The organism is Alloacidobacterium dinghuense (assembly GCF_014274465.1).
In the GTDB taxonomy this organism is placed as follows: Bacteria; Acidobacteriota; Terriglobia; order Terriglobales; family Acidobacteriaceae; genus Alloacidobacterium; species Alloacidobacterium dinghuense.
The window spans coordinates 1,903,154-2,018,496 of the sequence record NZ_CP060394.1 but is presented as its reverse complement, the minus strand read 5'-3'; the positions used below and the strand labels follow the sequence as shown (position 1 = coordinate 2,018,496).

Annotated in this window: 88 protein-coding genes, 2 tRNA genes and 2 pseudogenes (2 of these 92 running past the window's edge); 40 read left to right on the top strand and 52 right to left on the bottom strand. The window is 55.4% G+C overall.

Annotation, left to right across the window (positions count from 1 at the left end; translation table 11 throughout):
* From H7849_RS08130 to H7849_RS08120, 3 genes are all read right to left on the bottom strand, one after another.
* Window positions 1-1,658 carry the 5' portion of a xanthine dehydrogenase family protein molybdopterin-binding subunit gene (locus H7849_RS08130; RefSeq protein WP_186745576.1) on the bottom strand. The gene continues 478 nt to the left of window position 1, outside the view, so the window shows 1,658 of its 2,136 coding nt (coding positions 1-1,658); it begins with the start codon at window positions 1,656-1,658; its stop codon lies off the left edge, out of view.
* Window positions 1,645-2,136 (bottom strand): (2Fe-2S)-binding protein, encoded by a 492-nt coding sequence (locus H7849_RS08125; protein ID WP_186745574.1) that lies wholly within the window; start codon window positions 2,134-2,136, stop codon window positions 1,645-1,647. The genes H7849_RS08130 and H7849_RS08125 overlap by 14 nt, the downstream gene beginning before the upstream one ends.
* Before the next feature lie 92 nt (window positions 2,137-2,228).
* On the bottom strand, window positions 2,229-2,705 hold the full coding sequence (locus H7849_RS08120) for a hypothetical protein (protein ID WP_186745572.1): 477 nt from the start codon (window positions 2,703-2,705) through the stop codon (window positions 2,229-2,231).
* Window positions 2,706-3,468: 763 nt separating this feature from the next.
* Between H7849_RS08120 and H7849_RS08115 the strand changes: the two genes are divergently transcribed.
* The 7 genes from H7849_RS08115 (at window position 3,469) to H7849_RS08085 (ending at window position 15,693) form a co-directional block, all read left to right on the top strand.
* Window positions 3,469-4,719 (top strand): efflux RND transporter periplasmic adaptor subunit, encoded by a 1,251-nt coding sequence (locus tag H7849_RS08115; RefSeq protein WP_186745570.1) that lies wholly within the window; start codon window positions 3,469-3,471, stop codon window positions 4,717-4,719.
* Window positions 4,719-7,910: an efflux RND transporter permease subunit gene (locus tag H7849_RS08110; protein WP_186745568.1), complete on the top strand. Its 3,192-nt coding sequence runs from the start codon at window positions 4,719-4,721 to the stop codon at window positions 7,908-7,910. The genes H7849_RS08115 and H7849_RS08110 overlap by 1 nt, the downstream gene beginning before the upstream one ends.
* Window positions 7,911-7,992: 82 nt before the next feature.
* Window positions 7,993-11,136, top strand: coding sequence for an efflux RND transporter permease subunit (locus tag H7849_RS08105; RefSeq protein WP_186745566.1), 3,144 nt, complete (start codon window positions 7,993-7,995; stop codon window positions 11,134-11,136).
* A gap of 253 nt (window positions 11,137-11,389) precedes the next feature.
* The gene (locus H7849_RS08100; protein WP_251106691.1) at window positions 11,390-12,583 is read left to right on the top strand and encodes a TolC family protein; all 1,194 of its coding nucleotides are present in this window, start codon (window positions 11,390-11,392) and stop codon (window positions 12,581-12,583) included.
* Window positions 12,584-12,661: 78 nt separating this feature from the next.
* The gene (locus tag H7849_RS08095) at window positions 12,662-14,056 is read left to right on the top strand and encodes a dihydrolipoyl dehydrogenase family protein (protein WP_251106690.1); all 1,395 of its coding nucleotides are present in this window, start codon (window positions 12,662-12,664) and stop codon (window positions 14,054-14,056) included.
* A gap of 19 nt (window positions 14,057-14,075) precedes the next feature.
* Window positions 14,076-14,687 (top strand): protoglobin domain-containing protein, encoded by a 612-nt coding sequence (locus H7849_RS08090; protein WP_186745561.1) that lies wholly within the window; start codon window positions 14,076-14,078, stop codon window positions 14,685-14,687.
* A gap of 22 nt (window positions 14,688-14,709) precedes the next feature.
* On the top strand, window positions 14,710-15,693 hold the full coding sequence (locus H7849_RS08085) for a zinc-dependent alcohol dehydrogenase family protein (RefSeq protein WP_186745559.1): 984 nt from the start codon (window positions 14,710-14,712) through the stop codon (window positions 15,691-15,693).
* Window positions 15,694-15,706: 13 nt separating this feature from the next.
* On the opposite strand, the gene H7849_RS08080 is transcribed toward H7849_RS08085, so the two are convergent.
* From H7849_RS08080 to H7849_RS27720, 4 genes and pseudogenes are all read right to left on the bottom strand, one after another.
* Entirely contained in the window at window positions 15,707-16,762 is a 1,056-nt protein-coding gene (locus H7849_RS08080) for an amidohydrolase family protein (RefSeq protein WP_186745557.1), read from the bottom strand.
* A 144-nt stretch (window positions 16,763-16,906) separates the two neighbouring features.
* Complete coding sequence (locus H7849_RS08075; protein WP_186745555.1) at window positions 16,907-18,406, bottom strand: sodium:solute symporter family protein; 1,500 nt, start codon at window positions 18,404-18,406, stop codon at window positions 16,907-16,909.
* A gap of 231 nt (window positions 18,407-18,637) precedes the next feature.
* The gene (locus H7849_RS08070; protein ID WP_186745553.1) at window positions 18,638-19,489 is read right to left on the bottom strand and encodes an ABC transporter permease; all 852 of its coding nucleotides are present in this window, start codon (window positions 19,487-19,489) and stop codon (window positions 18,638-18,640) included.
* A gap of 25 nt (window positions 19,490-19,514) precedes the next feature.
* Window positions 19,515-19,595 (bottom strand): annotated as a pseudogene (locus tag H7849_RS27720) (hypothetical protein); the annotation flags it as partial.
* A gap of 321 nt (window positions 19,596-19,916) precedes the next feature.
* On the opposite strand from H7849_RS27720, the gene H7849_RS08065 reads away from it, so the two are divergent.
* On the top strand, window positions 19,917-21,635 hold the full coding sequence (locus tag H7849_RS08065) for an alkaline phosphatase family protein (protein WP_186745551.1): 1,719 nt from the start codon (window positions 19,917-19,919) through the stop codon (window positions 21,633-21,635).
* A gap of 100 nt (window positions 21,636-21,735) precedes the next feature.
* Here H7849_RS08065 and H7849_RS08060 read toward each other — a convergent pair whose 3' ends face one another.
* The 4 genes from H7849_RS08060 to cutA form a co-directional block, all read right to left on the bottom strand.
* Entirely contained in the window at window positions 21,736-22,605 is an 870-nt protein-coding gene (locus H7849_RS08060) for a menaquinone biosynthesis family protein (RefSeq protein ID WP_186747315.1), read from the bottom strand.
* Between the two features lie 100 nt (window positions 22,606-22,705).
* Window positions 22,706-23,305 (bottom strand): biotin transporter BioY, encoded by a 600-nt coding sequence (locus tag H7849_RS08055; protein WP_186745549.1) that lies wholly within the window; start codon window positions 23,303-23,305, stop codon window positions 22,706-22,708.
* Between the two features lie 20 nt (window positions 23,306-23,325).
* Window positions 23,326-23,496, bottom strand: a complete 171-nt coding sequence (locus tag H7849_RS08050) for a hypothetical protein (RefSeq protein ID WP_186745547.1) — start codon at window positions 23,494-23,496, stop codon at window positions 23,326-23,328.
* A gap of 32 nt (window positions 23,497-23,528) precedes the next feature.
* Window positions 23,529-23,846, bottom strand: a complete 318-nt coding sequence (gene cutA, locus H7849_RS08045) for a divalent-cation tolerance protein CutA (protein WP_186745545.1) — start codon at window positions 23,844-23,846, stop codon at window positions 23,529-23,531.
* Between the two features lie 518 nt (window positions 23,847-24,364).
* Here cutA and H7849_RS08040 point away from each other — a divergent pair.
* Entirely contained in the window at window positions 24,365-24,733 is a 369-nt protein-coding gene (locus tag H7849_RS08040) for an FtsB family cell division protein (protein WP_251106688.1), read from the top strand.
* A gap of 61 nt (window positions 24,734-24,794) precedes the next feature.
* Window positions 24,795-25,568: a CAP domain-containing protein gene (locus tag H7849_RS08035; RefSeq protein WP_186745543.1), complete on the top strand. Its 774-nt coding sequence runs from the start codon at window positions 24,795-24,797 to the stop codon at window positions 25,566-25,568.
* Between the two features lie 197 nt (window positions 25,569-25,765).
* Here the strand turns inward: H7849_RS08035 and tsaA are convergent, their stop codons facing one another.
* Window positions 25,766-26,224 carry a tRNA (N6-threonylcarbamoyladenosine(37)-N6)-methyltransferase TrmO gene (gene tsaA / locus H7849_RS08030; RefSeq protein ID WP_186745541.1) on the bottom strand — a complete coding sequence of 153 codons (459 nt, stop codon included), beginning with the start codon at window positions 26,222-26,224 and terminating at the stop codon, window positions 25,766-25,768.
* A 121-nt stretch (window positions 26,225-26,345) separates the two neighbouring features.
* Between tsaA and H7849_RS08025 the strand changes: the two genes are divergently transcribed.
* Complete coding sequence (locus H7849_RS08025) at window positions 26,346-27,524, top strand: glycoside hydrolase family 27 protein (protein ID WP_186745540.1); 1,179 nt, start codon at window positions 26,346-26,348, stop codon at window positions 27,522-27,524.
* 3 nt (window positions 27,525-27,527) lie between these two features.
* Here H7849_RS08025 and H7849_RS08020 read toward each other — a convergent pair whose 3' ends face one another.
* On the bottom strand, window positions 27,528-28,244 hold the full coding sequence (locus H7849_RS08020; protein ID WP_186745538.1) for a hypothetical protein: 717 nt from the start codon (window positions 28,242-28,244) through the stop codon (window positions 27,528-27,530).
* A gap of 199 nt (window positions 28,245-28,443) precedes the next feature.
* Here H7849_RS08020 and H7849_RS08015 point away from each other — a divergent pair, with 199 nt between their 5' ends.
* Together H7849_RS08015 and H7849_RS08010 are read left to right on the top strand one after the other, a co-directional pair.
* Window positions 28,444-28,884: a hypothetical protein gene (locus H7849_RS08015; RefSeq protein ID WP_186745536.1), complete on the top strand. Its 441-nt coding sequence runs from the start codon at window positions 28,444-28,446 to the stop codon at window positions 28,882-28,884.
* Window positions 28,885-29,653: 769 nt separating this feature from the next.
* On the top strand, window positions 29,654-30,940 hold the full coding sequence (locus H7849_RS08010) for a formylglycine-generating enzyme family protein (RefSeq protein ID WP_251106687.1): 1,287 nt from the start codon (window positions 29,654-29,656) through the stop codon (window positions 30,938-30,940).
* A 1,448-nt stretch (window positions 30,941-32,388) separates the two neighbouring features.
* Here H7849_RS08010 and H7849_RS08005 read toward each other — a convergent pair.
* The 3 genes from H7849_RS08005 to H7849_RS07995 form a co-directional block, all read right to left on the bottom strand.
* Window positions 32,389-33,030 (bottom strand): response regulator, encoded by a 642-nt coding sequence (locus H7849_RS08005; protein ID WP_186745534.1) that lies wholly within the window; start codon window positions 33,028-33,030, stop codon window positions 32,389-32,391.
* Window positions 33,027-33,431 carry a DoxX family protein gene (locus H7849_RS08000; RefSeq protein WP_186745533.1) on the bottom strand — a complete coding sequence of 135 codons (405 nt, stop codon included), beginning with the start codon at window positions 33,429-33,431 and terminating at the stop codon, window positions 33,027-33,029. Before H7849_RS08000 ends, H7849_RS08005 begins: the two co-directional genes overlap by 4 nt.
* A 269-nt stretch (window positions 33,432-33,700) precedes the next feature.
* On the bottom strand, window positions 33,701-34,177 hold the full coding sequence (locus H7849_RS07995) for a PhoU domain-containing protein (protein WP_186745531.1): 477 nt from the start codon (window positions 34,175-34,177) through the stop codon (window positions 33,701-33,703).
* A gap of 409 nt (window positions 34,178-34,586) precedes the next feature.
* Between H7849_RS07995 and H7849_RS07990 the strand changes: the two genes are divergently transcribed.
* The 3 genes from H7849_RS07990 (at window position 34,587) to H7849_RS07980 (ending at window position 37,961) form a co-directional block, all read left to right on the top strand.
* Window positions 34,587-35,882 (top strand): NAD(P)-binding domain-containing protein, encoded by a 1,296-nt coding sequence (locus H7849_RS07990; RefSeq protein ID WP_186745530.1) that lies wholly within the window; start codon window positions 34,587-34,589, stop codon window positions 35,880-35,882.
* Between the two features lie 124 nt (window positions 35,883-36,006).
* A complete protein-coding gene (locus tag H7849_RS07985; RefSeq protein ID WP_186745528.1) occupies window positions 36,007-37,038 on the top strand; it encodes a YeiH family protein in 1,032 nt (343 codons plus the stop codon).
* Between the two features lie 98 nt (window positions 37,039-37,136).
* On the top strand, window positions 37,137-37,961 hold the full coding sequence (locus tag H7849_RS07980; RefSeq protein WP_186745526.1) for a glucose 1-dehydrogenase: 825 nt from the start codon (window positions 37,137-37,139) through the stop codon (window positions 37,959-37,961).
* A 1-nt stretch (window position 37,962) separates the two neighbouring features.
* Here the strand turns inward: H7849_RS07980 and H7849_RS07975 are convergent, their stop codons facing one another.
* A complete protein-coding gene (locus H7849_RS07975; protein ID WP_186745524.1) occupies window positions 37,963-38,568 on the bottom strand; it encodes a helix-turn-helix domain-containing protein in 606 nt (201 codons plus the stop codon).
* Between the two features lie 798 nt (window positions 38,569-39,366).
* On the opposite strand from H7849_RS07975, the gene H7849_RS07970 reads away from it, so the two are divergent.
* A complete protein-coding gene (locus tag H7849_RS07970; protein WP_186745522.1) occupies window positions 39,367-40,839 on the top strand; it encodes a TraB/TrbI/VirB10 family type IV secretion system protein in 1,473 nt (490 codons plus the stop codon).
* Between the two features lie 531 nt (window positions 40,840-41,370).
* Here the strand turns inward: H7849_RS07970 and H7849_RS07965 are convergent.
* The gene (locus H7849_RS07965) at window positions 41,371-43,995 is read right to left on the bottom strand and encodes a serine/threonine-protein kinase (protein ID WP_186745520.1); all 2,625 of its coding nucleotides are present in this window, start codon (window positions 43,993-43,995) and stop codon (window positions 41,371-41,373) included.
* A 247-nt stretch (window positions 43,996-44,242) separates the two neighbouring features.
* On the opposite strand from H7849_RS07965, the gene H7849_RS07960 reads away from it, so the two are divergent.
* Window positions 44,243-44,680, top strand: coding sequence for a hypothetical protein (locus tag H7849_RS07960; protein WP_186745518.1), 438 nt, complete (start codon window positions 44,243-44,245; stop codon window positions 44,678-44,680).
* 594 nt (window positions 44,681-45,274) lie between these two features.
* Here H7849_RS07960 and H7849_RS27365 read toward each other — a convergent pair.
* Window positions 45,275-45,930, bottom strand: a pseudogene (locus tag H7849_RS27365) (IS110 family RNA-guided transposase); the annotation flags it as partial.
* A gap of 81 nt (window positions 45,931-46,011) precedes the next feature.
* Here H7849_RS27365 and H7849_RS07950 point away from each other — a divergent pair.
* Window positions 46,012-46,599 carry a tyrosine-type recombinase/integrase gene (locus H7849_RS07950; protein WP_186745516.1) on the top strand — a complete coding sequence of 196 codons (588 nt, stop codon included), beginning with the start codon at window positions 46,012-46,014 and terminating at the stop codon, window positions 46,597-46,599.
* A 182-nt stretch (window positions 46,600-46,781) separates the two neighbouring features.
* Window positions 46,782-46,907: a hypothetical protein gene (locus H7849_RS27360; RefSeq protein WP_432756527.1), complete on the top strand. Its 126-nt coding sequence runs from the start codon at window positions 46,782-46,784 to the stop codon at window positions 46,905-46,907.
* Between the two features lie 55 nt (window positions 46,908-46,962).
* Here the strand turns inward: H7849_RS27360 and H7849_RS07940 are convergent.
* Window positions 46,963-47,037, bottom strand: a tRNA-Asn gene (locus H7849_RS07940).
* A 260-nt stretch (window positions 47,038-47,297) separates the two neighbouring features.
* On the opposite strand from H7849_RS07940, the gene H7849_RS07935 reads away from it, so the two are divergent.
* Complete coding sequence (locus H7849_RS07935) at window positions 47,298-48,467, top strand: cation:proton antiporter (RefSeq protein WP_251106686.1); 1,170 nt, start codon at window positions 47,298-47,300, stop codon at window positions 48,465-48,467.
* A 51-nt stretch (window positions 48,468-48,518) separates the two neighbouring features.
* Here H7849_RS07935 and H7849_RS07930 read toward each other — a convergent pair whose 3' ends face one another.
* Complete coding sequence (locus tag H7849_RS07930; RefSeq protein ID WP_186745514.1) at window positions 48,519-48,965, bottom strand: DoxX family protein; 447 nt, start codon at window positions 48,963-48,965, stop codon at window positions 48,519-48,521.
* A 140-nt stretch (window positions 48,966-49,105) separates the two neighbouring features.
* Here H7849_RS07930 and H7849_RS07925 point away from each other — a divergent pair, with 140 nt between their 5' ends.
* The 3 genes from H7849_RS07925 to H7849_RS07915 all read left to right on the top strand — a co-directional run bounded on the left by H7849_RS07925 (window position 49,106) and on the right by H7849_RS07915 (window position 52,713).
* A complete protein-coding gene (locus H7849_RS07925) occupies window positions 49,106-50,890 on the top strand; it encodes an AMP-dependent synthetase/ligase (protein ID WP_186745512.1) in 1,785 nt (594 codons plus the stop codon).
* A gap of 239 nt (window positions 50,891-51,129) precedes the next feature.
* Window positions 51,130-52,164, top strand: coding sequence for a 6-phosphofructokinase (locus tag H7849_RS07920; protein WP_186745510.1), 1,035 nt, complete (start codon window positions 51,130-51,132; stop codon window positions 52,162-52,164).
* Window positions 52,165-52,449: 285 nt separating this feature from the next.
* Complete coding sequence (locus tag H7849_RS07915) at window positions 52,450-52,713, top strand: helix-turn-helix domain-containing protein (RefSeq protein ID WP_186745508.1); 264 nt, start codon at window positions 52,450-52,452, stop codon at window positions 52,711-52,713.
* Between the two features lies 1 nt (window position 52,714).
* Here H7849_RS07915 and H7849_RS07910 read toward each other — a convergent pair whose 3' ends face one another.
* Window positions 52,715-53,305: a DUF6624 domain-containing protein gene (locus H7849_RS07910; protein WP_186745506.1), complete on the bottom strand. Its 591-nt coding sequence runs from the start codon at window positions 53,303-53,305 to the stop codon at window positions 52,715-52,717.
* A complete protein-coding gene (locus H7849_RS07905; protein ID WP_186745504.1) occupies window positions 53,302-54,318 on the bottom strand; it encodes an SCO family protein in 1,017 nt (338 codons plus the stop codon). The genes H7849_RS07910 and H7849_RS07905 overlap by 4 nt, the downstream gene beginning before the upstream one ends.
* Before the next feature lie 62 nt (window positions 54,319-54,380).
* Here H7849_RS07905 and H7849_RS07900 point away from each other — a divergent pair, with 62 nt between their 5' ends.
* Window positions 54,381-54,518, top strand: a complete 138-nt coding sequence (locus H7849_RS07900; protein WP_186745502.1) for a hypothetical protein — start codon at window positions 54,381-54,383, stop codon at window positions 54,516-54,518.
* A 32-nt stretch (window positions 54,519-54,550) separates the two neighbouring features.
* Here H7849_RS07900 and H7849_RS07895 read toward each other — a convergent pair whose 3' ends face one another.
* Window positions 54,551-56,224, bottom strand: a complete 1,674-nt coding sequence (locus H7849_RS07895; protein ID WP_186745500.1) for an NAD(P)/FAD-dependent oxidoreductase — start codon at window positions 56,222-56,224, stop codon at window positions 54,551-54,553.
* 244 nt (window positions 56,225-56,468) lie between these two features.
* Here H7849_RS07895 and H7849_RS07890 point away from each other — a divergent pair, with 244 nt between their 5' ends.
* Window positions 56,469-56,744 (top strand): YtxH domain-containing protein, encoded by a 276-nt coding sequence (locus H7849_RS07890; RefSeq protein ID WP_186745498.1) that lies wholly within the window; start codon window positions 56,469-56,471, stop codon window positions 56,742-56,744.
* Window positions 56,745-56,899: 155 nt separating this feature from the next.
* Here the strand turns inward: H7849_RS07890 and H7849_RS07885 are convergent, their stop codons facing one another.
* Window positions 56,900-58,006, bottom strand: a complete 1,107-nt coding sequence (locus H7849_RS07885; protein ID WP_186745496.1) for a Gfo/Idh/MocA family protein — start codon at window positions 58,004-58,006, stop codon at window positions 56,900-56,902.
* A gap of 269 nt (window positions 58,007-58,275) precedes the next feature.
* Between H7849_RS07885 and H7849_RS07880 the strand changes: the two genes are divergently transcribed.
* The 4 genes from H7849_RS07880 to H7849_RS07865 all read left to right on the top strand — a co-directional run bounded on the left by H7849_RS07880 (window position 58,276) and on the right by H7849_RS07865 (window position 62,948).
* A complete protein-coding gene (locus H7849_RS07880) occupies window positions 58,276-59,676 on the top strand; it encodes an NADP-dependent isocitrate dehydrogenase (RefSeq protein ID WP_186745495.1) in 1,401 nt (466 codons plus the stop codon).
* Between the two features lie 76 nt (window positions 59,677-59,752).
* Window positions 59,753-60,679 carry a malate dehydrogenase gene (gene mdh, locus H7849_RS07875; protein ID WP_186745493.1) on the top strand — a complete coding sequence of 309 codons (927 nt, stop codon included), beginning with the start codon at window positions 59,753-59,755 and terminating at the stop codon, window positions 60,677-60,679.
* Between the two features lie 360 nt (window positions 60,680-61,039).
* Window positions 61,040-61,309, top strand: coding sequence for a hypothetical protein (locus tag H7849_RS07870; protein ID WP_186745492.1), 270 nt, complete (start codon window positions 61,040-61,042; stop codon window positions 61,307-61,309).
* 49 nt (window positions 61,310-61,358) lie between these two features.
* A complete protein-coding gene (locus tag H7849_RS07865) occupies window positions 61,359-62,948 on the top strand; it encodes an asparagine synthase-related protein (RefSeq protein WP_186745490.1) in 1,590 nt (529 codons plus the stop codon).
* 36 nt (window positions 62,949-62,984) lie between these two features.
* Here the strand turns inward: H7849_RS07865 and H7849_RS07860 are convergent, their stop codons facing one another.
* The 12 genes from H7849_RS07860 to H7849_RS07805 form a co-directional block, all read right to left on the bottom strand.
* Complete coding sequence (locus tag H7849_RS07860; protein WP_186745488.1) at window positions 62,985-63,269, bottom strand: hypothetical protein; 285 nt, start codon at window positions 63,267-63,269, stop codon at window positions 62,985-62,987.
* Window positions 63,270-63,590: 321 nt separating this feature from the next.
* A tRNA-Ser gene (locus H7849_RS07855) sits at window positions 63,591-63,682 on the bottom strand.
* 83 nt (window positions 63,683-63,765) lie between these two features.
* Window positions 63,766-64,914 carry a glycosyltransferase family 4 protein gene (locus tag H7849_RS07850; RefSeq protein ID WP_186745486.1) on the bottom strand — a complete coding sequence of 383 codons (1,149 nt, stop codon included), beginning with the start codon at window positions 64,912-64,914 and terminating at the stop codon, window positions 63,766-63,768.
* A 120-nt stretch (window positions 64,915-65,034) separates the two neighbouring features.
* Window positions 65,035-66,024: an NAD-dependent epimerase/dehydratase family protein gene (locus tag H7849_RS07845; RefSeq protein ID WP_186745485.1), complete on the bottom strand. Its 990-nt coding sequence runs from the start codon at window positions 66,022-66,024 to the stop codon at window positions 65,035-65,037.
* Between the two features lie 308 nt (window positions 66,025-66,332).
* On the bottom strand, window positions 66,333-67,748 hold the full coding sequence (locus H7849_RS07840) for a UDP-glucose dehydrogenase family protein (RefSeq protein WP_186745483.1): 1,416 nt from the start codon (window positions 67,746-67,748) through the stop codon (window positions 66,333-66,335).
* Between the two features lie 53 nt (window positions 67,749-67,801).
* Window positions 67,802-69,079, bottom strand: a complete 1,278-nt coding sequence (locus H7849_RS07835) for a glycosyltransferase (protein ID WP_251106685.1) — start codon at window positions 69,077-69,079, stop codon at window positions 67,802-67,804.
* A 24-nt stretch (window positions 69,080-69,103) separates the two neighbouring features.
* Entirely contained in the window at window positions 69,104-71,704 is a 2,601-nt protein-coding gene (locus H7849_RS07830; protein ID WP_186745481.1) for a glycosyl hydrolase family 28-related protein, read from the bottom strand.
* 76 nt (window positions 71,705-71,780) lie between these two features.
* Window positions 71,781-72,950 carry a hypothetical protein gene (locus tag H7849_RS07825; RefSeq protein WP_186745479.1) on the bottom strand — a complete coding sequence of 390 codons (1,170 nt, stop codon included), beginning with the start codon at window positions 72,948-72,950 and terminating at the stop codon, window positions 71,781-71,783.
* Window positions 72,947-74,458, bottom strand: coding sequence for a hypothetical protein (locus H7849_RS07820; protein WP_186745477.1), 1,512 nt, complete (start codon window positions 74,456-74,458; stop codon window positions 72,947-72,949). The genes H7849_RS07825 and H7849_RS07820 overlap by 4 nt, the downstream gene beginning before the upstream one ends.
* Before the next feature lie 56 nt (window positions 74,459-74,514).
* Window positions 74,515-75,468, bottom strand: a complete 954-nt coding sequence (locus tag H7849_RS07815; RefSeq protein ID WP_186745476.1) for a polysaccharide biosynthesis/export family protein — start codon at window positions 75,466-75,468, stop codon at window positions 74,515-74,517.
* The gene (locus H7849_RS07810) at window positions 75,455-77,707 is read right to left on the bottom strand and encodes a GumC family protein (protein WP_186745475.1); all 2,253 of its coding nucleotides are present in this window, start codon (window positions 77,705-77,707) and stop codon (window positions 75,455-75,457) included. The genes H7849_RS07815 and H7849_RS07810 overlap by 14 nt, the downstream gene beginning before the upstream one ends.
* Before the next feature lie 507 nt (window positions 77,708-78,214).
* Entirely contained in the window at window positions 78,215-81,517 is a 3,303-nt protein-coding gene (locus H7849_RS07805; protein WP_251106684.1) for an alpha-mannosidase, read from the bottom strand.
* A gap of 208 nt (window positions 81,518-81,725) precedes the next feature.
* On the opposite strand from H7849_RS07805, the gene H7849_RS07800 reads away from it, so the two are divergent.
* The 6 genes from H7849_RS07800 (at window position 81,726) to H7849_RS07775 (ending at window position 90,584) form a co-directional block, all read left to right on the top strand.
* Complete coding sequence (locus H7849_RS07800) at window positions 81,726-83,933, top strand: hypothetical protein (protein WP_251106683.1); 2,208 nt, start codon at window positions 81,726-81,728, stop codon at window positions 83,931-83,933.
* Window positions 83,930-85,186 (top strand): ABC transporter permease, encoded by a 1,257-nt coding sequence (locus tag H7849_RS07795; RefSeq protein WP_186745474.1) that lies wholly within the window; start codon window positions 83,930-83,932, stop codon window positions 85,184-85,186. The genes H7849_RS07800 and H7849_RS07795 overlap by 4 nt, the downstream gene beginning before the upstream one ends.
* An 82-nt stretch (window positions 85,187-85,268) precedes the next feature.
* Window positions 85,269-86,552 (top strand): zinc dependent phospholipase C family protein, encoded by a 1,284-nt coding sequence (locus H7849_RS07790; protein WP_251106682.1) that lies wholly within the window; start codon window positions 85,269-85,271, stop codon window positions 86,550-86,552.
* A 212-nt stretch (window positions 86,553-86,764) separates the two neighbouring features.
* On the top strand, window positions 86,765-87,535 hold the full coding sequence (locus H7849_RS07785; RefSeq protein ID WP_186745472.1) for an ABC transporter ATP-binding protein: 771 nt from the start codon (window positions 86,765-86,767) through the stop codon (window positions 87,533-87,535).
* Between the two features lie 242 nt (window positions 87,536-87,777).
* Window positions 87,778-90,237 carry an ATP-dependent Clp protease ATP-binding subunit gene (locus H7849_RS07780; RefSeq protein WP_186747300.1) on the top strand — a complete coding sequence of 820 codons (2,460 nt, stop codon included), beginning with the start codon at window positions 87,778-87,780 and terminating at the stop codon, window positions 90,235-90,237.
* 200 nt (window positions 90,238-90,437) lie between these two features.
* A complete protein-coding gene (locus H7849_RS07775) occupies window positions 90,438-90,584 on the top strand; it encodes a hypothetical protein (RefSeq protein WP_186745471.1) in 147 nt (48 codons plus the stop codon).
* 380 nt (window positions 90,585-90,964) lie between these two features.
* Here the strand turns inward: H7849_RS07775 and H7849_RS07770 are convergent, their stop codons facing one another.
* The 14 genes from H7849_RS07770 to tssB all read right to left on the bottom strand — a co-directional run bounded on the left by H7849_RS07770 (window position 90,965) and on the right by tssB (window position 108,647).
* Window positions 90,965-92,614: a sensor histidine kinase gene (locus tag H7849_RS07770; protein ID WP_251106681.1), complete on the bottom strand. Its 1,650-nt coding sequence runs from the start codon at window positions 92,612-92,614 to the stop codon at window positions 90,965-90,967.
* A 46-nt stretch (window positions 92,615-92,660) separates the two neighbouring features.
* A complete protein-coding gene (locus H7849_RS07765; RefSeq protein ID WP_186745469.1) occupies window positions 92,661-93,131 on the bottom strand; it encodes a hypothetical protein in 471 nt (156 codons plus the stop codon).
* 170 nt (window positions 93,132-93,301) lie between these two features.
* Window positions 93,302-93,673 (bottom strand): hypothetical protein, encoded by a 372-nt coding sequence (locus tag H7849_RS07760; protein ID WP_186745468.1) that lies wholly within the window; start codon window positions 93,671-93,673, stop codon window positions 93,302-93,304.
* Between the two features lie 3 nt (window positions 93,674-93,676).
* On the bottom strand, window positions 93,677-94,852 hold the full coding sequence (locus H7849_RS26430) for a PAAR domain-containing protein (RefSeq protein WP_222439780.1): 1,176 nt from the start codon (window positions 94,850-94,852) through the stop codon (window positions 93,677-93,679).
* Window positions 94,853-94,858: 6 nt separating this feature from the next.
* The gene (locus H7849_RS07750) at window positions 94,859-97,819 is read right to left on the bottom strand and encodes a type VI secretion system Vgr family protein (RefSeq protein ID WP_186745466.1); all 2,961 of its coding nucleotides are present in this window, start codon (window positions 97,817-97,819) and stop codon (window positions 94,859-94,861) included.
* Window positions 97,820-97,887: 68 nt separating this feature from the next.
* The gene (tssH, locus tag H7849_RS07745) at window positions 97,888-100,548 is read right to left on the bottom strand and encodes a type VI secretion system ATPase TssH (protein WP_186745464.1); all 2,661 of its coding nucleotides are present in this window, start codon (window positions 100,546-100,548) and stop codon (window positions 97,888-97,890) included.
* A 32-nt stretch (window positions 100,549-100,580) separates the two neighbouring features.
* Window positions 100,581-101,660 carry a type VI secretion system baseplate subunit TssG gene (gene tssG / locus H7849_RS07740; protein ID WP_186745463.1) on the bottom strand — a complete coding sequence of 360 codons (1,080 nt, stop codon included), beginning with the start codon at window positions 101,658-101,660 and terminating at the stop codon, window positions 100,581-100,583.
* On the bottom strand, window positions 101,624-103,465 hold the full coding sequence (tssF, locus tag H7849_RS07735; RefSeq protein WP_186745461.1) for a type VI secretion system baseplate subunit TssF: 1,842 nt from the start codon (window positions 103,463-103,465) through the stop codon (window positions 101,624-101,626). Before tssF ends, tssG begins: the two co-directional genes overlap by 37 nt.
* A gap of 3 nt (window positions 103,466-103,468) precedes the next feature.
* Entirely contained in the window at window positions 103,469-103,933 is a 465-nt protein-coding gene (tssE, locus tag H7849_RS07730; protein WP_186745459.1) for a type VI secretion system baseplate subunit TssE, read from the bottom strand.
* 29 nt (window positions 103,934-103,962) lie between these two features.
* Window positions 103,963-105,366: a type VI secretion system protein TssA gene (gene tssA, locus H7849_RS07725; protein WP_186745458.1), complete on the bottom strand. Its 1,404-nt coding sequence runs from the start codon at window positions 105,364-105,366 to the stop codon at window positions 103,963-103,965.
* Window positions 105,353-106,081, bottom strand: coding sequence for a type VI secretion system accessory protein TagJ (locus tag H7849_RS07720; RefSeq protein ID WP_186745456.1), 729 nt, complete (start codon window positions 106,079-106,081; stop codon window positions 105,353-105,355). Before H7849_RS07720 ends, tssA begins: the two co-directional genes overlap by 14 nt.
* A gap of 10 nt (window positions 106,082-106,091) precedes the next feature.
* Complete coding sequence (locus H7849_RS07715) at window positions 106,092-106,568, bottom strand: Hcp family type VI secretion system effector (protein WP_186745454.1); 477 nt, start codon at window positions 106,566-106,568, stop codon at window positions 106,092-106,094.
* A gap of 70 nt (window positions 106,569-106,638) precedes the next feature.
* Complete coding sequence (tssC, locus tag H7849_RS07710; RefSeq protein WP_186745452.1) at window positions 106,639-108,132, bottom strand: type VI secretion system contractile sheath large subunit; 1,494 nt, start codon at window positions 108,130-108,132, stop codon at window positions 106,639-106,641.
* A complete protein-coding gene (gene tssB, locus H7849_RS07705) occupies window positions 108,129-108,647 on the bottom strand; it encodes a type VI secretion system contractile sheath small subunit (RefSeq protein ID WP_186745450.1) in 519 nt (172 codons plus the stop codon). The genes tssC and tssB overlap by 4 nt, the downstream gene beginning before the upstream one ends.
* Before the next feature lie 298 nt (window positions 108,648-108,945).
* On the opposite strand from tssB, the gene tssK (H7849_RS07700) reads away from it, so the two are divergent.
* Window positions 108,946-110,301: a type VI secretion system baseplate subunit TssK gene (gene tssK, locus H7849_RS07700; RefSeq protein ID WP_186745448.1), complete on the top strand. Its 1,356-nt coding sequence runs from the start codon at window positions 108,946-108,948 to the stop codon at window positions 110,299-110,301.
* On the opposite strand, the gene H7849_RS07695 is transcribed toward tssK (H7849_RS07700), so the two are convergent.
* Complete coding sequence (locus H7849_RS07695; protein ID WP_186745446.1) at window positions 110,298-112,061, bottom strand: hypothetical protein; 1,764 nt, start codon at window positions 112,059-112,061, stop codon at window positions 110,298-110,300. The genes tssK (H7849_RS07700) and H7849_RS07695 overlap by 4 nt on opposite strands.
* Window positions 112,062-112,306: 245 nt before the next feature.
* Here H7849_RS07695 and tssK (H7849_RS07690) point away from each other — a divergent pair, with 245 nt between their 5' ends.
* The 3 genes in view from tssK (H7849_RS07690) to H7849_RS07680 are tightly spaced (at most 9 nt apart) and all read left to right on the top strand, a layout consistent with a single transcriptional unit that may run on beyond the window.
* Window positions 112,307-113,659: a type VI secretion system baseplate subunit TssK gene (gene tssK / locus H7849_RS07690; protein WP_186745445.1), complete on the top strand. Its 1,353-nt coding sequence runs from the start codon at window positions 112,307-112,309 to the stop codon at window positions 113,657-113,659.
* A complete protein-coding gene (locus tag H7849_RS07685) occupies window positions 113,659-114,357 on the top strand; it encodes a DotU family type IV/VI secretion system protein (protein ID WP_186745443.1) in 699 nt (232 codons plus the stop codon). Before tssK (H7849_RS07690) ends, H7849_RS07685 begins: the two co-directional genes overlap by 1 nt.
* 9 nt (window positions 114,358-114,366) lie before the next feature.
* Window positions 114,367-115,343, top strand: partial view of an ImcF-related family protein gene (locus tag H7849_RS07680; RefSeq protein WP_186745441.1) — the beginning only. The gene runs 2,452 nt beyond the window's last position; the window shows 977 of its 3,429 coding nt (coding positions 1-977); its start codon is at window positions 114,367-114,369; its stop codon lies off the right edge, out of view.

The following is a 115,343-nucleotide window of genomic DNA, read 5'->3' as shown; positions in this document are numbered from 1 at the left end:
AAACGGTCCGCAGCCGCCTGAAAGACCGCGCATAACCTGGGATCCTTCAGGTTCTTCATGCGAAATTCTAGAGGATCCATATTGAGGGCGTGCGCCAACTCATCCATGTGAGATTCGCGCGCAAAATGATTCGCCGTAGCCGCCAATCCGCGATATGAACCCTGTCGCAAAGGCGATTTTGCAGCATGAAACTGGATGATCTGATTCTCAACAACGTATGGCGTGTTTATTCCGGATGGGCCAGAGTTGAAGTTATGGTGTTCCCACGCTACGAGCGTTCCATCGTGTCGAACGCCGCTGCGGATCTCGATCCATCCCGCAGGCCTGAAGTAAGCCCAGGTGAACTCCTCCTCGCGAGTCCACACGACTTTTACGGGTTTGCCTGCGGCTTTAGCGAGTCGCGCAGCCTCTATGGCGCACTCGCCCGTGTGCTTGCCCCCATATCCGCTTCCCATGTCAGGCATGATGACGCGCACCTTTGTTGAAGGAATCCGGAATGCCTCAGCCAATTCGTCGCGCACGCCAAACGGTCGCTGTGTGCCGGTCCAGACTGTGAGCTTGTCGCCATTCCATTCGGCGACCGCAGCGCGTGGTTCAAGCGGAGCATGAGCGATGTACTGAACGGTGTAGTGTTGCTCAAGCTTCACATCGGCGGTTGCCATCGCCTGAGCAACGGACCCATTGTTGTGCGCCGGTCCTGCGTCTTCAGTATCCGGATTGTTACGGATGTAGTTGAACAGCTCTTGATTTGAGATTTGTGAAGGAATGCTCCACTTAGCCTGCACCGCTGCGATTGCCTGATCCGCAGTCCAGGCATCCGGCGCGACTACTCCCACAAAATCGCCGTCACGGATGACTTTGACTTGCGGCATCTTCTCCGCTGCGCTTGTTTCAATCGAGGTGAGGGCAGCATTGAATCCGCTCGGGCGCAGCACCTTGCCGAACATCAGATCAGGCCGAACGATGTCCGATGGATACTGATGCTTTCCGGTGACAAAATCACGGCCATTTGCCTTAGGCAGAGGCTTTCCAGCAATCTTCCACTCGCTGGCTGGGATAAAAGGTGGATCGCCAGACACGGTTCGTTCCAATTTTTCGCCCAAGGTGATTTCACCGTAAGTGAGTGACTGGCTTGTCTTCGGATTGCAGACCTTACCGTCCGCGGCTGTCAGCGTTGCTGGATCGGCAGTCCATCGTTTCGCGGCCGCTTCGATCAGCATCTGCCTCGCAGTCGAAGCCATCGTGCGGAGCTGCGGTCCCATTGTCGGAGTCGAGCGGCTGCCGAATGTACCCATGTCCCAGGGTGTCAGGTCAGTGTCGCCCATCACCATGGTGATTGAGTGGAAAGGTACGTTGAGTTCTTCGGCCACCAGCTGTGCCAGCGAGGTACGAATGTTCTGTCCTATCTCAACCTTGCCCGTGAACACTGTAACCATGCTTTTCTTGTCGATGTGCAACCAAGCGCTGACTTCCTTTGGCAGTTCGTGCTCGCGAGAGCTTCGGCCTGCCTCTTGCGCTTCAACAGGAACGACCCCAAGACAAACCAGCAGTCCGCCGCCACAAAGCTTTAGAAAGTCACGGCGGTCAAGCTGGAACCAGTGCAAGCGCTCCCGAATTTCGTGCTGTGCGAGCTCGACGGCAAGTTCATCCGTGGGCATGATCTGCGCCTCCCTTCATCGACAGTTGTGAGGCACGCTTAATGGCAGCAACAATGCGTGGATAGACACCGCAACGGCATATATTCCCGTCCATAGATTCAACGATCTGCTCGTCGGTCGGGTGAGGATGTTCTTTCAACAGCGCTATTGCAGAAAGAATCATGCCCGATGTGCAGTACGCGCACTGGAACGCTCCTGCGTCCAGAAATGCCTGTTGCACTGGACTGAGTACGCCATTGCGTTCCATGCCTTCAATGGTGGTGATTCGAGTACCTTTCGTGGATGCAAGCGTAGCTTGACATGAACGCGTTGCCACGCCATCGATCAGCACCGTGCAAGCCCCGCACTGACCCTCTCCACAGCCATATTTTGTTCCTGTCAGTTGAAGCCGATTTCGCAGAACAGAAAGGAGAGATTCATCTCCCGAGGCCTTTAAATGATGCTCCGCGCCATTGATGTTCAGAAGGAAGTCGCCCATCTCGAAGCTCCTGATCGAGCGGAAGAAGGAAGTGCTACCCCATCCAGAATACGCCCTGCGCCTGAAGGTCTTCATGCGGTCGCGAGCACGATCTAAGGACTTACCGTTTTCCAGTACGCTTTGGCGTAACCCTGGGCATCAACCGCCGCAGAGTTGATCACAACAGGATTGCCACCGTGGCAGGCCCATGACACCGTTGTGTCGTGTCCGGTAACTACCATCGGTACGAAGGTCGAGTCAGGGTTTTGACGACAATAGTCCAGGATTGGGTCGGTTGGCTTCTGGCTTGTGTTTGCCTTTGAGTCGCAAGGTATGTTCGCGCCATATAGACAGGCAAGCACAGTGCCATCAGCACAGCGCCATTCCATCATCCTGCTCTGTGAAGTCTTCAAATTGAGCTTCTTCGCCATCCATGCGGGAAGCTTTGGGCCGGTATAGCGCGAGTCGGGTTTGTCGATCCTCCCAACCGCATGACAGTATGCAACGGGGTCGCTGTAGGTTTGGGCAAATGCAGAGCGGCCTGCCAGGAACGTGAATGCGGCTGCTAAAAACAACCATTTGATAGACATGATCGAGCCTACCCTCCATAGCCGGCTTCTAATTCAAGGAGCCTATCCTAGGACTCGATTGATTCTTCAGTCTTGATATCAATTCTCCCGAATGATAAAAGACTTTAGCTACCAATTTCCCGATTCTGCTATCAAAGCATATGATTGTAATTGCAGAACGAAATTAAAGTGCTGCTGGAATGTTGTCCCGTTTTGCCTTGTAAGGACTGAAAATTCTCTGTGATTTTTTCGCGGATCAAATTGGCTCTGTTCTCCCGGTTTACCCTCGCGTTTCTGGGACTGGCCTTCTGCGTGTTTACATGGGGTCTTCAGTACAAGCTGTCCCTTTACGCCCCTTCGCAAGCCGTCTCCCGCACGATTCCTCAGGCGAAACTCTTATCAAGAGATGAAGCGAATACCGAAAGCGAAAGCCCAATCATAGAAGGCACCAGCGTTGCCGATAAGTCCATGCGGCTTACGGTGTTTAGTGTTCTCTTGACGTTTTTGCTGGTATTGAAGCTCGGGGATAGCCTCGCGCTTCTTTGGGAAAAGCTGAATTCTGAACTTCCGTGGCGCCTCCGCAGTCAAGCGTCTTTTAGCGCCTTCTTTTTTCGCCCTCCGCCAATTCTCGCCTAATTAATTCCTTCTTTTTTTGCTGTACCTTACGCATTCGACGTCTCCTTCATTATCCGGATGCGGCGCGGCGCACGTTCTCTGCCGGGGAACGAGGCTCCGCTAGATCGATACTTCCGGCGATAAAAACTCAAGAAGGTGCATTCGAGATATGCGAAAGCGAAGCTCCTTGATCCTGGCCACAGGCCTTTCTCTGCCTGTCGCGTTCAGTTTGATTGCGTGCAGTTCCAAAGCCAAGAATTCCGAAGCGAATGCGGCAGAGATCCCAACTGCGACGGTAGCCGCCATCACTCGCGGAACGATTACTCACACATTGAATCTGGCAGGACAGTTTCAGCCTTATCAAGTGATTGACGTTCATGCGAAGGTTTCCGGCTATATCCGGCATATCTATGTGGACATCGGCGACAAGGTGCATCAAGGCCAAGTGCTTGCAGTACTCGAAGTCCCGGAGCTGGACGCGCAGCTAAAAGGCACCGTCGCAGAAGTAGCACATAGCAAGGATGAAATTACGCGCGCGCAGCACGAGGTGTCGCGTTCGCAGGCGGAACACACCGCGCTCCACGCGGATTACACGCGCCTGAAGCAGGCCGCGACGGCGCAGCCTGGCCTCATTGCGCAGCAGGAACTGGATGACGCGCAATCAAAAGATCTTGCCTCAGAGGCACAAGTAGACGCGGCGAAGGCTGCTTTGGCAGGGGCACAGCAGCAGGCTGCAGTCGCCGGAGCAAACAACGAGCGTGTCAGCGACCTGGCCGACTACACGAGGGTGATCGCTCCGCTCGATGGCGTCATCATCTGGAGATACGCAGATACGGGCGCTCTGATACAAGCCGGCACTTCTTCCGACGTGCAGACCTTGCCTGTCGTCAAGCTCTCGCAGAGTAACCTGCTGCGTCTTCGCCTTCCGGTTCCAGAGAGTGCCGTACAGTTCATCCACGAAGGCGCACTGGTGAATGTGCGCGTAGATGCAGTCAACCGCACTCTCGTTGGCAAAGTGGTTCGCTTCACCAGAGATGTGAGCCTTGCCACCAGAACAATGGAAACCGAAATCGATGTCGAGAACAAAGATTTATCATTGTCTCCCGGCATGTATGCCAATGCCACGCTCGAACTGGAGTACAAAGATAACGTTCTGACGATTCCGCTCCAGGCAGTTATCAAGAATGGCAATCAGACATCGGTGCTGGTTGTGAATAGCCAGAACCGAGTTGAATCCCGAAATGTCCAACTCGGCCTGCAGGGGTCAACGTTGACCGAAGTCACAAGTGGGTTAAAGGATGGTGACCGCGTCATTACTGGCGGCCAGTCGAAATACCAGTTGAACGAGACGGTAAAACCTCAGCTGGCCCAGCCGCCAACGAGCGATACCGAAGCCGAGCAAGGAGAGGGCGGGCAGTAATGCCTAAGTTCGCTCTCAAGTATCCATACTTCATCATCATGGTGTGCATGGTGATTGTGGTCGTCGGCATCACCAACATTGCCGGAATGCCTGTGGATCTCTTTCCTCAGATCGACATTCCTGTCGTAGTCGTGGCAACTTTCTACTCCGGCATGCCGCCACAGCAGATCGAGGCCGACATCACCGACACCTTCGAGCGCTTCTTTACACTCGGCAGCAATATCGATCACATCGAATCACGTTCGCTGACCGGCGTAAGCCTCATCAAGATCTACTTCAAGCCAGGTACGGACCGTAACGCTGCGTTGAGCAACATTGCAAATCTCGCCATGGCAGACTTGCGGCGGCTGCCCCCCGGCACCTTGCCTCCGGTTGTGTTGGGCATGGACGCTTCAAGCCAGCCAGTGTGCCTCGTCACTTTGAAAGGGAAGGGCCTGAACGAGACGGACTTGAAAGACCTCGCTCAATTCCAAGTTCGAAACCAGATTGCCAATGTACCCGGCGCATCGGTCCCGCAGCCATTCGGTGGACGCTACCGCCAGATCATGGTGTATGTCGACCCGGTAAAGCTGCAGGCCTACAACATGAGCCTCATGGACGTGGTTCATGCGGTGAATGAATCAAATCTGATTTTGCCCGCAGGCGATGTCCGCATCGGCGCGAAAGACTACAACATTTACGCCAACAGCCAGGTGCCGAATGTCAAAGCGCTGAATGATCTGCCACTGAAGTCGGTCGGCAATGCATCGGTTCTTGTCCGTGACATTGGCAAGGCTGAAGATTCGGGCACGATCCAAACGAACATCGTTCGCATCGACGGTCAAAAGTCGGTGTACATTCCCATCCTGAAACAGGGAGGCGACAGCAACACGATCACGATTGTGAACGGGATGCGCGCTGCCATTAAGAATTTGGTCGATATCCCAGCATCACTCAAGACTTCTGTCGTTTTCGATCAATCTCTGTTTGTGAAATCGGCTATAAGGAATCTGATGAGCGAGGGCGGCATTGGCCTCGTTTTGACTGCGCTGATGATCCTACTTTTCCTAGGCAGCATTCGCGCAACATTTGCCGTTCTGCTCTCGATTCCCCTATCCGCGTTAGCCGCCTTCATATGTATCAGGATAGGTGGCGGATCGATCAACACGATGGTGTTGGCTGGTCTGGCTCTGGCATTCTCTCGGTTGATCGATAACTCCGTTGTCGTCCTCGAAAACATTTTTCGTCATCTTGAGCTCGGTGAATCGCCTGAAGTAGCCGCGGAAATGGGTGGCAAGGAAGTGCAGCTCGCCGTCCTCGCCGCAACTTTCACGACTGCCATCGTATTTTTCCCGGTAGCACTCCTCTATGGAGTCAGCCGGTACTTGTTCACTGCCTTGGCTCTTACCGTCGTATTCGCCTTGTTTGCGTCCTATGTTGTCGCGATGACCGTCGTGCCGCTTTATTGTGCGCGCTTCATCAGTTCGTCAGAAGTAGACCATCAGCACACAGCAGATGGAAAGAGACGATCTATCTTTAAGCGAGTTGTTCACAGTTTTAACGCATGGTTTCAGAGAATGCTGAACCTCTACGTGATTACTGTGAACCGCTCGATTCTTCGCCCGCTCGCGACAACGCTGCTCATTCTCGGTGGAGTGCTTCTTACCTTTGCCCTATTTCCACTTCTTGGCAGAGCCTACTTCCCGAGAACTGACCCAGGTCAGTTTGTCATTAACATCAAGTGTCCGAGCGGAACGCGCGTCGAGATGAGCGACAAATACATTGCGCGCGTCGAGCAGGAGATTCGGCAGGTCGTTTCCCCCAAAGATCTCGACATGATCGTGTCGAATATTGGTATTACGCCTGATCTTTCTTCGATCTATACCAGCAACTCCGCTATGGACACCGCTTTTGTGCAGGTAAGCCTAAAGGAAGGACATCGAATCGGAAGTTATGCATACATGGAGCGGCTCCGTCACCAGCTATCTACAGACATGCCAGAGTTAACCACTTACTTTCAGACGGGCGGCCTGGTTGATTCTGTAATTAATCAGGGCCTTCCTGCACCAATCGATATTCAAATCAGCGGAAACGATATGGAGCAGTCCTTTGCCATTGCGCGGCAGATTGCTGGCCACGCAAGGGGTCTGAATGGCGTCAGCGATGTACTGATTCCTCAAGACCTCAGATACCCAGGTCTCGAATTGAGTATCGATCGTGAGCGCGCGAGCTTGATCGGTCTCTCACCAAAAGACGTTGTCGACAACGTGATCACAGCGCTCACCTCGAACGGCATGATCGCTCCCAGCTATTGGATTGATCCCAAAACCGGCAACAACTACATGCTCACGGTGCAGTACTTCGACGACAAGATCGCCAACATGAGCATGGATGACTTTAAGCAGATTCCGCTTCGTGCCAGCGATCAATCGAGCTACACACCGCTGCGGTCCGTTGCCCGCATCAAGGAAATTAACACGCCTACAGAAGTGGATCACTATCAGATTCGCCGCGTGATCGATGTCTACGTAATGCCTGCGAACGAGGCATTGCAAGGCGTTAGTGGCCAAGTCAACAAGCTGATCGCTGGAGTCAAGGTGCCGCAGAACGTCCGCATCGTCGTGCGCGGCACAGTAGTAAGTATGAGCGAGTCTTTCAAACGATTTGCAATTGGTCTGGTGCTATCGATCCTGCTCGTCTACCTGATTCTGATGGCGCAACTCACATCGTTTATCGATCCTTTCATCATTCTGATGGCAATCCCGCCGGGACTATCAGGTGTATTGCTCATTCTGCTCATTACGCACAGCACACTGAACATCATGTCCTTGATGGGTGTGATCATGATGACCGGCATTGTGGTTTCGAACAGCATCCTGATTGTGGAATTTGCCGGGCACTTGCATGAGGGAGGCCTGCCCCTTGCCAAAGCTGTGGTCGAGTCATGCAGGATCCGTCTTCGCCCGATTCTCATGACATCGCTGGCTACGCTGCTCGGCATGATTCCGATGGCAGTTGGTGCTGAAGCAGGCAGCGAACAATACGCGCCTCTCGCACGCGCGATCATCGGTGGCCTAGCGGTGTCCGTCATCGCTACCGTATTTCTCGTCCCGGCCGTTTATCTCATCATTCACAGTCGCAAAAAGAAGATGCCGCCACCTGCGGGGAAATCGATCGAGGCGTTTCTGTCAGCACATACGAAGGAGATCTAAGCAATGGCTTGTTTAGACCAGGTGAGAACCGACAAAGTGGACTTGAGACGAGTCATATCTCTCAGTTCGGAGAGTAGTTTCAATGCCTAAGTTCGCGCTGAGATATCCGTACTTCATCATCATGGTGTGCATGGTGATTGTAGTGGTGGGCATTACCAACATCTTTGGAATGCCGGTCGACCTGTTTCCAAAGATTGATATTCCAGTCGTCGTCGTGGCGACATTCTACTCCGGCATGCCACCGCAACAGATCGAAGCAGACATCACCGACACCTTCGAGCGCTTCTTCACGCTCGGCAGTAACATTGATCACATCGAGTCGCGTTCGCTCACCGGCGTAAGCCTTATCAAGATTTACTTTAAGCCCGGCACCGATCCAAACGCCGCGTTGAGTAACATTGCAAACCTTGCCATGGCCGACTTGCGGCGATTACCACCTGGCACTTTGCCCCCGGTCGTCCTGGGCATGGATGCATCAAGCCAGCCAGTATGTCTCGTAACTCTGAAGGGGAAAGGCCTGAACGAAACAAGCCTAAAGGATTTAGCTCAATTCCAGGTGCGCAATCAGATTGCGAACGTTCCTGGAGCCTCCGTGCCACAGCCTTTTGGCGGACGTTATCGCCAGATCATGGTGTATGTCGATCCGGTAAAGTTACAGGCTTACAACATGAGCCTGATGGACGTGGTTCATGCGGTAAACGAATCGAATCTGATTCTGCCCGCTGGGGACGTGCGCATTGGCACAAAGGACTACAACATCTATGCCAATAGCCAGGTTCCTACTCCCGATGAGATCAATGATTTACCGCTGAAGTCGCTAGGGAATGCTTCGGTGCTCGTCGCCAACGTCGGGAAAGCCGAAGATGCCGGAACTATCCAAACCAATATCGTGCGAATCGACGGTCAGAGGTCGGTGTACATCCCGATACTGAAACAGGGCGGCGGCAGCAACACTATCACAATTGTGGATGGAATGAAGCACGCGATCAGAGGTCTTGTTGATATTCCATCATCGCTGAGGACTGCCGTTGTTTTCGATCAGTCCATCTTCGTCAAAGGCGCCATCAGGAACCTTATTAAGGAAGCCAGCATCGGCCTCGTGCTCACTGGCGTGATGATCCTGGTCTTCCTGGGAAGTCCACGCGCGACCTTCGCTGTACTGCTCTCGATCCCACTCTCAGCACTCGTATGCCTGCTCATCATGAACGCAATGGGCGGATCGATCAACACGATGCTGCTGGGCGGCCTCGCTCTTGCATTCTCGCGTCTGATTGATGACTCCGTCGTGGTGCTTGAAAACATCTTCCGCTATATGGAGATGGGGGAAGCTCCGCCGCTGGCTGCGGAAAAGGGTGGCATGGAGGTGTCACTTGCAGTTCTGGCGGCTACATCGACCACATCCATCGTCTTTTTCCCGGTTACATTCTTCGCTGGCGTCAGCAAGTACATTTTCACCGATCTTGCTCTCGGAGTTGTGCTCTCTATCTTCGCCTCATACATATTTGCGATGACGGTAGTACCGCTCTATTGCTCAAAATTTATCCATCTTTCTCACGTTCATGAAGGAAACAGGCCGCCATCACTCTTCCGCCGGTCCGAAGCCAAATTCAACGAGTATTTTCATCGCATGCTGGACTACTACGAGGTTCAGGTTACCCGTGCGATGAAGCGGCCCGGTAGAACTGCGGCCATCATCCTTGGTGGAGTTGCAGCTGTGCTATTTGGGCTTTTTCCGATTCTCGGAAGAGCCTACTTTCCGCGCACAGATCCCGGGCAGTTCGTAATCAACATCAAATGTCCCAGCGGAACGCGCATTGAGTTAAGCAATCAATACATTGCCGAGGTCGAAAACGAAATCCGGCAAGTCATTCCCGGCCATGATCTCGGTATGATCGTGTCGAATATTGGCATCACGCCGGATCTATCTGCGATCTATACCAGCAATTCGGCGATGGATACCGCCTTTGTGCAGGTCAGTCTAAATGAGGATCACAAGACAGGCAGCTACGCCTATATGGGACGCGTGCGCCGCCGGCTTGCCGCTGACATACCGCAGTTGACAACCTATTTTCAGGCTGGAGGCTTGGTGGATTCAGTCATCAATCAAGGCTTGCCGGCGCCGATCGATATTCAGGTGAGCGGCAATGATCTCGATCAATCCTTCGGAATTGCTCTTGACATCGCAAAGAAGGTAAAAAACCTCAAAAATGTGAGCGATGTCTTGATACCGCAGGACCTGCGGTATCCCGGCCTAGAACTCAATATTGATCGGGAACGGGCGAATCTTATCAACATCAGTCCACAGGAAGTCGTTGACAACGTCATCACCGCCATGACCTCAAATGGCATGATCGCGCCAAGTTACTGGATCGATCCGAAAACCGGAAATAACTACATGCTTACGGTGCAGTACTTCGATCAGAAGATCGCTAACATGAGCCTCGATGACTTTAAGCAGATTCCGCTGCGCGCATCCGATGTGACGGCTTATACGCCGCTGCAATCGGTTGCGAACATCAAGGAGATCAATACGCCGACAGAAGTTGATCACTATCAGATCCGTCGTGTGATCGATGTTTACGTGATGCCCTCGACTGAAACTCTGGTGGGTGTCAGCCACGGCGTCAACAAGATCATCAACAGCGTGAACATTCCTAAGAACGTGCGTATCAAGGTCAGAGGCGCAGCAGTCAACATGAATGAATCCTTTACGCGGTTTGCCATTGGGCTTCTCTTGTCGATCGCGTTGGTCTATCTCATCCTCATGGCGCAGTTCACGTCGTTCATCGACCCATTCATCATTTTGATGGCGATCCCTCCGGGATTAGCAGGCGTTGTTCTCATTTTGTTGATGACGCACAGTACGTTGAACATCATGTCACTGATGGGCGTAATCATGATGACCGGCATCGTTGTCTCGAACAGCATTTTAATCGTCGAATTCGCAACCATCCTACATAAACAGGGCAAACCGCTTCTTGAGGCAGTGGTTCAGTCGTGCAAAATCCGCCTGCGACCGATTCTGATGACTTCGCTAGCCACCCTTTTAGGAATGATTCCGATGGCCCTTGGCTTTGAAGCGGGCAGTGAGCAATACGCACCACTTGCGCGTGCAATTATCGGTGGGCTGGGTGTCTCGGTTGTCGTCACCGTTTTTCTCGTCCCAGCCGTGTACTTGCTGATCCATGGACGACGTGAAGAGAAAGGCGCGCCTGCGGAGGCATAAAGAAATGAAAAAATTCATGAAAGAAAAATCGCCTAAGCCGCTCTGCGCTTTACTGGTATTGATTCCTTTCGTCACTCTAGCCGCACAAACACGGGTAATAGAGCCACCGCTGCCAGATGCGCCACAAGCCAAACTCATAGCGTTTCTCGGATCTGATTCAGGCGCACAATTTCCGCAAACCTCTCCATCGTCTTTTCAGGCAAATACGCAACCCGCCGCGAAGCCGAGTTTGACTAGCGCCCAGGCTGAGCAAATGGCAATCAAGAATAATCCGCGAGTCAGTGTCGCCCGCCTGCTGGCACTAGCGCAGCATCAAGTCGTGCGCGAGACGAGGGCTGCGGAATTGCCCTCGGCCAACGCCGCAATCACCGCCGTGGACGCGGAGGATGGAACCCGCATCTCTGCAGGTTCGCTTACCGCCTCCCGCCTCATCGAGCATGCGGGCGCAGGAGGTAGCTTCACGCAGTTGATTATGGATTTCGGAAGAACAAGAAATCTTGTCGCTTCTTCAAAACTCCAGGAAAAAGCCCAGAACGCCAATGCTCTGGCCACCACTGAAGACATCGTTCTGGCAACGGACCAGGCTTTTTACAATGCGCTTCAGGCTCAGGCCCTGCTGAAGGTTGCGCAGCAAAATGTGCATACGAGGCAAACAACGGAGACACAGGTAAGCCAGCTTACAAAGAACAATCTCAAGTCCACCCTTGATCTGAGCTTTGCCGATGTGAACCTTTCTCAAGGCAAGCTGTTGCTTCTAGATGCGCAAAGTAATGCCGATTCAACCATGGCAGCGCTTGATGCCGTGCTCGGTCTCGACCGACAAGTGACCTATGACTTAGTGGAGAGTAACACGCAGCTACAGTCACCACCACCCGACGCGGATCAACTTATACAAGTGGGGCTGCAACAGCGGCCAGATCTGCAGGCTTTGAACTACAGTGCACAATCGGCAGTCAAGCTTAGCCACGCGCAGCGCGACCAGATGTTCCCGACCATCAGCGCAGCGGGAACAGCAGGCAGCGTTCCCATTCGCACGTCGCAATACTACATCGCGAACTGGTGGGGCGGCATCGGGGTCAATATGAACATCCCGGTCTTCAATGGATTTCTCTATTCGGCGCAGGCAAAAGAGGCAACGATTCGCGCTCAGGCTGCTTCCGAACAGAGTCGCGATCTTCGCGATCAGATCGTGCGTGATATTCGAACATCCTGGCTAATGGCAAATACCGCGTTCCAGCGTGTTACAGTTTCCGCCGAATTGCTGAAGCAAGCCAATCTCGCGCTCACTCTGGCTCAGACGAGATATCAGATGGGTCTGAGCTCGATCGTGGAGTTGAGCCAGGCGCAATATCAGCAAACCGATGCTGCTATCAGTAACACGAATGCACAGTACCAGTACCGCCTCGCATTGGCCACGCTCAACTACCAGATCGGAACTACTCCATAGTCTGCCAAAGACTACTCGCAGAAATTAATTGCGACCATCTTTGGTCTTGCTAAATCTGCAATGCGGAGGACGTTCAGCGTGGGCGAGAGTGTAAAAGAGTACGATCTTATCATCCTGGGCAGCGGTGAGGGTGGCAAATACCTTGCTTGGACTCTGGCAAAGCAAGGTAAGCGTGTCTTGGTAGTCGAGCGCAAGTATGTTGGTGGCTCATGTCCTAACATTGCATGCCTGCCGAGCAAGAACATTATTCACAGCGCCAAGGTCGCCTCTTACTTTCAAAGAAGCGAAGAGTTCGGAATCACAAAAGACAATTTCACAATCAACATGTCGGTCGTTCGCGATCGCAAGCGGAAAATGGTCGATGGGTTGGTTGATATGCACCTTGACAAATACAAGGGGAGCGGCGCGGAGCTTCTAATGGGATCAGGGCGCTTCATCGGCCCTAGAACGCTAGAGGTTACGCTTCACGATGGAAGCACACGCGTCGTTCGCGGTACCGATGTCGTAATCGGCACTGGCACGCATGCCACGCTGCCTGCGATTCCCGGGCTTGCTGAATCGAAGCCACTGACACATATTGAAGCTCTCGAGTTGGATCAGATTCCGCAACATCTCCTCGTCTTGGGAGGTGGGTACGTCGGTCTGGAACTGGCGCAGGCCTTCCGACGCTTCGGCAGTCGAGTAACAATCGTTGAACGGAACAGCCGCCTGGCGCACAGGGAAGATGAGGACGTCTCCCAGGCTCTCCATGAACTTTGCCATGACGAAGGCATTGAGTTGGCTTTGAACACGGTTATCAGGGCTGCGGAAGGAGAATCCGGCAAGTCCACAAAGCTTCGCGTCGTTCAAAATGGATCCGAGAAGACTATCGAGGGTTCTCATCTCCTAGTCGCAACCGGTCGCACGCCGAACACCGCTGGCATTGGGTTAGAGGTTGCCCGAGTCGAACTAACCGATCGCGGTTACATTAAAGTGAATGAGCGTCTGCAGACGACTGCGCCCGGTGTTTGGGCTGTCGGAGATTGCGCAGGCAGTCCACATTTCACCCATATTTCGTTCGACGATTTTCGCGTCATCGTTGACAATCTCTCCGGTCATGACCGCGTTACTACCGGACGGCAGGTGCCTTTTTGCATGTTTACCGATCCAGAACTCGCCAGGGTCGGTCTCAATGAGAATGAGGCAAAAGCTCAGGGAATTGCCTACCGGTTGGCAAGAATTCCGATGGCCGTGGATTTGCGTACGCGTACCCTTTCTGAGACGCGAGGTTTCATGAAGGCGCTCGTCGACACAAAAAGCGATCGCATTCTCGGCTTCACCGTATTCGGCGTGGGTGGTGGAGAGATAATGGGTGCGGTACAAATTGCGATGATTGCGGGTTTACCCTATACAGCTTTGCGTGATGCCGTGCTGACACATCCCACGTTACTTGAAGGACTCATCGCGCTATTCTCGTCCGTCCCGCCAGTTTAACGATCAAAGGAACATCTCGATGAAGCGCGTTGCCGAATACATTCATGGCTACACCTATGGGTCTCCGGACGTCGCAAAGTCGCAAGTCTCGCAGCGCGAATTGGAAGACCTGAAAGTAAGCGTTGGGTTCACCGACGAAGACCAGCGTTATCTTCTTCTAGCTGGCGAGGTTCTCGCAGACCAGACTAGACGAATCGTCGAGCATTGGCGCAGTGGCATCATTGCCGGCATTCCAAACCTTGCAAGGCACTCGCGCTCGCCGGAAGGAGACGCGCTGCCCGACTATCTCGCGAAGAGCAATCTGCGTTTTGAACAGTGGATTCTGGATACGTGCCTGCGACCATACGATCAGGAATGGCTCAACTATCAACAGGAAATTGCATTGCGCCACACGAGTCAGAAGAAGAATAAGGTTGATGGCGTTCAATCAACTCCGTTCGTGCCGCTGCGCGACATCATCGCATTTGTCGCTGTCATAAACGAAACCATCAGACCGTATCTATCCGCTAAGGGACATTCTGCTGAGGACGTGGACAAGATGCATCGGGCATGGTGTAAATCTCTCCAACTTCAGTTGGCGCTTTGGGCCAGACCGTATGCGACCAGCGGCCAGACTCCCAATGAGTGGTGACTACGCTTGAAGAGAAGGTGAAATGAAGTTCAAGGCTTGGCGTGTTGAGAGTCCGGATGGAGAGTTTCGCGAAGTGGAATTTCTTCGTCCCGCCGTCGAAGGGAATCAGGTCCTGGTTAGAATCTCTGCCAGCGGAGTGAATCCGCTTGATACGAAAATTCGCGCGGGCAAAGCGGCGCATGCGCAGCAACCGCTCCCTGCAGTGCTTGGCCTCGATATGGCCGGAACGGTTGAAAAACTTGGGCAAGATGTCACGGCCTTCGCCGTTGGAGACGAAGTGTACGGCATGGTCGGAGGTGTTGGTGGCCAGCAGGGCACGCTGGCAGAGTGCATCGTTGTCGATGCGGACCTGCTGGCCCACAAGCCGAAGAGTCTTACCATGCGAGAGTGTGCGGCATTGCCTCTGAGCACAATTACCGCCTGGGAGGGTCTCGCCGATCGTGGCAAGGTGCATGCCGGACAAAAAGTGTTGATCCACGCCGGGGCCGGAGGAGTAGGCCATGTCGCGATTCAGATTGCGCTCGCATTCGGGGCAGAGGTCTTCGCGACCGTCTCGCCAGATAAGAAGAAGATCGTAGAAGATTTCGGCGCTACGCCGATCGACTATCGCGCTACTTCAGTCGAAGAGTATGTCGCTGCTTATACCGACGGAAAAGGCTTCGACATCATCTACGACACGGTTGGGGGTGGAACACTCGATGCCTCCTTTGCTGCGGTGAGGCGATACACGGGTCATGTTGTAAGCTGCCTTGGTTGGGGATCGCATACGCTTGCCACTCTCTCTTTCCGCGGTGGCACGTACTCGGGCGTCTTTACTCTGCTTCCGCTCCTCACGGGCGAAGGCCGAGCGCATCATGGCGAGATCCTTACCCAGGCGGCAGCGCTCGTTGAAGCAGGCAAGTTGAGGCCGCTTCTCAACGATCGACACCTTTCGACGGCGGAGATAGATACGGCGTACGCTCTGGTTGCAGCTGGCCCTTTAGGAAAAGTAGTGGTTGAACTTTAGTCTTGAGGCGCAGTCAGCGCCGCAACAAACGTTCAGCATTCTTGCGATAGACTTTCTCAAGAACGTCATCCGGAAGATCGACGCCGTAGATATTCCATCTGCCCTGGCGTGAGGCATGGCTTGGATATTCAAAGTATTCGTCTGCTGTTTCGAGAAAGCGGAAATAGAGACGATACATTGAGATTTCTGGCAGCAAGTCACTTCCAAACAAAATTCGATCACTAAAGCGCAGAAAAAACTTACGTGCGGTGTAGGGCTGACGCCCAAGTTCGGGCGTGCGCGCGCTGATATCAATCAACACATTCGGATAAGTCTTAAGCATTGTCGCAACACAACTCAGGTCCTCCCCGCTCTCAGCCACATGCGCCGCGACGAAGGTCGTCCTAGGATGGCGCTCAAAGACCCTATCACGCTGGTCGAGTAATTCCTGCTTTGAATACTGCGATCCATAGAAACCCCAATCGGGATGCGCAGCCAATTCTTCGTAGCGTTCATTCTTCGAGTCGATCGGTAGGAAAAATGCCGCCGGATCTGCCGTGTGAAACATGACCGGAATGCTCAGTTCCGCTGCCTTGTCGAAAATCGGAGCCAGCCGCTCATCGTCCACACGCAAGAGCGCACCAGAGCCGTCGCGCACACTCAAGCCAAGATCTTTCCAGAATTTCAGTCCGACGGCTCCGCGTTCCACCTGCCGCTCCAGCCGATCGATTGTGACCGCGGCAAAATCATCACGCTCGATTCCGGACCAATCCATCCACGCGATCGTAGAAAAGCGCAAAGGGTCAGCCTTGCGAAATTTATCGATCATTCGTAGCGCGGCTTCGCCGATCTGCATTGTGATGTTGACGATGTGTTCTATGCCGCATGCGTCCATCACCTTGAGCACATCGCGGGGATCGAGCGCATCGAGATGGTTGTGGTAATCGATAACAGGGAAGCGGCCGCGGTCGGGCAGATGCTCTTCCGTCACGAGCATCGAGCGAGGATGAAACTCACTTAGCGGCAAAGTGACCTCCGCAGTTGCCGTAACCATTGCGACGAATTTATCGGGAATGTCCCTCTCCGCCATGCTTGGTCCCTCCTCTCGCGGCGCCCAGATCGCGGAACATGGAACGCAAATCCGCAAGCCCCTTCCACGCAACGATAAGCGTGATACCCGCAAAGGTAGCGCCAGAAATGATCAGCCATCCCTCCCAGAATCGCGCCCAGCTATTCATAGCTTGACCTCCGCAATCGTGCGCTTCGAGCGAGACCCAATAAGCGATCCCACCAGCAGTCCAGCAGTAGCCAGTCCGAACGATGCAAAGCCTGAGAAGCTCTCGCTTCGATGCAGCACAAAGAAAGGCACGATGGCTCCGATAGCTCCCATGAGCATAGCCAGATAGCCGCCGGCAACATTCGCCCGTCGCCAATAAAGCCCGCCGACTACACAAACGAACGCACCGGCAAGGAAGATCGTTCCGGTGATATTCAGATACAGGTACACAGCACCCGGCGGCGTGTAATACAGTCCCCAGAAGATGAGAAACAGTCCGACACAAGCGTTGCACACGCGATTCACAAACAACTCGCCCTTGTCGCCAAGGGGTGCCTTACCAGAGACGCGACGCAGCGGAGCGATCACATCCTGCGAAATCACCGCACTCCATCCGAGCAGATAAGAGCTGTTCACCGACATCGTTGCTGCCAGCATACCCGCAACCACAATACCGCGAATGCCGGTTCCAAGAATTTGCGACAGCATCGCAGGCATAGCGTCGATTGGCGCCATTACTCTGCCTTGCACCACCGCCTGCGGTACGCCATTACTCATCGGACCATGACCGAAGAGCACCAGCGCCGCGATTCCCCAGAGCATCGGCAGCATGCCGCGTCCGAGAAAAATAAAGCCCGTCCAGGTCATCACGCGCTTTGAGACTTCCGGGCTGCGCGTCGCGAACATACGCATCGCCGTCGTTTGCCAGCAAGTGTGAATCGCAAACCAGAGCAGAATCTGCCAGACAAGAAAACTAAAACCAAACTTCGGCGCGACGATCGGATTGAAACCGCTCGGCCCCATGAGCTTCTCTACACGATCGACCATCGTGTGCCAGCCCGCAAAGTGGACCGCGTAGAGCGTGATGATGATCGTAGCAACCGAAAGCAGCACATACTGCAAGTAGTCTGTGATTACGACCGAAACCATTCCGCCGACCGTGGTGTAGATCAACTCGAGCAGCAGGATGGCGATCATCGTCGGGATCAGGTACCGGCTGTTCAATCCGCTTGTTACGGTCAGGAATTCGCCCTCAATCTTGAGAAACACGCCCATGTTGAGGATGCCGCCCAGTGCCACCAGCAGGCCGGTAAGGATGCGCAACCCCCGGCTGTACTTGACCTCAAAGTATTCCGGCACGGTCATTAATCGAAGTTCGCGCAGCCTGCGAATCACAAATCCTGTGCGGCCCACGAAGATCATCACAACGCCCGAGATCAAAGCAGCTGAGAGCGCGGCAAAACCATAACGGTAACCAAGCTCGCTGTTGTACATGAATGTGATCGTGCCGATTTCGGTAGCTGCCAAGGTTGCCACGCCGATCCACGTACCAAGTTCACGGCCAGCAACGAGAAAGTGCGCTGTGCTACCCACGTACTTTCTGCCTGCGAGCCCAATAGCCAGCGAAGCAGCGAGATAGGTGACGACGATGACCCAATCGACAGGAGCAAAGTTCATGCGAATCCCTGAGACGCGTGCTTCAAGGCAATACTCAGTGTGGCAATGAAACCGAGATAGGCGGACATGAGCTTGGTTCGCGACTTCGCCGAGCGGCATCCTCTCGAAATAGGAATAATGAGAGTGCTCCTTTGAGGACACATCCCCTGATTCGAAAGACAATGTTAACAAAAAGAAGTGAAACGCAACACATTATATGTTGTTATTCATTTCGTTTATGACACCCAATCGCTATAGCCCAACGCTCATTCGGGTCCGCGGATCCAGATAATCCCGCAGCGCATCCCCCAGGAAATTAAACGACAGCACGCAAAGCATCACCGCAATCGCCGGAAAGACCACCAGATGCGGCGCGTCAAACAGATGCGAGCGACCGTCATTCAGCATCGCTCCCCAGCTCGCGGCTGGTGGCGGCACACCTAGTCCAAGGAAACTCAGCGTGGCCTCAGCCAGTACAGCACCGGCCATGCCAATGGCCGATTGGACAATTACCGGCTGCAGAATATTCGGCAGAATATGCCTCGTGAAGATACGTAGATCGCTCGCACCCAGCGAGCGGGCTGCCTCTACAAATTCACGCTCGCGAACTGCCAACACCTGCGCGCGGACCAGCCGCGCATAGCCCACCCATCCACCAATGGAAAGCGCAAGGATCAGATTGATTAATCCCGGGCCCAGGAATGCGACAAATGCAATGGCCAACAGAATTCCAGGCAGGGCGAGAAATGCATTCATCACAAAAACATTCAGCGCGGTATCCAGTACGCCGCCGTAGTATCCCGCGAGGCCGCCAAGAATCAGCCCCAACAGCAGGGAACAGCCAACGACGGATGTCGCTACCAGCAGCGACAATCGTGCTCCGTACAGAGTGCGCGAAAAGATATCGCGCCCAAGCTCGTCGGTGCCAAACCAGTGCGCGTGTCCCGGAGCCATCAACCGGTGATTCAGATCAATTGCCGCAGGATTGTAAGGCGCGAGCAGCGGCGCAAGCAGCGCTATGCCCACAAACACAACGAGCAAGATTGCGCCGATCACAGCCAGAGGCTGCCGCCGAAGAGTTGTGGAGAAAAGGGACGTGGCCAAAGATGAGAGTAGCGCAAACCCATCTTCATTTCATCCAGGTAGTGCCGCATTTTCCACAGATGAAGCGAGTGTGCCAATTGCTCAATGGCGCCCGCGCTGCCATCGGGCAACGTGCGCATCATCAAATACCGAGACAGAAACTCTTTCAGGAAGGCGTCATCGACAGCTACTCTGCCGGACTGCAAATAGCAAGCAAATAGGTCTCGCGAAGGTGGGTCCTATTTGCCGATAGCTTCAAAAACTAAGCAAACTCGCGTAGCAAAGCAAACTTAAAAATACCTGAAGGCTAGGCAATAACTATGAAATATTAATACTTGAAACTAAGTTCTTAAAGATTCAACGAAAGCATCGCAAGATAGCCCGTCGATTCACTCCCTCTTAACACATCACTAACCCACGCCCTGCTATCAAGCTTGTGGAGGTTAGTATGAAATCGTATTTGCTGTTCGCAGCAAGTGCAGCGGCTCTTGCTGTACTTACCACCCCAGCGCGTTTAACAGCTCAGGACGCATCCACGAGCGAGCATCGCATTAAGCATGTATTGCTCATCAGCATCGACGGAATGCACGCCGTTGACTATCTCAACTGCACTCATGGAGTTGACGGTGTAAATGGCGGCGAGCCATATTGCCCGAACCTGGCGGTCCTTGGACGCAACGCAATCAACTATACCGCAGCGTCAACCTCGAAGCCCTCCGATTCCTTCCCCGGCTTGATGTCGATCGTCACCGGCGCAACTCCGAAGACGATGGGTATCTACTATGACGTGTCGTATGACCGTTCGCTGGATGCCCCGGCAAAGACGACTGGCAACGGTGTAGCCGCTGGCCCATGCACACCCTTTACGCTTCCCACTGGAACGACAACCGAATACGAAGAAGGCATTGACATCGACCAGACCAAGGTGAATGGTGGCGCTCCCGGCGCCAGCCTGACCGATGGTGGCATTGCATCTATTGATCCCAAGCGTCTGCCGCGTGATCCGGCCGCTGGATGCGCTCCCGTCTTTCCCTGGAACTTTGTGCGTGTGAACACGATCTTCGGCGTCATCCATGCTGCTGGTGGCTACGCCGCATGGTCTGACAAGCATCCGGCCTATTCCTCAGTAGCAGGCCCCGGTGGAGTCCTCGACGACTTCTATGCTCCTGAAATCAACTCCAATGTCATCGCTTTGCCCGGCGTAACAACGTCTGAGGGAGTATCCTGCAAAGCCATTCGCGATCCCAGTTCTGACCTAACCGCATGGACCAACAGTTTCCAGAACATCCAGTGCTATGACACGCTAAAGGTCAATGCAATCCTCAACCAAATCCATGGCAGGACACACAACGGACATGCCGCGAAAATGCCCACAATCTTTGGCATGAATTTCCAGGCGGTGAGCGTCGGTCAGAAACTGATTGAAAACGGTGTCAAAGGCGGCTATCAGAACGCAGCAGGTGCGCCGTCGGCCTCGCTCCTTTCAGAAATTGAATACGTCGACGCCTCCATCGGAGACATGGTCAGCACGCTGAAAGACACCGACAATTTCGAGGACACCCTCATCATCATCACGGCGAAGCACGGACAGTCGCCTATCGATCTCAACCTCTACCAGGCTCATCCCGGAAAAACCGGCAACGGCACGTCGCCTGCACACTTGCTTGCGAGCCTTCTGCCTGACTCCGAATCGCCCGCAAATCCAAACGGGATAGGGCCGACAGAGGATGACATCTCTCTGCTGTGGCTAAAACCGGGCAGCGATGTAGAAAGTGCAGTCCAAACCCTTGAGCAGAACCCAACAGCCATCGGCCTTGGCCAGATTTTCTATGGCCCGACCGTATCGCTTAACTACAACACCCCCGGCCTCGGGCCCGGCATGGATCCTCGCACGCCAGACATCATCGTCACGCCCAACGTCGGCGTCACTTATACCGGAAGTGCCGCCAAGCTTGAAGAGCACGGCGGCTTCTCGCATGACGACACCAACGTCATGCTGCTCGTTTCGAACCCGTCCATCAGACACAAGACGGTATCAACATCCACCACAACCTCACAGGTGGCCCCAACCATTCTCACCTCGCTGGGACTCAATCCCAACGCATTGCAGGCCGTGAAAATAGAGGGCACAACAGCACTTCCGGAAGTCACTGGGGCGCTGAAGTAGACAAAGTCTACCCAACACAAAATCGGCGGGATCTGTCTTAGCTCCCGCCGATTCTTTTTGATGACCCGCAAAAAAGGGTGCCGATCTGGACGACTATTCCTTAGCCAACGAAGTCCACGTTCACCGGATGCGGAATAATTCCTCGTTCATGTCCAAGCGTCAGCAGCTTGCGAATCGCTTCCCGCCCATCTTCGCCGTAGTTCAGCGTCCGCTCATTCACGTACATGCCCACAAACTTGTCAGCCAGACTTGTATCGAGATCGCGCGCAAACTGCATGGCATACGACAGGGCCTCTTCGCGATGATCAAGCCCGTGCTGAATGCTGTCGCGCAGGGCCTGCGTAACTTTCAGCATCACGTCATTGCCTAGAGACCGCCGAATAGCATTGCCGCCCAGAGGCAAAGGAAGCTTCGTCTCCTCGCGCCACCACTGTCCCAGGTCGATAACCTTGTGCAGGCCGCTCTGCCCGTAGGTAAGCTGGCCTTCGTGAATAATCAGACCTGCCTGGAAATTCCCCGCCAGTACTTCAGGAATGATCTTGTCGAAGGGAACAACAGCCGTCTCAATCTCCGGAGCAAACAGCTTGAGCGCCAGATACGCCGTGGTCAGCATCCCCGGCACGGCAATTTTCAGCTTCTTCACTGCACTCAGTGAAAACTTCTGGCTGGCAACAATCATCGGCCCATACCCTTCACCCACTGAGCCTCCGCAGGCCATCAGCGCGTAGTTGTCCTGAAGGTACGGGTACGCGTGAAACGAAATCGCTGTCACATCATAGAAAGCCTCATGCATCGCCTTCTGGTTCAGCGTTTCAATATCGCAAAGCGTATGGGTAAACTTGTAGCCGTTCACGCGAATCTTGTTCGTCGCCAGCCCATAGAACATAAATGCATCATCAGAGTCGGGACTGTGTGCAATCTTGATCTCGCGCGGTTGCGCGGAGTGCGCGTGCGGTTCGGCAGATTCAATCTTTGAAGAGGAAGCGGATGCGGTCACTGCAGGTTGGTTCCTTTCTACTTCTATAAGCACGCAAGCCGTACTTCATACGCTCGCACATTGGCTGGGGGAATCAGCGGCCAACCGTCTCTTCTATTCTACGCACACGCAGCCATCCTGCAGCGATTGCCGCAGCGGCACAAACTTTGAGCGCATCACCGGGAAGAAAGGGGACCACTGAAAGAGAAAGCAATGTTGAAAAATGCTGGTGCGTCACTACCGCCATCCACATGGCGCCCGACGCTAGAATGAGCACATCACCTGCCGTCGCGGCGATCAATCCGGATGCAAACCGCCGTCCGCTCAGCTTGCGATACAGGAAACTCACGACTGTCGCAACGAATGGATACGACATCAGATATCCGCCCGTCGGACCCATCAATTGCAGCATCCCGCCCGGCCCCTGCGGCGTAAACACGGGCAATCCTGAAGCGCCTTCCACCAGGTACAGCGCCAGCGCCGCAAAAGCCGCCATCGGATCCAGCAATAACCCCAGCAACAGTACCGCAAAGGGCTGCAGCGTCATCGGCACGGGGGTAAAGAACAGAGGCACCGACACATGGGCGCAAATCGCCACCAGCGCGCTACCCGCAACGATCGAGGCAATCCAGCGAACAGAGGAATACGTGCGTGAACTGCTGGCGACGGCAGAGGATGCTGAGGTCTGTGCCATAGAATCGGTCTTCTCCCTGACTATTCAGAATCGGATTTCGAAACGGGTTGCGGTTCTTCCACTATTTCTGGATGCTTCTCCCCGCCTGTCTTCAGTTCTGCCTCATGCCGGCGAATGTGGCGGGCAACAGCAATGGCCGTCGAGATGAGCGCAAGAATGCTCAGCACGAAAACAACATAAAGCAAACGCATGGGCAACTTGAGAATAACAAAAGTTGCAGATGCTATTCGAGAGATTCATCCATCCACTTCAGATAGGCCGGGCTGCCCCCATCCACCTTTAAGATCACAAATTCCGGCACATCGTAAGAGTGCAGCCTGCGCACGGCTTCCTCAAGTGCCTTGATCTTTTCCACACGGGTCTTGATCAGCAGCAGGATCTCCTCCGCATTTTCGACCTTGCCCTCCCACCGATATACGGATTCGGCGTCGCCGGTAATATTCACGCAAGCCGCCAGCCGTTCTTCGACCAGCGAGTGGGCGATCCGTTTCGCCTCCTCGGCCGAGGACACGGTAGTAAGAACAACTCGATAAGGCTCCATCAATCACCCCCGCAATTTACACTGCAATCGAACACCCACTGGCATGGTTCGACAGAATAAACGATCAAAATTGCAAATAGATTGACCTCAGGAAACCGGAAAAATGTTGTTTACGCCATCTTCAGAGATATGTTCTCCCACACTTGTACATTCTTACCCTTCTAGACGAACAATCTCCCACCGTTTCCTTGCGCTCGCAGATTAAAATTTGAATAGCCTGTTCCGGCGGCTGAAGAACTACACCAGGGCCAATTGCACCGCGCTCTGTGCTGATTTGTCTCGCCTCCATGAAATATGTGCTAAGAATGGTTCCTTTCGCGAATTCCGGTAGAACTCTGCTTGACGCCGCAAGTGAGGGAAAAATTAACTAAAAGAGAGGAAGAACAAGGATCAGCGCCAGCCGATAAGCTCAACATGGTTCGGGATTTTGGATCGGCACGAGCGACAGGCGGAATTGTGATCCGGGCATCAAAGGAACAGAAGGGAAGGGGCGTTTGTCCCGAGCGATACATAGAGCCGTGAAACAGGCAACACAAAATCCGAACCTCATCCGTGTTGCGGGATTTGCTTACCGCATGCGCCGCCGCATTGCCACGGCCGCCGCCGTTGTCCTTGCCGTATTTCTCGGTTACCACGTCATATTCGGCCGGAATGGCGTCACAGCATACCAAGAGAAGCGCCTCGAAGACAAAGATCTTCAAAAGCAGATCCAGCAACTGCAGGACGAGAACGGCCGCATGAAGGACCATGTCGATCACCTGCAGAACGATCCGGACGCTATCGAGCACGAAGCGCGCGCCCGTCTCCATTACACACGACCCGGCGAGGTCATCTACACCCTCAACGACAAGCCAGCCGATAAAACCTCGGTCCCGACAGCAAAATAGACGAAACCGGTTATTAGTCGTCTTCTCCCGTCAAACGATGGGAAAGCACGAACTGCAAACCATGCATCAAAGTCCAGTGATTATGCGCGTACGACACTTCATCCTCTTGGTTTTACTGGCCGTAATCACAACACAGGCCCAGCAACTCCCGAACGACCAGCAACAAAAGCTTCTTAACCTGACAAATCAGGCTCGAACCGACCAAGGTCTCCAGCCTCTGCACTGGGACCCGTCGCTCGCTGCCGCCGCTCAGGCCCATGCGCAAAAGATGTTCGACCAGCGCTCGCTCTCGCATCAGCTTCCCGGTGAACCAGACCTGCGGGCACGCGCTGCCCAGGCAGGAGCACATTTCCGTGAAGTTGCCGAGAACGTCGCCATGGGCAACGGTGCTGAAGGCGTGCAGAAAGAGTGGATGAACTCACCCCCGCACCGCGCCAACATTCTGGACCCCAAACTCACGGACATCGGCATCGGTGTCGTCGAGCACGCCGGATATTGGTACGCTGTCGTCGACTTCGACAGCGCTGTCCAGAACATGGACTCAAATCAGATTGAGCAGAAAGTCGCCGCCCTCGTGCGCGACCGCGGCGTCGATCCCTCCCGTCCGCCGGATGCCGCCCGCAAAGACTGTGCCGTAGAAGAAGGCGACGTAAGCGGCACGCACGCGCTCTTCGTCATGCGCTGGGAAAGCTCCAGCCTTGATCGGCTGCCCGCTCCACTCGAACAGCGCCTCGCCACGGGTCGCTACAAGATAGCATCCGTAGGAGCATGCGGCGGCCAGCAGGCGGCGAATCAGGGTTTCACCACTTATCGACTCGCGGTTTTGCTCTACTGAAAAAAAGACCGGCAGGTGATACTGCCGGTGGCGCAATGCAGTGACGGGAGGGCGACATAGCCGTCTCCGCGTCACCAAACCTGTGGAGATTCACTCCCCCTGAGGGCACGCTGTCTTCCCTCGGTTTTTTGGTTTCCGAGCGAGAGTGCAGGAGAAAGCATTCGTTTCAGATTTTCGGAATTAAATATTGCGCCGGGTCACAGGTTCATCCTGGCCTTGCGCTCCTCAGCCTCGGCCAGCCACCCGCGTCGCAGATTCTCCACAGGAACGCTCGACATGTAAGGCTTGATATCGAGAATCGGAGTGCCATCCAGCATATCGACGCCGCGAACATGCAACTCCTCATTGTTGCGGCCAAGCAACTCCACCACAGTAAGGCCGATAGGATTTGGCCGTCGCGGTGACCGCGTGGCAAACACCCCATGTGGCCGCTCATCAAAAGGAGGCGATCCCAGCAATTCAAAACTATCCGAGCGATCGAACTCCCAAAGCACATACAGGTGCGAAAACCCCTCAATGTCCGTGAGCCCGAGTTCAAACTCTCTCAGAACCTTAAGGACTCCCTCTGCATCGTGCTTGGTGTGCAGACCTTTCGGAATTTCAGACGAATTCTTATAGGGGCTGCTCACAAATCCGATTGGCTTCGGAACAAACATAGATCTACGCCTCCGTCTGTCATGGTAATTGCGCACGTCGGGTGCCTCCTGTGTCGATTTTTGCGATACGGGATTGATATGATGATTCGCGTTTTGTAATCGATTACTTTGGAGCCACGAAATGCGCACCATAGTCGCACTGACCTGTTCTATCCTCATCTCTGCCGCGCCCGCAGTTAGCCAGAAACTCGCCGCCAATCCTCCTATGGGCTGGAACAGTTGGAACCACTTCGCTGAACACGTCACCGACGAAGACGTTCGCTCCGCCGCCGACATGCTGGTCAGCACCGGCATGCGCGACGCCGGTTACATCTACGTCAACGTCGACGACACATGGCAAGGCCAGCGAGATGCCCAAGGTGTCCTGCATCCCAATGAGCGTTTCGCGGACATGAAAGCGCTCGGCGACTACATCCACTCCAAGGGCCTCAAGTTCGGAATCTACTCGTCCCCCGGTGCAAAGACATGCGGCGGATACGCGGGAAGTCTCGGCCACGAAGCCCAGGACGCGAAGATGTATGCCGAATGGGGTGTCGACTTCCTCAAATACGATCTCTGTTCGTTTCAAAGCAACATGAACAAAGAGAAAGCCGACCACCCCGACGATCCCAATGCTGCCAGGAACCTCATGATCGCCGCATATAAGAAAATGGGAGACGCGCTCAAAGCCACTGGCCGCCCCATCCTCTATAGCCTCTGTCAATATGGAGTCGACCAGCCCTGGAAGTGGGGTCCCAGTGTTGGTGCGCAAATGTGGCGGACCACCGACGATATCGACGACTCCTACGGGCGCATGGTCACCATCGGCTTCAGTCAGGCTGGCCTCTCCAAATACGCAGGCCCCGGCCACTGGAACGATCCCGATATGCTCGAAGTCGGCAACGGCAAGATGTCTGAAGACGAGTACAAAACCCACATGAGCTTATGGGTTTTGCTTGCCGCGCCTCTACTCGCGGGCAACGATCTCAGCAAAATGTCCGATATCGACAAGAGCATCCTGATGAGTAAGGAAGCGATCGCCATCGATCAGGACCCGCTAGGCAAACAAGGTGACCGTCTCTACCAAAGCGGAGATTTAGATGTGTGGACCAAACCACTCAGCAACGGGCGCGTAGCCGTCGGCCTCTTCAATCGCAGTTGGGACAACCGCGACGTTTCCGTCGACCTCGCCGACATTGGTTTCAAAAGCGGCGCCAACCTGCGTGACATCTGGAAACAGAAAGACCTCGGCCTGCACACGGGTGTCTTCACCGACACGTTACCCAAACACGGAGTAACCCTGCTTATCGTGAGCAAATAGGCCCTACTGCGAGATCAGCGTGTAATTGTCATTCGTGGTTGTCACCTGAATTTGCTTCGCCTGAGCATTCAAGACCGTCGTGTTCAGATAAGTTACGCCATTCGGCAAGCTTGCAAACTGGTTGGTCATCGTCACAATGTCGTTTTGCGGATCGTCCAGCCAGGTATTTACGTCATAGCTCACCAGCTTCTTGGCCGCCGGATTGAAGCCAAAGGTGACCTTGTCGCCGCTCTTGTAGAAATTCGTGAAGATCAAGGAGACCACGCCACCTTGAGGATTCACGCTTACGTTGCCGGCTCGCACGGCGTTCTGTATCATCTCCGGATTGGGCGGCGCGTAGTGGCTGATCAGACTCTTCAGGCGCGATGTATAGTCCTGCATTTCAGCCACTTTTTTCTGCGCGATCTTTCCCTTGATTCCCGACGTTGGTATCTGCTTTTGCTGAATAGGGCTCGGGCCGAGCAAGGTCTTCTGTACCTGGCCATCCGGGCCGTAGCGGCACGTATACGTATCGTCTTTCGTGGTTTGCCCTTTGAGGTTCACCTGCGTCGTCTGCGTCCACTCGTACTTCGTCAGTGCTTGCCGGTTCGCTGCCAGAGACTGCTTCAGTTGCGCCACCCGCTCCTTAGCCCCGCCTCCTCCGCCCTGATCCTGGCACCAAAGAACAGGTACAACCGTCATAACAAGAATCGGGATAATCGTTGCAATTCGAATCTTCATAGAACTCCTTCCGCCGAGACTTCGCTGACTCTGTTTACTGCGGGACGTGTTCAACAGTTTACTGCGGGACGTGTTCAACAGTTGGCTTCTGCATCCATCATGGTCGTCCTGCACAGCCATTGTGAGAACGGACCAAATTCTACTCCCACCGAATGAAAAATCAGCAGCGCTGCGAAGGAAAGGCGCGCGCCCAACCCTCTTGAATATCGAGGCATCCGAACCTTATATGATATGGGCTGTTATTGACTGCTCCCGTTGCGGAGAGTCCGTAGTCGGCTTTGTTCGTAAATCCCCCAAAACGCTCAGAGAATGCATGAGGATAAACCAATCTAAAGCCTTCAGAAAGTTACGAAATGAATCCGACAAGCAGGGAAGCCAGTTCATCATGACCGAACTGAAATTGGCCTTGCTATTTCTCGATATCGCGTCTCATTCCTTCAATTGGGATCGTCGCAAGCAGATGTGCAAAGATGCCAGAAGATCGTACGAGACCGTTCTGCAGGCCTTGCCGCATTTATCGCTTTCCGAGAAAGATGCAGTCGAAGTCAATGCAAAGCTGTGTTTGATTCGCACCGGATTGGAGCATTTTGGAATGCTCGATCCAATGCGGGAACGCGATGTCATGCCGAAAGCCGGATAGGAATCAAGCGAGATCCCGCAAGATCCCAGAGAATCATCGTCAAGCCCCAAGGCCGAAAGAAAGTTCCTAACCAACACATTCCAAAGCAAAAACTGTCCGACAAATTTGGCGTATTATTCGTGTCAAATTGCTAAACTAGAAGTAGAAGAGAAAAATAAGCCCGCTTAGATGGCGGGCGTTTCTTTTGGGCGCCTCAATAGCTTCATATATAGACAGCAGAGTTCGACCGTAACCAGCTGTAAAAAGAAGATTTTACAAAATCATATAGGAGAGGGTGACCTTGGGACTCTTAACCAATAGGGTGCCGGGTGCCCCATCCTGTCTTCGCGTGTCTCCGCGAAGATAGGGTGGGTCTAAAAAGACACGCACGAAGTGCGTCCCTCACAAACCACCACACCTCGTAACCGCCTGCAAAAAGAGGAATTTGCGAAAAAATAGGGGGCAGCTCAGTAGAGAGAATTGCACTTGGGCGCTCATCCGAGACAGCTTCAAGGGTTCAGCTTCAGCAATCCCCGACGCTTTGCCGAGTTTGCGAGCCGAGTCTTGCGATGAGCCTTCAGCAAGGAAACCATGCGTGTACCGTTCCATGAACCGCCCTCGCCCTTGGCAAGGAGAGAAGCGCCTAAATTATTTGTTTCCGAAGAAAGAGCGGGATCAGCCATCCGGCCTGGAAAATCATGCGCATCCAGCGCGTTATGACTGCGGAAGCGGATAATCCTTATTATCGCTGGATAGCGGGCGAGGGAAGATAGTGGCGTAGAGGTTGACGATGAAAAAGCCCACTGCATCGAAGAGCAGAAAAGAGACGCCGGCGACGCCTGACAGAAAGCGAGTCTGGATTGCAGGCGTTGTGATTGTTCTGGCGGTGGCCGCCTGTGTCGGTGTCTACATGCGCTCTTCACGAGTCGCAGCAAAGGCTCCCGAAGTTTCTGCGACGGATGCGAATGAGAATGCTGCATCTGGGATGAAGAGGGCTGATGCGGGCGCGAAGAGCTCATTGGTGGCGGTGAAAAGAGTTGTTTTTGAGCCTACAGCTCCGAACCCCACGCCAGCTCCGGCGAAGTCTCCGCAGGGAATGGCCTGGATTCCGGGTGGAGAGTTCTCGATGGGAGCGCAGGATCCGCCGGAGATGGACGATGTGGGCATGAAGGCTACGGTGGATTCGCGGCCAATCCACCGCGTGTATGTTGACGGCTTCTTCATGGATAAGACAGACGTCACGAATGCGGAGTTCGAAAAGTTTGTAAAGGCGACAGGATATGTAACTGTCGCTGAGCGTAAACCGCGCGCGGAGGATTATCCGGATGCGCCTCCGGAGAATTTGGTAGCGGGCTCAGTTGTCTTTGCGCCGCCCAATCATCCTGTTCCGCTTGACAACTATTTTCAGTGGTGGACGTATGTGCCGGGAGCGAACTGGCGTCATCCTCTAGGACCAAACAGCAGCATTGTGGGGAAAGACAACTATCCAGTGGTGCACGTGGCTTACGAAGATGTGCAGGCGTACGCGAAATGGGCAGGGAAGAGGCTTCCGACGGAGGCGGAGTGGGAGTTTGCAGCGCGCGGCGGGCTTGCGGGCAAACCTTACGTGTGGGGAGATGAGTTTCGTCCGCATGGAAAGTGGATGGCCAATACGCATCAGGGACATTTTCCGGATAAAGACGCGGGAGAGGATGGCTACACGGGAATTGCTCCAGTCGCGCAGTTTCCTGCGAATGGATATGGGCTATACGACATGGCGGGAAATGTGTGGCAGTGGACCAGCGACTGGTACCGTCCGGATTATTATCAGCAGCTAAAGTCGATGGGAGTAGCGCGGAATCCTCAGGGGCCGGATTCAGCGTATGATCCCGCAGAGCCGGGGCATGCCAAGAAGGTTCATCGTGGCGGCTCGTTTCTCTGCACGGACCAATACTGCTCGCGGTACATGGTGGGCACGCGCGGCAAAGGCGATGTTGATACCGGCACGAATCACCTGGGATTTCGCTGCGTGATGACGATTCAGCAGTGGGAGACGGCGCAGAAGGGCGCGGTGAGTCATAGCTCACCCGGCCAATGAAGCACAGAGCGTCGGCGATAGCCCGACTCTTTTAATCCTTTGTTGTTGACAACTCAGCTATCATTTTGAACATGGGACGCTGCGCATCGTGCGATGGTGAGTTGGCTCGCAGCAAAAGACAGGGCCTTTTCCAGAAACACGTACTTCCACTTTTCGGGATATATCCCTGGCGCTGCAAGGTTTGCAATCGATTGAATTTTCGTCGAAAGCGCAACCATCCCGGCAGAGCCAGTAATCAGGCACCTTCTACCTGAGTCTTGCGCCATCCAATTCGCAAGTGACCGGGCTGATTGAATAGCTGAGATGATGTGATCGTGCAGACTGGTTGGAAGTAGTGCGATTAGCGTCAGGGCGAGCCCGATGATCGTAGCAGAGGTTGAGGTCGTCTTTGACGCGGATCTCCGCGATCAACGCGCCGTGACACAACATAGGCCATCCGTGCCAGGATCGCGAGTCCCGAGAATATTCGAAACATCCCGAAAAACAGGGCGAAGAAGCTGGTGACAACGTCACGGTCTCGCGGGGAAGAACTTTTCAGGTACGACATCTGCCAAGATCACCACCAGAACGATGTATACCACCCCACATGCCGCGAAAGGCACTTTTGCGAACAATGGGCTGTTCGTGCATCGTATGGGCAACCGAAGTTGCGCAGTCGCAGCCGACAGCGATCACGGAACTTTGTTGACTAGGCCGCCCGTAACTCTCTGAAGATTAAGTTGTGGCTCTAAAACTGGGTGCTAGGATAGTTGCCCGACTGGGAGACCTATGTAAGTGGCAAGGGAAAACGAAAAAGGGCCGTCATTGTCTACCTACACGTGGTGCTTTCTGATTGTGATCCTAGGAGGTCTGTTTGTCCTCGGGGTTATGGTGCGAGTCGGCTGGAAGGTGAGATAGGAGGGCGAGAGCCTCGTGGCCATTGGATTGATCTTTTGCCATGGTTTGTGTGTTCCGACAGACTTCTGGATCAGCAGAACACGAGGAGACTGAAAAAATCTAAAAGTATTGAATTGATTACGTCCCCATCACCGTGAAGAATGCGATGATTGCAATAAAGTGTAGGCGGCAGCCAGCCAACGGAAAGTGTCGAAGATCGAAAGTTTTATCCTGTGGTGCAGAGATTGCGGGTGTCGCGATCATGGGGAACCGTTGTTTGCTCAATTCATGAGGTAGACGGCCTAATTATGAGCATGCGTGTTCTGCGCCAATTCGGAGCAGTGATGCCGTTAAAAAAACGTCACCTATTAGGATGCTGGTTGCCCTTCTGCGATTAAATCAACTCGGGGGACTCCATAGGTATGCACGTCAGCCCCACGGGGCAGATTCGTCTTAGCTGGCGCTGCACGCCAATGCTGTGGGAGAAGGATCTGTCGTGGTGTCATACGTCCATCGTTATATTGCAGCGCAGAAGACGCAGGAGATGGAAAGGGAAGCGATCATCGCCTGATTCAGCCTTCGATGAAGCCGCGTCTTACGGCGATTATCACCGCATGCGTGCGGTCATTTGCGTTCAGCTTGGAAAGGATGCTGCGCATGTGCCCTTTAACCGTGTCCTCAGAAATCACCAGACGGTCGGCGACTATTTTGTTGGAGCAACCTTCTCTGACCATGCGCAGCACCTCAATTTCGCGCGCCGACAGAGCGTCTGAAGTAAGGTGACTGGCCAGTTCCGTAGCGATCTCGGCTGGTATGCGGCTTTTGCCGGAGTGAACGGTGCGTATGGTATCAACCAGTTCTTTGCGCAGCATGCTCTTAAGCAGATACCCCTTGGCGCCGGCCTTCAATGCGCGCGTTGCCTGCACATCTCCGGCATAGGTGGTGAGCACTCTGCAGCATGCGGCCGGCCACTTTTCAAGAATCGCGCTAATGGTATCAATCCCATTCATACCTGGCATCTGCAGGTCGATCAAAGCCACATCGGGCCTGAGCTTCGCAAACGCCTCGATGGCCTCATATCCATTCGAAGCTTCGCCCACCAACTCCATATCGGGCTGCCGATGCAGCACGCTGGCAATCCCTTCGAGGATCAGGGGATGGTCGTCGACGGTAAGGATTCGAATTCGCTCGGCGCTCACCGGTGTTGTACTCATGGCGTCCCCCTCCGCTCCAACTCACTTCGCGGGCGTCCGACCACCAGCCTGCGCCTGCCATAAAGCCTTGCATCCACAGAATAGGCACCCGCCCCTAACAGCCCAATGGCGACCAGTATAGCGATCATAAGCGCATTGATCCGCAATGCATCTACCCCAGGTTCGCAGCAAACCCAGAAAGTGCACAAAGAAACCGGCACCGCCGATGTGGCTGCCAGGCGCGTGTACCAACCCACTATGATCAAGACTGCTGCCATCCGCGAGAGAGCCAAAACCACCTCTGTCTCCGGCCCGGGACAAAGCCGCGCGCTTAATATCAGGGCGGCGGCTACAGCCAGTCGAAGAATCAGCAGCGCCAGGCCCGCGCTTCGATTGGGAAACGTGCCCAGAAGCCGTTGCATACTCCACTCCAACGACAATGCTACGAAGATCGCGATCAAAGGGCGAACCGCTTTCGGACTCCTGCGCTACAGTCATTTCGTGTAGTATGCGCCCGAAACCCACTTTCCGCGGCGGATCGGTACGTTGTCGCCGCACTTGCTGAGTACATCGAATCCCATCGACCGGCCGCAGATTCAATAGACAGAAGCGCCGGTGCTCTATCACCAATTGTTCGCCTTTTATTCACCGTAGCGGCGGGTGAAAAAATTGAAATTGCTCCGAGACGCGTTCACAGACATTCACTTGTTTCACACAATCGCACCAGGCTGTTGACAACATCGCCCATTGTGGTGAGGTCTGTGCATCTGAGTCCGCCACTTTCCAGAAGACGCATGCTGTTTCGCGCAATTTCGACAGCTTGGCTATGCATTGCTTGCAATGCATTACAAATTCGTGCGGAGGCTAGAGTGAAGCGCAGGTCTGACTCGCGCGCAAGTTCCATCAGGAGCAATTCCTGTACGATCTCAGTGATCTCACGATGGAGTATGTTGATTTCATCGGTGTTGTCTCGAACGCTTGCACAAAACTCGGGACAGCCCAATCTATAGGCTTTGATGGAGTAGTCAACGCCTCGTTGGGACACTCTCGACATGTCCAGAAGATGTAAACGCAGGGTCTGTATGTATTGATAAATGTCTGTCTGTTCCATAAATCCTGTCGAGCTTCCGGAGGTGGCACGCAACGATGCGACGGCAACGTTTTTCATCGTGCCTTCCTTCGGTTTCATTATTGAATTGCGCACGTCGAACAACGATGCATTCAGAAAACTGCTTTGTCTCGTACGTTCGCACTTAGGAAAGCGATATTTTTGGGCCGAAACCATCCGCGCAGCGAAGAAATTCCGATGGGTGACACGGCCCCCCGCACAGATCCCATCGCTTAGCATTCAAGACAACCGGACTGAACGAAAATGGATGGCAATGGTCCTTCTCGATGAACGATGCTGAGTGTTCGCTCATTGACCACGAAGGGGTCAATGAGCGAGGGCCAAGGCGTTTCTCGTATTACGAGAATTTCTCGTCAAGAACCTACCAACGACATCAAAAACTGACACAAACGGCTTCTCCTTCACGCCTCTAATCGCCTGAAAGCAAATACGCGAGAGAGGTCGCAAAATGAAAAAGCTAAAGAGGTTCGAAACCATCATCATTGGAGGTGGACAGGCAGGTCTTTCTGTCAGCCACTATCTGCAACGGGAAGGCCGTGACCACATCATCCTTGAACGCGCTGCGGAAGCTGCGAATGCATGGAGGAATCATCGCTGGGACTCCTTCACCCTGAACACTCCTAACTGGCAATCGCGTCTTGCAGGCGCTCCTATACCCGGTAAAGATCCCGACGGGTTCCTCAGCCGCAACGAAATCGTCAAATATTTCGAGGAGTTTATTCAGAAGAACCGTCCGCCGATCTGGTACGGAACGCATGTTTTTGCTGTAGACGCAGTCAAGGACGGGTACATCGTCCGTACAACTGCGGGTATGCTCCACGCCAATAATGTTGTCGTTGCTACAGGCCTTCACCAGAAACCACGGATACCTCAATTCAAGGGTGCTCTGTCGCCAAAGATTCGGCAGCTACATTCTGACTCGTACCGGAACCCTGATTCTCTAGCTGCCGGCGCAGTGCTTGTGGTGGGCAGTGCACAATCAGGCGCACAAATTGCAGAAGAGCTGTATCAGAGCGGCAGAAAGGTTTATCTGAGTGTGAGCCGCTCAGGACGCGTGCCCCGTCGTTATCGCGGACGCGACATCAATTTGTGGAGCCACATACTCGGCCTCTACGAACGCAGTGTAGATGAGCTGAGCTCTCGACACGAAAAATTCGGCGGCAAGCCGCATATCAGCGGCACACAAGGTGGCCACACTCTTAACCTTCACCAGTTCGCTGCCGATGGAGTGAACCTGCTGGGTCGCGTTACCGAATTGGACGGCGAGAAGGTAAGACTCGCTCGCGATCTGCACTTGATGGTTGCTGCTGCCGATCGATATGAAGCAAATCTCGTGACCCGGATCGACAGCTACATCGAGAGGCGTAGCCTGGCTATGCCCCAGGAGACCCTTCCTCATCTGGCAGCTGGTTTTGAGCAGCCAGAGAGAGACGAACTCGATCTCACGCGAGCAAATGTCAACAGCGTGATCTGGGCAACCGGCTATTCGTTTGACTTCACCATGGTGCGCCTGCCTGTCTTCGATGCTGACGGATATCCCGTCCAGCAGCGAGGCGTAAGTGAATACGCTGGTCTCTATTTCGTGGGATTGCCCTGGCTGCACAACGCTAAGTCAGGCTTGCTCTTCGGAGTACCAGAGGATGCTGCCTACATAGCTTCCCACATCATCGAACGTGATCAATATAAGGTCCTGAACTCGACCACGTATGAAGAGGCGGTACTCCCTCATGAAAGCTGGACCTGATCGTGAAAAGACTTCGTCAATTTTGACGGCGGACTTGCGCTTACATGAAACAAAGCCAGTTCTGACGGACTCTCGATGATCGAGTTTCCAGCGCTTTTTCTTTCAACGATTAGAGGATTTAGAAATGACGACATTTACGGATACGGAGCGTTCAGTTAGATTCGAACGCCTCCAGCTCACATTCAACCAATTTCATCAACGCGCTTCAGGACGCGCAAAAACGATCTTCCTTGTCGCTGTCGTGCTGGCCAGCAGCGGGCTGATTTCCCCACCCTTGGCCCTCGTCGCGGGACTGATTTACGGATTAACTCTTGCACATCCGTATCAAGCAGAAAGTAAGCAATTAGCGAAGTTTCTGTTGCAGGCATCTGTTGTATTACTTGGTTTTGGCATGAACCTTGGCCAAGTGATGAGGGCTGGAGGGGCTGGCTTTCTGTACACCGCGACCGGGATTTCCTTGACCTTGGCTCTAGGGTGGATTAGTGGCCGATTGATAAAAGTCCCCCAGCGCCAATCTTTTCTGATATCAGCCGGAACTGCGATCTGCGGTGGCAGCGCGATAGCTGCCCTAGGGCCGGTGATGAGTGCGAGTGAAGAAGAGATGGCAGTTTCACTCGGCATAGTGTTCGTACTGAATTCGGTTGCACTAATTTTCTTCCCATTGATCGGAAACGCGCTGCACCTGACACAAACGCAATTCGGCTTGTGGGCTGCGCTCGCCATTCACGACACCAGTTCGGTAGTAGGAGCGTCGGCGAAATACGGAAATCTTGCGCTTGCAGTCGGCACCACGGTTAAGCTGGCCCGAGCGTTATGGATTGTTCCCTTATCGCTGGTAACTGCGGCAGTCAATCGCCGGCGGAATGCGAATACATCACAAAGCAAAGCTTCGATTCAGTGGCCGTGGTTCATCTTATTCTTTTCTGTTGCAGCGATTTTAAATACCTATGTGCCGGTCTTCAGTATCTTCTACCCGGCATTAAATAGGCTCGGTAAGGCCGGGCTGATCGTGACACTGTTTCTCATCGGTTCGGGGATCAACAAGCAAACTTTGGGACGGGTCGGAGCACGGCCACTCATTCAAGGTATCGCTCTTTGGGTGGTTGTAGCTTTGGCTTCCTTGGCCGCCATTACGGAAGGTTTGGTACATCTGTGAGCGAGACCTGTCAGGCCAAAGGCGGCATGCCGACCGCAACATCAAATGCGAACAGTATGAGGTCGCGAACTCGAACGCACACGCGGAACGTGCCGTCTATGAACTTTAAAGGCAGAGTTGTCCTTGTTACAGGCGGCACAGCAGGCATTGGCGAGGCGACCGTACGCCACATGGCAAGTCTCGGGGCAAGAACGGTGTTTGTTGGCAGGGATGAGAACGATGGCCGGCGCATTGAATCTGAGCTTCTCCGCGACGGGGCTGAGGCAGTCTTCTTCAAGGCCGACCTCAGCCACCCCGACGAGGTGAGGAGAATTGTTCCGGCAACCCTGAACCTCTACGGGCGTCTCGATTACGCACTTAACAATGCCGGAACATCCGGACAGAACGGCCTTATCACCGATCAAACCGAGACAAATTTCGATGACGTGTTTTCACTCAACGTAAAAGGTCTCTTCATCGCCCTACAGCAGGAAATTCTCCAGATGCTCAGGCAGGGATGGGGCGGCTCAATCGTGAACACGGCGTCTGTGAGCGGACTGTTGGCCACGCCCGGATCTTCTATCTATGCAGCCAGCAAGCATGCAATCATCGGGCTGACAAAATCGGCAGCCATCGAATATGGGCCTCGCGGCATCCGTGTGAACGCCATCAGTCCAGGGGCGATCCAAACCGAAATGCTGCGCCAGGTCTTCGGCAGTCAGGAGGTGCTCGATCAGATGGCGGGCATCCATCCGGTTCGCCGCATCGGCTTCCCTGAAGAGGTAGCCGATGCCGTGGCCTGGCTCCTCTCTGACAACTCTTCGTACTACACAGGTCAGTCTCTTGTTTTGGACGGAGGCCTCACAGCTCAGCGTCCATTCCTGCGACCTGCGGCAATGTCCGCAGCCTCTGCAACGGACAAGGAGATGAGGCAGTCTATGTGAATCATGTGTTGTTGCGAAATTCGCTCGGGGCAATACCCACAATGCGCCGGAAGACCTTGCTGAAGTGGCTTTGGTCCACAAAGCCCGTACGCGCGCTCGCTTCAATAACGGAAGATCTTGAATCACGAAGAAACTCCTTAGCGCGTTCGATGCGTCTTCTGAGCACATGCTGATGCGGGGTTTCACCAGTGCTTTGTTTAAACGCTCTGGCGAAGTGATACATGTTCACTCCCGCGACCTCGGCCAGGACATTTAACTCAAGGTTGTCGCTGAGGTGAGCGTTGATGTACTCAAGCACTCTATTTAGCCTGAAGCGCGAAAGGCCACCACGATATCGTTCAGGCTGTGTCGTAAGAGTGGAGTATTGCTGGGCGATGTGTGCGGAAAGAGCCATAGCAACGGACTCGGCAAAGAGCGAGCCGCTGGGAGATCCGGCAGCAATATCCGCACGCAACGACTCGATGAGCCGGGCAATCTGAGTATCATCCAAATGCGCATGCCGAATCAGTTCCACTTTCCTGCCTTTCGCAAGTTCTCCAATGCTGCGGTCAAAAAATCGTGGCTGAATTTGCAGCATGGAGGCCATGCCCGGCTGAGGTCGAAACACCCTTGCCGCCTGGCGTAAGCCGGCCGGGAACAAAGACACGCTTCCAGGCGGCAGTTCTGCGCAGTGATCGCGCCCGCTCCTGCGCCATTCAAATATAGATGGGGACCCGGTGCGCAGAATCAAAACGTGGAGAGGATTCTCTAACTCTGGGACTTCGACAATCCCTGAGGACACATAATTCTCAAATGTGAGGTGGTTGCTCAACCTTATTGTTGAAGAAACAGGCTTGAGGAGATTTCCGGTATCCTCGGTGGAAACGAGTCCAGTCATTGAGCCGGAGCCAGACACCCGCACCTCCGAACTTCGCTCGATGCAATTTTAGTATGCCTAGGATAAGTGGCGCTGGCTGATGGAAGAGAAGTCTGCTAGTGCGATTAGGACACGATGGTGCTATTCCCCTATAACCGGCTACCTTGATGTTACTTGTAATTAAACTTAAGGGTTGCCCACACTCTCGCAATGAATCCCATCGCGCAAGCCGACGCTGACCGACCGTACACTTACGCTGGAACTGAAGTTCGCTGGCTCGCAGAACCGGACATCCGGCGATTAGAAATGGCTTCAGACCTTCATGGACGTTACCTTTACGCGACCCGTATTAGAAATTTTGACGTCGGTGTGACGGCAGAATCGGCATCGGCATACAATAGCCACACTAACCTGCGCGCCTAGGGCCGATGCAACGAATTTCGCGGCGCCAGCGTCGCGCGGTCTTTGAAGGTCTTGTTCCGTAACAGGTTTGCCGTCAGCCCGAAGCGGGCGCGGCAACCGCTATTAGCCTTCGGAGAGAGAGCTGAAATGCCGATCAGACGGGCACTCTGGGCCATCCTGCTCGCCTTGGGATACTTGGGCGTAATGGAAGCGCAACAGGCGCCCATTCCCCAACTCACGCCCGGCTCCGCCCGCAGATCGGCGCCGGTGTCGAGCGTGCCAAGTGCGACCACGCCCCCGCAATCCGTTGCCCTCTCCGTTCCCAAGGGCACACCGTTGCAAGTGGCCTTGGACCAGGAACTCCGTGTCAAGAGGGTGGGGCAGCCGATTCACGCGCGCATTGTCGAGCCGGTCTATGCGTTTGACCGCATCGTCGTCCCCATGGGATCAGAGGTCACTGGCCGAGTTACGAAAATCGGCGAGATCTCTGGCGGGAAACGCACGATGGAGGCGCTGAATGCGGACTTTACTCCTGAACGGAAAGTAGAAGTGAATTTTGACGAGCTAGTGCTGGCAGACGGAAGGCACTTCCAGCTGCAGTCGAGTGTGACGCCGGGTTCGGGCCAGGTAATCCGCTTTGTTGCGGCCGCGGACGGCAAAGAAAAGAAAACGAGCGTCAAGGACGTCGCCTCCGAGAAAACGAAACAGGCGAAAGAGCAAGCCCAGCAGCAATGGGATAACGCGATGAAACAGCTGAAGACGCCCGGGCGACTGCAACGGCTGAAACGATACGTTGAGGCGCAGCTACCGGTTCATAGGCAGTACATTCCTGTGGGCACGGTTTACTTTGCGGAACTCACCGCACCACTGGATTTTGGCACCGAGCTGATGACGCCCCAGATGGCGGCGTCTATCGGTGGCCCGATGCCGCCAGGCAGCGTGGTGCACGCGCGTCTGATCACTGCGCTCACGTCGGCCACCACGCAGAAGGGCGAGGCTGTGGTCGCGGTCATATCCCAGCCGCTTCTGGATGGCGAAGGCCACTTGATCCTGCCTCAAGGGAGCCGGCTTAATGGTACGGTTCGGCAGGTCCAGCCCGCCCGGCACATGAAAAAAAATGGACAACTGCGCATCGCATTCCAGCAGCTGATTCCGCCGGATGGCATTGCGGAGAAAGTGGAAGCCACGCTGGAAGGTGTACAGTCCGGCAAAGACGCCAACGTAAAGCTCGACTCGGAAGGCGGAGCCGAAGCCACGACGCCGAAGACCCGCTACCTGGCCACGGCCGTGTCGCTCACCTTGGCGGCCGCCTCCATGGGCAGTGGTGACAACGACGTGGACAATGGCGTGGATCACGTTAAAGCCAACACAGGTGCCCAGGTTGCGGGCGGCGTAAACGGCTTCAAGGTGGTGGGGATGGTGCTGGGCCTGGCGGTGCACTCGCGCGCGCTCGGTTACACGATGGGAGTTTATGGTGCCGCGATGTCGGTCTATTTGCACTTCATCGCGCGAGGGAACGAAGTAGTATTCCCTAAGAACACCTCGATGGAGATTGGGATTGGGAGGAGGAAAGAAGAAGACGCATATACGGGCGATGGCGCAAAACGAACTGGCTATTAAGAACTAGAAGTCGTTGTATTTGAATCCTGACAATGCCAACGCCGCCCAGATGCTCCAGTCCGATGTAATACATATCGTCTTCGAGGAGTCTCCGAGGTTGTTCTCTGAATCAGCTTGGGTGCTGAGTTCAGCTTCTTGTAACACCTCGCGCTCCTCGCCGACTTTCCATTCAAACAATCCGGAACTTACGACATGGTTACGGCGAGCGCAGCGTTACCACAATCGTTATTTCCGGGTTGGCGACTAACCGGACATTACTCAACGCAGCGGCGTTCTCAGTATCAATCCATGAACCCGCGTGTTTGCTGACGAATAGGGAGTCGGCTTCTACGCGCGGTGATTATTGTCGCAGTAGGGGCGACTATTACTCATCGCCCCAGCGCTCTCCGGCTTGCCGACAACTATGACGCTATCGGACTGGGTAAAAGTAAGGACTAACTGTGACTATTCTCGCCGCCTCCACGTTTGCTCTAATGACAAAAGCAAGGGTTGACGTTCAGGGCTGTATTCGAGCTGCAGATTCCGTTGGTGCTATTTTTTCTGCGCTTGGACAATGCTCTGGTAACGTTTGTCCTTGACGAGATCCGCCAACACAGGGCTCTGGTTGATATCGTCGAGGGGATATCCGGCCGTAATCAGTTTCGCGACCCAGTCCAGTGCTTCTTTGCGATAGCCAAGGGATTCATAGGTTTCGGCCGCGTTGAACTGCACGTCTGTATCCTGCGGCGCTAGTGCCAACGCCCGTTCGATCAGCACCAGCGGCTCTTGGCGTTCGTCGCCCTCCGACGCCACGAACATCGCGAGATCTGAAAGCATGCCTGCATCGTTCGGATTGGCCTTCAGCGCCTCCCTGCACAATGTGGCCGCATGCAGAAACCCATCCTTCGCTCGCTCTTTCTGGCCCGGGGTCATCGAGTAAGCGACGGCCAGGTTTGACCATACGTGGTAATCGCTCTTGTTGATCTCAAGTGCGTTCTCATAATCGGCGGCTGCCTCGGCATAGCGCCCCTGCTTCAAGTCGAGATTGCCAAGGTTCGTATAGGCCGCATAGTTCGGTTCCACGCGAATCGAATCCTGCAGGACCTTCCGGCTCTCGGCGAGCGATCCCGCATAGAGCAATGCGACTCCCAGATTGGACATATACCTTGCATTAGCGGGCGCCAGGCTGAGGGCCCGGCGAAGCTCGACTACGGCCTTGGCATAGTTACTCCGATACAACTCGAAGAGTCCGAGTTGGGTATACGCATCCGCCGAGTTGGGACGCAACGCGACTGCCTTTTGCCACGTTTCCTCCGCCTTGTCGGGCAGCCCCGTGGCCGCATAGGCCTTCGCCAGGCCACGATAGGCTCGATCGTTGCGATCGTCGAGGGTCACCACACGCTCGAAGTTAGATAAAGCCTCTGAATATCTGCCTTGCAGTAACCGTACTTCGCCCAGCGACAATACGACATCCGGCAGGTCGCCGCGAATCTGCATCGCGTGGCTGACGTTCTGGTCTGCCAATTCAAGAGCATGTATGTCTTTCGTTGTTTCGTAGCGGCGGCGATAACAGTCGGCAAGGGCGGCGAAGCCCAGCGCGAAGTTCGGCGCAGTTTTCGTAACTTGCTCCAGGCCCGTGATCGCTGCATCAAGATTCGCACTCTTATCCCAGTTTTCCAGATAGCCAATGCTCGCCATGTATGTGTTGGCGTCCGCCGGAGTGAGGCCAGCCAGTGGATCGGCCGCCGGCGACGAAGCCCCTGACTTCAATCCGAGCATCTTTGTAGAGGCCCGAGCCATTTTCTGTGACAGCGCGGGCAAGTTGGCTTTGGTGCCTTCAATTACTTCCGACGCCAAAACCTTCGACGTAGCAGTGTCGACAGAACTCAACACGATACGTAGTTGCTCCCCCGAAACAGCAAGGCTGCCCGTGATCGCCAGGTCCGCGCCGAACGTGCGCCGCGCACCAGCCGGATCGGTTACGTGCTGTGCCGTCAACTGCGCTGCAGGCACAATCCACAAACCCTGATTGTCGCGCTCGCGATCAACCAGGGCGGCAATCAACTGCGAGCGCAATCCATCGGCCAGCGCTTGCGTGGATGAGGCGTCCGCGGCATTCTCTGTATTCACTGCCATCAGCGGCAGTGCAGCGATTCGCTTTCCGGACGATACAGCCGCCGCCCTCCGCCCGTGAATCCAAAGTCCGATAGCCGCTGCCACTAATACCAAAGCCACCAAGCCGGAGACTAACCATCGCCTTCGCGGTGGGGTCTGCACTTTCGCGGTAGTTTTCGGCGTCGGGTCGAACCCGATCCGGCTCAACGTGATGTCGTCCGATCCAAGCCGGAAAGCGATACCGCGGACGGCCTCAAGAGCAGCGATCATTTCGTCGGCCGTCTGATATCGTCGCTCTGGATCCTTCTGCAGAGCCTTGCTCAGGACTTCTTGCAGCAGACCGGGTAAACGGGGGATTGGCTCCGGTTCCTTCGACACGACCGCATAAATCGTGGATCGCAGATCTGACCCGTTGAAAAGCCCGCGTCCCTTCAACATCTCATAGAGCACCACACCCACCGACCACAGGTCAGCACGTTGATCCGCAGGGTTGCCCATCGCCTGCTCCGGGGCCATATATGCAGCCGTCCCCAGGGTTGACCCAGGCGCAGTCAGTTCGGGACTGCCATGCAGCTTCGCCAGTCCAAAGTCGAGGATCTTCAGCACGCCTTGCGAATTAAAGATCAAGTTGCTTGGCTTTATGTCTCGGTGCACGACGCCTTGCTTGTGCGCGATCGACAGTCCACGGCAGGCTTGCAATGCGATCGCAACCGAATCATCAGCCGACATCGGTCCGCGTGCCATCTTTTGCGCGAGCGTTGGCCCCTCATAGCAGGCCATCACAAGGAACAATTGCCTGTCGGTGGTCTCTTCGACCGAGTAAAGAGTTCCAATGTTGGTGTGGTCGAGAGCTGACGAGGCCAGAGCCTCGCGCATGAAGCGCTCCTTCACCTCTTCGCGAACGGCTTGCGAGGCAGGAAGAAACTTAAGAGCGACGGTTCGTTTCAGCTTCAGGTCAACGGCGCGATACACCACGCCCATCCCTCCTTCACCCAGGCGCTCCGTCACCTGGTAGTGCAGGAGAACTTGTCCGACTAGGTTGTCCTTCCTGAGATCGTCCAAACCTGGTCCCAAACCCTCCGAGGAAATTCCGGGCTAATCACCGTGCTCTCGGCTGGGGTCTCGTAAGTTTATTCCACGCGCAAGATGAGTGTATTGCGTCCCGAAACACCCAGATCACTTAACGCTTCTGCTTCGCACGTCAATTTAATTGACACTAAGTTACGATAGGGTACTATCCGCGTCGCCTCCTGACTGTCTATGATTGCCTCGGAAACTTGTTGTCGCAATTACGAAAGGAACACACCAAATGTCTTCATCGTCAGCGAATCCGCAGTTTACAACTTCCAGAATCGACGCCAATCCCCCGCATCCTGCCCATCCAGCGATCAACGAGCAGCCAAACATGCCCTTCACGCTCCTAACAAATCAGGACGGAGTGACCTACTCAATTAGATTTTTCAATTCCGGTACTGACCGGTCGGTGCGCGTCTACCTGATGGCCTTTGTCACTGAATATTCAAACCCTACCTGGAGCGACGCGTCGCTGGTTTTACCGCCTAACTTTCAACCACCCTACGATCACACACTATCCTTCAATAAGGCATCACTCAATGGAGCGACAAATCTATGGATCGGCTGTTGGTGGAATGACGGAAATGACGGTACCTATGCTACTGCGGCCGACTATTTTGGTGCCCATCCGTCAGGAGGAGGCCATCACACGGTGCCGATCACTACGGGCTGATCCGGATTCCGCGCTGGATAGCTCGAGTCAGCTGCTGGCCGTCGGTGAGCGGTAGTTCAAGCGGCTTGGGAAATGGGAAGCACCTCAATGTAAAGCATAGGAACTATAGTGACCGAAATTTAGGACGATGCCACTCACGAAGAGGAGCCAATGGTCCGGATTCTGATCGTGTCACGGGCAACCCGGAGCTATCCATTTGTGCCTCTAGAGTCTCGATTTCTCTAACTTGCCGACGCAATGAACGTTGAGCAGCGAATATACTTAAATCCCCGTTTTCCGGGAACTACAGGAATCATTTGTCCGAGAATGTATGGTCCGCCGCGGGACTGCAAGGGTAAAGCTGAGGGACGAAAGCAAGCAGTCTGCGTTGAATGTATCCGGCTTTTGTGGGAGAGTTTCTCCTGGCCATGATGAGTTCCGCGCGTGCCTGTTCTTATAAGCCGATCGGCCGTAGGAGACCATTCTCGGACGCAGATTGCAGGCACGCCGTTGTGACTGTTCGTTCGTCTGGCCTTATCGGTGCAGACTTCGGTGGATAAGGTTAATTTTGTTTCTGGGTGCGGGTAAGTGTCCTGCGTAGTCTGGTATCTTTGCTCAAGGAGCCGTAGTTAGGTTGGCGAGCCTGTACGGATCGCCACTGGACAGCACAGCCCATGCGATCCGGGCGAGCTTGTTGGCGGTAGCGGTGACAACAACGTTGCGCGGCGCTCTTTTTTCCAACTCGTTCAGCCAAGCTCCGAATGGTGCACGTTCTCGCTTCATGCGTACGACCGCAGCTCGAGCGCCATGGATGAGCAGCTTGCGGAGGTAAGAGTTGCCGCGTTTGCTGATGCCGAGCAATCGTGTCTTGCCGCCGGTCGAGTGCTGTCTCGGAACAAGCCCGACGAAGGCAGCAAACTCCCGGCCCTTGCGGAAAGCGGCACCGTTGCCGATCGCTGCGACGATCGCGGTGGCGATCAAGGGACCAATGCCTGGGATCGAGCGCAAGCGATGACAGGCAGCATCGGACGTGGCAATCTGTTCGACCTCGAGGTCCGAGGCCTTGATCTTCTGCTCTTCCACTCTGTCCAGAGATCGGCAGCTAGGTTGCGCATGCGAGGAGTCAGGTTGGAGTCGGCGTTTTCGAGGATCTCCGGCATCACCTGCTTCAACTTCGCCGGGCTCTTGGCAAAAGTCATGCCTCGTTCGAGCAGAAAAGCTCGCAGTTGGTTGATCACAGCCGTGCGGCAGCAGATGAGGCGCTCGCGTACATCAACGGGCCGGAATCCTTCCGTACCCATAAAAGCCAACAATGGGAGTTGTCATCGATCGGTTTAAGACCGAGGAGCGCTTTGAGGAGATTCTTGGGCAACGTCACCGTCATCGACGGCCTCTCTTATAGCACTGTGTCCGGATACAACTCGTATTTCTCAAAACATATCCAGCCACGATGGAGTTCGACCATCCTCACGGATATCAAACCCCTTGAACAGAATGAATGGTTGAAAGACTTGCCCCTCGCAGGAAAGACCAAGGCGCATGTACGCGCATTGTCCCATTTGCTTTTTGAACGCGCGATGCTTTGGGGTCTGCTTGACTTGCAGCGTAATCCTGTCGAATTGGTAAAGCTGAAAGGTACGAGCGCCAGGAAATGGCGTCCGCAGGTCATCACTCCTGAGAAGCTTCAGGAATTGGTAAATGTTCTGCACGAACCCTATCGGACCATGGTTATCGTGGCGATATGTACCGGCCTCAGGATCTCTGAAATTCTTGCCCTCAGGTGGAAACATATCGACTTCGATACCGGTGTAATCCTTGTTCAGCAGGGCGTCGTTAGTGGGCGTGTCGGCAAAGTAAAGACCGAGGCGTCTCACGACGATATTCCGCTCGATTCCATCTTCGCGCAGGTCTTGCATGCGCGAAGGGACACCGAAGGGTAGGACTTGTCTTTCCGTCGCCTGTCACAGGACGTTATTTCCATGCTGGAATCATCCAGCGTAATATCCTCCGGCCGAAAGGCACGGAGATAGGAATACAGAGACTGGGATGGCACTCGTTCCGGCACACCTATCGCTCATTGCTCGACGAGACGGGAGCGCCTATCGGCGTTCAGCAAAATCTGATGCGGCACAGTAATGTCGCGACTACGATGAACGTCTATGGCAACTCTACGCTGCGTGCGAAGCAGGACGCGAACAGCAAAGTAGTGAAGATGCTCATATCTCCAAAGAAAGAGGCTTTGGCGTAATGTGGGGTTCTGTGGGGGTGGATTTTCTAAGGGATGAAGTTAAATTCTTTAGAATTGGCTCCTCAGGTAGGACTCGAACCTACAACCCTTCGGTTAACAGCCGAATGCTCTGCCATTGAGCTACTGAGGAGTGTCTGGCGGGATGACGTTTCGCCTAAATTTTTATATCAAATGCTGTGGGCCGAGTCAAAGAATCATCGTGCCTCTCAGGGCTGACCAATCCCAAATTGAATCCTGATGGCTCGCGGACCTTCCGCGTGGCGCTTCCTCGCTGGATTCGCTAGTCTTGTCTGTTGTTCGATATCAGGGGTTTCCATCTTGCTTAAGACTGCACCTCGCATCTCGCGCAAGAGACGTAAAGAGACCTGTGCCGGTGAGGGCGCGGAATAGGTGCATCCCTTCGTCTTTGGTCTGGCTCTGTTATCGAATGCTCCAGTCGCCCCGCATGAGGGCTATCGCGTACTGATCGAACTGGGTGCTGCCATTGTTGTTCTTGCGCTCCTTGCGCGGCTGGCGAGTCGCTGGAGCATCTCTGCTATTCCTCTTTACCTGATCCTGGGCTTGTGTTTTGGAAATGGCGGACTCGCGCCTCTTAACCTGAGTAAGGAATTTACGTCGACAGGCGCGGAGATTGGAGTGCTGCTGCTCCTGTTCATGCTGGGCCTTGAGTACAGCGGGGAGCAATTGCGCCAGAACCTGCGCAAGGGACTGGCAGCAGGCGCTCTGGATTTCGTGCTGAATTTCGCCCCCGGCCTGATTGCTGGTTTACTGTTGGGCTGGGGGACGTTGCCCGCCCTGCTGCTTGGCGGAGTTACTTACATTTCGTCTTCAGGCATCGTCGCCAAGATCCTAAATGACTTGAAGCGGCTGAATAATGCGGAGACGCCCGGCATCCTGTCGGTGCTTATTCTCGAAGACCTGGCCATGGCTGTTTATCTGCCATTGGTGGCTGTGCTTCTTGCGGGGGGAACTCGGGCGCGAATCGTCGTTTCGGTTTCGGTGGCTGTTCTTGTTGTTTTGATCGTGCTTTTCATTGCATTGCGATTCGGACAGCGAATCAGCAGGCTTTTCGCGCACGAATCTGATGAGATTGTTCTGCTTACTATCTTCGGAGTCGTAGTGCTTGTAGCCGGGCTTGCGGAGCGACTGCAAGTCTCCTCCGCGATTGGAGCGTTTCTGGTCGGGATTGCAGTGACAGGATCGGTTGCGCACCAAGCGAGCCGGTTGCTGGCGCCGCTGCGCGATCTGTTCGCCGCCATTTTCTTTTTCTTTTTTGGGTTAGAGGTTGATCCGCACACGCTTCCGGCAGCGCTTCCTGTCGCGATGACCCTTGCAGTGGTGACTGCGCTCACCAAAGTGGCTACGGGCTACTGGACGGCACGCCACAAGGGCGTGGACCGCCAAGGCTGTTTGCGAAGCGGGTTTGCACTTGTGCCGCGGGGTGAATTTTCAATTGTGATCGCCGGCCTTGGCGTGGTTCTCGAACCCCGGCTGGGGCCAATTTCGGCGGCCTATGTGCTGCTCCTCGCCATCCTGGGGCCATTTCTGGCGCGCGTTTGACGCGGACGTGTCCACGGCCTCAGAAAAGCGCAGATTTCCCTATCCGTTCGTTTATTTCGTTTCTTTGCTCAGGGCTCTGTCAATGGACAACGCACCAGCACCTTTGACGATGATCAAGAGGCAGAGCGCGAGGACGAGCAGGTGGTACTCATAGCCTTCGCCTTTTTGGTTGCCGAACCAGTTCATGAAGAATCCGAACGCAAAATGGACCTTGAAGATGGCGACGAGCATATCGCAGGCGATGCCGAAGGCCGCGATGCGGCTGAGGAAGCCGACGATGAGGCCGAGTCCGCCGAGGAACTGCGCGAGGATGGCGAGGGCGGCGAAAATGGCGGGAATGCCAAGCTGGGTCGTGAAAAAGTGCATGGTGCCCCTGAATCCATATCCGCCGAACCAGCCGAGGGTGTATTGCGCGCCGTGGACGAAGAAAACGATGCCAAGGATAAGACGACAGATGGCGATGGTTACGTCATTTGTTGTTGCAACAAGTGATCTCATGCAGTTCGCTCGAAAAAAGAATTGTTTAGGAACTGGATGCAGCACGTGGCAAAAGGGACACTGTCTTTTTTACGGCGCTTGGCAATTGGGAGCCGCTCCGATAGATTGGTCGAGTTAGTTCAGGAGTACAGCCAGACAGCATGCTTCAGCTCAAAACGCTCAACGACAGTTTCTTTCTCGTGGCGACAAACTCGCAGCCTCGATGCGTGATGTACATCGACGCGGCAGGCAAGTGGCAGTCATTTTCCGGGATGCAGGTGTATCAGCGCGTGCGAGCGTTTGCCGCAGCCCTGTCGAGTTGGGGGATCAAGAAAGGCGACCGCGTAGCCATTCTCGGAGAGAACCGCTGGGAGTGGGCTGTTACCGATTTTGCTGCGCTAGCGATCGGCGCGGTCGATGTTCCGATTTATCCCACGTTAACGGCTGAGCAAGTGGGCGCGCTGCTTGCCGACTCGGGTACGCGTGTTGCTGTGGTGTCATCGCGGCAGCAGTACGACAAGGTAGCTTCGCTGCGGAGCAAGACAGCGATCGAAAAGATTGTCGTGATGGATGATGAAGGCGTTGCAGACGCGGTTCTGATGTCCTCGCTGCTGAAAGATGCGGACAGCAAAGGCTCGGAACGCGATGCGGCTTTTGATCGCGCGGCTTATGACGTGGCTCCGGATGACCTGGCAACGCTGATCTACACGTCGGGCACGACGGGCGAGCCGAAGGGCGTGATGCTGACGCATGGGAATATTGCGTCGAATCTGAATTATTCGCTGGCTGGTTTCAAGATTTCTCAGACGGATTCGTGCATTTCGTTTCTGCCGCTCTCGCACATTACGGCACGGCATCTGGATTATGCGATCTATACGCGTCAGGCTACGGTGGCGTATTGCCCGAGTTTCGAGCGACTGCCGGGTGCTTTGAAGGAGATTCGGCCCACCGTTCTGGTAGCGGTCCCGCGCGTATATGAGAAGGTTCGGCAGGAGGCGGAGCGGCAGGCTTCGCTTTCCGGTGCTAAGAAGCGCATCTTTGGCTGGGCAGTGAAGACGGGGCAGAAGCATCGCGAGGAGATTCTGCGTGGAGAGACGCCTTCGTCGCCGGGCTGGAAGATTGCGAACAAGCTGGTCTTCACCAAGATTCAGAGCGGCTTCGGTGGGCGCGTACGTTATTACATTGCTGGCGGCGCTCCGCTGGGGATGGACACGGCGGGATGGTTTGCAGGTGTTGGAATTCGGATTCTTGAGGGCTACGGGTTGACGGAGACTTCGCCGGTGCTGGCGATTAACACAATGACGGCGTACCGGATGGGGTCTGTCGGCAAGCCGTTGCCAAATGTGGAGTGCCGCATTGCGGACGATGGCGAGTTGCTGGTGCGTGGTCCGAACATCTTCAAGGGCTACTGGCACAAACCCGACGAGACAGCGGCGGCGTTCGATGCCGAGCACTGGTTCCGCACGGGTGACATCGGGCGCATTGACGAGGACGGTTTTCTCTATATCACTGACCGCAAAAAGGAACTGCTGAAGACTTCGGGCGGGAAGCTCATTGCTCCGCAGCCGATTGAGAACAAGCTAAAGGCTTCAATGTTTGTAAGCGAGGTGGCGGTGGTTGGTGACAAGTACAAATTTCTGAGCGCGTTAATCTCCCCGAACTTCAAGGCCCTAGAGGAATGGGCGAAGCAGCAGGGAATCAGTGCGCCCACGCGGCGGGAGCTGGTGACTGATCCTGCGGTGGTGGCGAAGTATCAGGCGATTGTCGATGAGGTGAACAGCGGGCTCGCGCAGTTTGAGACGATCAAGCGGTTTAAGCTGGTGCCCGAGGAGTGGTCGCTTGGTGGCGGAGAGCTGACGCCGAGTCTCAAGCTGAAGCGGCGAGTGGTGAATCAGAAGTATGCAGCAGAGATTGCGGCGTTTTATCCGGATGAGGTGCGGGCATAGTAGGAACTGCTCACTTAAGTCAGATGGGAACATGAAGCCCGTGCTTCACCCCGAGCTGAAAATGCCGCAACAACTACTTCTTTTAATTGCTACGTCAGTGCTGGACGCTTGAATGAGCCACTCCTCCGGCTGTGTGCCGGTGAATTTGTAAGCCAGCGCGGTGGCAATTATCATCGTCCTGGCGTATTTTCGCGAAAACAAACAACATCCCGATTCATTTTTGATTTTAGGAGTTAAAGATGCGAGTTGGTTTGCTTACGGGTGGCGGTGACTGTCCCGGATTGAATGCTGTGATTCATGCGGTGGTGAAGAAGGGAATTCTTCACTATGGCGATGAGTTTGTCGGGTTTCTGGAGGGCTGGCGTGGAGTGCTGGACAATAATTCGGCGCCGCTGACGCTGGCGGCGGTCGACGGGATTCTCGACCAGGGCGGCACGGTGTTGCGTACATCGCGCACGAACGTTCGCAAGATTGAAGGCGGCATTGAAAAATGTGTGGCCACGCTGAAGGCCAACAAAATTGACGCGCTGATTGCGATTGGCGGCGACGATACGCAGTCGGTGACGAATGCACTCATTCAGGCGGGCGTGCCGGGCGTGGGTGTTCCGAAGACGATTGATAACGACCTTTACGGAACTGATGCGTGCTTTGGGTTCGACACGGCGGTTTCGATTGCGACTGAGGCGGTCGACCGGCTGCACACGACGGCTGAGGCCCATAACCGCGTGATCGTTTGCGAGGTGATGGGACGCGATGCGGGCTGGATCGCTTTAACAGCTGGCGTAGCGGGCGGCGCTCATGTAGTGCTGGTCCCGGAAAAGCCGATTGACCTCGACCATGTCTGCGGGCTGCTCAAGTACAACCATGACCATGGCAAGAAGTATGGGATTGTCGTCGTGGCGGAGGGTGCAAAGCTGCCGGGCGGTGGACAGGCGACACAGGGCAGCAAGGTCGACTCGTTTGGCCACGCGCGGCTGAGCGGAGTGGGGCAGGCGCTGGCGGAGATGATTGAAGGGAAGACTGGATATGAGACGCGGTCAGTGAACCTGGGGCATACGCAGAGAGGTGGCACTCCGACGGCCTATGACCGGATGCTGGCGACGCGGTATGGGCTGGCGGCGATTGACCTGGTCCACCAAGGGAATTTTGGGCGGCTGGTTGTTCTGCGGGGAACCGAGATCAAGGATATTCCGATTGCCGAGGCGATCTCGAAGAACCGGACAGTGACGGACAATTTTCTTGAGATTCTGGATGGGCTGGAGCCTAAGGTTTAGATCTCAAGCTGCCAGTGTCGATTGAAGGCCAGACTTTATGTCTGGCCTTTTCTACTATTTAGAGCCCATAACTTGATCTGAAACATCAAGCGGAGCGGAGAAGGAACCAACTTTGATACTGCAAGCTTGGATACGGGGCAATTGCCGGTGTTTTAGGTAAGATTCCCGGATATAAACTGACATTTACCGAAATTTCTTGAACCGTTCCCGCAAAACAGGTATAAGCGCAAGGCCGGGTAATTTTTTGTCCTGCCAACGTATTGATTCATTTTCAGGAGGCGATAAATGAAAGCAGCAGTTGCGCGCAGTGAGGTTCGAGAAGTAATGGATATTCGGCAGGCAGCCGAATATCTGGGAATCAGCCCGGATACGCTGTACAAATATGCGTCGGAGAGCTTTATTCCCGCATTCAAGCTGGGGAACCGCTGGCGGTTCAAGAAGTCACGGCTGGACGACTGGATGGATCAGCAATCAGGCGGCGCTCCGCAGGCTGCGGTAGCCAAGGAAGTGAAGCCGCGGCAGCGGAAACCGGTCCGGGCGGCGCGGTAACTTAGCCCTTTCGCCAGCCTACTCTTACGAACCATGCTTCCCAGGCATCACGATTGGCTTGCTCCTGCTTCTGCATTTCTTCGGGCAAGTCGGGGCCGGGTGGCGGGATTGGGTGCAATGGGCCTAGGCCGACGGAGGCTCGGAGTTCGTTGACACGTTCGGGGTCTTCGAGCGGGAGTGGGCGCGTGAGGCCGTCGCGGATGTCGTCGATCCATTGTGTTCCGTAGCGTTGCGGGCGGCCTTCCTGTATGGCGATGCGGTCTTCGATGTATGCGGCCTGCCACGCAGGGAGTTTTCCTTCGGCGGCGTAGCGCTGGAGATATTGGAGGGACTGGCGTTGGAAGTCGGGCTCTCCGATGGCATGCTGAGCGATGAGCCATGCGGCCTTGGCTCCGTCTTCTCCGGCGATTTCTTCGTGGGGCCAGCCGTGTTCGGCGATGATTTCGCGGAGGCGTGCAGAATTTTGGCGGTGGACGGCTTCCATTTCCGGGACGTAGAACCCACCTAGTTTTCCTTCGTCGAGGAGGCGCTGTCGTACCTCGAGGTCGTAGTCCTTCATGCGGATCAATTCGGCACGAAGGGCTTCGTTCATACGGCTGGTCTTGGTTTCTTACCAAGCAGGTAGAAGACAACGATGAGCATGAAGACGGAGCCCATCGCGGCGAGTCCGAGGACGCGCATGATGGCGACGGTGTATCGGCCCTGGCTGGGAGTGTAGTTGCAGCAGTAGAGGATGACGAGGTCGGTGAGGGAGCCGATTTTGTGGTCGCTGGCTTCGACGAGGGCGAGGCGCACGTCGCGCGGCTGGTAATCGACGCCGGAGAGGTACTTGGACATGCGGCCGTCGGGGGTGGCGATCATGATGACGCTGGAGTGGGCGAACTGGTCCATTTTGCCGTCGGGGCCGGGGACGCGAACGTAGTGGAAGCCGGTGGCCTGGGCGAGGTCGGTGATGGAGGATTGCTCGCCGGTGAGAAAGTGCACGCTGGAGGCGGCGTCGGGATTGTCGAGCATCATGAGGAAATGCTGTTTGGCTTTGGTGGCGTCGGCGGGTGTGTCACTTGGATCGATGCTGGCGACGATGACGTCGTAGTCGTCGCCGGGTTGCAGGCCAGCTTGCTTGAGGGCTGAGGCCATGCCGTGGAGAACTTGCGGGCAGAGCATTCCGCACTTGAAGTAGACGAGGGCCATGACGGCAGGACGGTGGCCGAAGTAGCTGCCGAGGGCGACGTCGTTGTTACTCTCGTCGTGGAAGTGGTGATTGAGCGGGAGTGCGTGGTTGAGGTTCTGGTCGATGCCTGCGTTTTTAAGGTACGAGGGTGTAGATTGTGCGGAGGCTCCGAGGGGCTTGTCGGCGGAATATTGCTGGGCGATTGAGAATGGCGTGCTAAGGGCGAGGACGATGGTCAGGAGTTTGCCGCGCAGGTTCACTCTATAGGATACGCTGTGGCTGGTTTGATGTATTGCTTCCTCACTCTGAGATAAAACTCTTAATTTGGTTTGTGCCGTTCTTACAATCCGGCTGCATATCCACAGCACAACACAAAAGACAGCAGCCCGAGGGTTACACCAAGCCATCTGCGCCAGCCCGCTCCAAACAGGCATAGAGTGATTGCAAGCAATGCTGTTAGATCAATCGCTTGGAACCATCGGGAAGCCTCACTGAAATGCCCCCAAAATCCATGCAGTTGTTTCGCTCGAACCCACATCGCGATGTGGAGCATGAGGGAGGCACACAGCGCGGCATAGCCAAATATCGCAAGCCCACGACGCCAATTGCTCAACTGATCCTCCGGTTCTTTTAAAATAGGGCATTCCTGTTCTTGCTCTAATCAGCTTATTTTTCCTCGTGGTATTCCTGCTCGGTGTTGATTTTCCATAGGACGCCTTTGTCCATGTTGCCGGCGAGGATGTTGTCGACGGCGGTCATGGCGGTGAGCATCGAGTGGTCTTGGTTGTTGTATTTGTGCATGCCGTTGCGGCCTACGAGGAAGAGGTTTTCGAAGCGGTCCATGTACTGGATGATCTCGTCGAACTTGTCGTAGGTTCCGAAGTAGGCGGGGTAGGTTTTCGGGACGCGGACGACGTGCGCGTCGAGGACGTCGGAGGCTTTGAGGATGCCGATCTTTTCGACTTCGGCGATGGCAAATTTCTTGATCTCGTCGTCGGGCATACGCCAGAGGTCGTCGGTTTCATAGCAGAAGTATTCGAGGCCGATCCAGACTTTGCTGGGGTCGGCGACGAGGTAGGGACTCCAGTTATTGAAGATCTGCAGGCGGCCTAATTGAACGTCGGGCTCTTGAATGTAGATCCATGTGTCCTTAAGTGGAGAACTATCGGGTTCGGTAACGGAGAGCCTGTTGACGAGCAGGCCAACGGTCAGGAAGTCGCGGTAGATGAGGCCGTCGCTGATGGCGCGGATCGTATCGGGAACGGGAACATCGAGGCTGCGGATGAGATCGCGCACCGGCATGGTGGAGAAAACATAGTCGGCCTCGATGGTGCGCCTTTCGCCGGCAGGGTTGACGGCTTCGACTGTCGCGATGCGGTTGCCTTCGATGTGCAGCTTGTTGACGTACCAGCTCATTTCTACGCTGCCGCCTTTTTCTGTAACCAGATCAGCTACATGTTCCCAGAGCTGGCCGGGGCCATATTTCGGATAGAGAAACTTTTCGATGAGAGAGGTTTCCATCTCTTTTTGCGCGATGTCGGAAGACTTCTTGCGGCCGAAGGTCTTCTTCAGGAAATGCGTGATGGCCGTGCGCAGGGACAGGCCCTTGATGCGCTGCGCTCCCCAGGCGGCGCTGATGTGGTCGCAGGGAACTCCCCAGACTTTTTCTGTATAGGACTTGAAGAAGGTGAGGTAAAGCTCGGTGCCGAAGCGGTTGATGAGGAAATCTTCGAGGGTGTTTTCCTGCTTGCGAGGAAAGAGCTTTGCTCGGATGTAGCCGATGCCGATCTTGAACATGCGCCACGCCCCGAGCTGGCGTATCGTTTGCGCGCTGAGGCTGATGGGGTAATCGAAGAAGCTACGCAAAAAATAGATGCGGCTTTTGCGCGGACGCACCAGCATGACGAGATCTTCGTTCTCCGGTGGCGGAGCGACGACGACTGCGACAACCTCGTCGGGACTGATCTCTTCTTCGTCAGAGTCTTCCGTTTCTGCCTCATGCGTCAATGGACCAAGGCCGCGCAGAGGTGGCTCTTCCTGCAGATGTGCAGGCACGGTCACGACGCGCTTCTTGCCCTGATAACTGATTTCCGCGGCAGTGTCTTCGGGGGGCATCAGATCGATCCACCACTGCATGACGCGATCAGACTTCGAGAAGAAGCGGTGACCGCCGATGTCCATGCGATTGCCTTTGTAGCGCACGGTGCGGGAGATGCCGCCGATTTCGTTGGTAGCTTCAAGGACAATGGGGCGAATGTTGGAGCGGCGCAGGAATTCCAGCGCGGCAGTGAGGCCGGCGGGCCCGGCTCCGATAATGACGGCGGTTTTCTGATCGCTCATCTGTTGTATCCGGAGCGATGGAGCAGGGAGTTCCTTGAGGGGACTGCCTGTCTGCAATACGGGGATTGCGATACAGAAAGAGAAGGAAAACGATTCGTCATTTCAGGGTGTCTACTTGGCGCGTGTGCGGAAGAGTCTAACCTATTTATTCTAATAGACGAAGTGGATTGCATGCTGGATCGCTGCAACCTGCGGCGTCAGGGGCGTATCTTACTGCGAGTAACGTCGTCATAAGGAGTGAGTTATGAATGCAACGAAATTCTGGGCTGTTTTTACGATTGGAGTGGCAGCGGGAGCTGCGGTTGCCCTGTTATATGCGCCGCAAACAGGTGAGAAGACGCGGCGGCAGGTTCGGCGGAAGCTGGAAGACGCCTCAGACTATGTGAGAGACACTGCGGATACGATTGGTGATCGGGCCAGCAAGGCGTACAAGGCTGGCAGGGGCGCTGTAGAGGACGCGGTGGAGACTGCCGGGAATGTCTATGATGCGGCTGCAAAGCGCGTCCAGTCGATTGTGTAGTTTTCGCTTTAATTAGATTCGCGGGGCGGGTTCTTGCTTTTCCCACCCTGTCGCATAGTGCGCGACAGGATGAGGCACCCTTTTTCGTACTGATCGATGCAAACCGCAGGTCCTTCGACTACGGGCACGCTCAGGATGACAGTCTCTTTCCTCGGTTAGTTAGCCGGTAATGGTTTGAGTTTGACGGTGCGCCCAGTGCGGACGGATTCACGGGCTGCGTCGAGGATCTGCATGACGATCACGTTGGTGTCGAGCGATGCTTGGTCACCGTCTGGCTTGAGTGAACCGCTCATTACGGCTGCCAGGTAGTGCAGGGAAGTATCCTCTGGCGGTTGGAGCGGGTCGGGTGTGACTTCGCTTTCCTGCTTTTCTCCTACATAACGAACGCGCAGCTTAGTCAGGCCCACAGTGATGGCGTAGCCCTTATTGCCGTAAATCTCGGAGTCTTTGCGCGAGAAGGTCCAGTTCCATGAGGGCATGAGAACGGCTTGTGCGCCGGGGTACTGCAGGATAATGGTAGCGTCGTCATTTACGTTGGGGTAGATGTCAGGCTTGTCGGTTTGTGCGACCGCTGTAACGCTGATGGGCGCTTTGCCTTGCATCCACCATGTCATGAGATCGGCTCCGTAGCAGCCGAAATCGTAGAGCGCTCCTGGGTTTTTGGCTGGGTCGGTTAGCCACTTCAGGAATTCAGGCTGGACGTTGATTTCCTTTGGGCCTTCGTGCCCGTCGTGGACGACGACTTTGCGGACGTCTCCGAACTTGTCTTGGCTGATGAGGTCGTGGACGGCTTTATTGCTGGAGTACCAAGTGGTCTCGTAATTAACGAGTACATGAATGTTATGGGCGCGGGCGGCGCGGCGGATGGCGAGAGCGTCGTCGAGTGAGATGGTCAGAGGCTTTTCGACCATAACGCTGAGGTTGTGCTGCGCTGCCATTTCGATGACCTTGCGATGATCGCCGACTGGGGTGTAGACGAGCAGGGCCTGCGGGTGCTTTGCGGTTACGACTTCATCGAGTGTGTTGTAGAAGAGGCTGGAGTCGAGGTGGAACTCTTGCTGGTAACGGTTGGCAAGGGCTTTGTCGGCTTCTACGATGCCGACCAGTTCAACGTCCTGCTGCTGCGGAAACTGGTGGAGGAAACCGGCGATGTGTCCGTGTTCGAGTCCGTAGATGGCTACGCGGAGTGGTTGTTGCTGCGCGAAGCTGAGCGTGGGAAGCATGCTCAGCAAGAGGGCGGGCAGAATTTTAAGCAAGCGCATGGTATCGATTCCACCATGATTTTACTTGGTTCTGTCCTTGTCGGGATCATTCGGGGAAAATTTATGGTCATACCCTGGCTTTGGTCAAGAATGGAGCATCCTTTTTCGTGCTGACCGATGCGAAAAGCAGATCCTCGCTGTGCTTAGGATGACAGCCTATAAGGAGGAATGTTGCGCGAATTGCCACTCGTCTTGAGCGGATGGTAGCCTCAAGGGGAATCAAATCTTGCGGTCCTCATTTCTTATCTTGCTTGGAGATATCCAGACACATGCAGACGACGTATAACGGAAAATCCTTGCCTGCCGATGGCGAGCCGATCAAGTATGCAGACGGAAAGTATCAGGTTCCGGATCACCCGATTGTTCCTTTTATTGAAGGCGACGGCACGGGGCGCGATATTTGGCGCGCGTCGCAGCGTGTGTTTGATGCTGCGGTGGAGAAAGCTTACGGCGGCAAGCGCTCGGTGAAGTGGTTTGAGGTGTATGCGGGCGAGAAGGCGTTCCGCGAGTTCAAGACGTGGCTTCCGGATGACACGGTGAATGCGGCGCGCGATCTGCGCGTGTCGATCAAGGGGCCGCTGACGACTCCGGTGGGTGGAGGGATTCGGTCGTTGAATGTGGCGCTGCGGCAGATTCTCGATCTGTATTCGTGCGTGCGGCCGGTGAAGTATTACCAGGGTGTGCCGAGTCCGGTGAAGTATCCGGAGAAGCTGGATGTGGTGATCTTCCGCGAGAACACGGAGGACGTGTATGCGGGCATCGAGTTCAAAGAGGGAACTCCTGAAGCTGCGAAGCTGATTAGTTTTCTGAACGACGACATGCTGAAAGGCGGCAAGAAGAAGGTGCGCACGGATTCGGGCGTCGGCATCAAGCCGATCTCGATTACCGGGACGAAGCGGCTGGTACGGTACGCAATCAAGTATGCGATTGAAAACAAGCGCAAGTCGGTGACGCTGGTTCACAAGGGCAACATTCAGAAGTTCACCGAAGGCGCGTTTCGCGAGTGGGGTTATGAAGTTGCTGTCGATGAGTTCCGCGATGCGGTAGTGACGGAGCGCGAGAGCTGGATTCTGGGAAATCAGGAAGCGAATCCGAAGCTGACGGTCGAGGAAAATGCCGCGTTGATTGAGCCCGGCCTGGAGTTTGGCTCGGAGGATTTCCGCAAGGAACTGTTTGCGGAAGTGAAGGGCGTGCTGGATTCGATTGGTAAGTCGCATGGCAACGGTCAGTGGAAGAAGAAGGTGCTGATCAATGACCGCATTGCCGATTCGATTTTCCAGCAGATAATTATCCGTCCGGATGAATACAGTGTGCTCGCTTGCCCGAATCTGAATGGTGACTACATCTCTGACGCCTGCGCGGCGCAGGTTGGCGGGCTGGGGATTGCTCCGGGCGCCAATATCGGCGACGGGTATGCGGTGTTCGAAGCGACGCATGGAACGGCTCCAAAGTATGCGGACAAGGATGTGATCAACCCTGGATCGGTAATGCTTTCGGGCGTGATGCTCTTTGAGTTTCTTGGTTGGCATGAGGCGGCCAGGCTGGTTGAGTCGTCTATGGAGAAGACGATTCAGCAGAAGCATGTGACCTATGACTTTGAGCGCCAGATGCAAGGCGCGACCAAGGTGAAGACGAGCGAGTTTGCTACGCGGATGATCGAGAACATGTAGTTCACTGCCTGGGTTGGCGAAAAGCAGATTCTTCGCTGCGCTCAGGATGACATCGAGATTTTATTAAGGAGAAGTAATGCGTAAGAAGGTAACGATTGTTGGTGCAGGGAATGTGGGTGCTACGGCTGCGCACTGGATTGCCTCCAAAGAGCTGGCGGATGTGATCCTGATCGATGTGGTGGAAGGGATTCCGCAGGGCAAGGGTCTCGATCTGCTGGAGGCGATGCCGATTGAGAAGCGCGACTGCCACATTATAGGCACCAATGACTATGCCGATACGGCCAACTCCGACATTGTGGTGATTACGGCGGGGATTCCGCGCAAGCCGGGTATGAGCCGCGACGACCTGTTGCAAACCAACTACAAGATCATGTCGGATGTGGTAAGCAAGGTCACGGCTGCGTCGCCGAACTGCATCCTGATTGTGGTTTCAAACCCGCTGGATGCGATGGCGCAGGCCGCGTTCAAGCAGGCGAAGTTCAATCGCGAGCGCGTGATTGGTATGGCGGGGGTGTTGGACTCGGCGCGTTTCCGGACATTCATTGCGGAGGAGCTCAAGGTTTCAGTGGAGAATGTGACCGCGTTCGTCCTGGGCGGGCATGGGGACACGATGGTTCCGCTACCGCGTTTTTCAACAGTTGCCGGGATTCCGATTACGGAGCTGATTGAGCCCGCGAAGCTGGAAGCGCTGGTCCAGCGGACACGCGATGGCGGAGCTGAGATCGTGAAGCACCTCAAGACCGGCAGCGCCTACTATGCGCCTTCGGCGGCGACAGTCGAGATGGTTGAGGCAATTCTGAAGGACAAGAAGAAAATTCTGCCGTGTGCTGCGTATCTCCAGGGCGAGTACGGTATTGATGGTCTGTATGTCGGCGTGCCGTGCAAACTAGGTGCTCGTGGCTTGGAACAGATTATCGAGATCAAGCTCACTGCTGAAGAAGCTGCTGCGTTGAAGAAGAGCGCTGATGCAGTGAAGGAGCTATGCGCGGTGATCGGGGTATAGCCTAGGGCGCTGAAATTGAGAATGATGGGGGCCTGTTTTGGGGCAGGCCTCTTGATTAACAGAATATCCGTTATCGGACATAACTACTGCATCATCTGCCTTTGCTATCTCCACGAAAATGCCTGATAAATAAAGACATCAGCGTCAGTGACTCGTCTTTCGGCTTTGGCCCTCCATCGATTTCATATCCACCTTTGCCTTGCTCGTTCGGCACCAAGGTCGTTACCGGCAGAATTTCATTGTCATGGCAAAAAATTCTCCATGATCTGAATCAATTGCCCCATAACTCGTTCATTTCCTGCCAGGCTTTTGGCATTCGCGTTGCTCTTACTACCGTGTTGGGTCGAAGGAGTTCATTGCATGTCGAAGCCAGTAGTGATGATCGAGTGCTGGGCAGTCGTAGAAAACGTAACGTCTCAAAGCTTCGAAGCGTTGCATCCGGGCAACCGGCTTATGGGTTATGCACTTGGTCATGCGACTCTGCCGAATACGAAGCTTATCTACACTTCTCCCATCGTGAAGATTGATCTCAGCCAGCGCCTAGTCGAAACCTTTAATACCATTTATCGACTTGGCGATCCGAGCGAAGACTATAAATCCTGGGTGCAGAAACGCACAGTGGCTGCCTAGAGGCGGCTGCAGGGCTAGAACCTGTCCGTTTAGGAAAAGTAATCATGATATGATCGCTTTTCCTTTTATGGCTATACGTTTTTGCCTTAATCAGCCCATCGAGACGATGGGCTTTCGCATCGAAGAGAACGCTGATCAGATCGAGATAGAAATTCCCGCCACTGCAACAGACCAGCTCCATTACCGTCTATCGTCTGCTGGGGATTCGTTTGTAATCAGCGACGACCTGCGTACGCTATATCAGCCCAGTGATTCGGTTGATGAGAACGCAATCTACTCGCTTCTGCAATTTGGAGCTGTAATTCCGCCTTTGAGTCCCTGGAAGCAGATACGCAGAGTTGCTCCTGGCGCGATAACAACATTTTCGAAGAGTAACGTTAAGGAACCAGGTGTCAGAAGAGTCGCTGATAGGCAGGATATCGATGGTACGGATGCCGCGGAAGAGCAAATCGACAAAGATGAACTTACCTCTGAGATAGTTTCGCACTTAGATGCCGTGCTACTTGGATGTAAGGACAGCCCGGTAATCATCTTATTCAGTGGTGGCGTCGATTCGGGCATTCTGGCGGCCCGGGCTGCTGCAATTGGCTTGGATGTGACCCTGGTGAACTATTGCTTCGGCAAAGGTGATCAGGAGTCGCTGCATGCGGAGCGAATGGCTCAGCACCTGGGATTGAAATTCACGCGAATCTATGACTCCGGGTCCGAAATTGAAGACGTGCTGGACCATGCCGCTCAGTACTATCGCATTCCCTTTGTTGACCATTCGACGCTTCCTACATCAGCCTTAATTCGATCAGTCATTAAGCGGTTCAATGAGCGGGCAATTGTTTTCGATGGGACTGGTGCGGATGGAGCGTTTGGCCTATTTGGAAAAGCTAAGCCATGGCAGAGGATCTCTTCCCTTCCTCGCACATTGCGGAACTTGGGAGCCGCAACTTATAAGTTGACTCGCGCCTATGTAAGGAATAACGAACTGGAGTTCCGATTGAGACTTCTGCGGCGATCGGCGCAATTGGAGTATCCGCTCGTGGCTGTTGCGCAAAATCCTTTAGAGGGGATTGCCTTCCACGCCAGCCCGATCGTGAAAGGTACTGTCGATCACCTAGCGATGCACTGGGTGAGCTATCTATCTGATTCGGATCCTCGTCGTCAGATTGCGGCATTGGATTTAGCGCTGGTGTGCAGTGCAATATTTGCGCAGAAGTCGAAATCGCTCTATGCTGGTACTTCCCTGGAAGTCGTTTATCCGTTTCTCAGCCCGGCCATGATTCGCCTGGCCTATAAGTCGCTATTTGTTAATGGATTGAGCAAACAACCTAAGGCATTACTGAAGGCTGCTCTGGCGCGCCATGTTCCGCAGGAGATGGTCTATCGGACAAAGAGTGGATTTGTTGCGCCGATCGAGGAGAAGTTCAAACAGAAGGCATTTTTGGGAGCATTCGACAACTTGTTAAAGCCAGGAGCTCCACTGCATGAGTTTGTAGATAGTACTTTTCTCCGTATGCTTCGTCCCAGGTTGATGGAAGGCAAGCCGTTACCTTCACAGACCGGCATCTTTATCTGGGGTGCTGTGTTTGTAAACGAGTGGCTAGCCCAGATGCAGACCCTTCGCACCTTTCATCAAGATAAAATCTGATCTGCGGTGCTCAAAACCCTTCACGCAACACACTGTTCAAATACCGCAATATCCCTTATATCCACCCGCCGGCAGAAGCACATCGCCGAAATGGACTTCAGGAGAATGTCCTCGTGATCTAGGTTCTATTGTGACTTTTCCGCTGGGCAGAAAGACGAAATCGTAAACGTCATAGCAGGGTCCACAAAGCCAGTAGTGTTCTATGGAGTAATCATCAGTGGAGTAATCATCACTCTTGCCCTGAATGACACGCACCACGCGCCCATCGCGCAAGTAATGCAGTTTTCGCTTGCACGCCGGATTGAAGCATCGATCAATCATTGAGATACCTCCCTCCGCATCCTCTCTCTGATGCAGCGAGATGTTCAATGGTGGCTGCGCTGCATCGGTGTATCAGCAGGCTAATTTATTTGGGATAGACGGCAGCAGAGTCACGAGCAACCGGAACTGCGCATACAGGGCAAAAGGAAAACTTCCCGCAACCTTCCACGTTTGGGATTTCTAGCAGATTTGGGAACCCGAAGCAAACTAGTTTTAGCAGGGCTTCTCTTCCCTCTCGAAAACCGCAAGGCGGCGGTGTGCGACGGAGAGGCATGAGTTGCAGATTGTCTGGGAGTGCTTTTGTTCTAGGCACTAAAGGGATGGCGGAGAGGGAGGGATTCGAACCCCCGATAGCCTTGCGACTATGCCTGATTTCGAGTCAGGTGCATTCAACCGAGCTCTGCCACCTCTCCGTAACAAAACAAATAACTTAGCAGATAAACCGATTGTATCAAATTTTGCCAACCGGCTGAGTTGGAAACTACGTCACCTGCCCTTACGCTACCGGCCCTATCGCGTCGGCTTTTACGCATTGTGCAACGTGCTGGTAGTAGTTCATATAGCTGTCGACCATTTTGTTCGTGGTGAAACGCGCCAGATTTGTAAAGCCAGCAGATCGCAATGATGAAAGGTCGGAAACATGTTCGGCGATTGTTCTGGCCGCTTGTTCAGGATCATCGGGATCGATATAGAGCGCCGCATCTCCGGCGATCTCAGTCATCGGCCGCCGATTACTCGTGATGACGGGGCATCCGCAAGCCTGCGCTTCGAGCAGCGGCCAGCCAAATCCTTCCTCAAGCGATGGGAAGAGTAGCGCAATCGCGTCACTGTACAGCGATTGCAATTCTTCATTGGAAACTCCCACCCGCTCAATAACGTCGTTCGTCAATCCGCATGATTCGCAATATCTACGCATCTCGGAGGTTAGCGGCTTCCCTGCCATAATCAATCTGACATTTCGAAACTGCGAGTGCTTTCGCATTGCCGCGAATATCTGGAGCACCCCGAGGCGATTTTTATACCAAGGGTTTCCGCCGACATGAAGTAGATACGGAGAGTCAAGATGAAGGCCGCTCTTTCTTCTCTCTGCGGCAATTGCTTCGGCAGTCGCTGGTGAATAGTGCCAGTTGAGGTGATGATGGATGACAGTCGACCTGGAACGAATTCCCGGAGCAAGCAATTCCAGATCATCCAACGTCTTTTCGGAAACGCAAATCACGTGCTCAGCCCGCGAAAGATGCGTTGCAATCCAGCGCTGCTGCATTCTCCCCGTTAAGCCGACTTCGACTTCTGGATATATTCCGCGGGCCGCGAAAACGGCCAGTAAGTCATGACAGGTAATTAACGCAGGCCGCGTGCCGGCACACGGCAAATATATTGCGTTGGAGTGATCACAAATGTGGACGATATCAGCGCGAGCAGCTTGCCTGCGAAGATAAGTGGGTGCGACGAGATACTTGTCGATATACCCAAGCCACTTTTTCAACGGACGAGGCAGGAATGAAAGGCCACCAAAAATGACTGGAGGATGAACGACACGCACTGTGAATTCGCGACAGTGAAGTTCATGCTGAAGCAACTGAGCATAGCGGAGCATACTTAGCTGCTTGTCCGGTCGGTAGTTGGAGATCAGCAGAACTTCCATTCTATGTTCTGATTGACCCGAGATAAGTAATCCTTTAAAGACAATGCTCGTATGGAAGATAATCAACAAAAATCAGAGAGGGTTTCTACGATTTCAGGACATGCAGCTTGCCTCTTTGGCTTATCGGATGGCAGATGTCAACATCTGGCTCTCGATCCACTCATAGGTTTTCGCCATACCCTCTCTTAGGCGAATCGATGGCTCCCAACCCAGATACTGGCGGATTTTTGTATTGTCGCTGTTGCGACCGTTTACTCCCTTCGGAGCATCGAGTTTGTAGGTTCTCTTCAACTTGATACCGGCGATGTCTTCCACGATGTCCACAAGCTGGTTGATGGACACCAACTCGCTGCTCCCAAGATTGATGGGCTCACGAATGTCACTTTCAAGAATTGCCTGCGTGCCCTTGGTGCAATCGTCGATATACATGAAGCTCCGTGTCTGACGGCCGTCGCCCCAGATTTCGATTTCATGTTTCCCCGAAGCCTTTGCCTGAATCACTTTGCGGCAAATGGCAGCCGGCGCTTTCTCGCGGCCTCCATCGTAGGTGCCCAAAGGCCCGTAAACATTGTGATAACGCGCTACGCGAGTCTGCAAACCGAAATCTTCCTCAAAGTGACGACACATGCGCTCGCTAAAGAGCTTCTCCCACCCGTATCCGTCCTCGGGCAGTGCTGGGTAGGCATCTTCTTCTTTGAGTGGCCTAACGTCAGCGGTTTTCTGCTTGTCCCCGTTGTATACACAGGCTGAAGATGAATAGAAGAAGCGCTCTACACCACAGTCCCGCGCAGCCATGAGCATGTGCGTGTTTGTAAGAACGCTCAACATGCAGAGAGCCTTGTTGTTCTCAATGAAGCCCATGCCGCCCATGTCGGCGGCAAGCTGAAAGACGACCTGCATATCATCTGTCGCCTTGAAGCAGGTATCCTTGTCGCCTAGGTCGAGCGATAGGTTTTCAACTTCTTTGTTCTTCTGGTACCACTCATCGAGAGGCTTTACGTCCACGGCGCGCACAACACTGACGCCATTCTTCAAGAGTGTCTGAACAAGATGGCCGCCGATAAATCCACCAGCGCCACAGACCACTACCCTCTCATCTGCTAACCGCATCCTGTTACTCCCCTCGCCAAGTGTAGATTTCTATCGTCGATATTTCGTGACGTTGGCACGAGTTACGAATCTTCAAAACACAACTCCATAGCTGTCCTTAATTAGGACATCAAATTGCCTCTGCTCTTGTGTAGCTCGCGGGGAAAAACAGTTGAAAGGAGAGAACGAAGTACACTCGGACAATGTCCCTATCTCTCTATAGTATGGATATCCCGTGAAATCTTCGTCAAGGGGAAACAACCTTCCTGCGTGGTTGGGACCATTTAAGGTAGTTACAAACGTACTTCCTGGAATGTCGGGATTGCCGATCAGGGAAGGCGACTCGTGAGCGCTGAATCTCTCACCTGTACACCACCCGCTCGACCAACGCTCAAGTAGGTAAATCCGTGTTGCGCCATGATCACCCGGTCAAAGAGATTGCGGCCATCGATCACAATCGGATATCGCAGGGTATAACGCAGGCGGTCGAGATCGAGTTCGACGAATTCCTGCCAGTCGGTCAGAATTAAAAGTGCATCCGCTTCACCGGCAGCCTCGTACGCATCCTTCGCATAGCTTAGAGTTCCGGAAGGAGGTAACACCTGCTTCGTCCTTTCGATTGCGGCCGGGTCGTAGGCAGAGACGATGCATCCTTCCATCAGGAATTGGCCAATCAGATCTATTGCCGGCGATTCGCGAATGTCATCGGTCCCACCTTTGAAGGCGAGACCAAGTACGGCAAGTTTTTTTCCGCGGAATGTCCAAAGCGCCGAGCGAACTTTCTGGAAAAATCGCCTCTTCTGTTCCGCGTTGATTTTTTCTACTTCGCGCAGCAGACCGAAATCAACACCTAACTGTTCCGCAACATAGCGGAATGCTGCCACGTCCTTTGGGAAACAGGAACCTCCATAACCAATTCCCGCCTTGAGGAACTTCGGCCCGATTCTTGCGTCAGCTCCAACGCCCCTCGATACCTCTTCCACATCGGCTCCGGCTGCTTCACACACGTTGGAAACTACATTGATGAAAGAAATCTTCATTGCGAGGAACGCATTGGAAGCATGCTTGATGAGTTCTGCCGCCTTTGTCGAAGTCTGAAGGATTGGCGGTGGATCGACAGAGGAACGGACTCCGGGAACCGCATCGACGGTCTGATAATAGCGCCCTGACGTGAGGGGCTCGTAGATAGCGCGCAGCAAGGTCGCGGCACGTTCATTTTCAACGCCAATGACGATTCGGTCTGCGTGAAGAAAATCAACAACAGCTGTGCCCTCGCGAAGAAATTCCGGGTTCGAGGTAACGTCAAAAAGGTCGCGTGGAACACCGTTACGCTCAATGACTCGGCTGATCCACTCGTTGGTATACACGGGAACGGTGCTCTTTTCGACGATTACTTTGTATTCAGTGATCGATCGAGCGATCTCGCTGGCTACCGCATCGACATAGGATAAGTCGGCACTCCCCGTCTGGCTTTGCGGTGTTCCCACTGCTACAAAGATTGCTTGTGATCGCCGTGTTGCGGCGTGAAGATCGGTCGTAAATTCAATTGACTTGTTGCGATGACGGGCGAGGAGCTCCGGCAGGTATTCCTCATAGATCGGGACCTCGCCATCGCGAAGCGAGGATATTTTCGCTTCATCATTGTCTACACAGATCACCTGATGACCGATCTCAGCAAAACAGACCGATGCTACCAGCCCTACGTAGCCTGAGCCGACAACAGCGATGGTGATTTTTTCAGTCATAAGAATTTTCCCGTCAGCCTTTTAGATAGGTTGATTTTTTTCAAGCACACCAATCAATTGGCAGTTGCTTGCAGCGCATGCTTGCCTGCGCTTCGTTTCCCAGTTGCTTTCAGTTCTTCTTCAAACATTTCGCGGATGGCCTTGGCGGCGCCTCTCATGGAGTAGTTATTCGAGAAACATGCGAATGCTTTCTGCGACATCTCAATACGTTCATTTTCCGACAATTCCAGCCATTTGGTAAGGAGGCTATGCGTGCCGTCTATGGTATCGTCCGCGACAATGCCGGCTCCATTTGCTATGACCTCCTGCCAGATATTCACCTGATTCGAGATCAGTACCGGCTTGCCGCATGCCAGAGCCTCGGCGACAGCGATTCCGAAGTTTTCCTGATGCGAAGGAAGAATGAACGCTTCAGCGGCATGGAATGCGCCCCATTTCGCATCCTTTTCCAGCATCCCAGGCCAGTAGATTCGATCGGCTATTCCCAATTGTCCTGCCTGTTTTTCAAGCGTTGCTTTCCATCCAACCTGATCGGGTCCAGCCATCACGAGATACAGATCTGGTGTACAGGATGAGATGCGGGAAAATGCTTCGATCAGCAGGTCGCAACCCTTTTTCTCGTGGATGCGCGCCATAAACAGAAGAAAGCGGCGTCCCCTCACAGCCGGACAGGATGAAAAGAATACTTCTTTCTGCGCGGCCGGATCACCATCGGGCCGCAATGTTCCGTATGGAACCACCACTCCATTCCATCGGTTTCGACGGAAACTCAGCTGAGCCTGCTCTTTTTCCGTTTGTGTTGTGAAGAGCACCGCCAAAGCATCCCGTAGCACGGGGTACTGAAAAGTACGCCAATACAAGAGCTTCTTTATGTGTTTGAGCGGATATGTCTTCTTAAACCATGGATCAAGCGCTCCGTGAATGAACACGGCATACGGAACTCTGCCTCTGGCGGCGCGCCCGGCAGCGAAACTGTTGTACTGCCAAATACCGTTGATCACAACAGCGTCATACTCGTGGATGTGGGAACGCAACCAGGGAAGCATTCGAGAAGAGTAACCGTAAACAGATTTTACGGGCCCAAGGGCATGCACTTTAAACCACAACTCTCTCAGGAAGTCTTCGTCCGGACCATCCAGCGAAGCTACTTCCAGATGAATTCCCTCCTGCCGATAGGCTTCGGCAAGCTGACGCAATCCTTCTGGCGGACCGCCGTGCTTGAGAGACAGCGAATAGATAACATGCAGAATGCGCAGTGGCGAGTCTGTCCCTCCCGTTTCAGCGGTCGATTGCGTATGGTCTTGGATGTCGTTCAGTCCGGATCTAGTCATTCCTTACGCTTATGCCTTGAATCTCTATTGCACCCTTACGTTGTACGCTACGGGTTTGGGTGTTCCTTTATCGATCGCACAGACTTTTACTGTAACGATGTTTGCTGCAGAAACAAAGGCCTGCCAGATGAATCCATCTCCCGGATCGCTTACTGGCGAGGCCGACGCAACCATGGAATTTGCAACTCCGGACAGTCGCGCAACTCCGCTGGTGCATTGGCCGGACTGAAGCGGAGCGCCGCCAATTGCGGCGGTCGTGCCAGAGATGCCGGCTGCACTCGAAGCATGGTTCGATGTGGCAGCATGCATGACAGCGGAGTTACCGCCTGCAACCTCAATCGATTTCACATAGAGAGTTTTAGCGACAGTTAGATTTCCCGATACGGAAACATCAGCGGTGGCATCCGATTTTCCATTCACCTGAAAAGCATTCACCCATTTCGATCCGGACCAGACATCGTATTCGTAGCCAGGATGCTCGTTGTTCGAAGGACCACCGTTCATGCATATGCGGTTGATCGATTGCTTCTGCCCTTCAGACGGAGTATCGAACCAGCAATACTGATTTGCGAATTTCAACCCGTTCATCCAGCCACCGTTGGCATATCCTCCCTGACCGTACTGCGATTCGTATCTTGCAAAGAGGCCAAAGGCTGGAGCGTAAATGCCGCCAATCGCGCTGAAGGTTACTTCCGGCTCGGCCGTGCGTCCTGTTGCATAAAGCGGAGCTGTCACATACTTGCCATTGGTAGCGGGGCCAATGTCGAGGCGAAGATTCTGCTTATCGACCACCTCTCCGGATTGCGGAGAGAGGGGAATGCTGGTGGTTCCATCGAGTGCTACGCGCGCAAATCGATGTGTGGCTATTTCGCCTTTGTGTGGGAAATCTCCGCTGGCAATGGTTACCGACGATAGACTGATTGCTCCTGCATAAGGACGATTGCCGGGAGTAGCATTCTTGCCTCCGGTGGGATCCACGTAGAGGCCATCGGGGATGTAGCCAACGATGATATCCGCGCAGGTGTGCTCGTTGGTCTGGTCGCACGTATCGCGATAGCCTTGTTTCGGCGGCTGGATCGCGGCGACATGCGAATCCTGCAAACTCAATGCGCCGTAGAATCCATACGGCAGTTCTTCAACGATCGATCCCGAAGGCCATGAAGTACTCGCAGGTGCTGTTCCACTGGTACCACGAGCAGCGATGTAGAGCTTTCCATCTCCGCCAAAGCCGGCCACATTCACAACTTCAAATTGCCCTCTTTTGACGCTCGGCACATATCGCGAAGGCTCTGTGCTGCCCGAGGCATAGTCCTGTGGAAGCAGGATATACGGATAGTAGTTGTGGGTCTTCAGATTAATATCGCTCGGATCTGTCGAGAAGTGCGGCATCCAATCGGTATTCGCGACAGCAACCTCGGCTGCGTTCCCCGCCAAAGTTGCGGAGAGAGTCGTGTGTACTGCGGCGCCTCCAGCGATGACAGCGGCGCTCAACCTGCCAGCCTGGTCCCATGGAAAACCTTCGAAATAAAAATTCTTAACGGTGCTCACACTTCCATTGAAGACCTGTATTCCGGCTGCATATTTGAGTGGCTTAATTGAGCCGCCCACGAAGGAGAAGTTCACAGCCTTATCGACGAAGATGGCGGCATGCGTGTCTGGCGAGATGGGCGTAGGAGAGCCACCAGGACCCGAGTTCGGTCCCGGAAACCTTCCGCTCACGCAGTTAATACTGTAGCAGTATTTGTCTCCCCCACCTGTACCCTCGTCGGTCGATCCTGGGCTGATGACCTGCGTATTCCAGAAGTAGCTTTCGTTAATGTCGCCTGCAAGAATGATTGGCCAGCGTACTGCGTAGATATAAAAATTGTTCGACGCAAGCCGCTCAGAGCCATAATTCACCTGCAAGCCACGGCCGCCATGGTTGTACATCTTCACGTCACGAAGATGGAAGCCGTCAGCCGCTCCAATTTCGAGAAGAGTGCCTGTCGTAGAATGCCCGTTGCCAAGCAGCGAGACTCCTTCCACGCTTCCGTTACAGGTCCAATCCCCGCATTTCCCCGCGTAGACAGTGATTAGATTTGCAGTGGGATTCGTGATCTGAAGCGAGGTGGTCTCCGGACCGTCTCCGATGAGATGCAGTTGTGCGGGGATTCGGAGAGTCTTACTTACCTTGTAGGTTCCAGCAGGAAGGTATACAACCGGAGATCCCTTTGCGCCTGATCCAACCGGATGGTCAAGCGCATACTGGATGGCTTTCTGTAGAGCCGCCGTATCGTCTGCCGCGCCGTCTCCTACGGCGCCTTCATTGCGCACGTTGAGCCGTCCCGTCAGCGAGTCGGGTCGTCTCAAATCAAGTACAGCCGGTTGATTTTCGCACTGCGCCGGAATGGGCTCATTTGACTTGAAGCTGGGTGTGATCACGAGCATTCCGCCATTCGAACATGTGTTGTTGTATGCATCGCCCAGCGAAAGCTGCGAATGGTTATCGAGAACAACGGTTCGAGCCTGTGCCGCGGAACCCTGATTTTGAGGAGCACTGTTTGTCTGTCCGGCAATTGCCGCGAACGGCACTGCACAACTGAAAAAAATCAAGAGATTGGCAGAACTAAGTTTCCATCGAAGCATTGTCACTCCAATCTGAATTCTTTCGGACCTGTCCCCGAAGCAATAGGCTGGAAACTCAGAGATTATGCCCTGGCTCCTACCGATTGCCGGTAGACTTGGCGTCTTCCATTTGCTGCAGAATTGGATTGTGCCATTTGGGCCGCTTCGCCTGTTGTTCCGAGAATGACTGCATCCGTCGGGATTCAGCGCCTGTTATTGCTGATTCGCGAGTGCTCAGATTGGTTCCGTTGATTCCACTGCGCGAACGAGCAAATTCTGATTGGCCGAGAGTTGAAAACTGTGACCGCGTTTGGGTGGACGATGCGAACGCTGACCGAGCGTTGCCTGATGTTCGAGTTCCCTTCGTCGAATTGCGATGCAGCGTAGAGAGAGTGATGTCTGGGTTCAGAAAGCTCTTTTCTCCGAAGCTGCCGAAGGGATCTGCGAGTTTGCTGGATGAGTCCGGGTTTAGGCTCGTGACAGTCTCCAGTGGACTCCTGCTTGTATTGATCCTCGTATCGACCGAAGGCGCTGTCGACAGCAGACTGGAAGTGTTGACCGATGCATTTTCCTGCGTTGTATCGCGATGTATGGTCGCGCCACTAACATCCGAATTCTCAGATAGGCTCGACGGCTGCCTTGTGTGTCCAACGATTTGGGCCGGATTGCTTGCCAAGACAGATGAGACACCACCTGCGCCAGCTCTCCATGATGATTGCGGATAGATGATTGGTGAAGGAACACCAGTGGCTCCGGGTTGTGTTCCACTCAATGGCGATAGAGATAAGGTGAGGGTGGGCAACGAGCGACCGAAGGATGAAGCCGCAGTCTTTAAGGAGTCTGAAGAAAAGCCCATACCGTTCGTCTTTCGCGTAACGGATTCCACGATTTCGATGGGCATCCTCGGATGTTGTCCCGTGAGCAGCGTGGAGTCCTTGATGGAGCTGTCCAGTTGAAATGGAACGCGACTGACAGTGAACAGTTGAGTAACGGAAGGATTTAAAGGCGTAGCCACGATGCTTGCGCCGATTGCGTCGAAAGGCAGCTGATGTTCATCGGGCGTCATCAGGTTTGTTGCACCTGGTTCGATCGCAGATGAAGTTGTTGGAGCTACAGCGGAGTTGAGCCCGTCGAGGTTGTAGTCGAGTGGAAGCGTCAGAGAATCGCCGACTGAAGTACTGAGCTGAGCACTGGCAAGCCGGGTACATGCTATTGCCAGGAGCGCGACGCATAGCGCAGTGGAGAGCTTCCTGCCGTGGAACTTCATCGAGACAAGACGCCTTTCTCCGGTTGAGACGCGAAAGAAAATGCGGGGATTTTAAAGATCATCCACAGGAGCACAGAGGAAAACAGCGCATCTCGAATTGCGAGGAATCGCACCCATAGGCCGGCTTCAGTGGTGAGTGCGTTGTAAACCAGAAGCAGGATAACCAAGGTTGCTACCACCTCTGGAAAACTCAATCTTACGAACTCGGCAACGACGCGAAAGAGTCCGCTGATGATGATCGGATATACGATCATGCCCCATAAGCCGAAATCTATCGCCCCGGCGGAATACACCGAGTTAGCTTCATCTCTGTAAGCAAAGTGATATGTCGTGTTTGCGATGCTCTCTTCGCTATAAAGAAAAGCGCCCTTGTCCTCCCATAACGCCGAAGGGATGACCAATTGGAACTCATGCAGTGCATTCTGGCCCTTTGCGGATTCGATACGAAAGCTGGCATCAAGAAGATCGGAGACGTATCCCAGGACAAATGTGCGCTTCTGCAGATTCTCTTTGAAGCTCTGATTCACCTTGGCGGTATTGCCGCTCTCATACAGCGCTATGGCAAGTGAGATGCGGTCGATAAGGGAGACTTGATGTCGGCTCCAGGATGCAAATCGAAGGTAGTAGAACGCCGTTGCGCCCAGACCGATCACCGACGCGAGCACAGCCGCAATGACGACTCGTTTCGAGAGGGACCACTTTGGCTTGAAGGAACCAAACCTTGAAGCAATGATTCCCAGCAGTACGAAGTAGAGAATATTTCTGCGCCCCGTGGGAATGATCAGGACAAATTGAAGGGCGAGCATGGCGAAGAAGAATCGTTTCACCATGCCTTTGCTCCACTCCACCGAGCAGAGAGCCGTAAAGGCAAACAGGATCGGAAACAGCCAGCCGAGGGTTCCACTTATGAGGCTGACGTGCCCGCCATTCGCGGACGCGTTCGAGCCCATGTAGCCGAGGTCACCCATCACGTAACCTGCGATGACAAGACCAGTACCGATAAAGACAAATGAGCCCGCGCGATTGTCGAGAGCAAGCTGGAAGTTCTTTCCAAAGATCGGCGTCTCGAAGATCTCTCCCAACGAATACAGGAGGCTGGAAGCAATCAGAACAGCCGCCATTGCGTGAGAAACTGCTTCCGGATCGCGGTTGAAGAATTGTGCCAGGCCAAGATTGCCTCGCGATATGCTCAACCAGCTGTTCACGACGCCCAAGCCGTAGCCCACAGTGTTTGAAATACAGAAGACGTGGGAAAATTGGATGGGCTTCCGCCTGATTGCGATCTCCCAAAGGGTATAAAGCCCCACTGCAGCGCCGGTCAAAGCAGACAGAAAAAGCATCGTGTCAGTGGGAACCATCCACGTGAGCAGGCCAACACTCAGGAGCAGCAGAGGAAAGTCGAGGAAATACAATCGCCTGACAGGTTCTACGCCACCACCCAACCGCCTGACCACGCGGTTAGCTCCAGACCATGAAAGCTCGATCCCGGGATTAAGTGTTGTATTCATCCGTGAGGTACCTGTTCGCGCTCCGCCGTTCCTGTGTAACAGGAGCGCGGATTCGATCAATGCGTGTAGATAAGCACGCCGCTTGTAATACTAATGGCGGCTTCTATTCCGCGATAGGTCAGCGTCTTGCTGATGCTGGATGGAACGAAAAGAATGTCGCCATCCTTTACGCTGATATCCGCTTGCGAGCCATAGGCCACGTGCTTAAGGTCGAGATCGACTTCTTCCCTGCCCTCAGAGGTTTTGCGAATCAGTTTTGTTTTGCTTAACGCCGCAGTCTTATCCCATCCACCGGCGAGCGAGAGGGATTGCATTACCGAGACGGGAGTGTTGTTGTCAATCAGAAATCCGCCTGGCTTCAATACGTCGCCAATCACATAAACAACCCCGGCTTTGGCCACAATCATGGTGTCGCCCGGAAGGATGACGGGATTCTCCTGGGCAGACATGTTTGCGGGCCCGGATTGCAATGCGATGTTAACGGGATGCTGCGGATCATCGCGATGCACGATGGTGACAGTCTTCCCAGCGGTTGTCTGCAAGCCACCGGCAACAGAAATCATATCGAGCATCTTGCGCGTACCGAGCGTGGGATAGACGCCGGGAGTTCTGACTTCCCCCATCACCGTTGCCCCCTGAGAGGCGTATTCGGAGATGAAGACGGTGACGTGTGGGTCAAGGATCAGGTGGCGTGAGCGCAACTCATCTTCGATCCTGCGCGCTGCGTCGATCGTGTTCATGCCGGCCAGCCGCATCATTCCCAGAACCGGCAAGTTTACTTCGCCATCCTGGCTGACGCGCGCGGACGTCGTTAATTCCGGCGTATCAAATACAACGATGCTTAATAGATCGCCTGCGCCAATCGCGATGTTCGGCGCAGAATTGCGTTGGTCAGGCGTAGCTCCAGGTGTTGGCTGCTGTGAGAATCCAAGCTGCGGTGTAAGAAGCAGAAAGGCGATGAAGGCGATTCCCGGGCGAAAGGACGAATCCCGCGTCTTACTTTTCTTCATCCGTCACTCCGTACCCTGCTCCGTAGCCTTTGCTGTAGTCGTAGTCATAGCGTCTTGAATAGGTGTAGTAATTTTCCAGCCGCAGATCGACGTCATTGACCACCGTTCCCAGGAGCCTGGCATTGGAACGCCGCAACAGATCTCGCACGCGAGAGAGGGCCTTCTTGCGCGTCACTCCAGAGCGCACAAGAATGAAAACCGCGTCCATGTGAGGAGCGAGGCTCAGCGTATCCGATACTGCGAGCACGGGCGATGTGTCGAGAATGACGTGATCGTACTCGAGCCGCCATTGCAGAAGAAGGTCTTCCATGCTCCGCGATGCAAGCATTTCGCCCGGGTTCGGAGCGATGGGGCCGCGTGTAACAACCGTCAGGTTGGGGAGGTCAGGTAGAGGCTGTTCGTAAACTTCATTACCCGATTCGCGGGAGAGCAGCGTGGACAATCCCACCCTGTTCGAAGTCTTGAACTTAAGGTGTTGCGTGCCCTTCCGTAGATCGGAGTCAACCAGCAGAACACGAGCGGACCGCCGCGCGAAGGAGATGGCAAGATTCGCAGCACAGGTAGATTTGCCTTCGGCGGCAAAGCTGCTCGTGAGCAAAATCAGCCTGGGTTCACGGTCGACTGCCGACAGCATGAGTGAAGAGCGCAGAGTTCTGAAGCCCTCCGCTATGACGGATTGCGGCTCTGTGTATGAGATCAAGTCTGCGGAGACTTTGGAGTTGCGTTCCTTTTGCAACGCTGAGAGCTCTGCTGATCCGCTCAGCTTCTTCAATACGTCAAAATGTGGAATGACGGCCAGAGAAGGCAGACCGGAAATGGCCTCAGCATCGTCCGAAGTGCGGATGGTATCGTCCAGCGATTCCAGAAAAAGCGCAGCAATCGTTCCCAGCAACAATCCACCGAGAAGGCCGAATAAGAGATCCCGCTTCTTTGCCGGAGAGATCGGCCGGGCAGGTTCAGCAGCCCGGTCAACCACGTCGATGTTGTTTGAATTCAAGCCAGCGGTAATGCCGGCTTCCTTAAGCTTGGTTTGGAGGGCGTCATACAGATCGGAGGCTGAATCGGCTCCGTGCTTCAGTATTTCGAATTCGGCTGCCGACTCGTTGTTGTGGTACGCTTCCTGCTTAATCTCTTCCAGTCGCTGATGGAGCAGATTCTCCGTCTTTACCGAGGTGTTGTATTCCTCTTCAAAGCGGTTCGTAAGATTATTGATCTCTGTATCGATATTCACCTGAACCGCTGCCAGTTGCTTCTCAGCTTCCTTCACCTTCGGCCAGTCAGAGCCGTATTTTGATTTCAACTGCGCATACTGCACCAACAATTCGCTTTGCTGTTGGCGCAAGGCGGTCAGGGTCGTTCCCGGTGCGACAGAAACGAGGAGTTCAGGATTTCTGGTCTGCGCCAGCCGATAGCGCGCTTCTTTCACGATGCGGTCGGCTTGAGCCTCAGCGAGTTGCTGGTTCACCGTTTGCAGATTGCTGGTGACCAGTGTCTGGCCATCCGCATTCAAGCCGATGAGATTGTTGGCTCGCTGATACTGCGCTACTTGCTGCTGCGAATCTTCTACCTGTTTCTTCAGAGCGCTCAACTGCTGCGAAAGCCAGCTTGAGACACGGTTGGTGCCTTCATACCGGGCGCGCAGGTCGCGCTCCATGTAGGCATCCAGGATGGCATTAGTAACCGACGTTGCCAGTTTTGGGTCGGGATTTCTGTATCGGATCTCGACCAGGTTCGTTCCCGGGACGAGCATGATTTTCAGGTTGCCGGAAAAGGTCTTCAGCAGAGCAGTACGCTGGCCCGGTGTTAAGTGCCCGTTATACGGAGAATCTCTAAAGACCTCTGAGAAGGGCTTCCTGTGGTAGAGGTCAAGCGTATTGATGACGTCGAGCGCAACCGTGTTGCTGCGCATGATCGCCACTTCTGTTTGCAGTCGCTCGGAGGACGCATCTTCACCCGCAAGATTCTGCTCGACCAGATCGCTGATACCAATGTTCGTGGATCGCCCAAGATCGATGTCAACTTCGGCCACAGCCTCATAGAGCGGAGTCGACAGGAAGGCAAAGTAGCCGGCTACAAGGAGCCCAAAGAGAAGACAGACAAGAATCACCCATTTCCGCTTGATGATGATCTTGCGCACATCGCCGGGCGTCAGAACGGAATGTTCTAATGTGTTGCCAGCCGCAGGCGCTAACGCTAAAGGTAATTCGGACGGCCGCGGCGTTATTGCTTGTCCTTGCATTCCCAGCTTAAACTCCTTGCTACTCAAAAACTGCGATCGCTACTCTTTCTATCGGTCCCGTCTGTTGGCAGCGAGAGCGACAAACGTCGCTGAGCTTTCACCGCCTGCAAACGAGAACGTATATACACTTTGGCCCTTGATTTGTGCGGACGATTTTAACATGTGCTAGAAGGACGGTCTTTCTCTGTTAAATCTTTGCCAACACCAACTTGGGACGAACTGCTGATCACACGTTTGCAATAAATCCTGCCACCTCTACGCCCAAAGATTTCTGGCATAAACGAGAATGATTTGACGCGTCGCAGAACTTGGAATCTGCTGTTTGGGGGCAGGCTGGGTTGGCAATAATTGCACACACGGAAGGTTACACGATCACATGTTTAAGATAGCGGACGTCTAAAGGCGTGGTCAATGAAAAGTGTTGCTCCCGTGTTACCCATCGGTAACCAGCCGAGCAAATAAAAGCCGGAGGCTCTTCGCCCCCGGCTCGAGTTCCAGTGTTAGACGTTAATTGCCGTGTGGATAATCCACGCGAACCGCGAGGATTTCATACGGGTGGATTGGGACGCTGACATGACCGCCTTCCACAGTTAAAGGCGAACCCTGGGGCTGCTCCATCAGATTGGTTTCAGTCGCTGCTGTGGCGTGCTCAGGGAGGGCTATTTCCACGTTTGCCTGCTTCCCTGCCCACTCATACATGTGCAGAATCAGGGCATTGCTGTCCTCTGCCTTCTTCAAGGCGGTAAGGACCACGTTTTCAGGTTTCACCGTCAGGAACGAGTGCTCCAGCGGCAAGGTTCCGGTGTGAGCTTCGACCTGCACTGCCTTCAATCTGTAGTTGTATTCGTAACCGTGACGGACCGTTAAAGCCTGCTTCCAGTCCCCCGCGTGTGGATACAGAGCGAAGGTGAAGTGCTGGTGACCGCGATCCGCGACCGGATCCGGCCATGTTGGAGAGCGCAGCAGAGTCAGCCGCAGGACGTTGCCAGCGTCATCATAGCCGTACTTCGAACTATTGATCAGGCTGAAGCCATGTTGGCCGTCGTTGAGATCCGCCCAGCGCAGTGCCGGAACCTCAAACTGTGCCTTGTCCCAGCTGTTGTTGCGGGTGGTGGGGCGTTCAATGCTGCCGTACGGAATTTCGTACGTAGCCTTGTCGCTGGTTACGGCAAGCGGGAAAGCCGCCTTCAACAAGATGTGGTCTTCATGCCAGTCGATGTCGTTGACGACGTTGACCTCGTCTGATCCGGCAGCAAGCTGAATCTCCTGCACGAACTTTGACTTCGACCAGTTGCGAGTCACCCGGATGGACGCTCGTGCCGGTCCCTTTTGCACCAGTTCAACCGAATCGGCCTCGGACAGTTTGGTGGGAGGAATGTCCAGCGTGCCGGGATCGATATTCCACGCGTCGTAGTCCTTCGGCGTGTCCTTAAAGGCCTGCAACTCGTTGCCGCAGGCGCCGCTGGCCAGGGTTTCGAAGTTCGCCTTCTTGTCGAAGAGGCTGGTAATGCAGCCCGTCGTCTTGTCTACGGTAATGCGGACTGCCGCATTCTCCAGCGTGAGACCATTCACCTTCAAATCGCTGGTGAACGGCTTGTCGCCGGGAATGACGTGCAGCACCTGGTAACCCATGGACGGAACGTTCTTCGCTTCCACCAGCAATTTGTAGGAGTTGGTTGCCTTATCACTGGAAAGCTGGACCGCAGGTAGAACGTGTCCGGCCGGATCAAGCACCGAAACGCCGTTCGGAGCCGCGTTCGGCATCTGCACGCTCACCTCTACCGGTCCAGAGCGCTCCCAGGCCAGCGGGTTGAAGACGAGCACCGGGACTTCGCCCGCGGCCTTGGTGTTGATTTGCGCCGCAACCGTCCGCAAAGACTTCTGCGAGATCTCATCGGTCTCGAGACGCACCTTGTCGAATTGCTCCTGTGCTTCCTTGTAGATAACGCCGATGCCCGAACCGGCGGCCAGATCATGGAAGTCATTGAAAGTAATTGTCTTCCACGCATCCGTGAGCTGATCATTGGGATATGACTTGCCATCGAGCCATGCCAGCGAAGCGTATTTCTCGGCGTTAAGAGCCCATTCTTCACTGTGGCGCATGTTCCACTTATGCTGCGCCTGCGTGGTTTGTACTCCGCGGTGGTATTCGAAATAAAGCTCGCTCTTCCATGTCGGAATCGCGATCTGTCCTTCGGGCGGAGTCGGAGGGGGTGTGTAACCCTTCATCACCGAGAAGTAGTCCCAGGTAGGCGACTCAGGAGATACTTGCTTCTCAACCGTGCTGAAGAAACTCTGCGCGGTTCCGAATTTGTAATTGGGAACGATCTTGTTCGGCTCTGCCCAGTGTGCTCCCTCATCGAGAACGGCACGGGTCGGACCGCCACCGTGATCCCCGATGCCGTAAAGGTCCATCATCTCGGTCATGCCGGGAGAGCGCTTGCGGGCCATTGCCAGATCGTCGGAGAGACGAATCGGGTTCAGATTGTTATTTGCATAATCATGCGGGAAGTAGGTCAGAACCTTGCTGCCATCCGGCGATTCCCACCAGAAGAGCTTGAATGGAAGCTGGTTGGTATCGTTCCACGTCATCTTCTGGGTAACGAAATAATCGACTCCAGACTTCTTGTATATCTGCGGAGTCTGCCAGTTGTAACCAAAGGAATCTGGGTTCCAGCCGATGCGAACATCGACGCCATATTCCTTCTGGTAGAAGCGCTTGCCGAGCAACAACGAGCGCGCCTGCGATTCACCATCAGGCAGGTTCAGGTCAGGCTCGACCCACATGCCGCCAACGACTTCCCAGCGGCCTTCCTTGATGCGCTTCTTGATTTCGTCGTTGATCTCCGGATACTTCGTGGCCATCCACTCGTTGTACTGCGCGGCGGATTGCGTGTAGGTGTAATCCGGATACTCGTTCATCAACTGCAGAGCGGTTGAGAAGGTGCGCTTCACCACGTCGACCGTTTCCGTCCAAGGCCAAAGCCATGCGGCATCGATGTGAGAATTCCCCGTCAGGTGGAACGTGCCCTCTTTCAGCATAGACTTCAGCACCTCAAGCTGAGTCGCGGATTCCTTGAGCGAAGCATCGAACTTGGTCTGATCGGCGGCGTCGAGAGCTTTCAGATCAACAGTCTCGATCGACTTTTCGAGGGTTGATTCATCGCCTTGAGGGTTTTTGGAAAGACTCGGGACGAGCAATGCGGCGGAAACAAATTCTTTGAAGAGATCGTCCGGATTGGGCCGGTTTTCGGAGAAGTCGATCTTGAATTCTGCATTGTGGAAGTGCTTTTGATCGACAGTATGCAGCATCTTCACTGCGATCAGGACTTTTTCGCCGGGTTTCGCATGATCGAGGAGCACGATTGGCTCAAGATCATCACCCATGGCCACGCGGCGTCCGTTGAAGTAGATGATCTGAGGAACAGGACCGTTCGCGCCTGCTTCGAACCTGAACCAGATGCGCGTGTCCGTCAGATCGTATCCATTGAGCGTTTTCGGAACCTCTACCATGCGGCGATACCAGGATGCTTCGCCGGAAGATTCAAAGCCGGGCTTTACAGCCTGCCAGCTCGAATCGTCAAGATCGACGCTCTCACCATGCGCCACGTCGCCGGAATGGAATCGCCACTCGCCCGCTGGCAAGTGATCCAGATCCCGAAGGCGCTTCAAAACTGTCTGCGCCCCGTCGGGCAACGACTTAAGCTGTGCGGTTATTTCAGCTTCTTGCGCCCGCACAGGAGATGAAAAAAACAAGGCAGCGGCACAAATCGTGCTCCAGGCCACCGCGCGACCCAATCCAGTCTTCACCTGCAATCTCCTCGCTCATGATTCCCGCGTAACCGTGGCAAATGCCTATCTGAAAACAACGGGTAGAGACGGTCGGATTATATTCCTAAAAAATTAAAAGTGGAAACGATTCCACTTTATTGCCGGAAACCAGTCCTTTCTCAGGCGGGGCTCGCCCTCGCACTGCCGCTGCCTCTAGGCGAGTCGATTTAGTAGACTCATCATCAGCATGATCTGCCGTCTGGCTTGCCTTCTCGTCAACGCAATTATCTTTTGTCTTATCGCACCGCTCGCCGCCGCCCAGGGCACGCGCCTATGGACGCAGCAGCGCTTTGATGAATTTGAAAAAGGCACGCCGAAGGGTGTGGCCGTGCGCAGCGATGGATTGCTGGAACCAGGTCCGGACAGTAAGCAGATCGCCGTGACGCCTTCCACCTACGTCTGGTCGATTGCGGCCGACAGTGCCGGGAACGCCTACGCCGCCACAGGTTCTCCTGCGACCGTGCTTCGTGTTGCACCTGACGGCAAGACCACGAAACTTTTCTCGAGCAAAGATCTCACCGTGCAGGCCGTTCGCGTCGCGAAGGATGGCTCGGTGTATGCCGCTACCCTGCCCTCGGGCAAGGTTTACCGGATTCCAGCTGGAGCCGAAGACCTCGACGAGAACAAGGCAGAGGTCGCCTTTGATCCCGCGCAGACGGAAGAAAAGCCCAAATACATATGGGATCTCGCGTTTGATCGAGACGGACGCTTGTACATTGCGACGGGCGGGCCTGCGGCCATCTATCGCCTCGATGCGGCGAAGAGCGGCGCCAAGCCCAGTCTCTTTTTTAAGAGCGATGAGCAGCACATCCGCGCCATTGTTTTTGACAAAGCAGGAAATCTGATTGCCGGCTCCGACGGCAGCGGACTTGTCTATCGCATCGACAGCAGCGGTAAAGGGTACGTCCTGTTCGATGCTCCCAAGCGCGAAATCACCTCGCTGGCGATTGCTGATAATGGCGCCATCTACGCCTCGGCTGTCGGCGGTAAGGGGCAGACGACGCTGCCGCCTTTACCCGTACAGGGTATTCCCTCGGTATCAGCGACGATCACCATCGTGCAGCCAGGTTCCATACAGGCGTTCAATGGAAACACCGTGATTCCCGACGGGTCGGAGGTCTATGAGATTCCGCCACAGGGCGCGCCGCACAAAATCTGGTCTGATCACGATGACATCGTCTATGCGCTGACTTGGACACCGCAGGGTTTGCTCGCGGCGACGGGTAATCGGGGACGCATTTATCGCATCTCTGAGAATGGTCAGTATGCAGACGTCGCGCATCTTGAAGCATCCCAGGCGGTGGGTTTTGCTGATTCGCCACAAGGACTTTATGTGGGCACGGCGAACACGGGGAAAATCTACCTGCTGAGCCACACACAGGCAGCGGAAGGTACTTATCTGAGCGATGTTTTCGATGCCGGAGTCTTCTCCCGGTGGGGTCGCGCGGAGGTTGATTCCGGTTCTCAGAATTATGATCTTTACGCGCGTGCAGGAAACATCGAAAACCCAGACCGAGCGTGGAGCGACTGGAAGAAGGTCACGCCCAACAACGGCCCACTCGGGCTCGATATGTCGCGATTTGTGCAGTGGAAGGTAGTGTTGCGCCCCGGAGCCGCAGTTGGCGAGGTGGGCATTAACTATCTCCCTGTAAATATTGCCCCTGCTATCGACGAGATCGTGGTTATGCCGGGCGTACGCGCCAATGCTCAGCAACCTCCCGGCCAGCCTCAACAGACTGTGAATATCAACTTCAGCGGGTCATCCAGTCCCGGCGTGATGTTTAACCCCGAGCCTGGTCGCGAACCGCTGCCTGGTGTAAAAGACAAATCAGCCGTCACGACGAGGTGGGCCGCTCATGACGACAACGGCGATGAGATGATTTACAGCCTCTACTATCGGGGCGAGAGCGAGACAAACTGGCAGCTCTTGAAGGACAAGGTGACGGACCGCTACTACACATTCGATGCCACCGCTCTTCCCGATGGAGCGTACCGGCTGAAGATCGTGGCCAGCGATGCGCCTTCACATAATCCGGGCGAAGCTCTCACGACGGAACGAGTGAGTGAGCGATTCCTGATCGACACCACGGCTCCCGTACTCTCCGCCCTCGATGCGCACATGGAAAACGGTAAGATCCGGGTGACCCTGACGGCAACGGACAGCGCTACTCCGATCGGACACGCCGAGTATTCCGTAGATGCTGGGCCGTGGCAGTATGTCGAACCAGTAGGCAAGCTATCTGACTCGTTGACAGAACACTATGACTTCGAAGCACCGCTGAAGCCGCAGCAGCCGGGTGCAGTTCCGGCCACGAATTCGTCGGAGCATCTGATCACCGTGCGCGTTTATGACCGCAACGATAATGCGGCAGCGGCGAAGGCAGTTGTACAGTGAGATTCGAACTTTTCGTCGCTGCGCGGTATCTGAGAGCAAAGCGGCGACAGGCCGTGGTTGGCGTGATTACAGCGATCTCCGTGGCAGGCGTTGCGGTGGGTGTCGCCTCGCTCATCATTGCGCTTGCGATTACCAATGGCATGAGTCGCGACCTGCGCGAGCGGCTGCTTAGTTCGACCGCGCATGTAGACCTGATGCGCGTACAAAGTGATGGCATCCGCAACTGGCGTGAACTTACGGATCGCCTGCGTCAGTTGCCGCATGTGACCGCAGCCTCGCCTGGCTTGTATGAGCAGGTGCTGGTATCTCGCGGCGCCCTGTCCGGAGGCGTGGAATTGAAGGGCATCATTCCCGCAGAGGAACGCACGGTCAGCGATCTGATCGCGAATGTCAAACAGGGCAGCGCAACTCCCCTCTCGCAAACAGCAACGGCATCCGCAGAAGACGATGTAAACCGAGCCACGCCGCCTCTGGTTATCGGATACGATCTCGCGAATACGCTGGATGCCAAGGTTGGCGATACGGTGCTTGTCACCAGCCCTCAGGGTGAATTGACGCCGTACGGCATTGTGCCAAAGTATCAGCCCTTTCAGATTGTCGGCATCTTTCGCTCGGGTTTTTACCAGTACGATTCGAGCTTCGGGTTCATTCGCCTGGCTGATGCACAGCGGCTTTTCGGCGAACCGGATGTGATTTCGGTGATCTCTTTCAAAGTCGATGACCTCTATCACGCTGATCGCATCGGCAAAGAGATCGAGCTAGCCGCTGGCCCGGGATTTGAAACGACGAACTGGATGGAGCAGAACCGCGAACTCTTTCGCGCGCTCAAAGAAGAGCAAGTCGTCACCGTCATCGTCATCGGATTGATTGTTTGCGTCGCCGCGCTCAATATTCTGATCGCGCTCACCATGATGGTCATGGAGAAGACGAAGGACATAGCTGTCCTCATGTCTATGGGAGTGCAGCCTGGTCAGATTCGGCGCATCTTCCTGATGCAGGGATTTCTCATCAGTGTTTTCGGCACAGTATTGGGTCTTGTTCTAGGGTATGTGCTGGCGTGGGCTGGGGGCCACTATCGCTTCATTCATCTCTCAGCCGATGTGTACTCAATCGACTATCTACCCTTTGCGCCACGCCTACTCCATGGAGTGATCGTCGCCGTTGTGTCCTTATGTGTGTCGCTTCTCGCTACACTCTATCCGTCGAGTTCCGCAGCCCAGGTCCTTCCTGCCGAAGCTCTGCGGTATGAATAGCTGAGCAACCTGAAGGCGACGCACAGCCTCAAATAGCCGAATGCCTGCACGACTTGCAAGTTTCGCGCGAACTTCTTTTTGTTTGTTCAGATTAAGCCTGTTGATCTGGACGTTGATTGTTATCTCCTGCCCATATGCTTTCGCCTACGCGGTGCTGACGCACCAGCAAATGATCGATCTTGCGTGGGGACCTTCGATCAAGCCACTTCTACTGGCTCGCTATCCGCAGACTACGGCCGAGCAACTGCGCATTGCCCAGTCGTACGCCTATGGCGGCTGTGAGATTCAGGATGCGGGTTACTACCCTTTCAGTCACGTGATCTTCAGCGATCTGTTGCACTACGTGCGGACGGGCGACTTTATCGCCAGCCTCATTCGCAACGCACGCAATGCGAACGAACTCGCCTTCGCTCTCGGTGCGCTCTCTCATTATGTTGGAGACAGCATCGGACACCAAGACGCGGTGAACCCATCGACCGCTGTTGAATTTCCAAAGTTGGCTCTCCAGTACGGGCACTCCATTACCTATGACGAAAGCCCGCACGGGCATGTTCGTACCGAATTCGCATTTGATATTGATCAAATGACAAAAGAGCATTTCGCGCCGCAGGCCTATCTCAATCACATTGGGCTGCGCGTCTCCGGCGGCCTGCTCGAGCGCGCTTTTTACGAGACTTACGGGCTTCATCTGTATGAAGTGCTGGGAAAGAAGCGGAGAGGAGCGGCGATCGGTTCCTACAGGCGTTCAGTACGCGCCTTCCTCCCGGATGTTGCTCACGCGGAGGCACTGATTCACAGGAAGGACTTTCCACCGGACCCGGATACCGAGGAGTTTCAAAGGTTCTCGCAAAGGATAAACGAAGCCGATTACAACCATGGCTGGCAAGACACGCGCAGGAAAGCCGGGATCAAGACGCATTTTCTGGCATTTTTCGTCATCATTGTACCCAAAGTTGGGACGCTTTCCGATCTCTCCATCAAGATTCCGACAGAAGAGACGGAGAGCAAATATGTCGCAAGCGTGAACCGTTCTCTGGACTGGTATAACGACTTGCTGAAACGCCTGCTTCAGGCGCCGTCGGGCGATCCGAAGATGACCATGAATCTGGACAATCGCGACCTCGATACCGGGTATATTGTGCAGCCTGGAGGTTATCCGCTGACGGATAAGACGTATGCGAAACTGCTGGGTCTCATCACGGCAAAGCCAACCGAACCTGCCCCATCGGGACTGAAACGGGACATCCTTGCGTATTACTCCAACCCAAATTCGCCCATCATTACCAAAAAGGATGCAAAGGCGTGGAAAAACGTGCAGGGCGAACTTGCCGTTCTTGAAGCCATGCCTGTCGTTCCGATGAAATGAGACGAATACAGGAGGGTTTGTCTTCTGCGAAATGGGCTTCGTCTTTCTCATTCTCAAAATCTTGTGAAGATCGTCAGTAATGTTTGGCAGGTGACCTGCAACTATTTTTTGACGCGCTTCAGCGCATTCAGCATTGCACTTTCGTGCACATGAATTGAGAAACCGATGAGCCGGCGCTTTCTTTTTGGTGTCCAAGAGTGTTAGAGGTAAGTATGGGAGTCTTCTCCACCACTTCAGGCCTCACTTCCGCCGATCCGGCAAGCTCTGACCTGAGTCGTCCGCCACAGGTTGTGCATCCATTAGTACAGGTGAAGAACCTGCGCAAGGAGTACACTACCGGGCGCGGAAAGCTGGTGCTATTTGCAGGACTCAGTTTTGAGGTCGCGCAAGGCGATCTGCTGGCGATCGTAGGCCAGTCGGGAGCGGGTAAGAGCACACTTTTGCACATCCTTGGTGCTCTTGATACTCCTTCTGAAGGTGACGTATACTGCGCCTCAATTCCTTTGAAAACTCTGTCAACCAAGCAGGCCGCCAGTTTCCGGAACAGGGAGATCGGTTATGTGTGGCAGTTTCACTATCTGCTCCCGGAATTTACGGCTTTGGAGAACGTAGCCATGCCGTTGCTGGCAAGAGGTGAGTCCAGGGCTGCGGCCAGCAGAAATGCGCAGACGTGGCTTGAAGAGGTCGAGTTGGGCGATCGGGCGGAGCATCGTGCAGGTGAACTGTCCGGAGGCGAACAGCAGCGGGTGTCTCTGGCGCGCGCTTTGGTGACGCAACCGAAACTGTTACTGGCAGATGAACCGACGGGCGATCTGGACAGCGGGACGGCAGACTTGGTTTTCAGCTTGATTGAGCGCATGCATCAGGGTCATCATTTGACATCGGTGATTGTGACGCACAATATGGCGCTGGCACGAAGATGTAGCCGTGTGTTGCGGCTGGATAAGGGCCGCGTTGAGGAATTGAATCCGCAGGTGATTTAAGCGGGTAGAGGCGGGTTGAGGAAGACCGGAGGAATTGGCAACAGTTCCCTTCGGGAAAGCGGAATGGATGCGATGAGCATCCAGACCAAAGGTCGCTTTTAACCTGGGCCAATTTTCATTTGGTTGGGAGCGACGGCAAGGAATGAAGGCCTTTTTGCAGTATGCGAGCAAGCCCTCCTTGAGAAGGGTTTGAGTTGAATGGCTCAAAGCTCGACAGCAGCGGCGGTCTTCGCAGGGGGAACATGTTCGAGCGCTATACAGAAAAAGCACGTCGCGTCATATTTTTTGCACGGTATGAAGCCAGCCAGTTTGGCTCCCCGTACATTGAGACCGAGCATCTCCTGCTCGGCCTTTTGCGTGAGGACAAAGCGTTAACCAATCGCTTCCTGCGGTCGCACGCATCTGTCGAGTCGATCCGGAAGCAGATTGAAGGACATACCACAATTCGGGAGAAGGTTTCGACCTCGGTCGATCTTCCCCTTTCAAATGAGTGCAAGCGCGTTCTGGCGTATGCGGCTGAGGAGGCGGAGCGGCTTTCGCACAAGCACATCGGGACGGAGCATCTGCTGCTTGGTTTACTGCGTGAGGAGAAGTGCTTCGCCGCAGAGATTCTGCACGAGCGCGGACTGAAGCTGGTCGCGATCCGCGAAGAGTTGGCGCGGGCTACGCAGGAAAAGGCTCCACAGCAGCAGCGGAATCGTGAGTCTAGCCTGCTGGCTGAGTTCTCGCGCGATCTTACCCAGGCCGCCATGGACAACCAGCTTGATCCGTTGGTTGGACGCGATTCTGAGTTGGAGCGGGTTGTTCAGATTCTCTGCCGCAGGACCAAGAACAATCCGGTGCTCATCGGCGAGCCGGGTGTGGGTAAGACGGCGATCGTCGAGGGGCTGGCGCAGCGTATTGCTGACGGCGACGTTCCCAGCTTCCTGGCGGACAAGCGGGTGCTGGCGCTCGATCTGTCGCTGATCGTTGCCGGTACGAAATACCGCGGCCAATTCGAGGAGCGGCTGAAGACCATCATGAAGGAACTGATGGAGAACCAGAATTCCATCATCTTCATCGATGAGCTGCACACGCTGGTCGGCGCGGGTTCGGCGGAAGGGTCGCTGGACGCGGCCAATATCCTGAAGCCGGCGCTGTCGCGCGGTGAGATTCAGTGCATCGGCGCGACGACTCCGGGGGAATACCGCAAGTCGATCGAGAAGGACCGGTCGCTCGAGCGACGTTTCCAGGCGGTGAAGGTTCCGCCGCCGAACGAGGAAGACGCGATCAAGATCATCATGGGCATCAAAGACCGCTATGAGAAGTTCCATGCGGTCAGTTATACCGATGACTCGATCACGTTCGCTGTCTCGCACTCTAACCGCTACATTCCCGACCGATTCCTGCCCGATAAGGCTATCGACCTCATCGACGAAGCGGGCGCGCGCGTAAAACTGCGGCAAACTTCCCTGCCCGAGGAGATCACCGAGGTCCACAAGCGGATCAAGTTCATCGTGCACCGGATGGATTCGGCGATTGCGAACCACGAGTTCGAGAAGGCGCGGTTCTACTCCGACGAAGAGCGCAAGGAGCGAGAGAACCTGCGCGGTCTGCGCGACAAGTATCACCTGGATGACTCGGCGGCCGGCATCGTGTCTAGAGAGGATATTGAGGACGTGGTCAGCCGCTGGACTGGCGTTCCGATTACTTCGATCAAGGAAGAAGAGACGCAGAAGCTGCTGCGCGTCGAAGAGGAGCTGCACAAGCGCGTCATTTCGCAGGACAAAGCGATCTCGGCTCTTGCCCGGGCGATTCGCCGCTCGCGTGCCGGCTTGAAGTCGCCGCATCGGCCGATTGGGTCGTTTCTCTTCCTCGGACCGACGGGCGTCGGTAAAACGGAGATGGCGCGTACGCTGGCGCAGTTCCTCTTTGGCTCCGAGAAGGCGCTGATTCGTTTCGATATGTCGGAGTTCATGGAGAAGCATTCGGTTTCGAAGCTGATCGGTTCGCCTCCGGGATACGTGGGTTACGAGGAGGGCGGACAGCTTACGGAGCGGGTGAAGCGGTCTCCTTACTCTGTGGTTCTGCTGGATGAGATCGAGAAGGCGCATCCAGATGTCTTCAACATCTTGCTGCAGGTCTTTGAGGATGGTCAGCTTACGGACGGCCTTGGCAACACGGTCGACTTTAAGAACACGATCATCATCATGACCTCGAACATTGGGGCGCGTCACCTGCAGCGGAAACAGGGGCTTGGCTTCCAGAGCGAGCGTGAAGACCTGGTCGTCGAGAAGGTGGAAGAACTGGTCAAGAACGAGGTGAAACGGACGTTCAATCCGGAGTTCCTCAACCGTCTTGACGAAATCATCATCTTCCAGGCGCTGTCGGATGCTGACCTGATCCAGATTCTCGAACTGCTGGTGCAGCAACTCAATACGAACCTGGCGCAGAAGGCGATCACCATCTCGGTCCTCGAAGAGGCCAAGAAGTGGATCCTCGAAAAGACGTTGATCGACCGCACCTACGGAGCTCGCCCTTTACGCCGTGCGTTACAGCGCTACGTGGAGGATCCGCTCTCGGAAGCGCTGATTGCCGGACACATTATCGATCGTCCCGCATTCCTTGAGGTTTACCTCGAAAACAACCAGCTCTTCTATCGGCCGATTGGCAAGGAAGGCGAAGTCAGCAGGACGGAGGGCGTGCTGCTTTTCAGCAACTGACGCAGCTCAGTCGTGAAAGGCCCTGCTGAACTGGCAGGGCCTTTTCTTTTCCCGTTGAAAGTTGTTGTTTCCTGTGAAACGATGCTTCTTCGCAATGCACCAGATTGTATGCGTTGCGGAACGCTGGCTTCCCTCAGCCGGCGCGGGCCCCGGAACGAAGTGCCGCGCGTTTCATCTTCCCTTCCGAGGAGCTTGTTCTTATGATCGTCGTACTTTCCCTACTATTTGTGGCCTTTCTGTTCGGTATCTGGATGGGCTTAGGCTTCTACCGCCGGATTACCCTGAAGGCGACCGCCAATGGGCGCGTTGCGACGCGCTATGCGAAATCGGGGACTCGTCCCTACTAGGCCCCCATCCCCCTGGCCTGTCTTTTGTTTTCAATGAGTTAGAGGGGGATCATCCCCCCTATCCGATTGATTTAAATAGGCTTAAGTGCTTTCTAGTGTTTTCAACCACTTAGAGGGTAATCTGAATCTCCATTACCTGCCGGTTCGCGCGAATTGAGAATTATTCAGCCCTTATATTCAGGATAGCAATTCTGGCTAAATAACACGCCAATTTCGAGTCAACTTTATTTGCTTTGGTTTCCGTCACTTACGGGGATTTGGCGTGCTACGGGGGCTTGACAAGGTTTTTTGCTTGAGCCGTTCGCGGAACCTGGCGGCTGCCAGAAATGCGCCCTGATAATTGGGCGTGGCTCTCAGGCGCGGTGGGCCAGCAAACGAGATCACGCGCGCTTGCTGCTGGGCTCATCTGCCCCCGCCTCACTTGCAGCATCGTCGCTCGAAGCTTTTCCTGCAGAGCTCCCGTCAGCCACGGGCACGGAAGCAATGATTTTAGTGCCCGCTCCAGGTTTCGATTCAATGTAGAAGCGACCGCTGACCGCCCGTACTCTTTCCTGCATACTCACAAGTCCCAGTCCGCCGATCCGGTTCGCCTCTTTTACGTCGAACCCGATGCCGGCATCTTTCACTTCAAGCCGAACCTCGTTGCCGGCGCCGCTGAGTTCCACCCAGAATCGTTTGGTTCTGCTGTACTTCACCGCATTGTGCAGCGCTTCCTGAGTAACTCGAAACAAGCAGAGGGAGCCATCGCGGGATACGGATTTCGGCACATTCCGCGCAGTAAACTCAACGCTCACTTCTTGCTGTTTGCCAAACTCCCTGCAAAAGCCTCGGATCGCCGCCGAGATGCCGAGATAATCAAGCTTCGCAGAATGGAGTTCATGCGACAGCAGTCGAACGTCGCCGGCAATCTCCGAACAATGTCGGCGGATTTCATCCAAGGGCTGCTTCGTAGCGGTGGCTAAGTGGTTCTCATCGCGACTCGCGCTTTGAATCTCCATCGACAGAAGAGCAAGTCTTTGGCAAATGTCATCATGCAGTTCGCTGGCGATTCGGCTCCGCTCCCTTTCCTGCTCGGAGATAAGCCGCTTGCTCAGCTCTCTCTCGACCAGCCTGGCTTGCTCGCGCTCTTCCACAACGACGGCAAGCAACGTGAAGGGAGCCGCAGCAAACACCAGGAACAATTGAAGCGACAGGATCGCGTGGAGAGGATTTGACCCAGTGAAAGGGCCGCGGCCGTGGACGGCGCCCCAGATCGAAAAAAACGCGATCACAACAATCGAAATGCTGACACCCTGGGAGCCAAATCGCAGGGCTGCCCAGAGAAGGAACGGTACTAGCGAATACAGCAGCGCCGGAGGGATCGTTCTCCAGTGGGCAAAGAAAATGATATATCCCACGAAAGTCAGCGCGATCATCAAGGCAGCCACTTCCAGCCGCGACTCGACGGAGCTGTGTGCATGCGCGGAGCGCGGACTGGCCCAACTCAAGACGGCCGGAGTCAAAGTAAGAAACGCGATCGCCTCCGAAAAGAAAAATATTCGCCAATTGGTCAAGAAAAAGCCCGGAATCGCGAACGCACCGACGAACGTACCAATAAGCGGCCCGATCAATATCGCGAAGAGTGAATACTTCGCCAGTGCTTTCAGAGTGTTGAGGCGCGGAACTCCGTCAAAGGAGTATCCGAGACCCACCATGATGATGACGATCTCAACCGCGTCCGCCAGGATAAAAAGAGCAGATGTCGAAGGCGGGAAACCAACCGACAAGTCGTAAAGAACGAAGCCTGCAAGGCCCGCCGGGACAAGCACGGCCCAGATCCTGCGTGGTACCAACAACAGCATCGACACCAGCAGTGCGCATCCCGGCCAAAGCGCCGAAGCTTGTTGTGGGGGGACGGTGAGCACGCCGCCCAGCCACGCCGCGAGATAGGATACGACTGCTACCGAGAGCGCCAGGACTGCCGTGGAAATGGGATAAATCTCCGTCGCCGTAGTCCAAACCGCTCGTTTGTTCTCAATGCGGAGAGCCACGGGTCCCTCCATAAAGCCATGACGTATCCTAGCCGAATTCCGCGAATTACGTCGCGGGCTGGATTCTCAGCAGCTTCATGAATTGCTCGAAGTCGGGGCGGACTTTCAGGAGCTCGACTTCGGTAGTGGTGAGCGTAGCAATGCCGATCCACTTGCCTGCACGCAGATAGTGCTGCACCTGGATGACGGTGACCTGGTTCAGCGGCTGATGCTTCAACATGAGCATTGAGCATTCGTCGGCGCCGGGGAAAGTGAGTGGCGCAGGACCGGCGATGGCGGGATCGAGGAAGGTGCGCTTCATCAGCGTAACCTGCGTCTGAATGTAGAGGATGAGCTGATCGCCGACAAGCAATTCATCTTCTTTGAGATAGATATTGCTGGGAACAGTGTTCTCAGCCCTTCGCTGGATGCCGAAGTCCGGGATCCATGTCCATCCGAAGGGGATGGCCGGAATGACCCAGCGCCCGATGCGGGCAGCGCTTGAGTGGTTTCCGGCTTGTTCCGCATTCGGGGACATCTGAGCTAAAATCCCGGGGCTAAAGCCCCTCTTCTTTCTTCTCTTTGTCACCGGGCTAAAGCCCGATGCTTTCACCTAAAATCGTGCGCGCTTCGTGCGATCTTATTTTGCCCATCCTGTCTCCTCTGAAACGACAAGGGGGCAGGGCGAAACGCCTTTTCGACAACGGCTCAGACAACACCGGCGGATTCGCAGACCTGCCAGGCTGCAAAGACCACCAGACGGCGCCGGTCTTCGAATTGTGTAGCCAACGCTTCACCGGCAAAACCGAGGGAGTATCCATCCATGTCACGAGCGAGGGATCGAGACTTGAGCGCAATGCTGATCAGCGGCTCCTGATCGCCGATGGCGTGATGCGCGAGCGCGGTCTTGGATTCTGCAAGCCTGCTTTCCAGCAACGGCAGCATCTTTTTCCTCCATCCGGAGGATTGTGGCGCGCTTCCGGCTGTTCCGAGCGCGGAGCGCACAGTCGAAACCAATCCCTTGAGCGCTGTGAGGTATCGCTCGGCGACAGGCTGCGGGATGGCTTGCGTGACGATCATGCATTAGCCCTTTTTCGGCGCGGCAAAGGTTTGCAATGCCTGGCTGGCTGCGGACCCTGCGGAGGTCCAGACCTGCGTGGCCTGCTGCTTGCCTTGATTGGCGGCTTGCTGCCCTTGCTGCAGACCTTGTTGCACCTGATCTTTTGCCGCTTGCGCTTGTTGCTGCGCCTGTAGCAAAGCTTGCTTCGCCTGTTGCTGGGCTTGCTGCTGTTGTTGCTGCGCCTGCTGGATGGCGGCGGATCCTTGCTGCACTACCTGCTTGGCCTGCTGTTGTGCCTGCTGCAACCCTTGTTCGGCGGCTGCTTTTCCCTGCGCCGTTGCCTGCTCTACCTGCTGCTGTGCCTGATTGACGGATTGGTTCGCGGCCTGAAGATTCTGCTGCACCTGCTGTGTGACCTGAGACAGATTCTGCTGTGCCTGATTGGCTGCTTGTTGCGCCTGTTGCTGCGCCTGCGAAATAGCCGGCGCTGCATCGGAGGCGGCTTGTCCGGCCCATGCCTGGAGACCGTCCGGGTGCGTCACGGTCAGGACTTTTACGAGGTCATTTGCTCCGTCAGAGACCTCGGGTGGAACGTTTGACCAGAAGCTTGGAGCGCTGTCCTGATCGGAGCTGGCGGCGGCGAAAAGCTGCGTTCCCTGCGGAAGATTGACTGGGGCTACGCTCTGGAAGGTCGATGTCACTTCCGGAGGAAGGTCGGGAAAACCGGGCGACTGAAGCTGCATAGGCGGGAGACTGCTTCCGGGAGCCACAGTTTGCGTGGCAATGGTTCCGTCAGGCTGTGCCACTGCCTGCGTGGAAGCGGCTGCCGCCGCAGCGGGGCTTTGCATGGGAACCGACGCTCCCATTGCTCCGATGCCGCCGCCCGCGCCTGCGGCTCCTCCAGCGCCAGCCATACCAACGAGCACTGTCATGGCGCCCATGACACAGATATCCGGCGGGCCAACGCAGACAAGCTGGTCAGTCACGCGGGATTGCGGCATGAAGCCAACCAGGACGGTTGGCGATCCAAGGACAAACGGACCGCCGACGTGCGGGACGAGTACTGTGACCATGGGGCAGACGTGCATGTCGGTGATGCGCGAGGCCGGCAGGAAGTTGATCATGACCGTGGGGAAACCCATGACGACGTTGCCGCCGTGCGCGGTCATGCTGGTGATGGTTGCCGCTGGCATTCCCATGGCTGACTAGAACCCTTTCATTGCCTGGCCGATGGCTTGTTGTGCTGCTTGCTGAGCCTGATTGGCGGCCTGTTGCGCCTGCTGCGTTGCCTGGGATGCTGCTCCCTTGACCTGATTGGCGGCCTGTTGCGCCTGTTGCTGCGCCTGCTGGGCTTGTTGTTGCGCCTGCTTTGCCGCCTGTTGTGCCTGCTGCGCGGCTTGCTGGGCTTGTTGTTGCGCCTGTTGTCCTTGCTGTTGTGCCGCCTGTGCTGCTTGTTGCGCTTGCTGCTCGGCTTGCTGGGCCTGTTGCTGTGCTTGTTGCGCGGCCTGTTGTGCCTGCTGTTCAACTTGCGCCGCCTGCTTTTGCGCAGCCTGGACAGCGCCTGCTGCCTGCTGCGCGGTTTGTTGCGCTTGTTGCTGAGCCTGATTGAGAGCTTGCTGGGCTGCGGCCTGTCCTTGCGCTGCGGCCTGGCTCACCTGCTGCTGTGCCTGCTGAACGGCTTGATTTGCCTGCTGGTAAGCCTGACGGGCTTCCTGCGTGACCTGCTGGACGGCTTGCTGCGCCTGCTGCTCGGTTTGTTGGGCTGCCTGTTGTGCCTGATTCGCAGCCTGCTGTGCTTGATTTGCAGCTTGTTGAGCAGCTTGCGCAGCTTGTTGTGTTGCCTGTTGTGCCGGGCCTGCGGCGCTCGAAGCCGCTCCTGCCGCTGCCGGAGCCGGTGGAGGAGCAGGAGGCGTTGATGGCGAGGCGGGGCCGCCGGCGCTTCCAGTGGTAGCCTTTGGCGTCGTGGTTGACGATCCGGATGAACCGGAGGCGGCTTGCGAGGGCGGCGTGTCGCCGGGGAAGGTAGGCGCGGTGGGCGCGGTGGGTGAGCCTGGAGATTGCGGAGATTGCGTGCTTGCGGACTGCGCTGACATGGCCGCTCCGCCACTGTTGATATTGACTAGAATGCCCTGAATCATGACGCCGGCAGGAGTGAGGTTGACGAAGTTGCCGCCGCAGGTGAGGCTCACGCCCAGGGGAGCATCGATCACGATCGACATGCCGGCTTTGATGTTGACCGTCATACCGGAATCGATGTTGTAGGACATGCCGATTTTGTGGTTTTCGCTCATGCCGACATCGAGGGAGTAGCTCGACCCTACTTTCTCGGTGAGGTTGGAGCCGACATTTTCATCCTTGTTTGACCCTATCTTGATGACGGCGTTCGAACCGATGTCCTCGTCACGGTCAGAGCCGATTTTGATGATCTGCTTGCCTTTCAGATTCTGGCTGACATCGCCATCGACTTCTTCGTTGAGAACTCCCTTGATGAGCAGATGGGTGTCGCCATCGGTTTCCATGAAGTGATTGGACGTGATCTTTTCATGCTGTTCATTGCCGATGAGCGTGTGGTGGTCGTGCTCGACGTGGAGGTCATAGTCGCGCTCGGCGTTCATGAAGACCTGCTCTTTACCTTTCAGGTCTTCGAAGCGGAGCTCGTTGGCGTTGGCGTCGCCTCCGTCTTTGGAGCTGCGCGTGAGGATGCCCGAGAGCGTGTACTGGCCCGCGGGGTCGTACTTCGGCATGTTGACGCCGTTGTAGACGGAGCCAACGACGATGGGCTGATCGGGGTCGCCTTCGATGAAGTCGATGAGGACTTCGTCGTTGACGCGCGGCCAGAAGTAGGTGCCCCAGCCTTTGCCGGCCCAGCCTTGGGCGACGCGCAGAAGGGTGTTGTCAGGCGTGTTCGCCTTGCGCAGGCGGTCCCAGAAGAACTGGACGTTGACGCGGCCGTACTTGTCCATGTAGGAGTCTTCGCCGGAGGGAACGACGACCTGGCCCGTATGCATGCCGTTGACGACTGGCTTCGGCGTTGCGCGCAGCGGGCGATAAAGCGTGGCGAATGGGATTGCGGTGAAGGAGTTGTTGTAGGGGGTGGTCGTTGCGGTTCCGCGAGCGCGATAGGGCGGCGTTTGTCGCACGCTGTGCTCGATGCGGGTGAGCAGGTATTTTGTGTTGATGGCCGACTGCGGGTACTCGGTCAGCGTGAAGTTGAAGCCGCTTTGCATCGAGATGGCATTGGATACACCTTCGATGACGACGCACTCTGCGTCGCCGGCATCGCGGCGCATGGTCTGGAAGAAGTTGGAGAGGTCGGCGATGGTGGAATCGGAGCCGGGCTTCTTCAGGTAAGCTGCTGCGCTGTCGGCGTAGTCGTATTGCTCATTGCTGTTTGCGCCAAGCGGACCTGCGGTCTGTGTGCTGGCGAGCGGGTTCGGCAACTTCTGGTAGCGGATGAAGCTGTAGTCCCATGCGGTGTACTTGCCAGTGACCATGCTGGTCTTAGCGCGCAGGCCAGTGATGACAAATTCGTAGAAGCCCGCGCTCTTGTCGCCTTCTGGTGAGTACATGAGGGAATCTTGAAGAGGGCAGGCGCTGAGTTTTGTGGATGTGTCCTGCAGCGTGAAGGTGTGGTCATCCTTAGTGTGCGTGAAGTAATAGAGGATTCCGTGCTGCTCCATGAGACGCGAGATGAAAGCGAAGTCGGTCTCCCGGTATTGGGTGCAGTACTCCATGGGTGTGTAGGTGCCGGAAGTTTGAATCGAAGGGCTGATGTTGTATGGCGAGAGTACGGCTTTGATGACGTCTGTGACGGTCTTGTCCTGGAAGACGCGGGTGTTGACGTTGAGCGTGAGCAGCCAGATGTTGGGGACGATGTACGCCTTGTAGTTGTTGTACTCGTCATCGCCACCGCTGGATTCGAAGCTGGCGACGATTCCGTTGATGTAGCGATTTGTGCCGTTGTCGTCAGCAACGATGCCGATGGTGACCTTGCTGCCGATGATCTTTTTAGGATCGATCGTCGTGTTGACGTCGGCGACCAGCTCCGCTTGATAGTAGAAGAGTTCGGAGACGCCTTCTGCTCCGGCGAGAAATTCGGGCAGGAGAACGTCGGCTCCCAGCGGGCTGGTGAAGTTGAGAATCCGGTCTGCTTGTATCGATGCCATACGGGTTCGCCACAGCTTTCATTGAGTTGACCGCGCGACCGTGAGCGCTTCACGATCGCGCGGACTGCCTACCATTGGTAGGTAAAGCGTCCTTCGGGTGAAACACCGACTGAGACTCTTTCGGTGAGTGTTTCCTCTGCCATGCAGCTGAGCACCTGACGAGAAATTTCGGGCAGCATGGTGTTGGTGAGGATGTTGTCGACGTTGCGCGCGCCGCTTTCGACTTCAGTACAGCGCTTGGCCACTTCTTCCAGCACGGCATCGTCGTAGTGGAGTGCGATCTTGTGCGTCTCCTGGATGCGGCGTTGGATTTTGGCGATCTTCAGGCGAATGATCTGCTTCAACGCCTCGTCGCGCACCGGGAAGTAGGGAATGACCATCATGCGGCCGAGGAATGCCGGCTTAAAGATTTTGTTCAGCTCGGGCTTGATGGCGGCGAGCAGGCCATCGGCATCGGGCATTGTCTCCTTGTCGGCAGTGAGCTTGGCCAGCGTGTCGGTTGCGGCGTTGCTGGTGAGGATGATGATGGTGTTCTTGAAATCGATGGAGCGGCCTTCGCCGTCTTCCATGTTGCCTTTGTCGAAGACCTGATAGAAAAGCTCAAGCACGTCAGGGTGCGCTTTTTCTACCTCGTCTAGCAGGACGACGGAGTAGGGACGGCGCCGGACTGCTTCAGTTAACACTCCTCCTTCACCGTAACCGACGTATCCCGGAGGCGAGCCTTTCAGCGACGAAACGGTGTGCGCTTCTTGAAACTCCGACATGTTGATGGTGATCATGTTGCGCTCGCCGCCGTAGAGCAGATCGGAGAGCGCGAGAGCGGTTTCGGTTTTGCCTACGCCGCTGGGTCCGACCAGCATGAAGACGCCGACGGGCTTGCCGGGATCGTCGAGCGAGGCGCGTGAGGTGATAATGCGCTGGGCGATGGCAGCGAGACCGTGGTCCTGCCCGATGACGCGCTTCTTGAGGTGCTGGTCGAGTTCGAGGACGGAGGTGATTTCGTCCTTGACCATCTTGCCGAGCGGGATGCCGGTCCATGCAGAGATGACTTCGCCGACGATTTGCTCGTCGACGCAGACGTGCATGAGCGGGTTCTCGCCCTGCACTTTTTCTAGCTCGGCTTCGAGGGCCTGCAACGCTTCGAGCGAGGGCTTTACTTCAGGCTTGCCGTCGCCTTCGGCCTTGACTGTCTCTGCGCCGGACTCGAGGGCTTCACGCATGACGCGAATGCGGCTGACGAGATCGACTTCTTTCTCCCATTGCGCCTTCAGCTTCCCGAGAGATTCTTCGGTCTTTGCTAGCTGGTCTTCGATCGTCTGCAGGCGCTCGGCGTGGTCTTCACCTACGGTGGTCTCGCGTTCGAGAATCTGCTTCTGGACTTTGAGATCATCGATGCGGCGGTTGGCATCTTCGATTGCCGGCGGGATAGTGGTCTGCCCCAATGCGAGGCGCGCGCATGCCGTGTCGAGCACGCTGACGGCTTTGTCTGGAAGCTGGCGTCCGGCGAGATAGCGGTGCGTGAGCTTCACGGTGGAGGTGACTGCCTGATCGAGAATACGCAGGTTGTGGTGTTTCTCCATGGCCGCGATGATGCCGCGCAGCATGGTCGCGCATTGCTCTTCGCTTGGCTCTTCGACTTTGACAACCTGGAAGCGGCGGGCTAACGCGGCGTCTTTCTCGAAGAACTTTTTGTATTCGGACCATGTGGTGGCGGCGATGGTGCGAAGTTCGCCGCGCGCCAGTGCGGGCTTCAACAGGTTGGCGGCGTCGTTCTGTCCCGCCTGTCCGCCTGCTCCGATCATGGTGTGCGCTTCATCGATGAAGAGAATGATGGGATGCGGCGAAGACTTGACTTCATTGATGAGGCCCTTAAGGCGATTTTCGAATTCGCCCTTTACGCCTGCTCCGGCTTGCAAGAGAGCGAGGTCGAGGCTGTGCAACTGCACGTTGCGCAGCGGAGGCGGAACATCGCCCTGGCTTACGCGTAGCGCGAAGCCCTCAACGACTGCTGTTTTGCCAACGCCTGCTTCGCCGGTCATGATGGGATTGTTCTGGCGGCGGCGCATGAGGATATCGACGACCTGGCGAATCTCGGAATCGCGACCGAGGACGGGATCGATCTTGCCTGCCTTGGCCTTCGCCGTGAGGTTCTCTGTGTATTGGTCGAGGTGCTGTGTTTTGCCGGAGCCTGCGGGTCGCGGCGCACCATCTGCTCCTGCAGCCGCAGGAGCGGCAGCGCCGGCGGCGGAGTGCTCTTCACGCGACTTGGCGGTGACGGCGAAGAAATCCGTTCGCAGTGTTTCCACTGGAATCAGCTGCAATTCTTTGCTGACGTCGCGGATGAGGCGAACCAATTCATCGTTCGTAAGCAGAGCGAGCAGCGTGTGTCCGGTACGAATCTGGTTCGCATCGTATTCGATGGTGGCGATGGTCCACGCTTCGGTGAGCATCTTGACGAGCTGCGGGCTGAAGGCTGGACTACGTGCGTTGCCGGTCTTCAGGCGGTCGAGGCTGCGCTGGAGTTCATTGGTGAGGCGCGATTTGTCCACGCCGTATTGCTTGAGGATGAAGGCGATGTCGTTGTCGGAGCTGTCGATTGCCTTCATCAGGTAATGCTCGACTTCGATGTCATAGTGCGTGCGCGAGACGCAGAGACCGGCGGCAGCTTCAAAGGCGCTGCGGGTTGCGTCGTCCAGTTTAGTGATCAGCGACTTCAGGTTCAGGCTCATCTTTCTTGCTCCCTCATCAAGAATGAATACTGTTAGGACAGCTTGTACGTGGCCTCGTCCGGATCTCGGCTAAGCGGACGGTTCTTGACCCAGCTCACGAGGCCTAGGCGCGATGCGGCGGGACCGGCGACACCAAGCTCCATGCCGGGCGTCTCCTCGCGTTCGAGAACGAGCTGGACGATAAAGTCGAATTCACGGCTCGCATAAAAGCGCAGCCAGGAACGCAGATCGCGATGGGCGTCGGCTCCGGGCAGGAACTGCTGATAGCGCTCGAACATCATGGGGCCGAGGCGGATGGTTACGGTGCCGTGCTGGTCCCATACTTCGTCGCCGACAATGGTGCCCATGCCGAGACGTTCGCAGAACATTCCTGTGTCGCGCAGGAAGGATTGATTCTCAGGGGGCAGACGGTTCCATGTTCCGGTGAACTGGTGAATCTCAACCGGGACTTCGAAGTAATCTTCGAGCAGCTGCCTCAATGCTTGCGCACTTGGACGACGCTGCGACAGGAGGCCGGTGTAGTAGAGGCAGGCTTCGTCGGCAATCTGCATGCGCCGGGTGAGACCCTTCGTGCCGAGTCCAACCAGATCGAGCAGGCGCGTGCTGATGGCATCATCACCTGCGCCCGTGCGCTCGTATGCGACGTAGAAGCGATACTTCTGCCATGCGCGATAGAAGAGCGAGATGAGGCGATGGTTGAAGAGATCGAAGAAGTCGCCGGGGCCGTGATCCTTTGCTTTGGCGCGTTCCAGGAGAAAATCCGTGTAGACATGCGGCAGCGTGCCGACCGCGGCGCAGAGTCCCATGAAGTTGACGGACATCTTCAGTTGGCCGTCCTTCGCTTTTTCGAGACCCTGGAGTTCGCTGGCCGGGAAAGAGAATGTCGGAACGGATGAGAAGCGGACGACTTCAGAGCCGGGAGACACAAAAAGGCCGACGGGGCGGCGCTCCGGATGGAGTCGCTCCAGAAGACGCACGGCCTGAAAGAACTGCACGCTGTAGGGATCGCGCTTCAGCATCTCGTCGAGACGCTGAAAGATGGGAGCGGTCTGCAGTTCGGCGCCTTCGTCTGGGTTCAAATTAGGGGCTTGTTCCCGGCTCTGGGTGGCCATTCGCCAAGCATCTCCTTTCTCTGGTTGGTGCGCGCAGCCAACTGGCAGAAGCTGTTGATAGAGGTGTAGTTGCCGAGGAAGCGGTCGAGCACGTTCGCGAACAGGTATACACCTCCGCCGACAAACTGGCGCTCGTCAAAGTCGATTTCAATGCGCATGCCGCGTGCCGGAATGTTGCCGAATCCCGATTGCATGATGGCGAAGTGCGGGCGCGAGGACATGGCGGTGATGCCGCCGATCTGGTTTTCGAGGTACGACGAATCAGTGAAGTTGTGCAGGCGGAGAATTTCCTGCAGTGCCGTTACGCCTTCTTCGACGAGCGACAGATAGTTGAGCGAGAGCTGTGAGACCAGCCGCCACAGCTGTCCTTTTTCATCCGGCGGATCGTAGCTGGGAGTGGGACGGCGGAGCGCCGTGATCTTTTGTACTGCAGGAAAATCTTCTGCGGAGAAATCTCCTTCTTCGAGTCCGAATGGCAGGCGCGACGGCAAGTCGAAGTTGGAGCAGGTGGTGCGGACGGTGAGGACTTCCGCGTCGGGGTGCGTTACCTGTCCGTCTACGTCGACGAGCGATATGTGCATGGTGGACGGCTCGCGCTCGCCGAGGACATTCGGGCGGCGCATCGCGTGCCAGTAGGTGCGTCCGGTTGTTTTGCGGCCTTCAAAGCGGTAGGAGTACAGCGGGTCGAGTTCGATGCTTTCGCGGCGGCTCGTGTTCGACGCCATGACGTCTTCGATGGAGAAGATTTCGGTTGTTTCCTGATGGCGCACATCGGGGATGACGAGGTACTCGTGCTTGGTGTGCGTGACTAATATCGGTTCGGCCGTTTGTGGAAAGAGATTGATGATGGGAGTGCATCCCAGACGCAGCGTGCGCGATGTGACACCGATTTCGAGGTCCTGCTGGCGCTCGGGGCGATCAAAGCGCGAGAAATAGAAGAGGATTTCGGCTTGTTCCTTGCAGCCTGCTTCGCGGATCGCTTCGAGGCTGCTCAGTTCGAAGAACAGGAATTTTTCCGAGAAAGTGAAGTATTCCTGCAAGAGGCGATAGCCTTCGAAGGAGCGCCTGGGGTATGGCAGGAGAGCTTCGTCCTCTTCAAAGCCGACAGGGCGCAGGTCTGAAGGCGCGATGGGCACAACTTTGCCGCCGCGCTGCTGCGGGTCGCGCACGAAAATTGCGATGCAGTTTCGGCAAAGCAGCTCGTAGAGCGTGTGGACGACGTTGGTTTCGCCGGTGACATGAAAACCTAATTTGCTGATCTGGAGCTTGTCGAAGAAGACATCGCGGGCGCAATCAAGGCGCATGCGGATGACTCCAGCTGCTCCGTGGACGCGGATGGGCTGCGTAAGACGCTCGGGATGGCGCCACTCGCATTCGCCTACGGAGAATGGCCATAGGTGCACGGGGTAGGCGGTGTGAAAGCGGCAAGGAAGTCCATCGAAAGTGCGTTTAGTTGCGAGCTGGGTTCCGACAGGAATTCGCAGGCCGGTGGTCTGCTTTCCCTGCTCCGGATCGAGCTGGCATTCGACGACCGACATCGATGGGATGGGCCGCAGGTAATGGGGCGAGACGATTCCGAGGAGCGCCGACGTGATTTCCGGAAAGTCGTCGTCGATGCGTAAGTGAACGCGCGCGGCTAGAAACGCGAAGGCTTCGATCAGTCGCTCGACATGCGGATCGTCGCAGCGATCGGGCTCAAGCAGCAGACGGCTGGCGACGCGCGGGTATTTTTGCGCGAACTCCGCCCCAAGCTGCCGGACATAAGCAAGCTCGCGCTCATAGTATTCGAGCAAGTCTTCGCGCATCGCTTATTTCACCTTGTACTCGCCGCTGGATAGCTCGAGCACAGTGTCAAATGATATTTCCTCGGGGGCCGGGTCGAGCTTCATGCTGCCTTCGATGTGGAAGCGCAGACGGCGCTCCGCCGTGTCGCCTTTTTCGAGAGTCACGCGCACGTCGGTCAGGCGAGGCTCGTAGTTGCGCAAGCAAGCCTCGATGGCCTGCCGTAAGCGTCGATTGTCAGACGCGGAGTTGAGGCCCATCGAGGAAATGTCAGGCAGTCCGTAGTTGAGGGTGGAAGCCGATGCCAGTTCGTAATCGGCAAGCGCCTCAATGGGAGGCTGGCGGGTGTTCAGCAACCATTCGAGGTCACGCTTCAGGGCTTCTTTGAAGTAGCGAAGAGATTGGGCGCGCGTGGTCGGCCAGTCCTCAACGGCCATCAGGCGGTCAAGGACTGATTGCGTTACCAGCGTTTCTGTAGCTGAACGTGCCAAGCCGGCGAACTCCTGGAGCGTAGATCAAATCAATGTGAAACATTCAGCGCCGCTATGGGGTCGATACGGCAAAGACGCGAGAACAGCTCTTCCCTTCTCCCGTCGTCATCGGATTCAATGCACTTGAGAAGCAGCGCCAGCGGCTGCGCGATCAGTTCACCCGCCTCCCATTCTTCCAGCTTGCGCTCGTCAATTTCCTTGATCAGCTCGTCTAAAACGCGAACCGCGACTCGCTTCTCGCCTGCGTCGACGCATAGCTGGGCGATGTGCAGCCTGCTCTGAAAACGGGCGCGGCCGTTGGGCTGCCGCGCCGCATCGCGCAACAGCAGCTGAATTGCCTGGGGCAGTTGGCCCTGGCGAATCATGTCGCGGGCAAGATCGTCCTGTTCCCCCATTTCTCCGAGTTGCACAACAGCCTGCAGCAAAAAGGTGGCGGGGCTCGAAGGCCGCTCTTCCTGAATGAAGAGGGTGCATTCGCGGATTCGGTTGACGGCATCGCTCCAGTCCGTTGGCTTGGCTGAAACAAATCCTGCATTTCTCATGGCTAGGCTTGAGAGGGACTTCCCTCTCCCCGCATGCACAGCAACCAGCGCACCGGCGCTTTCTTCCGTCTCTGACATTTCTTCATGGCCTTCGACTGCTGCTTCGTCTACCGGATCCGGCTCCAGCTTTCTCTTTTCGGCGAGGAGGCTGTTGACCACCTGGTCGACTTCCTGGATCGACGTGCGCAGCTTGGCGAACGATGGCCCTTCATCGCGATACTTTTCTTCGCTGAAGCTCTGCAACGTTTCCAGCGTGGTCAGCGTGGATTGCAGAGAGTCGTGAAGGCCGACATAAAACGCCTTGGAGGTCGCCGCGAAGGCTGCGTCAAAATCCTCTCCGGTGGTTTTGCCGTCTTCGATCGCCTGCCTGCGCGCTTCGCGCTTGCTGTCGCTGGATTCGGCGTCGCCTTCGTAGCCAACGGTGCGGGATTCCTTGTATTGGAAGAAGTTCAGACCCTTCTTGGTAATCGGGGCTTCGCGCACGAGAGCGGCAACGCGATTGGCGGCCCATTCAATAGGCATCGCGCGCAGGCCTACGTCGTCGTCCTCGATGAGGGGATAGATCGTATCCCAGAACTGCTCCTGCAGGTCATGGATGAGCTTAAAGCAAGGCTCGACGAGAGACAGGCCTTCCTTTTTGACGTGGGCCTCGGTGAGCCACGCCGCCAGCTGGAGGTCCTTGCTTTTAGTAGACAGCGCTTCACCCGCCAGCTTGATCACCAGGTTAAAGTCGGCCTTCTTGACCGTGCGTTCCCAGGCTCCACTGGGAAGGCTGTCGTCATCTTCGGTCCGCGCTTCTTTGATCTGGTCGTAGATCTTGTCGTAACGGAGGCTGGCTCCGGAAGGATTGTCGCCCGGAATCGGATTTAATAGATCATCACGTAGTGGCACTTTCAGCCGTCTCCCTGGCGTGGTGGAAGGTCAGATTGCGCAGCTCGAGGAACGGCACTTCCTCTTCCCCTCGCATCAGCATTTTCTGGCCGTAGGGAACGGCCCCATATTTTTCGTTGTCTTCCCAGGCGGTTGAGCGGCCCAACCGAACGGCATCGTCGGAATGCTTCCAGGAAAGCGGCGCGAGCACCGGAATCAAAACCTCTCCCAGATCCTGCAGGCGAAAAGCTTCGGTGGTATGCAGAATCGCCGGCGCCCATAGCAGATCGCGCAGCTTTTTCGGAGCCTGTACCTCGACGGACTCTACGTAAGCGAGTGGAATCCAGGTGTAGCTGCCTGCGATGAATGCCTCCAGATGCGCGCCGATGCGCGGATCGGCATCTTCGAGGCTAGTGAACTCTTCGCCATTGAGAGAGCCCGAGGGTGCGGGATGTGTTGTTCCGAGAGGCAGCTCATCCTTGGCGAACATTTCCTGCCGCGTCTTCTCAGCATGCAGAGCCGCGCGATACAGCATCGCTCCGGCCGCAGCCTCCTTGTTCGCGTCAGAAAGAACATCGAGTTGCTTGCTGGCGCGGTCGTAATCTCCCGCGAAGCACAGCAATTCAAACAAGAACGTACGGCGCTTGACGTCGAGCGGTTGCTTCTTCAACTCGTCGCCAAGCGCAGTGATGGCCAGCTGAAGCTGGCCATCGCGGTAATAAGAGAGCCCGTCCATCCAAACCGCCTTACGACTGTTTGTTCTGTTTCGTGCTGTACTTGACTTCGCCAACGCTGGCGACATTGCCCTTCTCATCCTGCGTCGAGTAGTCAATGCCGATTTCGTTATAGGTGAATGAAATGCTGACACTTGGCACTTCAGAAGAAGCCGACATCTGCAGGCCGGTAATGAAAATTTCCGTAAAGTTCACCTTCAGATAGGGCTTGCCATCCGCGCCTGTCTTGACGGCGCTCATGGTCCCCTTCGTAATGTGGGTTCCTTTCACGATCGACTTGAACAGCTTTGGGGTCGATTTGTCGAAAAAGGTCATCGTGCTGAAGTCAGACAGATCCACCTTACCGGCACCCGAACCGCCCGTTCCGGCAACGGAGGAGATGTTCGAAGCTCCCCAGCTCCAGCTCAGGAGCTGGATCTTGTTTTTAAATTTTTCGTCTTGAGATTCTCCGGGAATCCCATCAAGGTCGAGGAAATAATCAACTGCCATTTCTGGCTCCTTTCATTTCGTAACTTGTGTACCGCGTGGGCAAAGGGGAAGCTATGATCCCTGCTGCCTACTACTTCCTTGCCGATTCCGGCAGGTCGGCAACAAGACGGAGCGAGACTGATAGCTCGTCGAGTTGGAAATGTGGTTTCAGGAATGCGACTGCGCGATATGCGCCGGGCTTTCCGGGAATTTCGGAGACCTGGATCGCTGCTTCGCGCAACGGCAATTTCGCCTTCGCTGCCTGCGATGCGTCGTCATCCGCGCAGACGTAGTTCATGATCCACTGGTTCAGGAATCGTTCGCAGTCCTGACGGCTCATGAAGCTGCCGATCTTGTCGCGCATCATCGCCTTTAGATAATGAGCGAAGCGGGACATGGCGAGAATGTAAGGCAACTGGGCTGAGAGCCGCGCATTCGCGTTGGCAGCGTCTTTGTCATACAGCTTGGGCTTGTTGGCCGTCTGCACGCTGAAGAAAGCCGCATAGTCCGTTCCTTTGCAGTGCACGAGCGGAACCAGTCCCTGATCGGCGAGTTCCTTTTCGCGGCGATCGGTAATGGCAACTTCCGTTGGGCACTTGAGAGCGACGTCGCCCTCATCGGTGCGGAAAGTGTGCGCAGGCATGCCTTCGACCAGGCCGCCGCCTTCCACGCCGCGGATCGCAGCGCACCAGCCATACTTGGCGAAGGAGTTGGTCAACCTTGCGCCCAAAGCGAAAGCTGCGTTGCCCCAGAGATACTTGGAGTGATCGCTGCCGTCTACGCCTTCTTCATAGTCGAAGGCGTCGATCGTCTTCGTGTCCTTGCCATAGGGCAGACGCATGAGGACGTGAGGGAGCGTGAGAGCGACGTAGCGGGAATCGTCCGACTGGCGGAAGGATTTCCACTTGGCATATTCCGTCGAATCGAAGATCTTTCCGATGTCGCGGGGTGAGCCAAGCTGCGTGTAGCTGCTCAGGTTAAGCAAATCGGAGTTAGCAGCGGAGAGGAAAGGCGCGTGGGCTGCCGAAGCAACCTGGGAAATCTTCTCCAGAAGCTCCATGTCTTCCGGCCCCTTGCCGAACTCGTAGTCACCGATAATCGACGCAAACGGAGCGCCGCCGAAGACGCCGAATTCCTCTTCGTAGACCTTCTTGAAGAGAGCGCTCTGGTCGAACTCGGCGGCGCGCTGCAGGTCTTTCAGCAGCTCGCGCTTGGAGACGTTGAGCACCTTGATCTTCAGCATGTCGCTGGTCTCGGACTGATCGAGCAGATACTTCAATCCGCGCCATGTGCCTTCAAGCTTCTGGAAGGCGGGATAGTGCAGCACTTCGTTGAGCTGCAGCGAAATCAAATGATCGATCTGCGCGATGCGGGCCTGGATCGAGGCTTCCGCGTCGCGGGTGAGGGTCATATGCCCTTCAAGCACCTGCGAGACGAACTCCTTGACCATGTCGCGCCCGCGCTCAAGCGTGGCGGCGTCGCGATTGAAGCGCCCCTGCGCAACAATCTGGTCGAGCAGGGACTGATCTGCAGTCTGTTCGACTGCCTGCCCCGCGGCAGCAGTTGCGGTATTGGTTGTACTCATTTCTCACCCCCAGCGGTACCAAGTTCGCTGCGAAGCTTCTCGCGCTTCTCCGTGCTCGAAACAGCATCAAACAACGCCTCATCGAGCTTGTCGTTGCCCTGCAGGCTACCCCGCAGATCAGACAGACGCTGACGCAGGTCGAGCAGCTCTTTCAGCGGCCCAACTTGTTTCGCCACGTTCTCGGGCGAAAAGTCATCGAGGCTTTCGAATTTCAGATTGACGGCAATCTGGCCCGCATTCGGATCGTCGCTCAGCTTGTTGGCAACTGAGTAGGCGAGGTGGGGCTGCATTCCCTTCAGGACGGTGTCAAAGTTGTCAGGATTGATCTCTACGAATTTGCGGTCTTTCAAGGCGGCAAGCGGTTGTTCAGGCTGGCCGGTGAGGTCTCCGAGCACACCCATGACAAAAGGCAGCTCTTTCAGTTCAATCGCGTCGCCGATCTCGACATCGTAGGTGATGTGCACGCGCGGCGAACGCACGCGGTCCAGTTTATGCTGCGTACTTTCCTTAGCCATTTCTTTATTCCTCGATAGACGCGCGAAGGCACCGCCCGCCCTTGATTCGAATCAATACAGTTTGGTAACCGGTTGCTGATTATGCCAATTGCGTTTCCCCGCTCAATGTCCCCTCGTGCACTTTGAGCGCGCTATTTGGCTGTCTGATGAGAGCGGGGCAATTATTAACTGCCCCATAGTGTGTGTCAAGTTGAAATCGTTTCACATGCGTTTGGCGAAGACTTGAAGCGTTTTGTTAACTGGGTTTCACCATCCCTGTATACTCAAACCCCGATAGGTATCCTAACTTAAAAAACTTATGCGACAGTTACAGCCGGTTGTCTGGTCGAAAGGCGTCTTTCTATCCCCGCAGCACTTACAGGCACAGGACCGTTTTTTTGAAGAAAGTCTTCGCTTCGTTGTAGAAGCGCTCTCGTTTCGCTACTGGGGATTTACTTCCTTGCAGATCGACGGCACCGCGTTGAGCGAAGGACAACTCAGCATTTCGCAGGCTTCCGGAGTTTTGCCCGATGGGCTTTTGCTGGATCTGCCTTCGTCAGATGCGGCTCCGCGTTTACGCACGCTCGATGAGTGCTTTCATCCGGGCCAGGAAACATGCTCGTTCTATCTCGCAGTTCCCCAGGAGCGGCCCGGCGGAATCAATGTAGGTCTGCAACGCGGAGGCATCAACACACGCTTCTACGCGGAGCTGCAGATGCTGCGCGATGAGAACAGCTCCGGTATCGAAAAGCCGGTGTCGCTCGCACGGAAGAACCTGCAGATTCTTGCGGATGGAGAGAATTTAGAAGGCTCCGTATTGTTGCCGCTGGCGAGGATCGAGAAGACGGAGGCGGGTGGCTATCGGCTGGATGCGAAGTTCGTCCCGCCGATGCTGAATGTAAAAGGCAGCGAAGTGCTCTCCGGCATTCTGCGTGGCCTGATTGAAGTGCTGGTCGCGCGCAGCAGCCAGCTTGCCGGTTCACGCCGTCAGCGCAATCAATCGCTTGCCGACTTCAGCGCGTCAGACGTCGCCAATTTCTGGCTGCTCTACACCATGAACGCTCACCTTCCAGTGCTGCGGCATCTGCTCGAAGCGAGCCACGTTCATCCGGAATCGCTCTATACGCAGATGCTTTCGCTTGCGGGCGCGCTGACCACGTTTTCGCAGAAGATCGAGCCCCGTGATTTGCCGAAATACGAACATGAAGACCAGGGGAAATGCTTCATCGCGCTCGATGCCATCATTGCCGAACTGCTTGAGACAGTGGTGCCAAGCAACTTTGTGGCGCTCCCGTTGAAGCAGCTGCGCGATTCGATTTACGCCACCGCCATCGACAAAGACCAATACTTTGAGAATTCGCGCTTCTATATTGCTGTCTCGGCCGACATGCGGGAAGCCGACCTTATCAGCCGCATACCCAGTCTCGCCAAGGCATGTTCGGCGACGCATATCGAGCAACTGATTCGCCAGGCGCTTCCTGGATTACCGCTGACGCACGTGCCTGTGCCTCCGCGAGCGATTCCGGTGAAACTGCGCTATCAGTACTTCAGCGTGGATCGCAGCGGCCCGGTGTGGGATGCTGTGCTGCGCGCGCGCAACTTCGGCGTCTATGTGCCGGGAGAAATCCCGAACCCGGATATGGAGCTGATTATTCTCTTTGCCAATCCTGATTAGTGGTGACGCAGCGCGAAGAACAGAATCAGGATCACCACGATCAAAACGAAGACGTTCACGATCAGGATCAGCGGCAGATACTGCTGCAGCTTGCTTGGCGGAGCTGGTGGTGCGGGCGCAGGTGCTGGAGCCGGAGGAAACTGAAAAGCGGGCGGCTGAAAGTGTGGCGCTGGGTGCGCGGCGCCTGCTCCACCGGCGTGCATCTGTGGCACCGGTGGTGGGGCGGCAGGGGGCATCTTCGCAAATGGCGGAGGCTGCGGCATCTGAAAACCGGGCTGGCCACCAGCGGCCTGCGCCGGTGGCGGCATGACGGGCGGACTGCCGGGAGCCACGTTCTGTCCTTGCGACTCGCGCAACATCGAACCGGAAATAATTCTGGTGAATTCACCGGGGCCGCTTTGCGGCATCGGCTGCGGAGTACTGGGAGCTAGGGGCTGCGGTGCTGCCTGCGCGGGCGGAGCTGCGTTTCCGGCGTTCAGAGTCTGCAGCAGCTGAGTGAAACCACCGGCTGCGGGAATGCTCGGGGCGGCTGCAGGTGAAGGAGACGGCATAAACGGCGGCGGCTCTTTCGCCGGAGCCGTGTTTTCTTTTCCCAGAGCCTGAAAGAGCTGGGTGAAGCCTCCCTGCGCTGGTGCAGCAGTTGGGCTGGCTGGGCTTCCGAACGAACTCGCCGAGGGTGCGGGCGTCGAAAACGAGAAGTTGCTCGGCGGAGTCTGTTGCTGCTTCAAGGACGCAAGCGGATCTTCCTGCGGCGTATTTTGAGCGCCCGCATGCGAGAACATCTGCGTAAACGCGCCGGGGCCAGATTGCGGCGGCGCGGCTGGTGCTTCGAATGTTGCGGCAGGCCGCGGTTGCGCCGGAGCTGGAGTTGGCGCTTGCTCCTTCGATCCCGCGAACGATTGAAACATCTGGGTGAAGCCGCCAGCGGGTGTGGGCTGCTGAGGCGCGATAGGCTGCGTCGGCATTGGCGCGGTTTCAGCTACGCGTTGTGACGGAGAGAGTGATTGGAACATCTGCGTGAATGCTCCGGGTGCGGCAGTCTGTTCGGTGGTCGGTACCGGCGCGCTCGGTTGCGCGGGAGCAGACGCAGTCTCTTCAGGAATTGGAACCGGGGCGAATCCGGCTTCGGCGGGTGCCGGTTGAGCCGGAGCTGTCTTAAACACCTGGGTGAAGACTCCGGGCTGCTGAGACGGCTTCATTTGGGTTGCTGGTATTGGCGCTGGAGCGGCTACTTGTTCTTTTGCAGGCGAGTTGCTCAGAGTTTGTAAAAGCTGCGTGAATTCTCCGGGCGTTTGCGGCGGAGCGAAAGGTGTGGGAGATGCTGACGAAGCTGCGGGGGCCAAAGGCTTGTTGATCGAAACCGGAGTAAAGACGCTGGTGAGATCCTTGGGAGGTTTTTGCGGCGCAGGGGGAAGCGGTGATGCTATGGGAGCCGTGGGCTGGCTCTCGGTTTTGAGAGGCTGCGCTCCAGCAGGCGCGAGCGACTGAAACAGTTGCGTGAAGCTTCCCGCGCCGCCTGCTGTTGGCGGGCTGGATGGTGGAGCAAACGGTTGCGGCGGAGGTGCAGTAGGGTTGCTCTTCGCGGGTGCTGCTTCCGAGCGCAGCAGCGATTTCAGCAGATCGTCCTGTTCAGCAGATGGGCCATCAGACTTAGGCGCAACCGCGCCGAACATTCCGGTCGCGCTCGCGGGCTCGTTTGCTGCCGACTCACCCGGACCAGAGGAATGAGAGCTGTCAAATGGTGACTTGGATGAGTCCATGTTATGCAACCCGTGACTTCGAAATTGACTGTTGATTCTGGAGTCCAAGCTTACATCGCAAAATCTTGACAGTAAAGCCTTGACACCCTAGGATGCACACACGAATTGGCCGCAATAAATTCAAGCAGCAGAAACTAAAAGCGCGATGCATTCACTATGCTGTGAAGTGTCGTTCTTCACGGCCTGTATGGTTGTGCGCCATTCACCAACAACGTTTCGCCGATTCGCCTAATGGTTCAATATTTATGAAATTTTTGTCGCGTGTGGTCTGGTCCGAAGGCATGTATCTGGGACCGCACCATTTTCAGACCCAGAGCCGGTACTTTGAAGACTCGATCGCGTTTCTCGTTGCCAGCTTGTGGCACGAGCCTTGGGGATTTCTCCATTTTGAGCTGGATCAGAAGGCCATTCGAAACGGCAGTGCTGTCGTCCTGCATGCTTCCGGCGTTTTTCCAGATGGGTTGACCTTCGAGCTGCCGAATTCCGATCCACCACCGGCAGCACGCAATCTCGCCGAGGTTTTTCCGTCGACCGATGCGGCGCTGCCGCTGTATCTCGCTGTTCCCACGCGTAAGGACAATGGCTTCGACTGCGATCTGAAGGACGTTGCCAGCGGCACCCGCTACGCTCGCATGCAACGCGTTCTACGCGACGAGACGAACGGCATCGATGAGCGCGAGATCGAGCTGGGGCGGAAAAATATTCGTGTCCTTACCGAAGCGGAACTCACTCCCGAGATGCAATCGATTCCGATTGCGCGCGTGCTACGTGATGGCCGCGGTCACTTGATCTACGATGAAGAATTCATTCCCACATGCCTGCGAGCCAGCGCCAGCGAACCGTTGATGCTGCTCTTCAAGCGGCTGATTGAAACGATCGGTGAGAAGAGCGCGACGATTGCCCGCAGCGCTCGCCGCCACGGACGCTTCGAGGCCGGGACTTCCGCCCTCGATGTTGCCAATTACTGGTTTCTGCATGCGCTACACAACGCGATTCCGCCCTTGCAGCACCTCAGCGCCACCAAGCATGCGCATCCGGAGGAATTGTTTGTCGAGCTGTCACGTCTTGCGGGAGCGCTCTGCACCTTTGCCGTCGATTCCGATCCACGCACGCTTCCCTCGTACGATCATCGCGATCCCGGGCCGGGATTCCAGGCACTCGATGCGCACATCAAACGGCATCTTGAGATTGTCGTCCCGTCAAATACTGTAACTCTGAAGTTCGATCCGACAGAGCCTTACATTCAGGAGGCGGATGTTGTGGACGAACGCTGTCTGCGCCGTGCCCGCTGGGTGCTCGGCGTGCGTTCGAGCCTGGGCGAGTCGGCGCTGTTGAATATGGTGCCGCGGCTGGTCAAGGTCTGCTCGGCGCGATTTGTGCCGGAGTTGGTGAAGCGAGCTTTGCCGGGAATGACGCTCACGCACTTGCCCGTGCCTCCTACGGCGATTCGCGCGGAGGCGGACATGCAATATTTCGTTGTTGAAACCGCGGGGCCGTGTTGGGAGCACATTCTTCAAACCCGCAAGGTTGGCGTGTATATTCCGGGTGATCTTTCGGACCCGGAATTTGACCTTACCGTGATTGTGGAGGCGTCCTGATGAGTACAGCCCGCGTTAACAGCCTGGCGTTTTCGTTTCAGGAAGTTCTTACGGCGATTCTTCGTGTCCGTTTTCAGCGCCAGCAGGTACAGGACTCGGAGAGCTTCCGCGCGCAGATGCGGCGCTCTCTGCAGACTGCGATGCAGGATGCGAAGTCGCTTGGCTACACGAGCGAAACGGTGCAGATGGGCGTCTTCGCCGCCGTCGCGTATCTCGACGAGAGCGTCCTTAATCTGCAAAGCCCCAACTTTGCAGACTGGGCCCGGCGGCCTTTGCAGGAAGAGCTGTTCGGCGGTCATCTTGCCGGAGAGACCTTCTTCGTTAACCTTCGCAAGCTGCTCACACAGCCGGACTCGGCTGAAGTGGCCGACGCTCTCGAATTGCACTGCCTGTGCCTCCAGATGGGCTATCGCGGGCGCTATGCCTTCGGCGACAGCGGCGAGCTTCACCAGTTGCTTCGTCAAGCGCGCGAGAAGATCCAGCGCATTCGCGGTCAGGCATATCTGATTCCGCCAATGCCTGCGCCTGAAGTGAAACCCACGCGCGCGAAAGATGCGTGGAGCCGTGGATTGTTGATTACCGCCTGCGTGCTGGCGGGCCTGACGGTGATTGCCTTTGGCGGTTTTGAAATTCTTCTTGGTTCCGGTGTCTCCCAAGTTCAGAGCCAGGGCCAGAACAGCCCTGTGAGCGCTCGTTAGGAGTCTGTTGTGGTTTCGATTGTCATCTCGATCGTTATTTTTCTGCTCTCGCTTGTGCTTGCCTGGATGGCTGGTCCGGTGCTCCATGTAGAGGGCACAGCACTGGTGATCCTGCGCGTGCTGTTGGTTCTCCTTGGTGTCGCCGCAGCCACGACCATCCTCGTGTTGCACTTCCGCAAGAAGAAGCGTGAAGGCTCAACAAAGAATGTTCAGGGTAATACGGAACTCGATACGCTCTTGCGCGACGCGGAGAAAAAGCTTGCTTCTGCGCAGCGGACTGGCGCGAAAACGCTCGATTCCCTGCCGCTGCTTTACATGTTGGGCGAGGCGAATTCCGCTAAGACGACGACGGTGATGAAGTCCGGCCTGGACCCCGAGTTGCTGGGCGGACAGATGTATCGAGATCAGGATATTGTAGCTACACCGGTTGCGAATCTTTGGTACACGCAGCAGTGCGTCATCGTGGAAGCCGGTGATGCGGTTCGCAGAAGCCCCGCGCTGTGGTCGAAGCTGATTCGCAGGACGCGCCCCAAGGCCTATCGCGCAGCGATGGGGTCGCAGGCTCCAATTCGCGCGGCTGTCGTCTGCATGAGTTGCGAGCAGTTTCTTGGTGCCTCTGCAACCGAGGCCGTAGCTGCATCGGCCCGCCAGAACAATCAGATGCTGCGCGATCTGGCGCAACAACTCGGGACCGAGGTTCCGGTCTACGTCATCCTCACCAAGCTCGATCGTGTTCCCGGATTCACGGAGTACGTCCGCAATCTCTCGAACGAAGAAGCTTCGCAGGCGCTTGGCATTCCGACGGCGCGCAGTGGCGTATCGAGCGGCCTTTATGCGGAACAAGCAACTCGCGAAGTTACAAATGCGGTCGACCAGCTGGTCTTCTCGCTAGGTGAATATCGCCTCGAGATGCTTTCGCGGGAGAACGATCAGCGCAACGTCGATCCGGTTTACGAATTTCCGCGCGAGCTGCGCAAGCTGCGAAA

What these genes read in the sequence shown, in the direction of transcription:
- H7849_RS08125 (WP_186745574.1), bottom strand. Translation starts at nt 2,136, where the DNA reads ATGGGCGACTTCCTTCTGAACATCAATGGCGCGGAGCATCATTTAAAG.
- H7849_RS08120 (WP_186745572.1), bottom strand. Translation starts at nt 2,705, where the DNA reads ATGTCTATCAAATGGTTGTTTTTAGCAGCCGCATTCACGTTCCTGGCA.
- H7849_RS08115 (WP_186745570.1), top strand. Translation starts at nt 3,469, where the DNA reads ATGCGAAAGCGAAGCTCCTTGATCCTGGCCACAGGCCTTTCTCTGCCT.
- H7849_RS08110 (WP_186745568.1), top strand. Translation starts at nt 4,719, where the DNA reads ATGCCTAAGTTCGCTCTCAAGTATCCATACTTCATCATCATGGTGTGC.
- H7849_RS08105 (WP_186745566.1), top strand. Translation starts at nt 7,993, where the DNA reads ATGCCTAAGTTCGCGCTGAGATATCCGTACTTCATCATCATGGTGTGC.
- H7849_RS08100 (WP_251106691.1), top strand. Translation starts at nt 11,390, where the DNA reads ATGGCAATCAAGAATAATCCGCGAGTCAGTGTCGCCCGCCTGCTGGCA.
- H7849_RS08090 (WP_186745561.1), top strand. Translation starts at nt 14,076, where the DNA reads ATGAAGCGCGTTGCCGAATACATTCATGGCTACACCTATGGGTCTCCG.
- H7849_RS08085 (WP_186745559.1), top strand. Translation starts at nt 14,710, where the DNA reads ATGAAGTTCAAGGCTTGGCGTGTTGAGAGTCCGGATGGAGAGTTTCGC.
- H7849_RS08080 (WP_186745557.1), bottom strand. Translation starts at nt 16,762, where the DNA reads ATGGCGGAGAGGGACATTCCCGATAAATTCGTCGCAATGGTTACGGCA.
- H7849_RS08075 (WP_186745555.1), bottom strand. Translation starts at nt 18,406, where the DNA reads ATGAACTTTGCTCCTGTCGATTGGGTCATCGTCGTCACCTATCTCGCT.
- H7849_RS08065 (WP_186745551.1), top strand. Translation starts at nt 19,917, where the DNA reads ATGAAATCGTATTTGCTGTTCGCAGCAAGTGCAGCGGCTCTTGCTGTA.
- H7849_RS08055 (WP_186745549.1), bottom strand. Translation starts at nt 23,305, where the DNA reads ATGGCACAGACCTCAGCATCCTCTGCCGTCGCCAGCAGTTCACGCACG.
- H7849_RS08050 (WP_186745547.1), bottom strand. Translation starts at nt 23,496, where the DNA reads ATGCGTTTGCTTTATGTTGTTTTCGTGCTGAGCATTCTTGCGCTCATC.
- cutA (WP_186745545.1), bottom strand. Translation starts at nt 23,846, where the DNA reads ATGGAGCCTTATCGAGTTGTTCTTACTACCGTGTCCTCGGCCGAGGAG.
- H7849_RS08035 (WP_186745543.1), top strand. Translation starts at nt 24,795, where the DNA reads ATGCATCAAAGTCCAGTGATTATGCGCGTACGACACTTCATCCTCTTG.
- tsaA (WP_186745541.1), bottom strand. Translation starts at nt 26,224, where the DNA reads ATGTTTGTTCCGAAGCCAATCGGATTTGTGAGCAGCCCCTATAAGAAT.
- H7849_RS08025 (WP_186745540.1), top strand. Translation starts at nt 26,346, where the DNA reads ATGCGCACCATAGTCGCACTGACCTGTTCTATCCTCATCTCTGCCGCG.
- H7849_RS08020 (WP_186745538.1), bottom strand. Translation starts at nt 28,244, where the DNA reads ATGAAGATTCGAATTGCAACGATTATCCCGATTCTTGTTATGACGGTT.
- H7849_RS08010 (WP_251106687.1), top strand. Translation starts at nt 29,654, where the DNA reads ATGAAAAAGCCCACTGCATCGAAGAGCAGAAAAGAGACGCCGGCGACG.
- H7849_RS08005 (WP_186745534.1), bottom strand. Translation starts at nt 33,030, where the DNA reads ATGAGTACAACACCGGTGAGCGCCGAGCGAATTCGAATCCTTACCGTC.
- H7849_RS08000 (WP_186745533.1), bottom strand. Translation starts at nt 33,431, where the DNA reads ATGCAACGGCTTCTGGGCACGTTTCCCAATCGAAGCGCGGGCCTGGCG.
- H7849_RS07995 (WP_186745531.1), bottom strand. Translation starts at nt 34,177, where the DNA reads ATGAAAAACGTTGCCGTCGCATCGTTGCGTGCCACCTCCGGAAGCTCG.
- H7849_RS07990 (WP_186745530.1), top strand. Translation starts at nt 34,587, where the DNA reads ATGAAAAAGCTAAAGAGGTTCGAAACCATCATCATTGGAGGTGGACAG.
- H7849_RS07985 (WP_186745528.1), top strand. Translation starts at nt 36,007, where the DNA reads ATGACGACATTTACGGATACGGAGCGTTCAGTTAGATTCGAACGCCTC.
- H7849_RS07980 (WP_186745526.1), top strand. Translation starts at nt 37,137, where the DNA reads ATGAACTTTAAAGGCAGAGTTGTCCTTGTTACAGGCGGCACAGCAGGC.
- H7849_RS07970 (WP_186745522.1), top strand. Translation starts at nt 39,367, where the DNA reads ATGCCGATCAGACGGGCACTCTGGGCCATCCTGCTCGCCTTGGGATAC.
- H7849_RS07960 (WP_186745518.1), top strand. Translation starts at nt 44,243, where the DNA reads ATGTCTTCATCGTCAGCGAATCCGCAGTTTACAACTTCCAGAATCGAC.
- H7849_RS27360 (WP_432756527.1), top strand. Translation starts at nt 46,782, where the DNA reads ATGCGGCACAGTAATGTCGCGACTACGATGAACGTCTATGGCAACTCT.
- H7849_RS07930 (WP_186745514.1), bottom strand. Translation starts at nt 48,965, where the DNA reads ATGAGATCACTTGTTGCAACAACAAATGACGTAACCATCGCCATCTGT.
- H7849_RS07925 (WP_186745512.1), top strand. Translation starts at nt 49,106, where the DNA reads ATGCTTCAGCTCAAAACGCTCAACGACAGTTTCTTTCTCGTGGCGACA.
- H7849_RS07920 (WP_186745510.1), top strand. Translation starts at nt 51,130, where the DNA reads ATGCGAGTTGGTTTGCTTACGGGTGGCGGTGACTGTCCCGGATTGAAT.
- H7849_RS07915 (WP_186745508.1), top strand. Translation starts at nt 52,450, where the DNA reads ATGAAAGCAGCAGTTGCGCGCAGTGAGGTTCGAGAAGTAATGGATATT.
- H7849_RS07910 (WP_186745506.1), bottom strand. Translation starts at nt 53,305, where the DNA reads ATGAACGAAGCCCTTCGTGCCGAATTGATCCGCATGAAGGACTACGAC.
- H7849_RS07905 (WP_186745504.1), bottom strand. Translation starts at nt 54,318, where the DNA reads ATGCCTGTTTGGAGCGGGCTGGCGCAGATGGCTTGGTGTAACCCTCGG.
- H7849_RS07900 (WP_186745502.1), top strand. Translation starts at nt 54,381, where the DNA reads ATGCCCCCAAAATCCATGCAGTTGTTTCGCTCGAACCCACATCGCGAT.
- H7849_RS07895 (WP_186745500.1), bottom strand. Translation starts at nt 56,224, where the DNA reads ATGAGCGATCAGAAAACCGCCGTCATTATCGGAGCCGGGCCCGCCGGC.
- H7849_RS07890 (WP_186745498.1), top strand. Translation starts at nt 56,469, where the DNA reads ATGAATGCAACGAAATTCTGGGCTGTTTTTACGATTGGAGTGGCAGCG.
- H7849_RS07885 (WP_186745496.1), bottom strand. Translation starts at nt 58,006, where the DNA reads ATGCGCTTGCTTAAAATTCTGCCCGCCCTCTTGCTGAGCATGCTTCCC.
- H7849_RS07880 (WP_186745495.1), top strand. Translation starts at nt 58,276, where the DNA reads ATGCAGACGACGTATAACGGAAAATCCTTGCCTGCCGATGGCGAGCCG.
- mdh (WP_186745493.1), top strand. Translation starts at nt 59,753, where the DNA reads ATGCGTAAGAAGGTAACGATTGTTGGTGCAGGGAATGTGGGTGCTACG.
- H7849_RS07870 (WP_186745492.1), top strand. Translation starts at nt 61,040, where the DNA reads ATGTCGAAGCCAGTAGTGATGATCGAGTGCTGGGCAGTCGTAGAAAAC.
- H7849_RS07865 (WP_186745490.1), top strand. Translation starts at nt 61,359, where the DNA reads ATGATCGCTTTTCCTTTTATGGCTATACGTTTTTGCCTTAATCAGCCC.
- H7849_RS07860 (WP_186745488.1), bottom strand. Translation starts at nt 63,269, where the DNA reads ATGATTGATCGATGCTTCAATCCGGCGTGCAAGCGAAAACTGCATTAC.
- H7849_RS07850 (WP_186745486.1), bottom strand. Translation starts at nt 64,914, where the DNA reads ATGGAAGTTCTGCTGATCTCCAACTACCGACCGGACAAGCAGCTAAGT.
- H7849_RS07845 (WP_186745485.1), bottom strand. Translation starts at nt 66,024, where the DNA reads ATGCGGTTAGCAGATGAGAGGGTAGTGGTCTGTGGCGCTGGTGGATTT.
- H7849_RS07840 (WP_186745483.1), bottom strand. Translation starts at nt 67,748, where the DNA reads ATGACTGAAAAAATCACCATCGCTGTTGTCGGCTCAGGCTACGTAGGG.
- H7849_RS07835 (WP_251106685.1), bottom strand. Translation starts at nt 69,079, where the DNA reads ATGACTAGATCCGGACTGAACGACATCCAAGACCATACGCAATCGACC.
- H7849_RS07830 (WP_186745481.1), bottom strand. Translation starts at nt 71,704, where the DNA reads ATGCTTCGATGGAAACTTAGTTCTGCCAATCTCTTGATTTTTTTCAGT.
- H7849_RS07825 (WP_186745479.1), bottom strand. Translation starts at nt 72,950, where the DNA reads ATGAAGTTCCACGGCAGGAAGCTCTCCACTGCGCTATGCGTCGCGCTC.
- H7849_RS07820 (WP_186745477.1), bottom strand. Translation starts at nt 74,458, where the DNA reads ATGAATACAACACTTAATCCCGGGATCGAGCTTTCATGGTCTGGAGCT.
- H7849_RS07815 (WP_186745476.1), bottom strand. Translation starts at nt 75,468, where the DNA reads ATGAAGAAAAGTAAGACGCGGGATTCGTCCTTTCGCCCGGGAATCGCC.
- H7849_RS07810 (WP_186745475.1), bottom strand. Translation starts at nt 77,707, where the DNA reads ATGCAAGGACAAGCAATAACGCCGCGGCCGTCCGAATTACCTTTAGCG.
- H7849_RS07800 (WP_251106683.1), top strand. Translation starts at nt 81,726, where the DNA reads ATGATCTGCCGTCTGGCTTGCCTTCTCGTCAACGCAATTATCTTTTGT.
- H7849_RS07785 (WP_186745472.1), top strand. Translation starts at nt 86,765, where the DNA reads ATGGGAGTCTTCTCCACCACTTCAGGCCTCACTTCCGCCGATCCGGCA.
- H7849_RS07780 (WP_186747300.1), top strand. Translation starts at nt 87,778, where the DNA reads ATGTTCGAGCGCTATACAGAAAAAGCACGTCGCGTCATATTTTTTGCA.
- H7849_RS07775 (WP_186745471.1), top strand. Translation starts at nt 90,438, where the DNA reads ATGATCGTCGTACTTTCCCTACTATTTGTGGCCTTTCTGTTCGGTATC.
- H7849_RS07765 (WP_186745469.1), bottom strand. Translation starts at nt 93,131, where the DNA reads ATGTCCCCGAATGCGGAACAAGCCGGAAACCACTCAAGCGCTGCCCGC.
- H7849_RS07760 (WP_186745468.1), bottom strand. Translation starts at nt 93,673, where the DNA reads ATGATCGTCACGCAAGCCATCCCGCAGCCTGTCGCCGAGCGATACCTC.
- H7849_RS26430 (WP_222439780.1), bottom strand. Translation starts at nt 94,852, where the DNA reads ATGGGAATGCCAGCGGCAACCATCACCAGCATGACCGCGCACGGCGGC.
- H7849_RS07750 (WP_186745466.1), bottom strand. Translation starts at nt 97,819, where the DNA reads ATGGCATCGATACAAGCAGACCGGATTCTCAACTTCACCAGCCCGCTG.
- tssH (WP_186745464.1), bottom strand. Translation starts at nt 100,548, where the DNA reads ATGAGCCTGAACCTGAAGTCGCTGATCACTAAACTGGACGACGCAACC.
- tssG (WP_186745463.1), bottom strand. Translation starts at nt 101,660, where the DNA reads ATGGCCACCCAGAGCCGGGAACAAGCCCCTAATTTGAACCCAGACGAA.
- tssF (WP_186745461.1), bottom strand. Translation starts at nt 103,465, where the DNA reads ATGCGCGAAGACTTGCTCGAATACTATGAGCGCGAGCTTGCTTATGTC.
- H7849_RS07720 (WP_186745456.1), bottom strand. Translation starts at nt 106,081, where the DNA reads ATGGACGGGCTCTCTTATTACCGCGATGGCCAGCTTCAGCTGGCCATC.
- H7849_RS07715 (WP_186745454.1), bottom strand. Translation starts at nt 106,568, where the DNA reads ATGGCAGTTGATTATTTCCTCGACCTTGATGGGATTCCCGGAGAATCT.
- tssC (WP_186745452.1), bottom strand. Translation starts at nt 108,132, where the DNA reads ATGAGTACAACCAATACCGCAACTGCTGCCGCGGGGCAGGCAGTCGAA.
- tssB (WP_186745450.1), bottom strand. Translation starts at nt 108,647, where the DNA reads ATGGCTAAGGAAAGTACGCAGCATAAACTGGACCGCGTGCGTTCGCCG.
- tssK (WP_186745448.1), top strand. Translation starts at nt 108,946, where the DNA reads ATGCGACAGTTACAGCCGGTTGTCTGGTCGAAAGGCGTCTTTCTATCC.
- H7849_RS07695 (WP_186745446.1), bottom strand. Translation starts at nt 112,061, where the DNA reads ATGGACTCATCCAAGTCACCATTTGACAGCTCTCATTCCTCTGGTCCG.
- tssK (WP_186745445.1), top strand. Translation starts at nt 112,307, where the DNA reads ATGAAATTTTTGTCGCGTGTGGTCTGGTCCGAAGGCATGTATCTGGGA.
- H7849_RS07685 (WP_186745443.1), top strand. Translation starts at nt 113,659, where the DNA reads ATGAGTACAGCCCGCGTTAACAGCCTGGCGTTTTCGTTTCAGGAAGTT.